The 112,864-nt window shown below is 72.1% G+C and carries 107 protein-coding genes, 2 pseudogenes and 1 riboswitch (2 of these 110 running past the window's edge); of the genes and pseudogenes, 51 read left to right on the plus strand and 58 right to left on the minus strand.

Annotated features, from left to right (window positions below; genetic code table 11):
- The 3 genes from O3597_RS13490 to O3597_RS13500 all read right to left on the minus strand — a co-directional run.
- A protein-coding gene (locus tag O3597_RS13490; protein ID WP_281604358.1) for a response regulator transcription factor crosses the window boundary here: on the minus strand, positions 1 to 335 show its 5' portion. 349 nt of this gene lie to the left of the window's left edge; 335 of the gene's 684 nt are visible here — the first part of the coding sequence; it begins with the start codon at positions 333 to 335; the stop codon falls past the left edge of the window.
- Positions 332 to 1,555 (minus strand): histidine kinase, encoded by a 1,224-nt coding sequence (locus tag O3597_RS13495; protein ID WP_281604359.1) that lies wholly within the window; start codon positions 1,553 to 1,555, stop codon positions 332 to 334. Before O3597_RS13495 ends, O3597_RS13490 begins: the two co-directional genes overlap by 4 nt.
- Positions 1,556 to 1,628: 73 nt before the next feature.
- Positions 1,629 to 2,333, minus strand: a complete 705-nt coding sequence (locus O3597_RS13500) for a DUF305 domain-containing protein (RefSeq protein ID WP_281604360.1) — start codon at positions 2,331 to 2,333, stop codon at positions 1,629 to 1,631.
- Positions 2,334 to 2,472: 139 nt separating this feature from the next.
- On the opposite strand from O3597_RS13500, the gene O3597_RS13505 reads away from it, so the two are divergent.
- Together O3597_RS13505 and O3597_RS13510 are read left to right on the plus strand one after the other, a co-directional pair.
- Complete coding sequence (locus O3597_RS13505; protein ID WP_281604361.1) at positions 2,473 to 3,930, plus strand: hypothetical protein; 1,458 nt, start codon at positions 2,473 to 2,475, stop codon at positions 3,928 to 3,930.
- Positions 3,931 to 4,079: 149 nt separating this feature from the next.
- Positions 4,080 to 4,301 (plus strand): DUF2188 domain-containing protein, encoded by a 222-nt coding sequence (locus O3597_RS13510; protein WP_164447321.1) that lies wholly within the window; start codon positions 4,080 to 4,082, stop codon positions 4,299 to 4,301.
- Positions 4,302 to 4,494: 193 nt separating this feature from the next.
- Here the strand turns inward: O3597_RS13510 and O3597_RS13515 are convergent, their stop codons facing one another.
- The 3 genes from O3597_RS13515 to O3597_RS13525 all read right to left on the minus strand — a co-directional run bounded on the left by O3597_RS13515 (position 4,495) and on the right by O3597_RS13525 (position 7,951).
- Positions 4,495 to 5,313 carry a MerR family transcriptional regulator gene (locus O3597_RS13515; RefSeq protein ID WP_164447322.1) on the minus strand — a complete coding sequence of 273 codons (819 nt, stop codon included), beginning with the start codon at positions 5,311 to 5,313 and terminating at the stop codon, positions 4,495 to 4,497.
- A gap of 68 nt (positions 5,314 to 5,381) precedes the next feature.
- On the minus strand, positions 5,382 to 6,992 hold the full coding sequence (locus tag O3597_RS13520; protein WP_164447323.1) for an asparagine synthase-related protein: 1,611 nt from the start codon (positions 6,990 to 6,992) through the stop codon (positions 5,382 to 5,384).
- 2 nt (positions 6,993 to 6,994) lie between these two features.
- Positions 6,995 to 7,951 (minus strand): DUF5715 family protein, encoded by a 957-nt coding sequence (locus O3597_RS13525; RefSeq protein ID WP_281604362.1) that lies wholly within the window; start codon positions 7,949 to 7,951, stop codon positions 6,995 to 6,997.
- A 228-nt stretch (positions 7,952 to 8,179) separates the two neighbouring features.
- Here O3597_RS13525 and O3597_RS13530 point away from each other — a divergent pair, with 228 nt between their 5' ends.
- Positions 8,180 to 9,034 (plus strand): alpha/beta hydrolase, encoded by an 855-nt coding sequence (locus O3597_RS13530; RefSeq protein WP_164447325.1) that lies wholly within the window; start codon positions 8,180 to 8,182, stop codon positions 9,032 to 9,034.
- A 49-nt stretch (positions 9,035 to 9,083) separates the two neighbouring features.
- On the opposite strand, the gene O3597_RS13535 is transcribed toward O3597_RS13530, so the two are convergent.
- From O3597_RS13535 to O3597_RS13545, 3 genes are read right to left on the minus strand one after another with little or no spacing between them, the layout of a single operon-like run.
- Positions 9,084 to 9,659, minus strand: coding sequence for a TetR family transcriptional regulator (locus O3597_RS13535; RefSeq protein WP_281604363.1), 576 nt, complete (start codon positions 9,657 to 9,659; stop codon positions 9,084 to 9,086).
- Between the two features lie 56 nt (positions 9,660 to 9,715).
- A complete protein-coding gene (locus tag O3597_RS13540; protein WP_164447327.1) occupies positions 9,716 to 10,321 on the minus strand; it encodes a response regulator transcription factor in 606 nt (201 codons plus the stop codon).
- Positions 10,318 to 11,754, minus strand: a complete 1,437-nt coding sequence (locus tag O3597_RS13545) for a histidine kinase (protein WP_281604364.1) — start codon at positions 11,752 to 11,754, stop codon at positions 10,318 to 10,320. Before O3597_RS13545 ends, O3597_RS13540 begins: the two co-directional genes overlap by 4 nt.
- A gap of 15 nt (positions 11,755 to 11,769) precedes the next feature.
- On the opposite strand from O3597_RS13545, the gene O3597_RS13550 reads away from it, so the two are divergent.
- Complete coding sequence (locus tag O3597_RS13550) at positions 11,770 to 12,507, plus strand: hypothetical protein (RefSeq protein ID WP_281604365.1); 738 nt, start codon at positions 11,770 to 11,772, stop codon at positions 12,505 to 12,507.
- Between the two features lie 100 nt (positions 12,508 to 12,607).
- Entirely contained in the window at positions 12,608 to 14,308 is a 1,701-nt protein-coding gene (locus O3597_RS13555; RefSeq protein WP_164447328.1) for a DEAD/DEAH box helicase, read from the plus strand.
- A 107-nt stretch (positions 14,309 to 14,415) separates the two neighbouring features.
- Here the strand turns inward: O3597_RS13555 and O3597_RS13560 are convergent, their stop codons facing one another.
- The 3 genes from O3597_RS13560 to O3597_RS13570 are packed head-to-tail and all read right to left on the minus strand — an operon-like array spanning position 14,416 to position 17,173.
- Positions 14,416 to 15,513, minus strand: coding sequence for an ABC transporter substrate-binding protein (locus O3597_RS13560; protein ID WP_164447329.1), 1,098 nt, complete (start codon positions 15,511 to 15,513; stop codon positions 14,416 to 14,418).
- 27 nt (positions 15,514 to 15,540) lie between these two features.
- Positions 15,541 to 16,425: an ABC transporter permease gene (locus O3597_RS13565; RefSeq protein ID WP_164447330.1), complete on the minus strand. Its 885-nt coding sequence runs from the start codon at positions 16,423 to 16,425 to the stop codon at positions 15,541 to 15,543.
- A complete protein-coding gene (locus tag O3597_RS13570) occupies positions 16,403 to 17,173 on the minus strand; it encodes an ABC transporter ATP-binding protein (RefSeq protein ID WP_208020872.1) in 771 nt (256 codons plus the stop codon). The genes O3597_RS13565 and O3597_RS13570 overlap by 23 nt, the downstream gene beginning before the upstream one ends.
- Before the next feature lie 777 nt (positions 17,174 to 17,950).
- On the opposite strand from O3597_RS13570, the gene O3597_RS13575 reads away from it, so the two are divergent.
- The 4 genes from O3597_RS13575 to O3597_RS13590 all read left to right on the plus strand — a co-directional run bounded on the left by O3597_RS13575 (position 17,951) and on the right by O3597_RS13590 (position 23,007).
- Positions 17,951 to 18,856, plus strand: coding sequence for a LysR family transcriptional regulator (locus O3597_RS13575; protein ID WP_164447332.1), 906 nt, complete (start codon positions 17,951 to 17,953; stop codon positions 18,854 to 18,856).
- Between the two features lie 233 nt (positions 18,857 to 19,089).
- The gene (locus O3597_RS13580; RefSeq protein WP_208020873.1) at positions 19,090 to 20,196 is read left to right on the plus strand and encodes a glycerate kinase; all 1,107 of its coding nucleotides are present in this window, start codon (positions 19,090 to 19,092) and stop codon (positions 20,194 to 20,196) included.
- Positions 20,197 to 20,406: 210 nt separating this feature from the next.
- The gene (locus O3597_RS13585; protein WP_281604366.1) at positions 20,407 to 21,807 is read left to right on the plus strand and encodes a hypothetical protein; all 1,401 of its coding nucleotides are present in this window, start codon (positions 20,407 to 20,409) and stop codon (positions 21,805 to 21,807) included.
- A 117-nt stretch (positions 21,808 to 21,924) separates the two neighbouring features.
- Positions 21,925 to 23,007 (plus strand): tartrate dehydrogenase, encoded by a 1,083-nt coding sequence (locus O3597_RS13590; protein WP_164447335.1) that lies wholly within the window; start codon positions 21,925 to 21,927, stop codon positions 23,005 to 23,007.
- Positions 23,008 to 23,076: 69 nt separating this feature from the next.
- Here O3597_RS13590 and lon read toward each other — a convergent pair whose 3' ends face one another.
- Positions 23,077 to 25,419 (minus strand): endopeptidase La, encoded by a 2,343-nt coding sequence (lon, locus tag O3597_RS13595; protein WP_281604367.1) that lies wholly within the window; start codon positions 25,417 to 25,419, stop codon positions 23,077 to 23,079.
- 272 nt (positions 25,420 to 25,691) lie between these two features.
- On the opposite strand from lon, the gene O3597_RS13600 reads away from it, so the two are divergent.
- Positions 25,692 to 26,039: an Lsr2 family protein gene (locus tag O3597_RS13600; protein WP_164447337.1), complete on the plus strand. Its 348-nt coding sequence runs from the start codon at positions 25,692 to 25,694 to the stop codon at positions 26,037 to 26,039.
- Between the two features lie 136 nt (positions 26,040 to 26,175).
- Here O3597_RS13600 and O3597_RS13605 read toward each other — a convergent pair whose 3' ends face one another.
- Together O3597_RS13605 and O3597_RS13610 are read right to left on the minus strand one after the other, a co-directional pair.
- Entirely contained in the window at positions 26,176 to 27,426 is a 1,251-nt protein-coding gene (locus O3597_RS13605; RefSeq protein WP_164447338.1) for a hypothetical protein, read from the minus strand.
- Between the two features lie 289 nt (positions 27,427 to 27,715).
- Positions 27,716 to 28,600, minus strand: coding sequence for a DUF2726 domain-containing protein (locus tag O3597_RS13610; protein WP_235944673.1), 885 nt, complete (start codon positions 28,598 to 28,600; stop codon positions 27,716 to 27,718).
- A 219-nt stretch (positions 28,601 to 28,819) separates the two neighbouring features.
- On the opposite strand from O3597_RS13610, the gene O3597_RS13615 reads away from it, so the two are divergent.
- The 3 genes from O3597_RS13615 to O3597_RS13625 all read left to right on the plus strand — a co-directional run bounded on the left by O3597_RS13615 (position 28,820) and on the right by O3597_RS13625 (position 30,819).
- Positions 28,820 to 29,545 (plus strand): helical backbone metal receptor, encoded by a 726-nt coding sequence (locus tag O3597_RS13615; protein ID WP_281604368.1) that lies wholly within the window; start codon positions 28,820 to 28,822, stop codon positions 29,543 to 29,545.
- Between the two features lie 159 nt (positions 29,546 to 29,704).
- The gene (locus O3597_RS13620; RefSeq protein ID WP_281604369.1) at positions 29,705 to 30,274 is read left to right on the plus strand and encodes a hypothetical protein; all 570 of its coding nucleotides are present in this window, start codon (positions 29,705 to 29,707) and stop codon (positions 30,272 to 30,274) included.
- A 164-nt stretch (positions 30,275 to 30,438) separates the two neighbouring features.
- Positions 30,439 to 30,819: an FKBP-type peptidyl-prolyl cis-trans isomerase gene (locus tag O3597_RS13625; RefSeq protein WP_164447340.1), complete on the plus strand. Its 381-nt coding sequence runs from the start codon at positions 30,439 to 30,441 to the stop codon at positions 30,817 to 30,819.
- A 94-nt stretch (positions 30,820 to 30,913) separates the two neighbouring features.
- Here O3597_RS13625 and O3597_RS13630 read toward each other — a convergent pair whose 3' ends face one another.
- The 5 genes from O3597_RS13630 to pdhA all read right to left on the minus strand — a co-directional run bounded on the left by O3597_RS13630 (position 30,914) and on the right by pdhA (position 36,608).
- Positions 30,914 to 31,264, minus strand: coding sequence for an STAS domain-containing protein (locus O3597_RS13630; RefSeq protein ID WP_281604370.1), 351 nt, complete (start codon positions 31,262 to 31,264; stop codon positions 30,914 to 30,916).
- 190 nt (positions 31,265 to 31,454) lie between these two features.
- Positions 31,455 to 32,714: an Ig-like domain-containing protein gene (locus O3597_RS13635; protein ID WP_164450140.1), complete on the minus strand. Its 1,260-nt coding sequence runs from the start codon at positions 32,712 to 32,714 to the stop codon at positions 31,455 to 31,457.
- 290 nt (positions 32,715 to 33,004) lie between these two features.
- Positions 33,005 to 34,429 carry a dihydrolipoamide acetyltransferase family protein gene (locus O3597_RS13640; RefSeq protein ID WP_281604371.1) on the minus strand — a complete coding sequence of 475 codons (1,425 nt, stop codon included), beginning with the start codon at positions 34,427 to 34,429 and terminating at the stop codon, positions 33,005 to 33,007.
- Positions 34,426 to 35,442 (minus strand): alpha-ketoacid dehydrogenase subunit beta, encoded by a 1,017-nt coding sequence (locus O3597_RS13645; RefSeq protein WP_281604372.1) that lies wholly within the window; start codon positions 35,440 to 35,442, stop codon positions 34,426 to 34,428. The genes O3597_RS13640 and O3597_RS13645 overlap by 4 nt, the downstream gene beginning before the upstream one ends.
- Positions 35,442 to 36,608, minus strand: coding sequence for a pyruvate dehydrogenase (acetyl-transferring) E1 component subunit alpha (gene pdhA / locus O3597_RS13650; RefSeq protein ID WP_164450142.1), 1,167 nt, complete (start codon positions 36,606 to 36,608; stop codon positions 35,442 to 35,444). Before pdhA ends, O3597_RS13645 begins: the two co-directional genes overlap by 1 nt.
- A 104-nt stretch (positions 36,609 to 36,712) precedes the next feature.
- Between pdhA and O3597_RS13655 the strand changes: the two genes are divergently transcribed.
- Positions 36,713 to 37,219, plus strand: a complete 507-nt coding sequence (locus tag O3597_RS13655; protein ID WP_164450143.1) for an Lrp/AsnC family transcriptional regulator — start codon at positions 36,713 to 36,715, stop codon at positions 37,217 to 37,219.
- A 4-nt stretch (positions 37,220 to 37,223) separates the two neighbouring features.
- Here the strand turns inward: O3597_RS13655 and O3597_RS13660 are convergent, their stop codons facing one another.
- Positions 37,224 to 38,195: a DNA primase small subunit domain-containing protein gene (locus O3597_RS13660; protein WP_281604373.1), complete on the minus strand. Its 972-nt coding sequence runs from the start codon at positions 38,193 to 38,195 to the stop codon at positions 37,224 to 37,226.
- Positions 38,196 to 38,342: 147 nt separating this feature from the next.
- Positions 38,343 to 38,573, minus strand: coding sequence for a hypothetical protein (locus O3597_RS13665; RefSeq protein WP_164450176.1), 231 nt, complete (start codon positions 38,571 to 38,573; stop codon positions 38,343 to 38,345).
- Positions 38,574 to 38,719: 146 nt separating this feature from the next.
- Here O3597_RS13665 and O3597_RS13670 point away from each other — a divergent pair, with 146 nt between their 5' ends.
- Positions 38,720 to 39,220 carry a hemerythrin domain-containing protein gene (locus O3597_RS13670; protein WP_281604374.1) on the plus strand — a complete coding sequence of 167 codons (501 nt, stop codon included), beginning with the start codon at positions 38,720 to 38,722 and terminating at the stop codon, positions 39,218 to 39,220.
- 31 nt (positions 39,221 to 39,251) lie between these two features.
- Here O3597_RS13670 and O3597_RS13675 read toward each other — a convergent pair whose 3' ends face one another.
- Positions 39,252 to 40,121, minus strand: coding sequence for a metallophosphoesterase (locus tag O3597_RS13675; RefSeq protein ID WP_281604375.1), 870 nt, complete (start codon positions 40,119 to 40,121; stop codon positions 39,252 to 39,254).
- Between the two features lie 120 nt (positions 40,122 to 40,241).
- A riboswitch (ZMP/ZTP riboswitch) is annotated at positions 40,242 to 40,332 on the plus strand.
- 18 nt (positions 40,333 to 40,350) lie between these two features.
- On the opposite strand from O3597_RS13675, the gene O3597_RS13680 reads away from it, so the two are divergent.
- Positions 40,351 to 41,787, plus strand: a complete 1,437-nt coding sequence (locus tag O3597_RS13680; protein ID WP_164450147.1) for a glycine hydroxymethyltransferase — start codon at positions 40,351 to 40,353, stop codon at positions 41,785 to 41,787.
- Positions 41,788 to 41,880: 93 nt separating this feature from the next.
- Here O3597_RS13680 and O3597_RS13685 read toward each other — a convergent pair whose 3' ends face one another.
- Complete coding sequence (locus O3597_RS13685) at positions 41,881 to 42,141, minus strand: hypothetical protein (RefSeq protein ID WP_164450148.1); 261 nt, start codon at positions 42,139 to 42,141, stop codon at positions 41,881 to 41,883.
- 85 nt (positions 42,142 to 42,226) lie between these two features.
- The gene (locus O3597_RS13690) at positions 42,227 to 43,330 is read right to left on the minus strand and encodes an alpha-hydroxy acid oxidase (RefSeq protein WP_164450177.1); all 1,104 of its coding nucleotides are present in this window, start codon (positions 43,328 to 43,330) and stop codon (positions 42,227 to 42,229) included.
- 53 nt (positions 43,331 to 43,383) lie between these two features.
- Between O3597_RS13690 and O3597_RS13695 the strand changes: the two genes are divergently transcribed.
- On the plus strand, positions 43,384 to 43,827 hold the full coding sequence (locus O3597_RS13695; RefSeq protein ID WP_166459266.1) for an MmcQ/YjbR family DNA-binding protein: 444 nt from the start codon (positions 43,384 to 43,386) through the stop codon (positions 43,825 to 43,827).
- On the opposite strand, the gene O3597_RS13700 is transcribed toward O3597_RS13695, so the two are convergent.
- Positions 43,721 to 44,947 carry an MFS transporter gene (locus tag O3597_RS13700; protein WP_281604376.1) on the minus strand — a complete coding sequence of 409 codons (1,227 nt, stop codon included), beginning with the start codon at positions 44,945 to 44,947 and terminating at the stop codon, positions 43,721 to 43,723. The two genes, O3597_RS13695 and O3597_RS13700, sit on opposite strands and share 107 nt — an antisense overlap.
- Before the next feature lie 88 nt (positions 44,948 to 45,035).
- Here O3597_RS13700 and O3597_RS13705 point away from each other — a divergent pair, with 88 nt between their 5' ends.
- Both O3597_RS13705 and O3597_RS13710 read left to right on the plus strand, forming a co-directional pair.
- Positions 45,036 to 45,656, plus strand: a complete 621-nt coding sequence (locus O3597_RS13705; protein WP_281604377.1) for an ABATE domain-containing protein — start codon at positions 45,036 to 45,038, stop codon at positions 45,654 to 45,656.
- 100 nt (positions 45,657 to 45,756) lie between these two features.
- Positions 45,757 to 46,686 carry a sialidase family protein gene (locus O3597_RS13710; RefSeq protein ID WP_164450151.1) on the plus strand — a complete coding sequence of 310 codons (930 nt, stop codon included), beginning with the start codon at positions 45,757 to 45,759 and terminating at the stop codon, positions 46,684 to 46,686.
- A gap of 351 nt (positions 46,687 to 47,037) precedes the next feature.
- Here the strand turns inward: O3597_RS13710 and O3597_RS13715 are convergent, their stop codons facing one another.
- The 9 genes from O3597_RS13715 to O3597_RS13755 are packed head-to-tail and all read right to left on the minus strand — an operon-like array spanning position 47,038 to position 55,108.
- A complete protein-coding gene (locus O3597_RS13715) occupies positions 47,038 to 47,394 on the minus strand; it encodes an antibiotic biosynthesis monooxygenase family protein (protein ID WP_164450152.1) in 357 nt (118 codons plus the stop codon).
- The gene (locus tag O3597_RS13720) at positions 47,394 to 48,683 is read right to left on the minus strand and encodes a beta-ketoacyl synthase N-terminal-like domain-containing protein (protein ID WP_164450153.1); all 1,290 of its coding nucleotides are present in this window, start codon (positions 48,681 to 48,683) and stop codon (positions 47,394 to 47,396) included. Before O3597_RS13720 ends, O3597_RS13715 begins: the two co-directional genes overlap by 1 nt.
- Complete coding sequence (locus tag O3597_RS13725) at positions 48,680 to 49,954, minus strand: beta-ketoacyl-[acyl-carrier-protein] synthase family protein (RefSeq protein ID WP_281604378.1); 1,275 nt, start codon at positions 49,952 to 49,954, stop codon at positions 48,680 to 48,682. The genes O3597_RS13720 and O3597_RS13725 overlap by 4 nt, the downstream gene beginning before the upstream one ends.
- A complete protein-coding gene (locus O3597_RS13730) occupies positions 49,951 to 50,349 on the minus strand; it encodes a cupin domain-containing protein (protein ID WP_164450155.1) in 399 nt (132 codons plus the stop codon). Before O3597_RS13730 ends, O3597_RS13725 begins: the two co-directional genes overlap by 4 nt.
- Complete coding sequence (locus O3597_RS13735; protein WP_164450156.1) at positions 50,342 to 51,118, minus strand: SRPBCC family protein; 777 nt, start codon at positions 51,116 to 51,118, stop codon at positions 50,342 to 50,344. The genes O3597_RS13730 and O3597_RS13735 overlap by 8 nt, the downstream gene beginning before the upstream one ends.
- Positions 51,115 to 52,494: an acetyl-CoA carboxylase biotin carboxylase subunit gene (locus O3597_RS13740; RefSeq protein ID WP_281604379.1), complete on the minus strand. Its 1,380-nt coding sequence runs from the start codon at positions 52,492 to 52,494 to the stop codon at positions 51,115 to 51,117. The genes O3597_RS13735 and O3597_RS13740 overlap by 4 nt, the downstream gene beginning before the upstream one ends.
- A gap of 12 nt (positions 52,495 to 52,506) precedes the next feature.
- A complete protein-coding gene (gene accB, locus O3597_RS13745) occupies positions 52,507 to 53,094 on the minus strand; it encodes an acetyl-CoA carboxylase biotin carboxyl carrier protein (RefSeq protein WP_281604380.1) in 588 nt (195 codons plus the stop codon).
- A complete protein-coding gene (locus O3597_RS13750; RefSeq protein WP_164450159.1) occupies positions 53,091 to 54,785 on the minus strand; it encodes an acetyl-CoA carboxylase carboxyltransferase subunit alpha in 1,695 nt (564 codons plus the stop codon). Before O3597_RS13750 ends, accB begins: the two co-directional genes overlap by 4 nt.
- Positions 54,782 to 55,108 carry a TcmI family type II polyketide cyclase gene (locus tag O3597_RS13755; protein WP_164450160.1) on the minus strand — a complete coding sequence of 109 codons (327 nt, stop codon included), beginning with the start codon at positions 55,106 to 55,108 and terminating at the stop codon, positions 54,782 to 54,784. Before O3597_RS13755 ends, O3597_RS13750 begins: the two co-directional genes overlap by 4 nt.
- Before the next feature lie 398 nt (positions 55,109 to 55,506).
- Here O3597_RS13755 and O3597_RS13760 point away from each other — a divergent pair, with 398 nt between their 5' ends.
- The 6 genes from O3597_RS13760 (at position 55,507) to O3597_RS13785 (ending at position 60,860) form a co-directional block, all read left to right on the plus strand.
- A complete protein-coding gene (locus tag O3597_RS13760; protein WP_281604381.1) occupies positions 55,507 to 56,349 on the plus strand; it encodes a BTAD domain-containing putative transcriptional regulator in 843 nt (280 codons plus the stop codon).
- Positions 56,350 to 56,439: 90 nt separating this feature from the next.
- A complete protein-coding gene (locus tag O3597_RS13765) occupies positions 56,440 to 56,787 on the plus strand; it encodes a TcmI family type II polyketide cyclase (protein WP_164450162.1) in 348 nt (115 codons plus the stop codon).
- A gap of 14 nt (positions 56,788 to 56,801) precedes the next feature.
- Positions 56,802 to 58,151 carry an NAD(P)/FAD-dependent oxidoreductase gene (locus tag O3597_RS13770; protein ID WP_281604382.1) on the plus strand — a complete coding sequence of 450 codons (1,350 nt, stop codon included), beginning with the start codon at positions 56,802 to 56,804 and terminating at the stop codon, positions 58,149 to 58,151.
- 221 nt (positions 58,152 to 58,372) lie between these two features.
- Positions 58,373 to 59,185: a helix-hairpin-helix domain-containing protein gene (locus O3597_RS13775; protein WP_281604383.1), complete on the plus strand. Its 813-nt coding sequence runs from the start codon at positions 58,373 to 58,375 to the stop codon at positions 59,183 to 59,185.
- A 177-nt stretch (positions 59,186 to 59,362) separates the two neighbouring features.
- Positions 59,363 to 60,568 (plus strand): low temperature requirement protein A, encoded by a 1,206-nt coding sequence (locus O3597_RS13780; RefSeq protein ID WP_281604384.1) that lies wholly within the window; start codon positions 59,363 to 59,365, stop codon positions 60,566 to 60,568.
- An 85-nt stretch (positions 60,569 to 60,653) separates the two neighbouring features.
- Positions 60,654 to 60,860 (plus strand): hypothetical protein, encoded by a 207-nt coding sequence (locus O3597_RS13785; protein WP_164450165.1) that lies wholly within the window; start codon positions 60,654 to 60,656, stop codon positions 60,858 to 60,860.
- A gap of 84 nt (positions 60,861 to 60,944) precedes the next feature.
- On the opposite strand, the gene O3597_RS13790 is transcribed toward O3597_RS13785, so the two are convergent.
- From O3597_RS13790 to O3597_RS13810, 5 genes are all read right to left on the minus strand, one after another.
- Positions 60,945 to 62,516: a hypothetical protein gene (locus O3597_RS13790; RefSeq protein ID WP_216592487.1), complete on the minus strand. Its 1,572-nt coding sequence runs from the start codon at positions 62,514 to 62,516 to the stop codon at positions 60,945 to 60,947.
- 193 nt (positions 62,517 to 62,709) lie between these two features.
- The gene (locus O3597_RS13795) at positions 62,710 to 64,800 is read right to left on the minus strand and encodes an amino acid transporter (protein WP_164450166.1); all 2,091 of its coding nucleotides are present in this window, start codon (positions 64,798 to 64,800) and stop codon (positions 62,710 to 62,712) included.
- 58 nt (positions 64,801 to 64,858) lie between these two features.
- Positions 64,859 to 65,254, minus strand: coding sequence for a hypothetical protein (locus tag O3597_RS13800; protein WP_164450167.1), 396 nt, complete (start codon positions 65,252 to 65,254; stop codon positions 64,859 to 64,861).
- 303 nt (positions 65,255 to 65,557) lie between these two features.
- Positions 65,558 to 66,337, minus strand: coding sequence for a DUF5995 family protein (locus O3597_RS13805; RefSeq protein ID WP_281604385.1), 780 nt, complete (start codon positions 66,335 to 66,337; stop codon positions 65,558 to 65,560).
- A 185-nt stretch (positions 66,338 to 66,522) separates the two neighbouring features.
- Positions 66,523 to 69,396: an AAA family ATPase gene (locus O3597_RS13810; RefSeq protein ID WP_281604386.1), complete on the minus strand. Its 2,874-nt coding sequence runs from the start codon at positions 69,394 to 69,396 to the stop codon at positions 66,523 to 66,525.
- 236 nt (positions 69,397 to 69,632) lie between these two features.
- Here O3597_RS13810 and O3597_RS13815 point away from each other — a divergent pair.
- Positions 69,633 to 70,766: pseudogene (locus tag O3597_RS13815) on the plus strand (adenylate/guanylate cyclase domain-containing protein); the annotation flags it as partial.
- A gap of 738 nt (positions 70,767 to 71,504) precedes the next feature.
- On the opposite strand, the gene O3597_RS13820 reads toward O3597_RS13815, so the two are convergent.
- Positions 71,505 to 72,071, minus strand: a complete 567-nt coding sequence (locus O3597_RS13820) for a dienelactone hydrolase family protein (RefSeq protein WP_281604536.1) — start codon at positions 72,069 to 72,071, stop codon at positions 71,505 to 71,507.
- Between the two features lie 157 nt (positions 72,072 to 72,228).
- Positions 72,229 to 72,672 (minus strand): annotated as a pseudogene (gene paaI / locus O3597_RS13825) (hydroxyphenylacetyl-CoA thioesterase PaaI); the annotation flags it as partial.
- Between the two features lie 241 nt (positions 72,673 to 72,913).
- Here paaI and O3597_RS13830 point away from each other — a divergent pair.
- Both O3597_RS13830 and O3597_RS13835 read left to right on the plus strand, forming a co-directional pair.
- Entirely contained in the window at positions 72,914 to 73,672 is a 759-nt protein-coding gene (locus O3597_RS13830; protein WP_164450172.1) for a class I SAM-dependent methyltransferase, read from the plus strand.
- Between the two features lie 123 nt (positions 73,673 to 73,795).
- On the plus strand, positions 73,796 to 74,497 hold the full coding sequence (locus O3597_RS13835; RefSeq protein ID WP_281604387.1) for an MBL fold metallo-hydrolase: 702 nt from the start codon (positions 73,796 to 73,798) through the stop codon (positions 74,495 to 74,497).
- 22 nt (positions 74,498 to 74,519) lie between these two features.
- Here the strand turns inward: O3597_RS13835 and O3597_RS13840 are convergent, their stop codons facing one another.
- Both O3597_RS13840 and O3597_RS13845 read right to left on the minus strand, forming a co-directional pair.
- Positions 74,520 to 74,855: a hypothetical protein gene (locus tag O3597_RS13840; protein WP_164450181.1), complete on the minus strand. Its 336-nt coding sequence runs from the start codon at positions 74,853 to 74,855 to the stop codon at positions 74,520 to 74,522.
- A gap of 120 nt (positions 74,856 to 74,975) precedes the next feature.
- Complete coding sequence (locus O3597_RS13845; RefSeq protein ID WP_281604388.1) at positions 74,976 to 76,238, minus strand: MFS transporter; 1,263 nt, start codon at positions 76,236 to 76,238, stop codon at positions 74,976 to 74,978.
- A gap of 155 nt (positions 76,239 to 76,393) precedes the next feature.
- On the opposite strand from O3597_RS13845, the gene O3597_RS13850 reads away from it, so the two are divergent.
- The 8 genes from O3597_RS13850 to O3597_RS13885 all read left to right on the plus strand — a co-directional run bounded on the left by O3597_RS13850 (position 76,394) and on the right by O3597_RS13885 (position 83,025).
- Complete coding sequence (locus O3597_RS13850; protein WP_281604389.1) at positions 76,394 to 77,377, plus strand: LacI family DNA-binding transcriptional regulator; 984 nt, start codon at positions 76,394 to 76,396, stop codon at positions 77,375 to 77,377.
- Positions 77,378 to 77,405: 28 nt separating this feature from the next.
- Positions 77,406 to 78,563: an FAD-dependent monooxygenase gene (locus tag O3597_RS13855; RefSeq protein WP_281604390.1), complete on the plus strand. Its 1,158-nt coding sequence runs from the start codon at positions 77,406 to 77,408 to the stop codon at positions 78,561 to 78,563.
- 170 nt (positions 78,564 to 78,733) lie between these two features.
- Positions 78,734 to 79,540 carry a DUF3153 domain-containing protein gene (locus O3597_RS13860; protein ID WP_281604391.1) on the plus strand — a complete coding sequence of 269 codons (807 nt, stop codon included), beginning with the start codon at positions 78,734 to 78,736 and terminating at the stop codon, positions 79,538 to 79,540.
- An 82-nt stretch (positions 79,541 to 79,622) separates the two neighbouring features.
- Complete coding sequence (locus O3597_RS13865) at positions 79,623 to 79,958, plus strand: hypothetical protein (protein ID WP_164450182.1); 336 nt, start codon at positions 79,623 to 79,625, stop codon at positions 79,956 to 79,958.
- Between the two features lie 12 nt (positions 79,959 to 79,970).
- A complete protein-coding gene (locus O3597_RS13870; RefSeq protein WP_281604392.1) occupies positions 79,971 to 80,579 on the plus strand; it encodes a glycine zipper family protein in 609 nt (202 codons plus the stop codon).
- Complete coding sequence (locus O3597_RS13875) at positions 80,576 to 81,268, plus strand: carboxypeptidase-like regulatory domain-containing protein (RefSeq protein WP_164450184.1); 693 nt, start codon at positions 80,576 to 80,578, stop codon at positions 81,266 to 81,268. Before O3597_RS13870 ends, O3597_RS13875 begins: the two co-directional genes overlap by 4 nt.
- A 31-nt stretch (positions 81,269 to 81,299) precedes the next feature.
- Positions 81,300 to 82,544 (plus strand): phage tail sheath subtilisin-like domain-containing protein, encoded by a 1,245-nt coding sequence (locus tag O3597_RS13880; protein WP_164450185.1) that lies wholly within the window; start codon positions 81,300 to 81,302, stop codon positions 82,542 to 82,544.
- A 1-nt stretch (position 82,545) separates the two neighbouring features.
- Positions 82,546 to 83,025, plus strand: coding sequence for a phage tail protein (locus O3597_RS13885; protein ID WP_093402636.1), 480 nt, complete (start codon positions 82,546 to 82,548; stop codon positions 83,023 to 83,025).
- 103 nt (positions 83,026 to 83,128) lie between these two features.
- On the opposite strand, the gene O3597_RS13890 is transcribed toward O3597_RS13885, so the two are convergent.
- Entirely contained in the window at positions 83,129 to 83,329 is a 201-nt protein-coding gene (locus O3597_RS13890) for a hypothetical protein (protein WP_281604393.1), read from the minus strand.
- A gap of 921 nt (positions 83,330 to 84,250) precedes the next feature.
- Here O3597_RS13890 and O3597_RS13895 point away from each other — a divergent pair.
- The 12 genes from O3597_RS13895 (at position 84,251) to yidC (ending at position 94,375) form a co-directional block, all read left to right on the plus strand.
- Entirely contained in the window at positions 84,251 to 84,430 is a 180-nt protein-coding gene (locus O3597_RS13895) for a hypothetical protein (RefSeq protein ID WP_281604394.1), read from the plus strand.
- Positions 84,430 to 85,188: a hypothetical protein gene (locus O3597_RS13900; RefSeq protein WP_281604395.1), complete on the plus strand. Its 759-nt coding sequence runs from the start codon at positions 84,430 to 84,432 to the stop codon at positions 85,186 to 85,188. The genes O3597_RS13895 and O3597_RS13900 overlap by 1 nt, the downstream gene beginning before the upstream one ends.
- Positions 85,185 to 86,780, plus strand: a complete 1,596-nt coding sequence (locus O3597_RS13905; RefSeq protein ID WP_281604396.1) for a phage baseplate assembly protein V — start codon at positions 85,185 to 85,187, stop codon at positions 86,778 to 86,780. Before O3597_RS13900 ends, O3597_RS13905 begins: the two co-directional genes overlap by 4 nt.
- Positions 86,780 to 87,118, plus strand: a complete 339-nt coding sequence (locus O3597_RS13910) for a hypothetical protein (protein WP_164450188.1) — start codon at positions 86,780 to 86,782, stop codon at positions 87,116 to 87,118. The genes O3597_RS13905 and O3597_RS13910 overlap by 1 nt, the downstream gene beginning before the upstream one ends.
- A complete protein-coding gene (locus O3597_RS13915) occupies positions 87,115 to 87,576 on the plus strand; it encodes a GPW/gp25 family protein (RefSeq protein ID WP_164450189.1) in 462 nt (153 codons plus the stop codon). Before O3597_RS13910 ends, O3597_RS13915 begins: the two co-directional genes overlap by 4 nt.
- The gene (locus O3597_RS13920) at positions 87,573 to 90,173 is read left to right on the plus strand and encodes a putative baseplate assembly protein (protein WP_281604397.1); all 2,601 of its coding nucleotides are present in this window, start codon (positions 87,573 to 87,575) and stop codon (positions 90,171 to 90,173) included. The genes O3597_RS13915 and O3597_RS13920 overlap by 4 nt, the downstream gene beginning before the upstream one ends.
- Positions 90,154 to 90,750, plus strand: coding sequence for a phage tail protein (locus tag O3597_RS13925; protein ID WP_281604398.1), 597 nt, complete (start codon positions 90,154 to 90,156; stop codon positions 90,748 to 90,750). The genes O3597_RS13920 and O3597_RS13925 overlap by 20 nt, the downstream gene beginning before the upstream one ends.
- Entirely contained in the window at positions 90,747 to 91,670 is a 924-nt protein-coding gene (locus O3597_RS13930) for a hypothetical protein (RefSeq protein ID WP_164450191.1), read from the plus strand. Before O3597_RS13925 ends, O3597_RS13930 begins: the two co-directional genes overlap by 4 nt.
- 76 nt (positions 91,671 to 91,746) lie before the next feature.
- Entirely contained in the window at positions 91,747 to 92,202 is a 456-nt protein-coding gene (locus O3597_RS13935) for a hypothetical protein (RefSeq protein ID WP_164450192.1), read from the plus strand.
- Positions 92,203 to 92,216: 14 nt separating this feature from the next.
- A complete protein-coding gene (locus O3597_RS13940) occupies positions 92,217 to 92,987 on the plus strand; it encodes a hypothetical protein (protein ID WP_281604399.1) in 771 nt (256 codons plus the stop codon).
- 82 nt (positions 92,988 to 93,069) lie between these two features.
- Positions 93,070 to 93,354, plus strand: coding sequence for a DUF6412 domain-containing protein (locus O3597_RS13945; RefSeq protein WP_281604400.1), 285 nt, complete (start codon positions 93,070 to 93,072; stop codon positions 93,352 to 93,354).
- A 94-nt stretch (positions 93,355 to 93,448) separates the two neighbouring features.
- Positions 93,449 to 94,375, plus strand: coding sequence for a membrane protein insertase YidC (gene yidC, locus O3597_RS13950; RefSeq protein ID WP_281604401.1), 927 nt, complete (start codon positions 93,449 to 93,451; stop codon positions 94,373 to 94,375).
- 111 nt (positions 94,376 to 94,486) lie between these two features.
- On the opposite strand, the gene O3597_RS13955 is transcribed toward yidC, so the two are convergent.
- From O3597_RS13955 to O3597_RS13970, 4 genes are read right to left on the minus strand one after another with little or no spacing between them, the layout of a single operon-like run.
- A complete protein-coding gene (locus O3597_RS13955; RefSeq protein WP_281604402.1) occupies positions 94,487 to 96,823 on the minus strand; it encodes a glycoside hydrolase family 3 N-terminal domain-containing protein in 2,337 nt (778 codons plus the stop codon).
- Between the two features lie 35 nt (positions 96,824 to 96,858).
- Complete coding sequence (locus tag O3597_RS13960) at positions 96,859 to 97,725, minus strand: carbohydrate ABC transporter permease (protein WP_093402815.1); 867 nt, start codon at positions 97,723 to 97,725, stop codon at positions 96,859 to 96,861.
- The gene (locus O3597_RS13965; protein ID WP_164450197.1) at positions 97,722 to 98,720 is read right to left on the minus strand and encodes a sugar ABC transporter permease; all 999 of its coding nucleotides are present in this window, start codon (positions 98,718 to 98,720) and stop codon (positions 97,722 to 97,724) included. Before O3597_RS13965 ends, O3597_RS13960 begins: the two co-directional genes overlap by 4 nt.
- The gene (locus O3597_RS13970; RefSeq protein WP_235945203.1) at positions 98,717 to 99,985 is read right to left on the minus strand and encodes an extracellular solute-binding protein; all 1,269 of its coding nucleotides are present in this window, start codon (positions 99,983 to 99,985) and stop codon (positions 98,717 to 98,719) included. Before O3597_RS13970 ends, O3597_RS13965 begins: the two co-directional genes overlap by 4 nt.
- 178 nt (positions 99,986 to 100,163) lie before the next feature.
- On the opposite strand from O3597_RS13970, the gene O3597_RS13975 reads away from it, so the two are divergent.
- Together O3597_RS13975 and O3597_RS13980 are read left to right on the plus strand one after the other, a co-directional pair.
- Complete coding sequence (locus tag O3597_RS13975; RefSeq protein WP_164450199.1) at positions 100,164 to 101,171, plus strand: LacI family DNA-binding transcriptional regulator; 1,008 nt, start codon at positions 100,164 to 100,166, stop codon at positions 101,169 to 101,171.
- Between the two features lie 180 nt (positions 101,172 to 101,351).
- Positions 101,352 to 102,377 carry a hypothetical protein gene (locus O3597_RS13980; protein WP_281604403.1) on the plus strand — a complete coding sequence of 342 codons (1,026 nt, stop codon included), beginning with the start codon at positions 101,352 to 101,354 and terminating at the stop codon, positions 102,375 to 102,377.
- A 49-nt stretch (positions 102,378 to 102,426) separates the two neighbouring features.
- Here the strand turns inward: O3597_RS13980 and O3597_RS13985 are convergent, their stop codons facing one another.
- From O3597_RS13985 to O3597_RS13995, 3 genes are read right to left on the minus strand one after another with little or no spacing between them, the layout of a single operon-like run.
- Positions 102,427 to 102,891 (minus strand): hypothetical protein, encoded by a 465-nt coding sequence (locus O3597_RS13985; RefSeq protein WP_281604404.1) that lies wholly within the window; start codon positions 102,889 to 102,891, stop codon positions 102,427 to 102,429.
- Positions 102,866 to 103,501, minus strand: a complete 636-nt coding sequence (locus tag O3597_RS13990; protein WP_281604405.1) for a sigma-70 family RNA polymerase sigma factor — start codon at positions 103,499 to 103,501, stop codon at positions 102,866 to 102,868. Before O3597_RS13990 ends, O3597_RS13985 begins: the two co-directional genes overlap by 26 nt.
- 19 nt (positions 103,502 to 103,520) lie before the next feature.
- On the minus strand, positions 103,521 to 104,834 hold the full coding sequence (locus O3597_RS13995) for a S8/S53 family peptidase (protein ID WP_281604406.1): 1,314 nt from the start codon (positions 104,832 to 104,834) through the stop codon (positions 103,521 to 103,523).
- Positions 104,835 to 105,029: 195 nt separating this feature from the next.
- On the opposite strand from O3597_RS13995, the gene O3597_RS14000 reads away from it, so the two are divergent.
- The gene (locus tag O3597_RS14000) at positions 105,030 to 107,639 is read left to right on the plus strand and encodes a CHAT domain-containing tetratricopeptide repeat protein (protein ID WP_281604407.1); all 2,610 of its coding nucleotides are present in this window, start codon (positions 105,030 to 105,032) and stop codon (positions 107,637 to 107,639) included.
- Positions 107,640 to 107,741: 102 nt separating this feature from the next.
- Here the strand turns inward: O3597_RS14000 and O3597_RS14005 are convergent, their stop codons facing one another.
- The 6 genes in view from O3597_RS14005 to O3597_RS14030 are tightly spaced (at most 30 nt apart) and all read right to left on the minus strand, a layout consistent with a single transcriptional unit that may run on beyond the window.
- Positions 107,742 to 108,578, minus strand: a complete 837-nt coding sequence (locus O3597_RS14005) for a PmoA family protein (protein ID WP_281604408.1) — start codon at positions 108,576 to 108,578, stop codon at positions 107,742 to 107,744.
- Positions 108,575 to 109,207, minus strand: a complete 633-nt coding sequence (locus O3597_RS14010) for a hypothetical protein (protein WP_281604409.1) — start codon at positions 109,205 to 109,207, stop codon at positions 108,575 to 108,577. The genes O3597_RS14005 and O3597_RS14010 overlap by 4 nt, the downstream gene beginning before the upstream one ends.
- Positions 109,191 to 110,075 (minus strand): carbohydrate ABC transporter permease, encoded by an 885-nt coding sequence (locus O3597_RS14015; RefSeq protein WP_164450207.1) that lies wholly within the window; start codon positions 110,073 to 110,075, stop codon positions 109,191 to 109,193. Before O3597_RS14015 ends, O3597_RS14010 begins: the two co-directional genes overlap by 17 nt.
- Positions 110,075 to 111,058 carry a sugar ABC transporter permease gene (locus O3597_RS14020; RefSeq protein ID WP_164450208.1) on the minus strand — a complete coding sequence of 328 codons (984 nt, stop codon included), beginning with the start codon at positions 111,056 to 111,058 and terminating at the stop codon, positions 110,075 to 110,077. Before O3597_RS14020 ends, O3597_RS14015 begins: the two co-directional genes overlap by 1 nt.
- 30 nt (positions 111,059 to 111,088) lie before the next feature.
- Positions 111,089 to 112,429, minus strand: a complete 1,341-nt coding sequence (locus O3597_RS14025; protein ID WP_164450209.1) for an extracellular solute-binding protein — start codon at positions 112,427 to 112,429, stop codon at positions 111,089 to 111,091.
- Between the two features lie 19 nt (positions 112,430 to 112,448).
- Positions 112,449 to 112,864 carry the end of a LacI family DNA-binding transcriptional regulator gene (locus tag O3597_RS14030; RefSeq protein WP_164450210.1) on the minus strand. The gene runs 715 nt beyond the window's last position, so the window shows 416 of its 1,131 coding nt (coding positions 716-1,131); its start codon lies off the right edge, out of view; the stop codon is at positions 112,449 to 112,451.

Below are 112,864 nucleotides of genomic sequence, written 5' to 3' on the forward strand. Positions count from 1 at the left end.
TCCGGAGGAACGTTCTTGAGCAGGAAACCGCTGGCTCCCGCGCGCAGCGCGGCGAACGCGTCCGCTTCGGTGTCGAAGGTGGTCAGCACCAGCACTCTCGGTCCTCCGGCCGGCCGGCTGGCGCAGAGCCGCCGGGTGGCCTCCACACCGTCCATCGTCGGCATCCGGATGTCCATCACCACCACGTCCGCCGGGACGCGGTCGAGTACCCGCAGCGCGTCCGCGCCGTCGATCGCCTCGCCCACCACCTCAAGATCGGGCTGGGAGTCCAGCACCATCCGGAAGCCGGCTCGCACGAGCGCCTGGTCGTCCACGATCACCACCCGGATCGTCATGCCGCGAGCACCTCCGAGCCCGGGGACGACGGCAGCGGCAGCCACGCCCGTACCTGCCAGCCACCGGCCAGTCGGGCACCGGCGGTGATGGTGCCGTCGTACACCGAGACCCGTTCGCGCATGCCGACAAGTCCGTGACCGCCCGGCGGCGTCGGGGTGAGCGGTGGCTGGCCGCGACCGTCGTCCACCACGACGAGCGTGACGCCGTCGGCGGCGTGCTCCAGAGTTATCTCCACGCTCGCGCCCACCCCGGCGTGCTTGAGCACGTTCGTCAACGCCTCCTGCGCCAACCGGTGCACGGTCAGCTCCAACGCCGGCGGCAGCGGGACGGGCCCGCCGGTGACCGCGTAGCGCACCCGCAAGCCGGCCTCGCGGAAGCGGTCGAGCAGGGCGGGCAACTCGGCCACCGAGGGCCGGCGGTGGACGGGTTCGGCCAGATCGGGCACCGGCCGTACGGGTGGCCCGGGCACCGGCTCCGCGGGGTCCGGCTCGCGCAGCACACCCACCAGCCGGCGCATGTCCTCAAGTGCCTGCCGGCCGGTGTCCGCCACGATCTTGAGCGCGTCCCGGGAGGTCTCGGGACTCTGGTCGATCACGTAACGGGCCCCGTCCGCCTGAACGATCATGACGGCCATGCTGTGCGCCACGACGTCGTGCAGTTCGCGGGCGATCCGGGTGCGTTCCTCCGCCACCGCCGCCCGCGCCTCGGCCTCCCGCTCCCGTTCGAGGGTGGCCGCCCGTTCCTCCAGGCTGAGCACGTACTGCCGGCGGGTGCGGACGTTGAGCGCCGCCAGCCAGACCGCACCGGTGATCAGGGTGTAGTAGATGGCGGTGTAGTACCAGGGGGCCGGCAGCGGATGCCGCACGGCGGCGAAGACCGCGCCGAGCACGGCCACCCCGCCGGCGATGACCCCGTCGCGCAGCCGCTCGGCATACTTGACCACGCCGTAGAGGGCGATCAGGACCGCGACGTCGTAGAGCATCGGCGCCCACCCGAGGGCGACCTGGACGAAGGCCAGCACCGCCACCACGACGGTCACCGACACCGGGCGGACGCGGCGGAACAGCAGCGCCAGCGCCATCGCGACACCGATGGAACTGGACCACCAGCCGCCCGGCTGCACCGGCCCGCCGGCCACGCTTACCAGGGCCACCAGGCCGGCAAGGGCAACGTCGAAGGCGACCGCGGGCAACCGCCGGCCGAAGATCATCGCATTCATCGTGCACCCAGCGTACGAGGCGTCCCGGCGACGGACGCGAAAGGTGCTCCCGGCCTCCCGGAGTGGGATCGGGTCAGGACGGCAGCAGGTCGCGCATCCGGGCGATCTCGACGGACTGCTCGCTGGCCACGGAGGTGGCGAACTGCTCCACGGTCAGGTCGACCCCCACCTTCAGCACGTCGGTCGCCATCACCACGGCGCCCTCGTGGTGGTCGGTCATCATCCGCACGAAGAGACGGTCGAACTCGGCGCCCCGGGCGGCCGCGAGCCGGCGCATCGCCTCGGCCGACTGCATGCCGCGCATCGTGGCGTGGTCGTGCCCGTCGACACCGGCGGAGAGGCCCCGCGCGGTCAGCCAGGCCCGCAGCACGCCGATCTCCGGCCCCTGGCTGGCCCGGATCCGGTCGGCGAGGGCACGCACCTGCGGCTCGGTGGACCGGTCGGTGGCCAGCGCGGCCATCTCCAGCGCCTGCTCGTGGTGCGGGATCATCATCCGGACGAACCAGGTGTCCAGCCCGTTGTAGCGCGGCGGCGCGTCGTCGCGGACCTCGTCGGCGGGGCGTTCGACGGCTTCCTCACCCGGACGACCCGGCACGATGACAGGTGGCACGGAGGCGTCCGCCGGGGCCGGCGCGGGGCTGGCGGCGGAGGGCGCGGTGGCGGCTGCCGGGGCCGGATCGTCCGATGCGGAGACACCCCGCAACGCGAAGGCTCCGGCGGCCAGCGCCACGGCAACCGATGTGACGGCGGCGAGTAGTCGTCCGCGTCGGGCGGTCATGCCGCACCTCCTCTGGGTCGAGGTCGCTGCGATCGTAACCATTCACATTGGACGTGAAATGTGAGCTGAATCACATCGATGAATCTCATCTACGAGTAGGGTACGGCCAACGTCACTACCCTCTCGAAGGGCATCGCCGATGGTCGGATCGACCCTGCCACGGGGGCGGCAACTGCGCATCGTCAGTGTGGCCGCCACCGGGCTCCTCCTCGCCAGCATCGCCGTTGCCTCGCCCGGCAACGCACAGACGGTCTCGTCGGCGGCCAGCGAGTCCGCCGCTGCCGTCCAGGCACCGCTCGGTGTCGACGAGATTGCCAGCAGCCCCAACCTCAAACTGATCGCCAATCTGCCGAAGCAGGCGCCGTTCAACACCACCGCGGCGCTCGGCACCGACATCGCCTTCCAGGGCAGGTACGCCTTCGTCGGCAACTACGACGGCTTCGTCATCTACGACGTGTCCAAGCCGAGCAGACCGACGATCGTCTCGCAGGTGCTCTGCCCGGGCGCGCAGAACGACGTCTCCGTCTACGGTGACCTGCTCTTCCTGTCGACGGACTCGTCCCGCAACGACGACTCGTGCAGCAGCACCTCCCAGTCCGCCACGATCAAGGAATCGTGGGAGGGCATCAAGATCTTCGACATCAGTCACAAGGCCAGCCCGCGGTACATCAAGGCGGTCGAGACGGCCTGCGGCTCGCACACCCACACGCTGGTACCGGCGAAGGACCGGAAGTCGGTCTACCTGTACGTCTCCTCGTACAGCCCGAATGGCGCCTTCCCGGACTGCCAGCCGCCGCACGACTCGATCAGCATCGTCAAGGTGCCGCTGAAGAAGCCGACCGACGCGGCCGTGGTCGCCACGCCGAACCTCTTCCCCGACGGCGGCTACGAGGGTCGCACCGGCGGCTCGGCGACCTCCGGCTGCCACGACATCACCGCCTACCCGTCCAAGGACCTCGCCGCCGGTGCCTGCATGGGTGACGGGGTGCTGCTGGACATCAGCAAGCGGGAGGCGCCCCGGGTACTGCACACCGTGCGGGACACCACCAACTTCGCGTTCTGGCACTCGGCCACCTTCAACAACCGCGGCACCAAGGTCGTCTTCACCGACGAACTGGGCGGTGGCGGCGGCGCCACCTGCAACGAGGCCGTGGGCCCGGAGCGCGGCGCCAACGCCATCTACGACATCACCGGTCGGGGTGACGCGCGCGAGCTGGAGTTCCGCAGCTACTACAAGATCCCGCGGACCAACGGCGACACCGAGAACTGCGTGGCCCACAACGGCTCGCTCATCCCGGTGCTCGGCAAGGACATCATGGTCCAGGCCTGGTACCAGGGCGGCGTCTCGGTGTGGGACTTCACCAACTCCCGCAAGCCCAAGGAGATCGGCTACTGGGAGCGCGGCCCGCTGTCGGACAGCCAGCTCATCATCGGCGGCTCCTGGTCGGCCTACTACTACAACGGGCACATCTACTCCTCCGACATCCAGAAGGGGCTCGACGTGCTCGAGCTCAAGGACTGGCGGACGTGGACGGCCAAGCTGGCCTACTTCCGCGAGCTGAACGTGCAAACCCAGCCCAGCTACCTGAGCTGGTAGGACAGGCACACCGACCGGGCCCGGTCGCCCCCGCGCGGGGGTGGCCGGGCCCGGTCCGTTCAGCACCGCGTCCACCAGCCGCAACAGCGGTCACGTTTTCTCCCGCCCGTCCCGGGTACCTCGTCCGGCACGCAGGGAAGGGGTGGGAGATGACGCGCAACGAGTACCACGTGGTGCCCGACGGCACCGGCTGGAAGGTCGAGCAGGGCAGCACCGTCGTCGGGACGTACGACACGAAGCAGCGGGCGGTCGAGGTCGGGCGCGAGACGGCGCACGGCAACGAGCCCAGCCAGCTCGTCGTGCACACCGCCGACGGGAAGATCGAGACCGAGTACACCTACCAGGACGACCCGTACCCGCCTGCCGGCTGAGCGGGCCACACCGGCGGCGGCCTGCCGACACCATCCACTCCGGGTGCGGTCGGCAGGCCGCCGTCGTGGCTCCGCCGTCACCGCCGGCCGTGCCCGCCGTCACCGCCTCGGGCCGGGCAACGGTGACGTCGCCGCACCCGGCCCACCCCCGATCGACGGCGGGCGACTGGCGGACGGCCGGTCGCCGCCCGGTTCAGGCCCGACGCACCGGTAGCTGCAGCTCGGTGACCCCCTTGTCGGCCTCCTCCGGCCAGTACTCCACGTAGAACTCGCGCGCGTAGCCGTCCGGCCGCCAGTCGTTCTCCTCGATCCAGCGGGCCAGCACCTGCATGCTGCGGTCGGCCGTGTCCATCGGGCCGTGGTGGATCGTCGTCGCCGCCGTGATCGCCGGCAGCTCCACCACGGCGACGCCACCGGTCGCCGTTCCGCTTTCGATCCCCACCCCGGCATGTACGACGACGCTCTCACCGTCGGCGGCCTGGTCGTACCAGGCCACCGACGGTCCGACCGGGTTCACCCCGGCCTCCTCCAGCCGGCGGAACAGCTCCGGGTAGAGCGGCGTCAGTACCGGACCGATGTCCGCGGGCTCGTAGCTGCGGGCGACGGCACTCAGCTCCGCGACCCGGATCGGCGGCACCTGCTTGAGCACGACATCCTGGTTGGTCATCCGACCCTCCGTCTCGATCATGTGGAGCCTCGCCTCGACGCTCGACAGCCGCGCCGTGTCCGCCGCCAACTGGGCCGCCAACTGGGCCCGGCGCAGCCGGAGCATGCCCCGCAGCTCACCGAGGTCGACGGTCTCGTCGAGGATCGCCCGCACCTGGGCCAGGGTCAGCCCGAGGTCCTTCAGCGCGATCACCCGGTTGAGCCGACCCAACTGGGCGGCGGTGTAGTAGCGGTAGCCGCTGTGCGGATCGACGGCGGCCGGCGGTAGCAGCCCGAGGCTGTCGTAGTGCCGCAGCATCCGTACCGACACGCGGCCCAGGGTGGCGAAGTCTCCGATGGTCAACATGGCACCTCCACGGTCGGCGCTGACACCGTGTCAGAGTCAAGCCTGGGCCACCGGACGCCGGCAACGGCTCAGCCGGGCAGTGGGGCCTCGTCGCCACGGTTACGGCGTGGGGACACCAGCCGGCGCATGATCGGGGTGGCGTTCCACTTCGCCGCGCCGACCAGGTCGCGGGCGTGTTCGAGCACCGTGTAGTCGGGTCTCGCCCGGCCGGCGGCGAGCGCGGCGTCCAGGTCGTTGCCGCAGCGCGTCAGCACGCTGTCGAAGTCGCGGCGGACCGGCTCCAGCAGGTGGTAGCCGAACGAGCGGTGCAGCCGGGAGAAGAGCGGCTTGTACAGCCGGGCCCGCTCGTGCAGCCCGGAGGAGTACGACATGGGGTTCTTCGGCCGACGCCGGATGTAGTCGGGCAGCACGTCGGCGAACGCCCGACGGACGATCCACTTCTCCTGGCCGTCACGCATCTTCAACTCGATCGGCAACCGCATCGCCAACTCGACGAGCGCGAGGTCGAGGAAGGGCACCCGGGCCTCGACACCGAAGGCCATGCTGGTCCGGTCGACCCGCTGCAACTCGGTCCGACACAGGTTGCGGATCTTGTGCAGGAACAGTCTCCGGGACTCCTGCGGACCGACCTCGTGGTACATGGGGTAGCCACCGAACAGCTCGTCCGAGCCGTCGCCGGTGAGCACCACCTTGACGCCGAGTTCCCGCAGCCGCCGGAAGATCGGCACCGAGACGACCGCGTTGATGATGTCGCCGTACTCGGTCAGCTCGGAGATCCGGATCGCCTCCCGCACGTCGGCCAGCCGGATGTCGCGCGGGCGCAGTTCCACCACCTCGTGCGCGACGCCGAGATCCTTCGCCAGCCGCCGTGCGTACGCCAGGTCCGGGCTCTCCGGCACCCCGACGGTGACCGCGACGCAGTCCGGGTGCAGTTGCGCCGCGTGCAGCAGCGCCAGGGAGCTGTCCAGGCCCCCGGAGAGCACCACACCGACCGTGAGGTCGGTGTCCAATCGCACCCGGAGGCTGTCGGTGAGGGCGGCACGGACGAGCAGGGCGGCCTCGTCCGGGTCCGCCACCACCGGCCGGCCCGCACCGAGGGCGAGCAGATCCACGTACGGTCGTAGCTGAACCCGACCGTCGACGTCGGCCCAGCCATGGTGCCCCGGCGGCACCTCGGCCACCGGCGCGCCCAGCCGGACCAGCGCCTTGATCTCACTGGCGAGGTGCAGGCAGCCCGGTGTCCGCGCCCAGTACAGCGGCTTGACCCCGAGCGGATCCCGGACCAGGTACGCGCGCCCGGTGGCCCGTTCCACCACGACGAAGGCGTACTCGCCGCGCAACCGGGTCACCATCCGCTCGCCCCAGTGTTCGAACGCGGCGAGCACCACCTCGGTGTCGCTGGCACTGCGGAACCGGTGGCCGAGAGCGGTCAGCTCGGTCCGCAGCTCGTGGTGGTTGAAGACCTCGCCGTTGTAACAGAGCAGCCAACGCTCGTCGGCGGAGACCCAGGGCTGCACCGCGCGCTCCCGGTCCACCACCCGCAGCCGCCGCGTTCCGGCGAGCAGTCCGCTCTCGTGCCGGGTCTCGGTCACCTCGCCCCGCGGCGCGAGCGTGCCGAGCATCCGCCGGAAGATGGCCGGATCGGCCTCCGGGCCGATGCTGAGCATGATCCCGCACATCCTCAGATCCCCATCTCGGCCTCGTACGCGCGGCGCAACCGCAGCGCCGCCGACGGCGCGAGGCAGATGTGCCACGCCTGCCCCTCGTCGACCACGTTGATCTCGCCGGCCCGCTGCCGGTTCAGCAGCAGCCCGGCCAGGGTCTCGCGCACGCCGAAGCGGCGGTACCAGTCCATCTCCACGTCCACCGCCCAGCCCAGGCAGTGGCCGCTGGGCACCATCGCGGCGTACCCGAGGCGCCGCAACCGGTACTGGTGTTCGGCGCTGCGGACCAGGCTGGTCACCCACAGCGGCGGGACGCCCGCCGGGGTGGCGGCGGCGAACTCCCGCCCGATGTCGTTGAGCAGCGCGATCACCTCGCGGCGGGCCCGGCGGAACAACAGCCCGGCGGTACGCGGTGTGGCGTCGGGCAGCACCCGGCGACGTAGTGCTCGCACGCCCCGGCCGACGATCGTGCGGGGCTGCTCGGTGTACTGGAAGCGCAGCAGGCCCCGGCGCCGCAGCCATTCCAGGTCCACCAGCTCGGTGCTGTGGTTCACCTGCGTGTCGGTGAGGAACGTGGCGGCGTCGCGCCACCACATCACGTCGATCCGAGACAGCAGGTAGATCCGCACGAGGGTGGCCAGGTCGGCGGCGGAGCTGCGCTCGTTCGGCTGGTAGCGGGCCATCTCCAGCAGCAGGGTCTCGCGGGCTCCGATCAGGCCCTGGGAGGTGGCGTCGAGCACCCGCACGATGGCCGGCTCCCGTAGTCGCTGGTCGATCAGCACCTGACGGGCTTTCGCGCTGCCCTCTCCGGCCAGCGCGCTCACCTCGACCAGCAGCTCGGCCACGGCGTCGCGGTAGGCCGCCAGGTCGGGCGGGGCCGCGCTGAGCGGGCGCACGACGCCCCGGGGGCGACGGCGAGCCGGAGTGACGGCAGGACCGGGCCGGTGTCCCGGGCTTCGGCTGGGCACTCGCATGATCGGTCCTCTCTGCCGCCGCGATGATCGCTCGTAACAGAAAGTAACGTCACCGATCCGGATGAGTACGAGCAATACTCCCGTATCCCCCTAAGGCGTGGCAGAGCACGCCGACGGGCGGGCACCGCCTCGGCGTCGGACAGAACGGACCCGACCAACCACAGGCATGTACCATCCGGTACATGACCGTGCCGCGCCGGTGCGGCCGATCGACAGGAGGCCCGGTCGATGCCGACCATCACCCTGACCGCCGGGACGATCGACTACACCGACACCGGCGGTGACGGACCGGTGCTGGTGCTGCTGCACGGGGTGAACATGGACGCGAGCCTGTGGCGTCGGGTCGTCGCCGAGCTCGGTCCCACCGTGCGCTGCGTCTGTCCCACGCTGCCGCTCGGCAGCCACCGGCGACCGATGGCCCGACCGGAGCTGGTCACCCATCGCGGCGTCGCCGCGCTCGTGGGAGAACTGCTCGACGCGCTGGACCTGCGCGAGGTGACCCTGGTCGCCAACGACTGGGGTGGCGTGCAGTTCCTCGTGGCCGACGGTCCGACCGACCGGATCGCCGCTCTGGCGCTGGTCGCCTGCGAGGCGTTCGACAACTTCCCACCGGGAAGACCCGGCAAGGCGGTGGCGATGAGCGCGCGACTGCCCGGTGCGCTCTGGCTGTCGATGCACCTGCAACGGTTCGGCTGGTTCCGCCGCGCCCCCGGTGCCTGGGGATGGATGAGCAAGTACCCGATTCCCGACGAGGTGATGGACGCCTGGTTCCGGCCCGCGCAGCAGGACCGGGCGATCCGACGGGACCTGCGCACCTTCGCGCTGTCCACCCCGTCGAAGGTGGAACTGCGGGCCCTGACGCGCCGGATGGCGTCGTTCGACCGGCCGGTCCTCGTGGTCTGGGCCCGCGAGGACAGGCTCATGCCCCGGTCGCACGGGCCTCGGCTGGCGGCGCTGTTTCGGCAGGGCCGGCTGGTCGAGATCGACGACAGTTACACGCTGATCCCCGAGGACCAGCCTCGCCGGCTCGCGGCGGAACTCGCCCGGTTCGTCACCACCGAGCTGCCCCGCCCGCGCCGCTGAGCCCGCCCGCGACCGAACGCGTCACCGGGTCACCGGCCGCGGCGAGAGGTCACCCGCCTCGGCTGGTCGGACGCGTGGACTTTAGGAAGGCCGCCATGGTGGCGTCGGCTGTGGCCCGGTCACCGGTGAGCGCCAACTCGAACAGCACGCCCCGGGTCATCGCCATCGCCATCCGCGCCTGCGTCCGTGCCCGCCCGGGCGGGTGGCCCACCCGCTCGAAGAACCGACCGAGCCGGTCGGTCCAGACGGCGATCCAGGTGCGCAGCGCACCGGCCCACCCGTGCCCCTGCATCGCCGCCGCCGACATCTCGAAGAACAGCGGCGCGAAGGCCCGGTCGTCGGCGAGCCGGACCCAGAACCGCCAGGCACCGTCGTACGGATCGTCCATCGCCTCGCGGAGCAGCGATTCGAGCAGTTCCTGCTGGGTCCGCCAGACGGCCTCGACCATCGCGGTGAGCAGCCCCTCCCGGGAGCCGAAGTGGTAGATCAACATCCGGTGGCTGGTGCCGATCTCCGCGGCGAGCGTACGCAGGCTCGTGTCGCCGACGCCGTTGGCCGCGAAGTACGCGATCACCCGCCGCAGGAGAGCCTCCTGCGGACCGCCGGCCGGCACCGTGACTGTCACCACCCGATGCTAGGTCAGCGCCGATCCACCGCTCCGGACCAGCACCGGCGGGCTGGTCACAACCAGCCGTTGTCCCGCGCGATCCGTAGCGCCTCCGCCCGGCTTCCCGCGTCGAGCTTCTGCACCGCCAGGGCCAGGTAGTTGCGCACCGTCCCGGGCGACAGGTGCGCCCGCCGGGCGATCGCGGCGACCGGGGCGTCGTCGCCGGAGAGCCGCAGCGTCTCCAGTTCCCGCGGGGTCAGCGGGCAGGGCGGAATGGTGAGCGCGTCGGCGGCGAGAGCCGGGTCCACGTACCGGCCGCCCGCATGCACCCGACGGATCACGTCTGCCAGCGCGCCACCCGGCGCACCCTTGGGCAGGTAGCCCCGGGCGCCCGCGCCGAGCGCCCGGGTCAGGTGCGCCGGCCGGCCCTGGCCGGTGAGGATGACCACCGCACACGCCGGTAGCGCCCGGGCCAGCTCGGTGGCGACCTGGAACCCGTCCCGCCGGGGCATGGTCAGGTCGATCACCGCCACGTCGGGTCGATGGGCGAGAGCGGCGGTCACCGCCGCCTCTCCGTCGGCCGCCTGGGCGACAACCGACAGATCCTCTTCGAGATCGAGCAGCGCGGCGAGAGCGGTGCGGATCAGCTCCTCGTCGTCGGCCAGCAGGACCCGGATCATGCGACGGTCGGTACGGTCGCCTCGACGGTGAACACACCGTCTGCGCACCGGGTACGCAACTGCCCACCGGTGCCGGTCAGTCGCTCGGCCAGCCCGCGGAGCCCGTGGCTGTGCCGGTCCGACGTCGCCGTGTCGGGCGCACCGTCGTTGGTCACGATCATCCGCGTCACCTGGTCCTCCTGAGTGAACTCGATCCGGCACCAGCCCGCCCGGCTGTGTCTGAGCACATTGGTGCCGGCCTCCCGAAGCACCGCCGCGAGCTGGGTCGCCACCTCCGACGGCAGCTCACCGGCGGGTGGTACGACGGTGCACCGCACCCCGGACGAGCGCAGCACCTCCGCCACGGCGGTGAGCTGCTCGGTCAGGTCGATCCGACGGTAGCCGTGCACCGTACGACGCAGCTCGCTGAGGGCGGTGGCGGCCAACCGCTGCGCCTCGCCCGCCGCCCGGCCCGCGCGCACCGGGTCGTCCGACGCGAGCCGGGCGGCCAGCTCGGACTTGAGGGCGATCACGGTCAGGTGATGTCCGAGCAGGTCGTGCACGTCGGCGGCGAAGCGCAACCGCTCCTGCGCGGCGACCAGCCGGGTCTGCGCCGCCCGTCCCTGTTCGGCCTGCACCAGCAGCCGCCAGAACCAGACCTGGAAGCCGTTCACCAGCGCGATGCCGACGCCGACAGAGCCGGTGAGCAGCGCCGAGCGGCCGACGGACGTGCCGGTGAACACGGCCACCGCCCCGGACATCGCCACGATGGCCAACGCCGCCGGCAGTACCGACCGTAGCGGTGCGAGCAACGCGAGCCCGCCGACGACCGCCGCGCCCAGCCACGCCCAGGTGGGCCACGCGGCACCGGCGACCGGCGCGACGAGCGGCACGCTGAGCACCGCCACCGCGGCGTACCCGGCCAGCAACCACCGGCGCAGCCGGACGGGCGGCGCCGGGGTGACCGCCGCGTACAGCGCCACCGCCAGCACCAGCGCGAACGCGGACAGCCCCACCGTGCCCGCCGCCGCCCGCCAGGCGTCCGGTTCCCTGGTCAGCCCGACCGCCGGCAGGAGCAGGGTGGCGGCCATACCCGAGGTGAGCGACGCCAGGGTCGCGGCCCGGGCGCGGGACAGCGTCCGCCCGCCGCCCGCAAGCAACACCTCGGTCACCACGGTCGCCAGGGTAGAGCGCTGCGCCGCAGCGGTGGACCCGCCGGTCCGCCCGGGTCTGCCGGGCGTTCCACCCGGCCGACCGGTGACATCTCGGGGATGGTTGCCCCGCACCGCCGCCACCAGGCTCGGTGACATGGCAGAGCTCAGCACCGCGGCGACATCGACGATCCCTGAATCCGACTCCTTCGAGACCACGGCGTCCCGGCGACCGACCGGGCCGGGTCGTGCCGCGCGGTTGCGGCCGCTGGCCCGGCACCTGCTGGAGATGGTGCTGGCCATGGTGGCCGGCATGCTGTGCTCGGTCCGGCGCGAGCCGCCCTCGGCACGGTGCTCGGGCTCGCCCCAGCGTCCCCGGGGGCCGGTGCGCTGCTCATGGCCACCGACATGAGCATCGGCATGGCCGCGTGGATGGTGTACCGAGGGCACTCCCCCGCCGCGATCGGCGAGATGGTGCTGGCCATGTACGCGCCGGTGCTGCTCCTGCTGGTCGGTCACCGGGCCGGACTGCTCGACGCGGACCTCCTGCTGGTCGGCGCACACCTGTTGATGGTGCCGGCGATGACGGCGGCGATGCTACGACGACCCACCGAGTACGCCCGGCACCCGAACGGCCGACCTGCCGCTGGGCACCCGCTGGCACGGGTGCTGGCGCACCGCTGGCCCGCGGGGCTGGCGTTGCTGCTCACCGCCGACAACTGGGCCTCGCCGACCCTGCTGGGCGCGTACACGCTGCTGGTGCTGCCGGTGGGCTACCTGGTCATCGGGACGGTCCGCCGCCAGTGGGGGGTGCCCGGCAACCTCCGGCTCCAACTCGCCGGCCTGGCGGGCTGGTCCGCCCTGGCCCTGGTCGCCGTGCTGGCGGGCGGCACGGTGGGGCACTGGCTCGTGGCGCTCGGTTGGTTGGCCCACGCCGGCTGGGACCTGCTCCATCACCGCGCCCGGCAGGTGGTGCCGCGAGCCTACGCCGAGTGCTGTGCGGTGATCGACGCCGTGTTGGGCATCACCATCATGCTCGCGCTGCTCACCGGGTGACGGGGACCGGGCGGGTGCGCGGGGCCGCCGTCGGCGGCCCCGCGCACATCTTCGGGTGGTCGCCGCAGCGGACCGGTGGGCGTGATGAAAGGCTTGACCCATGAGTTCCACGTCCGTACTGCCCGACCCGTCCGCCGAGCCGCCCGCCTTCACGGAACTCGGCCTCCGGCCCGAACTGCTCGCCGCGCTCGCCGGGCTCGGGTACGAGGAGCCCACGCCGATCCAACGGGAGGCGATCCCACCGCTGCTGAGCGGCCGGGATCTGCTCGGGCAGGCGGCGACGGGAACGGGCAAGACGGCGGCGTTCGCCCTGCCGCTGTTGCAGCGGATGCCCGACGACCGGGCGGGGGACGACCCGCACGCGCTGGTGCTGGTGCCGACCCGGGAACTCGCGGTGCAGGTCTCCGAGGCGTTCCACCGCTACGGCAAGGACCTCGGTGCGCGGGTGTTACCGATCTACGGTGGGCAGCCGATCGGTCGACAGTTGCGGGCGCTGGACGCCGGCATCGACGTCGTGGTGGCCACTCCCGGTCGCGCTCTGGACCACATCGCCCGGGGCACGCTGCGGCTGGGCAATCTCGCCACGGTCGTGCTGGACGAGGCCGACGAGATGCTCGACATGGGCTTCGCCGAGGACATCGAGGCGATCCTGGAACACACCCCCGAGCAGCGGCAGACGGTGCTGTTCTCGGCCACCATGCCGGCGCGTATCGACGGGATGGCCCGAGCGCACCTGACCGATCCGGTGCGCATCCTGATCGCCCGCGAGCAGCCGGTGGCCGGTGAGGCGCCCCGGGTACGGCAGAGCGCGTACCTGGTGGCGCGGGCGCACAAACCAGCGGCGCTGGGGCGGGTGCTGGACGTCGAGTCGCCCACCGCGGCGATCGTGTTCTGTCGCAGCCGGGAGGAGGTGGACCGGCTCACCGAGACGATGAACGGTCGCGGTTACCGGGCGGAGGCGCTGCACGGCGGCATGAGCCAGGAGCAGCGGGACCGGGTGATGGGGCGGCTGCGCGCCGGCACCGCCGATCTGCTGGTCGCCACCGACGTGGCGGCCCGTGGGCTCGACGTCGAGCAGCTCAGCCACGTGGTCAACTTCGACGTGCCGTCGGCACCTGAGTCGTACGTGCACCGCATCGGTCGGGTGGGCCGAGCCGGCCGGGAGGGGGTGGCGATCACCCTGGCCGAGCCCCGGGAACACCGGATGCTCAAGACCATCGAGCGGGTCACCGGGCAGCGGATCACCATCGACAAGATCCCCACGGTCGCCGATCTTCGGACCCGTCGGCTGGAGCTGACCCAGGCCGCGCTGCGGGAAAGCCTGCTGGAGGACGACCTGGACCCATTCCGGGTGATCGTCGAGACGCTCAGCGACGAGTTCGACCTGATGGAGGTGGCGCTCGCCGCCGTGAAGCTGGCCCACGAGGCGACGCTGCCCGGTTCCGACGAGGCCGAGGAGGAGATCCCGCAGGTCGCGGTCCGCCCGCCTCGGGAGGGCCGGTCGGCGGGGTACGAGGGCCGGGGCGAGCGCCGACCGGCGCGGCCCCGCACCGCCGGCACCACCCAGGTCTTCATCGGGGTGGGCCGGCGGGCCGGGGTGCGCCCGCAGGATCTGGTGGGCGCGATCACCGGGGAGACCGGGGTCCGGGGCCGGGACATCGGCTCGATCGAGATCGCCGATCGATTCTCCCTGGTGGAGGTGCCTGTCACTGTCGCCGACGAGGTCATCGCCGGGCTGCGGGGAAGCACCATCAAGGGTCGCAAGGCCACCGTCCGCCGGGACCGCGACGAGCGCCGCTGACCGCAGCGCCGTCCGTTGCCGGTCACTGGGGCACGACGAGCCGTCGGCGGTCGCCGGAAGCGACCGCCGACGGCGAGGTCACCGCGCGGGATATACGGGTCGTGCTGTCAGCTGCCAGCACTCTCGTGGACGGTGGGGAAGGTGAGGTCCTTCCAGCTGCCCGGGGTCTTCGAGATCATTCCGATCTCCTTCATGAAACCGGCGATGTCCTGGAGACCGTGCGGTTCGGTCGTGTAGGTGATCGCCGGATTGGTGAGGTACTTCTCGAAGCTCTCCGGCGAGGTCTTTCCGCCGGAGTTCGTCGAGAGGTCGTTCGCCGCCGCGGCCGGGTTGTCCGCGAGCGCGCCGATCTGCTTCTCCAGGATCGAATAGAACTTCGTCGAGAACTCGGTGTTCTGCTCGTAGTACTCGTTCATCATGAACACGCCGTTGAACATGATCGGCCCGAAGAGGTCACTGCTCTTCAGGACGACGCGCATGCCCTGATCCTGCTCGTCGAACTGGAACGGCGGTGAGGTCAGGTGCCCGGCGATCTGGCCACTGACCAGATTCTGCAAGCCGTCCGGGTGAGACATCGGCACGATGTTGGTGTCGAGCGCCTTGGCGTCACCGAGCTGCGCCTGGGCTCCCTTGCGGAGGACCAGCGCCTGGATAGACGTCAACGAGGGCATTGCGATCTTGTCGGAGCCGGTGAAGTCACTGAGAGACTTGAGACGCTCGTCCTTGGCCATCAGCCACAGCTCCGCGTCGTTGAGTGAGGCGAGGTACCGCCAGTCGACGCCCTTGTCCCAGGCCAGAATCATCTGCGCCGCGCTACCCGCGCCGACCTGGATGTCGCCGGAGATCATGCCGTCCTGCACTGCGGCGCTGGACGACAACTCCGTCCACTCGAACGTTGTGTTGGGGAATTCCTTCTCCAGGGTGCCGCTCTGCTTGAGCAGGATGAGCGGAGCGTATGACAGGCCCGGCTGGTACGCGATGGTGACCTTGGCCGGCATACCGTCACTGGCCTGCTCGGTGGCTTCGTCCGAACCGCACGCGGTCGAGGTCAGCAGGAGCGCGGCAAGTGCGGCGACGGCGGTGAAACGGGATCGCCGAGCGGTTCGAGGCTTGGTTGAAGTCATGAAGTGAACCCCACCTTGTCTTGCTGGTAGTGGACGGGGGTGTGCGGTGGACAGTTGCGTTCCACCTGCGGTGGTGGTCACCGGAAGGCCGACGGGTCGGCGAGCCGGCTACGTCTTCATGCCCCATCGCACGACGGTACGCCGCTCGATGAGAATGAACACCATGTCAATCAGGAGACCGATGACAGCGATCGTCACCAGGCCGGCGAAAACGTCGGGGATGTCGAGGTAGTAACGGCTGTTGTTGATGAAGTAGCCGAGGCCGCCCCCACCGCCAGCAACGCCGAACACGAGTTCGGAGGCGACGATGGTGCGCCAGCCGAACGCCCAGGCGGTCTTCACCCCCGAGATGGTGTGCGGGAGAGCGGCGGGAAAGAGCACCTCGGAAATCATGCGCCAGCGCTTGAGGCCGATGTTGCGCCCCACCGCCAGAATCGTGCGGTTCGCCGTCCGAAAACCGGTATTGACATTGATGGCAATCGGCCAGATGACCGCGTTGGCGACCACGAAGACCAGCGCCGTTTCACTCAGCCCGAACCACAGGATAGCCAGCGGCAGCACAGCGATCGATGGCAATGGATTCAGCATCGAGGAGAAGACGACGAGCACGTCCTCCCCGAAACGCGTCCACACTGCGAGAGTGGTCAGCACGACCGCGATCAGACTGCCGAAGAGCATGCCGAGCAGCAGGACCCGCATCGTGGTGCCGGTCGATCGGAGCAGCTCGCCGTTCTGGAATCCGGCGACCAGGGCCTTGCCCACGTCCGCGGGCGAGGAGAACAGCAGGGGGTTGACGCCCGACACCGTGACGTAGAGCTGCCAACCGGTCAGCAGCAGGACGACAACGAGCACCCGTCGCAGCCATACCGGCATCGATCCCCACCGCCAGTCCCGCACCCGCCGCGGCGCGGCGTCGGTGGTGGTCGTCGGCGGCGCCGGAGTCCCCCCGGCCGGCGCGATCGTCTGTTGTTCAGTCGGTGAACTCAGCGACATCCTCGTCTGCCTCCTTACCATCCCGGTGCAGCAGGCTGCCCAAGTGTGTCCGCACGCTTCGGTACTGCTCTGAACCGACCACCTTCGCCTCCTCGGTGATCGTCACAACCTCGCGGACGACCGAGGGCGGGTCGGTCAGCACGACCACGCGATCGCCGAGGACGATGGCCTCTTCGATACTGTGGGTGACGAACAGGATGGTCACCCCGGTACGCTTCGCGATGGCGTTGAGTTCGGCCTGGAGGCGGGCGCGGGTGAGGGCGTCCAGGGCGCCGAACGGCTCGTCCATCAGCAGCATGACGGGCTCCAGCGCGAACGCACGCGCGATCGCCACCCGCTGCTTCATGCCACCCGAGAGCTGGTGCGGGTGGCGGTCGAGAGCACGGCTCAGCCCCATCATCTCCAGATAGCGACGAGCCTGTTGCTCCGCTTCGGCCTTTGTGCGGCCGTTGCGGCGCAACGGGTACGCCACGTTGTCCAGTACGTCACGCCAGGGAAACAGCTGGTCGAACTCCTGAAACACGACCGCGCGGTCCGGCCCGGGAGCGAGTGTGCGTCGCCCGGCGACGGTGATCGTGCCGTCGGCGAGGTCCAGGAATCCCGCGATGGTCTTGAGGAGGGTCGACTTTCCGCATCCGGACGGGCCGATCAACATGATCGTTTCGCCGGCGGCGACGTCGAAACTCACGTCTGCCACGGCTCGGGTGAAGGCGCCGTTGACCCGATAGCCGATCGACGCGTGAGACACGCGGAGCAGCGTGTCCGGTCGCTCGCCGGGGTGCGGCACGCTCCGTTCCGGCTCGGTACGCGGCGGGGACGGTTGAACCATGCAGGGACTCCCTTGGACTCGTCGGCTAGGCGACTGGCTCCGGTTGGTGGCCGTGGTGTTGGAACGGTCGGGTCCGTTCGTCGGCGCGCTGACACGCCAGTCGGGGCCGACCTGGACAGGTCTCGCGCCGCTTGCGTCCTAGCCGCAGGTTCCGCGGACGACGCCGTGCTGCGTCGGAGTCACCGACCGGACGGGCACGGGAGCGAGCCGGTCATGGCGATCCAACCTTCAGGGCACCTGACGCTCGCACGTCGCCCTGCATTTCGACAGGTCCAGTGGGGGTGGCGGGGATCGCGGCATCTGCTGTCTCCAAGCTGACTGTGTCCTGCAGCACAACAGTTAACTCGGCGGTCATAGTGACGTCCAAGACGCTGCATCGATCCAACCGATAGGTCGTGCCTATCGTTGCGGGGCTGACGCCCACCCGAGGGCGCTCACTCGTCCGTACGTCGGTGATGCAGAGCCGTCCGGCCGAGGAATCCTCGCCAGTAGGCGTCACCTATGTGATCCCTCGCGAACCGGCACTGGACCTATCGGCGTCAGCCTGGTTGCATGTCGGCAGGTCAGGAAGATCTGATCATGAACTTCGGCGAAAGGTGTGCGCGCATGACACACCGCAGGTTCACCATGGCTGTATCCGACGACGGCCGCCACCGACCACTGCGGCGTCGTAGCGGTGCCCGGCACTGACCGGCGATGGACGCCCGCCAGCTGCGCTACTTTCTCGCCGTCGTCGATGCCGAGGGCTTCGGCAAGGCCGCCGAACGGCTCTACATCGCGCAACCGTCACTGTCGCAGGCCATCGCCGGCCTCGAACGCGAGCTGGGCGTTGCCCTGTTCCACCGGGTCGGCCGCGGCGTGGTACTCAGCGACGCCGGCAAGCAACTGATCGGCCCGGCCCGACAGGTCATCCGGGACCTGGCCACGGCCCAGGCGACCATCGACGCCATCAAGGGAGTCGCCCGAGGCCGGGTCGAGATCACCTCGATGCCCTCCGCAGGCATCCAGCCGCTGGCACCGATCATGCAACGATTCGCCGCCGCCCATCCAGACGTCACCGTCAGTGTCAACGCCGCCTTCGTACCCGACGAGGTCATCGACGCCGTGCGGACCGGGGCCGTCGAGATCGGCCTGCTCGGTGCGCCTGACCTCGTCCGGGTCGCGGAGCTCGACATCGTGGCCCTGGAGGACCAGCCGCTGATGCTCTTCACCGCTCCCGGTGGCCCCTTTCACGGGCGTGACCATGTCACCGCCGACGATCTCGACGGTCACCGGCTCATCGCTTCGCAGCCCGGTTCCCTCATGCGGCAGCTCGTCGATCACATCCTGGCCCAGGGCAGCCAGGCCCGGCTGGTCGCCGAGGTCGCCCACCGTACGTCGATCCTGCCACTCGTCCTTGCCGGGGTGGCCGACGCGATCCTGCCCGCCGCCTGGAAAGATCTGGCCATCAGGGCTGGCGCTGACGTGCTGCCAATTCGCCCCACGGCGCATCTCCGGGTCGTCATGGTCAGTCGCCGCACCCAGCTGACGCCCGCCGCCCGAGCGTTCATCGACGTCGCCCAGGCGTACCGCGCCGAGAGACGTGATCGGCCGGTCGCCTGACAGACCGGATCGGCACCCGGGCCGGGCCTCGTCGGTCGCGTACCAAATCGACCCGACTCCGGTCCATCTCGCCGGAGCCAGTCCGATAGGCCCCACCTATGGGAGTGGTAGACCCAGCGTGTTGGACGCCGTACCGGGGCCAACCCAAGGTTGATGGGGCTACCGATCCGGCAGCCCATCGTGCAGCAGCAACCCCGGGAGGCACCGTGCCCACCAGCAGGACAACATGTCTTGTGGCACCGGACAAGTTCAAGGGCTCCCTGGACGCGACAGGGGTCGCGCAGGCTCTACGAGCCGGGCTGCAGGACGTACGTCCGGAACTCGACGTCGGATGCCGGCCGATGGCCGACGGTGGGGATGGCACACTCGCGGTCCTGACTGCCGCCGGCTTCGAGCGGATCCCGGTCACGGTCGACGGGCCAACCGGCTGCACCGTGCAGACAAGCTACGCGGCCCGTGACACGACCGCGGTGGTCGAACTCGCCAACACATGCGGGCTCAGCCGGCTACCCGACAACGTTCCCGCGCCGTTGGACGCCTCGTCGTACGGGCTCGGGCAGGTCGTCGCCGCAGCGGTGCGCAACGGCTGCCGGGAACTCGTCATCGGTCTGGGGGGCAGCGCCAGCACCGACGGCGGCGCCGGCCTGCTCCAGGCACTGGGCGCCCGGCTGCTCGACGGCGATCAGCGGGAGGTCCGGCGCGGTGGTCGCTGGCTCGCCGACGTCTCCTCCGTCGACCTGGACCCGGCCCGCGAACTGCTCCAGGGCGTCTCCGTGACGGTGGCCGCCGACGTGGACAACCCGTTGCTCGGTGCCCGGGGCGCAGCCGCGACGTACGGTCCGCAGAAGGGTGCCGACCCCGCGCAGGTCCACCACCTCGAACACGCCCTGACCCGGTGGGCGACCGTGGTGGAGCAGAGCACCGGTACGCGACTGGCCTCGTCGCCCTCGGCCGGCGCCGCCGGTGGGGTCGGATTCGCCGCCCTGGCCCTCGGCGCGAGCGTCCGCTCGGGTATCGAGCTTCTCCTGGAGTTGACCGACTTCGCCCCGGCCCTGGCCACCGCACGGCTCGTGATCACCGGCGAGGGTCAGCTCGACCGGCAGAGCCTCGCCGGCAAGGCTCCCGTCGGGGTGGCCGCCGCGGCACGCTCCGCGGGTGTGCCGGTCGTCGCGGTGGCCGGTCAGTCGACGCTCGACGCCGCCGAACTCGCCGCCGCCGGCTTCGCCGGTGTCTACCTGCTCACCAGCGTCGAACCGGACGTCCACCGATGCCAGTCGAACGCCGCCGAGCTGCTCACCGAGATCGGACGACGGATCGCTCGGGACCATCTCACCGGGTGACGTCGGCGGGCGGTGCTGTAGCTGCGAGCGTCGCGGCTGATCAGGCGCGACGCGACGACTCATAGGAGCGCGCTATCGCGTCCAGAGGACACCGGTCTTGGACGTGGCGGCGATCACATTGGTTGAGTGAGTCGATCTCAGCCCCACCCGCGAGCACCCTCACCTTCCCCGTCCCTACTCCGTGCCTGCACCAGGCAATGAGGAGAAGCAATGAAACGAAGGTTGTTCCTCGCCTCGGCCACCGCGGTGTCCGGCGTCGCCATCGGTTCGACAGTCGCCGCCGCCCCGGGTTTCGCCTCCCACCTCGGTACCAGTTGGGCACCGCTGAAGGGCGGCAGACGCCTCTCGGATGCCGGCATCGCCGCCCGGTTGCGGCTGTTCGGCCCGGAGAACGTCGATCCTCGGACCGGCGCCTTTCCCCAGGAACGCGTCATCACATCCTGGCTGTCCAACTCGTCGTTCGCCGTGGCGGTCGGCGGACGGCTCGTCTACCTCGACACGTTCATCAGCCGGCTGGAGGTGGAACGGGGCCGGACGCCGCTGGTGATCGCCGACCTCATCGATGCCCGCCCGGACGCCATCCTGCTCGGTCATGGGCATGGCGACCACGCCGACAACGCGGCGTACATCGCGGCGATGACCGGGGCGACGATCTACGCCTCGGAGGAGACCTGTGCCGTGCTGGCCGCCGACTTCGCCCGGCTGAAGGCTGACCCGCTGGTCAACGCTGATCAGAAGACCCGGATCCCCGCCGACGCCGTCCTCCGGACCGTGCCGGTCACCAGCGCCGACTCCGTTCCCGGCACCGAGATGATCCGGCTCGACGTGCTCGAACCCTACGCCCAGGTGGTGGCCTTCCGGCACCTGCACTCGGTCGCGGTGCCGCAGGACCCGCAGTACCCGCCACCGCGTACCGAGATCCTCGTCGACCCGCGCGACGCGGCGCTCTTCCCGTCCGGCACATCCCTCACTCCGGGTTCCAGCCCGCAGCCCGGGCAGATGAACCTGCGTACCGGCGGAGGCTCCGGCGGCACCGTGAGCATCTACTTCCACATCACCCTGCGGCACGGCAGCAACTTCAGCTTCGGGTGGCAGAACACCGCGGGTGCCCTGAAGGAGGGCATCGGCAACGGCTGGTCCGGCACTCCCGAGGACGGCGAGCGCATCCGTGGCCGCCTCGCGTCGCTTCCCCAGACCGACCTGCACCTGGCGACCGCGTCGACGGCGAACTACACCAACAACGGCCTGCGCGACCTCATCCACTACCAGTCGGTCCTGCACCCACGCATCTTCGTGCCGAACCATCTGACCTCGGGCACCCGGACGCGGGAAGGCTGCTCCCTGGCCGTGTACGCCGGCTACCTGGAACAGATGGACCTCATGGAGGTGCCGGACGCCGACCGGCCGCACGTGCGGTGGGTCATCGACCCGGTCGACTATCTGCAGCCGCTCGCCTTCGACACCGACGACGACACGTGGCGCGATAAGAGCAAAAAGGACAGGATCAAGGCCCTGGACCGGATCAAGCTGGGCCGGCCCCGCGCGGTCAAGGCGTTCGTGGGTAAGCAGCGCATGAAGGCCGGCGAGCACACCCACAGCTGCGAGGTGTAGTGCGGCGGGATTCATAGGCTGCGCCAATGCAACCGATCGGATAGCGGTGTTGGACGCCTATGGAACATCCGGGTTCACTGATTTGTGCCTACCAACTGCCACGAGGCCGGAGTTGCCATGAGCAATCAGCACCGTTTCCGTATCGCCGCCATTCCCGCCGACGGTGTCGGTCGCGAGGTAGTCGCCGCTGGACGGGACGTCCTCGACGCGCTGGAAGCGCGCTCCGGTGGCCGTTTCGGATTCCACTGGGAGGAGTTCCCGTGGGGCTCGGACTACTATGCCGAGCACGGAGTCATGATGCCCGATGACGGTCTGGAAAAGTTGCGCAACTTCGACGCCATCTATTTCGGCGCCGTAGGGTGGCCCACCGTGGCTGACCACATCAGCCTGTGGGGTCTCCGCCTGCGCATCTGCCAAGGCTTCGATCATTGGGCGAATGTGCGGCCGGTGAACTTTCTGCCGGGCATCACCAGCCCGCTGCGCAAGGCCGACACCGTCGAACTCGATTGGGTCGTCGTACGCGAGAACACCGAGGGCGAATACGCCGGCCTTGGCGGACGCAACCTCTCCGCCCGCGGTGCGGGCGGAGAGGTTGCCGTCCAGTCTGCCCTGTTCACCGAGGTCGGGTGCGAACGGATCATGCGGTTCGCGTTCGATCTTGCCCGGACCAGGACCCGCAAGAAAGTGGCCAGCGTCACCAAGAGCAACGCACAGCAGTACGGCATGGTCCTCTGGGACGACACATTCCGGAGGGTTGCCGCCGATTATCCGGACGTCGAGACCGAGAGTGTTCTGGTGGATGCTATGGCGGCAAAGTTCGTCCTGCACCCCGAGGACCTCTCGGTGGTCGTCGCATCCAACCTGAATGCGGATATCCTCTCTGATCTCGGCAGCGCCTTGGCGGGCAGCCTCGGCCTCGCCCCGAGCGCCAACCTCAATCCCGAACGTCGGTATCCGAGCATGTTCGAGCCGGTGCACGGGTCCGCACCCGACATCGCTGGAATGGGAATCTGCAACCCCATCGGCGCCATCGGCAGCGCCGCCATGATGCTGACCCATCTCGGCCTGCCCGACGAGGCAAAGAAGATAAACGCCGCCATCGAGGCAACGACCGCGCAGGGTCTACTGACGCGGGATATTGGCGGCAACGCCAGCACCAAGGCCGTCACCGAGGCCATCATCAAGAATCTGCCGGACTGATCGCCGTACTCCGCCGCACAATCCCCGTGGGGGCCTGGACCGACCTGCCCAGGCCCCCACGGGTGTGTCTCAGGCTGCGGTCAGACGCTGACCATCGCCGCCGAGCGACACCGCGTCGATGTCCACCGGGCGCAGCGCCAGCGCGAGGACGTCGGCGACATCGGCCAGGGTGTGCACGGTCAGCGCCTCGCGAACCTCGGTCGGCAGGTCGTCCAGGTCCGGTTCGTTGCGGGCCGGGATGATCACCTCGGTCAGTCCGGCCCGGTGCGCGGCGAGGAGCTTCTGCTTCACGCCGCCGATGGGCAGCACCCGCCCGGAGAGAGTCACCTCGCCGGTCATCCCGAACTCGGGACGTACCGGTCGGCCGCTGGCCAGCGACGCCAGGGCGGTGACCATCGTGATGCCGGCGCTGGGACCGTCCTTGGGCACCGCGCCCGCCGGGACGTGCAGGTGGATCCGCCGCCCGGCGAGGGCGTTCGGGTCCAGGCCGAGGCGACGGCCGTTGGCGCGCAGGTAGGACAGGGCGATGTGCGCCGACTCCTTCATCACGTCGCCGAGCTGGCCGGTGAGGGTCAGCCCCGGCTCGCCATCCATGCTGGTCGCCTCGATGAACAAGACGTCTCCCCCGGCACCGGTGACCGCCAGGCCGGTGGCCACGCCAGGTGTCGCGGTGCGTTCCGCCGATTCCGGCGTGTGCTTCGGCCGGCCGAGGTAGCGGACCAGGTCGTCGGCGCCGACGCGGGCGGGCGTCGGGTCGTCGGCCAGGGTCACGGCCACCTTCCGCATGATCTTCGCCAGGGTACGCTCCAGCTGCCGTACGCCGGCCTCCCGGGTGTACTCCCCCGCGATACGACCCAGCGCCGAGGGGTCCACGTCGACCTCGTCGGCGGTCAGCCCGGCCCGCTCCCGCTGCCGGGGCAGCAGGTGATCCCGGGCGATGGCCACCTTCTCGTCCTCGGTGTACCCGTCCAGGGTGACGAGCTCCATCCGGTCCAGCAGCGGCCCGGGGATGGCTTCCACCACGTTGGCGGTGGCCAGGAACAGCACATCGGACAGGTCGAGATCGACCTCCAGGTAGTGGTCCCGGAAGGTGTGGTTCTGCGCCGGGTCGAGCACCTCCAGCAGGGCCGCGGCCGGGTCGCCGGCGTACCCCACGGAGACCTTGTCCACCTCGTCGAGCAGCACCACCGGGTTCATCGAGCCCGCCTCGCGCAGCGCCCGCACGATCCGGCCGGGCAGCGCGCCCACGTAGGTGCGGCGGTGTCCCCGGATCTCCGCTTCGTCCCGGATGCCGCCGAGGGAGACCCGGACGAACGTCCGGCCGAGTGCCCGGGCGACCGACTCGCCGAGGCTGGTCTTGCCGACGCCGGGCGGGCCCGCGAGGGCCAGCACGGCACCGGAGCCGCGACCGCCGACCACCCCGAGGTCACGCTCGGCGCGCCGGTTGCGCACCGCCAGGTACTCCAGGATGCGGTCCTTGACGTCGGCCAGGCCGGCGTGGTCGGCGTCGAGCACGGCCCGCGCCGCGGCCAGGTCGGTGTTGTCCTCGGTACGCGTGCTCCACGGCATCTCCAGCACCGTGTCGAGCCAGGTACGGATCCAACCCGCCTCCGGGGAGGCGTCACTGGCCCGCTCCAGCTTGCCGACCTCGCGCAGCGCCGCCTCGCGTACCTTCTCGGGCAGGTCGGCGGCCTCGACGCGGGCCCGGTAGTCGGCCGATCCGTCCGGGGCGTCCTCGCCGAGTTCCTTGCGGATCGCGGCGAGCTGCTGCCGCAGCAGGAACTCCCGCTGCGACTTCTCCAACCCCTCGCGGACGTCGGAGTTGATCTGCTCAGTCACCTCCTGCTCGGCCAGGTGGTCCTTGACCCAGCCGACGAGCAGTTCCAGCCGGGCCGTGACGTCCGGCGCGGCCAGCAGTTCGGTCTTCTGCCCCGGGCTCAGCCAGGGGGCGTAGCCGGCCGCGTCGGCCAGTTCGGAGAGGTCGGTCATCCGTTCCATCGCGTCGATGACCTGCCACGCGCCCCGCTGCTGGAGCACGGAGGTCATCAACGCGCGGTATTCGCGGGCCAGTTCGCGGGCCCGACCAGCGGGTGCGGGTTCGTCGATCTCGGTCGCCTCGACCCACAGCGCGGCGCCGGGGCCGGGCACACCCGAGCCGATGCGGGCACGGGACAGGCCACGGATGACCGCGGCGGGTTCGCCGCTGGGCAGCCGCCCCACCTTCTCGATCGTGGCGATCGCGCCGACGGAGCCGTACTCGCCGTCCAGGCGGGGTACGGCGAGCAGCGTGCGGTCGCCGGTGGCCCGGGCAGCGTCGACCGCAGCCTGGGTGGTCGGGTCGAGGGTCACCGGGATGACCATGCCGGGCAGCAGCACGGCGTCGGTCAGTGGAAGTACCGGAAGAGTTGCCATCGAACACCTGCTATCGCGTTGGGTTGAGCGTGTATGGCTCAAGTCGCGGCTGGCCCAGGTTGTTCCTCGGTGTGACCCGGCACACGGCCCGCCGGCCGACGCGACGGAGTCGACCGGCGCGTCGGCCCGTGCCCACGCGGAGCAGATCCGAAATCGGGGATTCCGATGCCGCGCAAAACGCGAACCGCCGCCGGAAGCGCTTTTGTTGCGCAATTGGCGGATGATCAGTCAAACTTTGAGCACACCCCGCCAGACACAGGGAGTAATCGACGATGGCCAAACAAGTAATCACGGTGCTGACCGACGACCTCGACGGCGGAAAGGCCGACCGCACGGTCGAGTTCAGCCTGGATGGCGTGGCGTACACCATCGACGTTTCCGACGAGAACGCGGGTGTCCTGCGCAAAGCGCTGGATCCGTTTATCAATGCCGGCCGGCGGCTCGGCCGTGGCGCTGCCGACACGGGCCGTAACCCACGTCGTACCATCGGTTCAGGCACCCCGGGAATGAACCGCGAGCAGAACCGCGCCGTCCGCGAATGGGCGATCCAGAACGGCTACAAGATTTCCGAGCGGGGTCGCATCCCGGTCGAGGTGACCGAGGCGTACAAGAACCGCTGAGCAGCGAGAATGCCGCTCTGGAACGGTTTGGGTCGGGTATGACGCGGCCGGGGCCGGGTTACCACAGGGTTGCTCGGCTTTCCGACATGTGACGGGGCCGCCCGGAATTCCGGGCGGCCCCGCCGCGTGTTCGCTGTCAGTTGACCTGGATACGCACCGCGTCGAAGGCGGGGGTCTGGTTGGCCCGCTCCGACATCGGGATACGGTGCGAACCGTCACCGGCCCAGACCGCGCACTGCGCGATACCGGAGTCCGGCAGGCCCGGGATCTGGATGGTCACCTGGTCCGGCTCGGCACCGCCGCCACCGTCCTCGGTGGCGACGAAGAAGGCCGGCACCGGCTCGGGCGCGGGCGCCTCGTCGGTGTTGTTCAGCATCCGGCAGGCGGTGTGGAAGTGGCCACGGGTCAGGCCCTGCCCGTTGAGCAGCGAGCTCTCCAGGTAGTAGCCGCCCTGCCCGGCCGGCAGGAACCGGTCCCGGACGAGGTTGCGGGTGCTGACCTGGATCGAGAAGCCCTCGTTGCGGTCGATCTGCTGCGGGAAGTCGGTGATCAGCAGCGACGGGTTGTTGGCCGCGGCGCCGACCTCGCCGAAGGCGGTGCTGATGCAGCGGTTGCCGTTCTGGAATCCGTCGTGCGCCTGAAGCTGACTGTTGTCACAGTTGTTCGCCAGCACATCCAGGCCGTTGTTGTTACCGCCGCCGTCGTTGCCGCCGTTGTTACCGCCGCCGTTGTCACCACCGTTGTTGCCGCCGTTGTTGTTGTCGACCGGCTGCACCTGGCAGGTGGCGAGGTTGCCGAGGCCGCGCGGCCGGGGGCCGAAGCGGTCGATGGCGATCGTGATCCGGCCGAGGGTCGCCCGACGCTTGCTGGCCAGCGGGTTGAGGATGGCGTTACGGACGAACCCCTCACCCCTGTCGCCCTCCCGGGCGAGTCGCTCGTCGGCCTCGGTGATCTGGGTCTGCAACGCGTTCAGGTTGCGGTCGACCTCGGCGCGGGCCCGGTCGGGCACCTGCGGCAGTCGGCTGACCACGTCCGGACAGGCCACCGCGAGGGCACCGGTGGTCGCGCCGTCGGTGCCGTCGCGGGTCTCCTGGCACTCCTCGACGGTCTGCTGCCCGTCGCCCCAGTGGTTGACCACCCAGCGGCCGTTCTGCCACGTGCGAGTCGTGGTGGCGCCGCGAGCGGCCGGCGCGGTGGCGCCGGGACTGGGTGCCACACATTCGGCCGCCACCGGTCGCTGCTGCTGGTTTGACCGTCGGTCACCGGCCGACGAGATCTGGGTCACGGCGACGACGCCGCCGAAGACAGCGAGCGTGGCGCCAACGGCCAGAAGTCGCTTGGTCCGCGCGTTACCGGTTGGTCGGCGCGACCGGGTTGACCTGCGCATCGAATTGCTCTCCTTCTCGATCCGGTTCCTGATTCGTGACTCGACGGACCGAACGGAATCTTGGTGGCACGCTCGACGGTGACCGCCTGAACGTGCCGGTGGCACGTCGACGAACGACGATGCCCTTTCCGCACCGTCTCCCGCGCCTGCCGGTGCGGGTTGGGGAGTTCCTGTCCATTCGCGGTGAGGTACGGGCCCGCTCCGACGGCGGTTCAAAGGCGGTGAACTTTTTTTCGATGTTTCTTTCCGCGCCCGGCCGGTCACCGTCCGCCTCGCCCGGCACCGTTGTTCAGGACGCGGTCACCGCCGGCAGCAGATGGTCGTAGGCGAAGTCACCCACGAGTTCGTCACGGCGGTCGCGTAGCCGCCGAATGTCGGCGAGCAGATCCTCGCGTGGCAGCAACGGCGGCGCGCCCACCTCGATCGTCCGCAACCGCTCCCCGACCGCGAGGACGGCGAGGTCCTCGGCGAGCCGGGGCGGCTCGACGCCGCAGGAGAGTCCGTACGCCTGCGCGGTCACCCGTTCCACGAGCAGCTCGCCCGGACGCACCTCGGCCCAGCTCCACCCCTCGGCCGGACCTCGCGTCCAGTGCACGTGCAGCCCGCGCAGGATGGGGTCGGCCAGTCGCCGCGCCACGTACGCCTGCACCGCCTCGACCCGGGCGAGCGCGCCAAGGTCGTTGACCGCGCCGTCGCGCCCGTCGGGCAGTCGGCCCACGATGTCCCGGAATCCGACGGCCACCACGTCCGAGCCGGCGGCACCGGCGGCGTACCGGCGGGCGTCGACGAGGTAGGCGACGATCCGTGGTCCATGTCCGGCGGTGCGCAGGGTGGCGGAGACGATCCGCAGCAGCGGCAGGCCGGTCGCGGCGGCGACGGCCTCCGTGGTCCGCGCGGCCCGCCTGACGGTGGCGTCGGTCGACGGTGCGTGGAACTCGACGGCGAACTCGGGCCGTCCGGTCGCCGCCGTGCAGACCACGTGGTCGAACAGCGTCCGGCTGGCGGTGTTCCACTGGCTCGCCGTGACACCCGGTGGACGACGCCGGACGATCTCGCCCAGGCGCAGCCCGGCGTGCACCCGCTGCTCCCCCCGGACCAGCACGGGGCCGCGACCCGCGGTCTCCGGCACCGGTGCCAGCTCGCGGTCGTGGCCACCGTCCATCGTGGTACCCATGAGTCCTTCTCAACCTCTCCTCGCGGGTCGGCGGCGGCCGCGGCCGGCTGGCTCGCGTCAGCGACATGCCGAGAACCGGACCGCCGCGCGCGAGCGGCTCGACAAGGGTCTCCTCCCGCCGGCTGACCGAGTCTAGGATGACGATCATGCCGGCGGTTCCCCCGGCGGGCCGCCGGTGACCGGACGATGGACGACGGCGGCTGGCCGAGGAGGTGCACGGTGCGGGTGGTCTCCCTGGTACCGTCGCTGACCGAGGCGGTGGCGACGACCCTGCCCGGGCTGCTGGTCGGCGCCACCGACTGGTGCACCCATCCGGCGGACCTGGACGTGCCACGGGTCGGCGGCACCAAGTACCCGGACCTGGACCGGGTCCGTTCGCTGCGCCCCGACCTGGTCCTGCTCAACGTCGAGGAGAACCGGCGTGCGGACGCCGACGCCCTGGCCGCGGCGGGCATACCGACCCGGGTGACCTATCCGCGCACCGTAAACGGTGCGCTGACCGAGCTGGCCGATCTGCTGCACGCCCTGGGTTGCGCGGGGCAACCCCGGTGGCTGACCCGGGCTCGTGCCGAGTGGGCCGCGCTACCGGCGACCCCGGTCCCCCGACGCGCGGTGGTCCCGGTCTGGCGGCGTCCCTGGGTGGTGCTCGGCGCCGACACGTTCGCCGGGGATCTGCTGCGGCGGCTCGGCGTCGCCAACGCGTACGCCGAGCAGCCGCAGCGGTATCCACGGCCGAGCCTGCCGCAGCTGCGGGACCAGGCACCCGAGCTCGTCGTGTTGCCGGACGAGCCGTACCGCTTCACCCGCGACGACGGGCCCGAGGCGTTTCCCGGGGTTCCCTGCGCCCTGGTGTCCGGTCGGCACCTGACCTGGTACGGACCCTCGTTGGCCGAAGCCCCCGCACTGTTGGCCGCGCAACTCGCGGACCTGTACGTCGCCCACTGACCCGGGGCGCGTCTCGGTGGCCGGCCCCGGTCACCGGTCCCCACGAACAGGGGTCGAAGGTCCCGGCCGGTAACGGCCCGCCGGCCCTGATCGCCACCTGCCCTTCCCACGTCCAATGGAAGTGCCACCGGGACACGCGGTGCGAAGCAGAGAAGGGACGTGGACATGATGACCGCGATGATCGAGCGGAACACCGCCGCCGAGACCCCGGTGGCCGAGACCAGCCAGGAACAGAACCTGCGTACCCGGGCCGCCCGCTGGCTGCTCGCCGGGCTCCGCCTGGCGCTCGGCTGGGTCTTCCTCTGGGCCTTCCTGGACAAGGTGTTCGGCCTGGGCTTCGCCACCGAGGCGAAGAACGCCTGGATCAACGGGGGCAGCCCGACCAAGGGCTTCCTCAGCTTCGGTGCCGCCGGCCCGTTCCAGGGCTTCTACAACAGCATCGCCGGAGCCGCCTGGGCCGACTGGCTCTTCATGATCGGCTTGGCCGCCATCGGTACGGCACTGCTGCTCGGCATCGGGGTGCGCGTCGCCGCGGCGACCGGTGGTCTGTTGCTGGTGCTGATGTGGACGGCCGTCCTGCCGCCGGAGAACAACCCCTTCATGGACGACCACCTCGTCTACGCCGGCGTGCTGGCCCTGATCGCGGTGACCAACGCCGGTGACACCTGGGGGCTTGGTCGCACCTGGGCGCGGTTGCCGATCGTCAAGCGGTTCGGCTGGCTCCGCTGACCCTGATCACCTCCCCGAGGCGGGCGTCACCCACGGGTGGCGCCCGCCGACACCGTGTCCGTCCGGCTCGGCCGCCGACGGTCCGCGTCGGTGCACGTCGCGCACCGGGCCGGAGCATCCGGCAGGATGGTGCTGACCGGAACCGACGCACCAGGAGAATCCGCATGAACCAGGCAGCGAGCAAGCCCGAGATCGGCCCGATCGAGGGCGCCCCGCCGGCCGACCTCGTGATCGAGGACATCAGCGTGGGCGAGGGCCCGGAGGCCCAGCCCGGACAGCAGGCCCGCGTGCACTACGTCGGGGTGTCCCACTCCACCGGCGCGGAGTTCGACGCCTCCTGGAACCGGGGCGAGCCGTTCGAGTTCCCGCTCGGTGGCGGACGGGTCATCGCCGGGTGGGACCAGGGCGTGGTGGGGATGCGCGTCGGCGGCCGTCGCCGGCTGACCATCCCGCCGCACCTCGGGTACGGCAGCCGAGGCGCCGGCGGCGTCATCAAGCCCAACGAGACGCTGGTCTTCGTGGTCGACCTGCTCGACGTCCGCTGACATCACGCGTCCGGCGCCGGCCCCGTGCCCGGCGCCGGACGCCCGCCAACCACCTATCGGCATGCCGGCACCGGCGGTCGGCCGGCGGCGACCCTCACGCCGCGGCGAGCACCCGCTCCGGTGTGCCGCCGACGACCGGGATGACCCGCCCCAGGCCGGTGGCCCGCAGCACCCGCTCCACCATTGGTGGCGGGTCGACCAGCACCAGGTTGCCGCCCTGCGACCGCACCCAGAGCCGGGCCGCGACAAGGGTGCGGACCCCGGCCGCGGAGAGCAGCCGGACCTCGGAGAGATCCACCCGCAGCTCGGTGCGGGCGGGCGCCGCCCAGAGCGCGGCGCGGAACGCCGCGACCGTGGCGATGTCGATCACACCGACCACGCGAACGCACACCGCGTCGTCGGACACGTTCGTCTCGACGTGGAACCGCTCCTCGCGCTCTCGCATACGACGAACCTATCCCCCACCACCGACACTTCCACCCTGCTGAGCGGCGGTTCCGGGTAAGCCCAGGGCATGACCCGCAGGCCGGCGAGGTCCACCCTAGGGACTAACCCCGGCCCGGGTGAGCAGCCCTGCCGGGGCCGCGAAAAGACGCCGGGCCGACCCACGGCGGGCGGCCCGGCGTACGCCTGGGTCAGCCGCCGCTCGCCGACGGCTGCGGTTCGGGTGATCCTCCGGCGACCGCCCCCGGGTCCGGAGCCTGGGTGGGTGTGGGCCGCAGGCCGGCGGGCACCGGCAGCGCGCTGCCCTTGGCGAACTCCTCCCAGCTGACGTTCCATGCCGTCCAGCCGTTGCCCTCGTTGAGTTCGACCTCGGTGCCCTTGACGGTGACCAGGTCACCGACCTGTGTGACACCCATCAGCCAGTCCGCGTTGGCCGCCGACAGGTTGGTGCAGCCGTGCGAGACGTTCGTGTAGCCCTGATCCCCCTCCGACCAGGGTGCGCCGTGGATGAACTCGCCACCCCAGGTGAGCCGCTGCGCGTCCTCCACGTCGACCACGTACGGATCCGCCGAGCCCCGGGTGTCGAACGTGGTGAAGTCGTGCTTCTCCATGATCACCATTTTGCCGCTGGAGGTCGGTGTGCTCGGCTTGCCGAGGCTGACCGGCAGCTTGCGCAGCAGCTTGCCGTCCCGGATGACCGACATCTGCTTGGTCGCGTTGTCGATCTCCAACTCGACCTGCCGACCGATCTTCGAGCTGGCTCGCCGGTCGGCGTCGCCGACGCTGTCCTTGCCGATCGGCAGGCCCTCCAGCGCCGAGCGAACCTTGATCGTCGTACCCGGTCGCCAGAAATCGGGCGCCCGGTAGTAGACCTGGCTTCCGTCGGACACCCAGGACCAGGTGCCCGGCTGGGGCGGATCGGTTTTCACGAACAAACGGCGCTGCACATCCGCCCGCGCCTCTTTGGGAATTGGCGGGTCGAACGCGACGGTTACCGGCATAGCGGTTCCGTACGTCCGATCACCGGCGAAATACAAAGTGCTGACGATGGCTGGTTTGGATGATTTGGGCTGCGTCGTGAACGTCGTCCGGCGGGTGACGGTCTTTCCGGAGTCGCCGGTCGCGGTGACCTCCGCGGTGTACGTCCGCTTCGGCTCCAGTGTCCGGCTCGGCACCCAGCCGCTACCGTCCTCCCGGGGCTCCGCCGCGACCGCCGCGCCCTTGTCGTCGGTGATCCGCACGGCGGTGACCCGCCCGTGCTTGACCACGGTGCCGATCTCCCCGGTGACCGGCACGTCGCGGGTGCCCTCGGCCGGCGTCACGGACAGTTCCGGGTTCGCTCGCGCCTCGGCGGGCTGCCCGGTCCTGCGGTCGCCGGTGCACGCGCCAAGCGCCAGCGGTGCCGCTGCGACACTCACCGCCAACAGCGTCAGTCGCCGCCTCAACATCATGATGCGTCCCCCCGTTATCGCCGCTTCCTCCGCACATTCTTGCCAGCTCGGCACCGACGTTTCCGTGGTTTCCACCAAGAGCAGGAAAAATTGCCCGGAGAGGCTTTTTCCGTAATCGCACCGGGCGAACGAAAAATGCCAACGACGACGTTACGGGCGATACTCGGCCGACTGTGGCGCGATGTCCGCCGCCGTACCGCTGATCCGGCGGGATCGCGTCCGCGGCGGGACGGCGGTCGATCGAGGGGCCCGTTCCGGCGGAGACGGGGCCCCTCGATCGACCTGAGCCGTCAGACCGCCGCGATCAGCAGCCCGGGCTGCTCGACACAGTCCGCCACGTGCCGCAGGAACCCGCCGGCCACGCCACCGTCGCAGACCCGGTGGTCGAAGGTGAGACTCAGCTGCGTCACCCTCCGGACCGCGAGCTGCCCGTCCACCACCCACGGCTTGTCCACGATGCGGCCGACGCCGAGCAGCGCCGCCTCCGGGTGGTTGATGATCGGGGTCGAGCCGTCGACGCCGAACACCCCGTAGTTGTTGAGCGTGAAGGTTCCTCCGGTGAGCCGGGCCGGCGGCAGGTCGCCCGCCCGCGCCGCCGCGGTGGTGGCAGCGAGTTCGGCGGCCAGTTCGGTGGTGGTGAGCCGTTCGGCATCCCGCAGCACCGGCACCACCAGGCCCCGGTCGGTCTGGGCGGCGATACCCAGGTGCACCCCGGCGGACTGGACGATGCGCTGCCCCTCGGTGTCCACCCGTGCGTTGAGCTGGGGGTAGCGACGCAGCCCGGACAGACAGATCCGGGCGAGCAGGGCCAGGATGCTCACCGGCTGGTCCGGGCGGGCGGCGTTGATCGCGGCCCGGGTCTGAAGCAGGGCAGTCGCGTCGGCGTCGACCCAAATGGTCACCTCGGGGATCTCCCGCCGGCTGCGCGACAGCTTGTCCGCGATGGCACGCCGGATGCCGGTCAACGGGATGACCAGGTCCTGGGCACCGGGCAGGGCCACGCCGGCCGGCGCCGGGTGGTGTTCCGCCGACGTCGCCGGCAGCTCCGACACCGCGGTGGGTGGGGCACCCACGCCGGTCGTCGCCGCGGCGACCGCACCGGCCGCCGCCTCCACGTCGGCCCGCCGGATGACACCGCCGGGGCCGCTGCCGCGTACCGACGCCAGGTCCACCCCACGCTCCCGGGCCAACCGCCGCACGATCGGCGAGATGACCAGGGGCGGGGCCGCACCGGACGGGTCCGGCTGCCGACCGTCCGCCGCCGGTGGCAGGCCGGGACCGGACGGCCGTGCCGTCGGAGCAGGCGGGGCGGTCGAAGCGTCACGCACGCCGGCCGCGAGCCGTGGCCGCCTACGCCGGCGGGAACCGCCGTGGCCGGTGCCGTACCCGATCAACACGTTGCCGGAGCCGGCCCGCTCCTCCTCGCGGTAGACCGCGTGCCCGGACGGCTCGCCGTCGTCGGCGCCACCGCTCACCGGCTCGGCGACGGTGATCAGAGGTTGGCCCACCGGGCGTACCTCACCCTCGGCGCCGTGCAGGGCGACGACCCGGCCGGCGTACGGGCAGGGCACGTCGACGACCGCCTTGGCGGTCTCCACCTCGACCACGGTCTGGTCCACGGTGACCGTGTCACCGACCGCGACCCGCCACTGCACGATCTCCGCCTCGGCGAGACCCTCACCGAGGTCGGGCAGCAGGAAAACCTTCTCGGTCATGCCGCGCTGCCCTCGGTCAGCCAGCGCCGGTCGGGCTGGTCGTCCCACTGCAGGCGGGCCACCGCGTCCAGCACCCGGTCGACCGAGGGCAGGTGGGTGTGCTCCAGCATCGGCGCCGGGTACGGGATGTCCAGCCCGGATACCCGCAGCACCGGGGCGTGCAGCGCGTGGAAGCAGCACTCCTGCACCCGGGCGGCGATCTCCGCGCCGACTCCGGCGAAGCCCTGCGCCTCCTGCACCACCACGCACCGCCCGGTACGGCGTACCGAGGCGGCGATGGTGGCGTCGTCGAACGGCACGATGGTGCGTACGTCGACCACCTCCAGGTCCCATCCCTCGTCCCGGGCGGCCTCGGCGGCCTCCAGCGCGACCGGCACCGCCGGGCCGTACGCGACAAGCGTGGCGTCGCGACCGGCCCGGCGCACGACCGCCCGGCCGAACGGCTCGGTCCGGGTCGGCAGCGCGGTCTCGGCGCCGGCGAAGTAGAGCTTCTTCGGCTCCATGAACACCACCGGGTCGGGGTCGTCGATCGCCTCCCGCAGCAGCGAGTACGCGTCGTCGACGGTCGCCGGGGTGACCACCTTCAGACCCGGGGTGTGCGCGTAGTACGCCTCCGAGGAGTCGCAGTGGTGTTCCACGCCGCCGATCCCACCGGCGTAGGGCACCCGGATCACCATCGGCACGCTCAACGCGCCGCGGGTGCGGTTGCGTAGCTTCGCCACGTGCGAGGCGATCTGCTCGAACGCCGGGTACGCGAACGCGTCGAACTGCATCTCGACCACCGGCCGCAGCCCGGACATGGCCAGCCCGACGGCGAACCCGACGATGCCGGCCTCGGCCAGGGGGGTGTCGAAGCAGCGCTTGTCGCCGAAGCGGGCCTGCAGGCCGTCGGTGATCCGGAAGACGCCGCCGAGCTGGCCGACGTCCTCGCCGAAGACCAGCACCCGCTCGTCGTCGAGCATCGCGTCGGCGAGCGCGGCGTTGAGCGCCTTCGCCATGGTCATGGTGGCCATCAGGCGTCCTCCTCCGTCGCCGCGGCCAGTTCGGCGCGCACCTGCTCCCGCTGCTCCACGAGCTGCGGGGTGGGTTCGGCGTAGACGTGGTCGAAGAGGCTGAGCGGGTCGACCGTGGGCTGGGTGTTCATCCGTTCCCGCAGCTCGGCCGCGTACGTCTCGGCCTGCTCGGCGATCTCGGCGACCGCCGCGTCGTCGAGCACGTCCCGGCCGCGCAGGTAGGTTTCCAACCGGGCCAGCGGATCGCGGTCGCGCCACGCCTCGACCTCGTCGGTGTCGCGGTAGCGCGAGGCGTCGTCGGCGTTGGTGTGCGGCTCCATCCGGTAGGTGTGCGCCTCGACCAGGAACGGCCCCTTGCCGGCGCGCGCGTGCGCGACCGCCCGGGTGAGCACGGCGAGCACGGCCACCGGGTCGTTGCCGTCGACCTGCTCGCTGGGGACGCCGTAGCCGACACCCTTGTAGGCCAGCGACGGGGCGGCGGTCTGCCGGGACAGCGGGACGCTGATCGCGTACCTGTTGTTCTGCACGAAGTACACGACGGGGGCCTTGAACACGGCGGCGAAGTTGACCCCCTCGTGGAAGTCACCCTCGCTGGTGGCACCGTCGCCGATGTAGACCAGCGCCACCGTGTCGCGCCCCTGGTACGACTCCCCGTAGGCCAGACCGGCGGCGTGCACGCACTGGGTGGCCAGCGGGGTGCACTGCGGTGCGGTGCGCCGCGCGGCCGGGTCGTACCCGCAGTGCCAGTCGCCGCGCAGCAGCGTCAACACCTCGACCGGGTCGATGCCGCGGGCGGTCAGCGCCATCGACTCCCGGTAGGTGGGGAAGACCCAGTCGTCGTCGCGCAGCGCCAGGACGCCGCCGACCTGGCAGGCCTCCTGGCCCCGGGACGACGGGTAGACGGCCAGCCGACCCTGCTTGGTCAGCGCGGTGGCCTGGGTGTCGAAACGCCGGCCGACGACCATCCGGCGGTACATCTCGCGCAGCGCCTCGACGGGCGGTTCGGGGTAGTCCGCGCGCGCCGGCAGCAGGGTGCCGTCCGGGTCGAGCAGCCGGACCGGTTCGGTCTCGGGTAGCAGGCCGGCGGCGGGGTCGGGCGCGGTCGGGGTCGCCGGCCGCCGCTTGCGCGGGGATGCCCTGCGGGCCGCCTGGGGGGTGGTGGTCACGGCGGAACCTCCTGGACGAGTGGTGGCCCTATGCTCCTGCTGTCGGATGATTGACTCAAGATGACCGGTGAACGCGGGATGGATGGCACCCAGAGGAGGGCTCGATGAGCCAGGAGACCGCCGACGAGGCGGACCGGCGGGGCGGAACGGGACGTTCGGCCGTCGCCCTCGACGAGGTCGACCGGCGCATCCTCGACGAGCTGACCCGGGACGGTCGGCTCTCCATCCGGACGCTCGCCGAACGGGTGCACGTCTCGCGCACCAACGCCTACGCGCGGGTGCAGCGGCTGCTGCGCGACGGGGTGATCACCGGGTTCGCCGCCCGGGTCGCCCCGGAGCCGGCCGGCCTGGGCACCTCGGCGTACATCGCGTTGACGATCAGGCAGAACACCTGGCGGGAGGTGTCGGCGGAGCTGGCCCGGGTGCGCTACGTCGAACACGTGGCACTGCTCAGCGGCGAGCACGACGTGCTCGCCCTGGTCCGGGCGCCGGACAACGCCACGCTTCGGGACGTGGTGCTGGACCGGGTGCAGCGCATCTCCGGAGTGCTCGCCACCCGCAGCTGGCTGGTCTTCGAGGAGTACGACGGGGTGCGCAGCCCGTGGGGATGACCGGTCAGCGTTCGGGCGGCGCGTCCAGGCCGTCCCGGTCGGCCAACTCCAGCAGGGGCGTCAGGGAGTAGCGGCGCGCGTCCAGGCCCGCGTGCGGATCACCCCGGTCGGCGAACCGGCCCGGCATGGTGGTCACGTCGAAGTCCTCCGGTCGGGCGTCGTCCAGCTCCGACCAGTCCAGCGGTGCGGAGACCAGCGCGGCCGGGGTCGGCCGGATCGAGTACGCCGAGGTCATGGTGTGGTCCCGGGCCATCTGGTTGTAGTCGACGAAGACCGGCCGGTCCCGCTGCTCGCGCCACCAGGTGGTGGTGACCAGGTCCGGCCGGCGCCGCCGCATCTCCCGACCGAGGGCCAGCACCGCCCGGCGGCAGTCGCCGAAGCTCCACCGCGGCTCGATCGGGACGTAGACGTGCAGCCCCCGCCCGCCGGTGGTCTTCGGATAGCCGGTCAGCCCCAACTCGTCGAGGAAGGCACGCACCTCGTGGGCCACCGGCACCACCTGGTCGAACCCGACCCCGGGCATGGGGTCGAGATCGATCCGCAGCTGATCCGGCCGCTCCACGTCCGCCCTGGTCACCGGCCACGGATGGAAGCGCAGCGTGCCCAGGTTGACCGCCCAGATCACCACGGCCAGCTCCCCCGGAGCGACCTCGTCGGCGGTGCGTCCGCTGGGAAAGGTGATGTGGGCGGTGCCCACCCAGTCCGGCGCGCCGGCCGGCACCCGCTTCTGGTAGAACGCGTCACCCCGGTTGTCCTGCCGGGTGGCGATGGTCGCGCCCTCGAACACGCCGCGCGGCCACCGTTCGAGCATGGTCGGCCGGTCCCGCAGCGCGCGCAGGATGCCGTCGCCGACGGCGAGGAAGTAGCGCACCACGTCGAGCTTGGTCAGCCCCCGCTCGGGAAAGTAGGACTTGTCCGGGCTGCTGACGCGGACCGTCCGCCGCCCCACCTGGATCTCCTGCGCCGCCGTGGCCACACCTGAGAGGGTACGACGCGGCACCCGGCCGGCGGGCCACCGCCGGGAGTCGCGCCGCGACGGTTTCCGGCGGTCACCCTCGGTCCGCGCCCGCGTCCGGCCCGATCGGTGGGCGGGGCGGAGCGGCGCCCCGCCACCGCCGCCGGATCAGCCGTTCTCGCGTTGCAGGCGGGCGGCAAGCAGCTGCTTGCCCTGTTCACCCGCCTTGCGGTTGTTCTCCTGGATCTTGCGGAACCAGGTGGCGAGTTCCTCGTCACCGCGAGCGTCCGCGTCGGCGATGTAGGACTCCAGGTGCCAGATGTTTTCCAGTGACATCTGCAACGCGTGGATCAGGTCGTAGTTCTTGTCCTGCACCGGACTGGCCGGCCGCTGCACCATCGTGGCCACGACACACCTCCAACTCGTCAGGTCCCGGCCGCATACCCCCGGTCGGCGGCGACACACGCCTTCGCCCGAGGTGCCGTTTCCGGGGGTTGCGCCAGGGTAGGAGTGCAGACCTCGAAGTGATCCGAGGAGGTCGCCACATGTCCACCGATGCCATCGTGCTGCTCAAAGAGGACCACCAGGAGATGCGCCGCCTGTTCAAGGAGTTCCAGGCCAGCGAGGACGCGCCGGCCAGCAAGCGCGGCAAGTTGGTGAAGCAGATCCTCGAGGCGCTCACCGTGCACACCTACCTGGAGAACGAGATCATGTACCCGGAGGTCCGCAAGCGGCTGCCGGAGCTGGAGGACCACATCCTGGAGTCGTACGAGGAGCACCACGTCGCCGACGTGCTCTGCTTCGAGCTGTCCTCGATGCAGCCCGACGACGAGCACTTCAACGCCAAGACGACGGTCCTCATCGAGAACGTCCTGCACCACGTCGAGGAGGAGGAGCAGGAGTGGTTCCCGAAGGTGCGCGAGTCGATGGGGCGTAAGGAGTTGCAGGAGATGGGGCAGCGGATGATCGACCGGCGTCCGGAGGCGCCCCGGAGCCCGACGGCGCCCAAGGCGCTGAAGAAGTCGCTGGACGCGATGCGGGTCTGACGGTCCGCCCGATGATCGGCGGCGTACCCGGTCACCACGCCGTGGGCGGTACCCCCTCCGGTTGCGGCAGGATCTGCCGCAACCGGCCCGGGGGTACGCCACGGGACCGCCACTCCCGGGGGTAGCCCACCGACACCTCCTCGAACCGCACGCCGTCGTGCCAACTGGTCCGTGGAATGTGCAGATGGCCGTAGACGACCGCGGTGGCGTCGAAGCGTACGTGCCAGTCGGCGGTGGCCTCGGTGCCGCACCACTGGGCGAAGATCGGGTATCGCAGGACCCGGGTCACCTCCCGGACCAGCGGCCAGTGGTTCATCAGCACGGTCGGCAGCGCCGGATCGCGCTCGGCGAGCCGGCGGGCGGTCTCGGCCACCCGGGCCGCGCACCACGCTGACCGGCTCTCGTACGGGTCGGGGTGCAGCAGCACCTCGTCGGTGCAGACGATCCCGGTCCGGTACGCCTCGGCCAGCGCCGCCTCGGGCGTGTCGAAGCCGTCCGGCCGCCAGCTGTGGTCGTACAGCAGCAGCAGCGGGGCCACCGTCACCGGGCCGCCGGGCCCCGCCCACACCGGGTACGGGTCCTCCGGGGTGACCACGCCGAGTCCACGACACAGCTCGACCAGGTGGGCGTAGCGCGCCGCGCCCCGCAACGTCACCGGGTCGGCGGGCGGCGTCCACAGCTCGTGGTTGCCCGGCGACCAGACCACCCGGGCGAACCGGTCGGCCAGCAGCCGCAGTGCCCACTCCACCTCGGCGACGGTGTCGCCCACGTCACCGGCGACCAGCAGCCAGTCCTGTGGCGTCCGGGGACGCAGCCCCTCGACGATCGTCCGGTTCTCCGGATGGCCGACGTGCAGGTCGCTGATGGCCAGGAGACTGCCACCGTCGCCCGTTGCCGCCATGCGACGATCCTAGTGCGCCCGCCCGGCCCCCGGCCGGTTGCGGCGGCGATCCCGGCGGGTCCACCACGCGCCGCACGGTCGCCCGCCGCGGCCCGCCCTGCCGGCGTACCCGGTAGGATCCCCTCGGGCCGTGACTGGCGCATTGGAGATGGAGAACCATCGGGGAGCGGCCCCGTCACGAGGACGCATGCCGAGCGCCTGGGCCTTCCGCACGTCACCTGGAGGTCGCATGCCGCGCAACGCCGAATCCACCGCCTTCCGCAGCGCTCTCGAGGTGATCCGTGGTGTCGAGCCGCGGGTCGCCGACGCGATCGGGGCGGAACTGGCCGACCAGCGCGAGTCGCTCAAGCTGATCGCCAGCGAGAACTACGCCTCCCCGGCGACGTTGCTGGCCATGGGCAACTGGTTCAGCGACAAGTACGCCGAGGGCACCGTCGGTCGACGGTTCTACGCCGGCTGCCAGAACGTGGACACCGTCGAGGCGCTCGCCGCCGAGCACGCCCGGGAGTTGTTCGGCGCGGCGCACGCGTACGTGCAGCCACACTCGGGCATCGACGCCAACCTGGTGGCGTTCTGGGCGATCCTGGCCGACCGCGTCGAGTCACCGGCGCTGAAGAAGGCGCAGGCCCGGCACGTCAACGACCTCACCGAGGCGGACTGGTTCGCGCTGCGGCGCGAGCTGGGCGACCAGCGGATGCTCGGCATGTCCCTGGACGCCGGCGGGCACCTGACCCACGGTTTCCGGCCGAACATCTCCGGCAAGATGTTCGACCAGCGCAGCTACGGCACCGACCCGGACACCGGTCTGGTCGACTACGACCGGGTCGCCGAGGCGGCTCGCGAGTTTCGGCCGCTGGTGCTGGTCGCCGGCTACTCGGCGTACCCACGCAAGATCAATTTCCGGGTCATGCGGGAGATCGCCGACTCGGTCGGCGCCACCTTCATGGTGGACATGGCGCACTTCGCGGGCCTGGTCGCCGGCAAGGTCTTCACCGGCGACTTCGACCCGGTGCCGCACGCGCACATCGTCACCAGCACCACCCACAAGTCGCTGCGCGGTCCGCGCGGCGGCCTGGTGCTGTGCGGCCCGGAGCTGGCCGACCAGGTGGACCGGGGTTGCCCGATGGTGCTCGGCGGCCCGCTGCCGCACGTGATGGCGGCCAAGGCGGTGGCGCTGGCCGAGGCCCGCCGGCCCGACTTCGCCGGCTACGCCAGGCAGATCGTCGACAACGCCCAGGCGCTGGCCGAGGGTCTGCTGCGGCGCGGAGCCAAGCTGGTCACCGGCGGCACCGACAACCACCTGGTGCTGATCGACGTGACCGGCTACGGGTTGACCGGGCGGCAGGCCGAGCAGGCCCTGCTGGACTCCGGCATCGTCACCAACCGCAACGCGGTGCCGCAGGACCCCAACGGTGCCTGGTACACCTCCGGCATCCGGATCGGCACCCCCGCGCTGACCACCCGGGGGCTCGGCACGGCGGAGATGGACACCACCGCCGAGCTGATCCACGCCGTGCTCAGTCAGACCAGCGCCGGGGTCGGCCCGGACGGCACCGCCTCCAAGGCGAAGTACGTGCTCGACCCGGCCCTCGCCGACAAGATCGGCCGACAGGCCAGCGAGCTGCTCACCGGTTTCCCGCTCTACCCGGACGTCGAGCTGGGCTGACGACGATCGCGTCGGGCCGGGACGGCCCGGCCCGACGCGACTGCGGTCAACTCAGGAGTAGTCGAACCGCCACGGCTCGACAGTGGACGCCCCTCAGGCGAGTGGACGTTTCAGGTGGTAGCGGTGCACCTCGGTGCTGCCCTGCACGTTGTTCACGTCCTCGGCGGCGGAGACGAGTTCCCAACCGTCGCGGCCGGCGCGGTTGAGATGCGCGATGGCGGTGTCGCCGTACGCCGTGATGTCCTTGCGGGATCCGTCGGGGCCGTACCAGACGAACGAGACATGAAAATTGCGACCCTGCCCCTGGTAGCGGCGGACCAGCAGGGCGTACTCCCAGGCAACCATGCCGCCCATTATGACCGTCCTGTCAGGACGGCGGCAGGGCAGCCGTCACAGGTTGCGAACCGGTGAACGCGATAAGTCGCCGCACCGGTTCCGGTCAGCCCACCGGGACCGTGCGCAGCCGCCGGGCGCTCGCCGGGTCGGCGCAGCCGGCCAGGGCCAGGGCGTCGCGTACCTCGGCGGCGAGCAGGGCCAGCGCGGAGCTGGCCGCCGGTTGCCCGCCGACCGCCAGGGCCCAGAGCATCGGCCGCCCGACCAGCACACCGGCGGCACCGAGCGCCAGGGCGCGCAGCACGTCGACACCGCTGCGGATGCCGCTGTCCAGCAACACCTCGCAGCGGTCACCGACGGCCGCCACCACCTCGGGCAGCATGGTGGCGCTGGCCGGGGCTCCGTCGAGCTGTCGGCCGCCGTGGTTGGACACCACGATCGCCCGTGCTCCCGCGTCGACGGCCCGCACCGCGTCGGCCGGGTCGAGGATGCCCTTGACGACCAGCGGCAGGTCGCACCGCTCCCCCAGCCACCGCAGGTCCGACCAGGTGAGCGCCGGAGCGAACGCCGCGTCACGGTGCGCGGCCACCGGGGTGACCCCCGGCGTGCCGCCGTGGGCCAGGTCGTCGCGACCACCCGGCAGGTTGGCCGGAACCAGTTCCGGCGGCAGCCGGAAGGAGTTGCGCAGGTCCCGCAGCCGTCGGCCGAGCACCGGCACGTCCACCGTGACCACGAGCGCCCGGCAGCCGGCGGCGCGGACCCGCGCCAGCAGGTCGGCGACCAGGGACCGGTCGCGCAGCCAGTACAGCTGGAACCAGACCTCGGCGCCGGTGGCGGTGACCTGCTCGATCGGCGTGCTGCCGAGGATGCTGGCCAGGTACGGCACGTCGGCGACGCGGGCCGCGGCGGCCAGCGCCGGTTCGCCGTCGGGGTGCACCAGCCGTTGGTACGCCATCGGCGCCACGGCCACCGGCATCGCGTACTCCCGGCCGAGCAACCGGGTCCGCAGGCTCGGGGTGCTCACCCCGGTCAGCACCCTCGGCACCACGCCGACCCGGTCCAGAGCGCTGCGGTTTCCGCCGAGGGTCACCTCGGCACCGCTGCCACCGTCCAGGTAGTCCCAGACGCGCGGCGGCAGTACCGTCCGGGCCAGGGCGGCGAAGTCGGCCAGGCAGACCGGGTCGGGCTTGATCTCCATGCGGTCCACCATCGCCGACCTGACCGCCGCCACGCCAGGCCACCCCGACCGTGTGGGCGGGACCCATGGCGGGCGTCAACCTGGCGTACCGTCAGGAGGTGGCCAGTTGGGACGACGTACGCCGGATCGCGCTGGGCCTGCCGGAGACCAGCGAGCGGCCCTCCTATGACGGCGTGGCCGCCTGGCGGGTGAAGGACAAGCCGTTCGTCTGGGAACGCCCGCTGCGCGGCAAGGAACTCCACGAACTCGGTCCGGCCGCACCGGATGGTCCCATCCTCGGGGTCCGGGTGGCGGACCTCGGCGTCAAGGAGGCGTTGCTCGCCGACGACCCCGGCCTCTTCTTCACCACGCCACACTTTGACGGCTACCCGTCGGTGCTGGTCCGGCTGGACCGGATCGGCGTCACCGAGCTGACCGAGCTGATCGTGGAAGCCTGGTACGCCCGCGCCCCGAGACGGCTGGCCGCCGCGCACCAGGCACAGACGGCACCGCCCGAAGCGGGGCGGTGAGCGCCAGCACCAGCGCCACGATGCTGAGCAGCGCACCGATCAGCACCGTGCGGTGCACGCCGTGGCTCGGCAGCGTGATTCCTCCGACGAAGGCGCCACCGGTGATGCCGACGTTGACGGCGGCGGAGACGGTGGCGGCGGCGAGATCCGAGCGCCCCGGCGCCACCTGGAGGACGAGGCCGCCGAGGGTCGCGGTGAACGCGGCGAAGGCCAGGCCGGACAGCGCGATCAGGACGACGGCCGCGACGGGCCGGTGGCCCAGCGCGTACAGCCCGAGCAGAGCCAGCGACTGGAGTGCGACGGTCGTGATCAGGGCGAGCCAGGGGTTGCGGTCCACCAGCACGCCGACGGCGAGGATGCCGAGCACGCTGGCGATCCCGCGAGCGAGCAGAATGGCACCGACCGAGGTGGCGGCCATCGCGGTGTGCTCGGTGACGAAGAGGGCGACATAGGTGTAGGCGACGATCGCACCGGCGGTGGCCAGGACGGCCACGGTGACCAGTAGCCAGAAGCGGCGCGCGTCCGGGGTCGCGCCCCGGGTGGCGTGTCCCTGATCCGGCCGGGTCGCGGGCAGCAGCGCGGCGACCACCACGAACACCACCGCGCCGAGCCCGGACACCGCCAGGAACGAGGCCCGCCAGCCGGCGCGCTCGCCCAGCCAGATGCCCGCGGGCACGCCCAGGGCCAGGGCGACGTTGCCACCGGCGAACACGACCGCGACCACCCGGCCCCGCAGTCCCGGCCGGAACAGTTCCGCGGCGGCCGGCACCACCACCGCCCAGAACAGCGCGTGCGTCGCGGCCGTCGCCATCCGGGCCGCCAGCAGCACCGCGAAGCCGCTCGCGAACACGGTGACCGCGTTGCTGACCACGAAGCCGGCCAGCAGCGCCGACAGCAGTCGCCGCCGAGGGACACGGCGGACCAGCGCGGTCAACGGCACCGAGGCGACCATCACCACGGCGCCGTACGCGGTGACCAGCATGCCCACGTCCGCTGGTGACACGGCCAGATCCGCCGCCATCGGCAGCAGCAGCCCGATGGGCAGCGCCTCGGCGGTGGTGTAGAGGAAGGTCCCGCCCGACAGTCCGATCAGGACCGTTGTCGCCCGCCCGCGTCCCATCCGCCCTCCAGTGTTACCATCTATCTCGACTATGGAGGTAGCACTAGGAAGCGCCTCCGGTCCCCGTCAACTGGTAAAGTCGTGTTTGATGGAAACAGTCGAGGGTGTCCGGAGGCTGCGCCTGGTGGGCGGCAACCTCGCGTTGGACTTCGTCAACACCCGCACCGGTCCACCCGTCGGGCCGCCCGACGACGACGTGCTCACCGGCTACCCCGAGCTGCTCGCCTGGGCCGGCTACGCGGGCGTCCTCACCGACGCGGAGGTGACCAGGTCACACCGTCGCCGCCACGACGACCCGGACGACACGCAGGCCGCCTTCCTGCGGTCACTGGACGTCCGCGACCGCCTCGACGAGGTGTTCCGGGCCGTGGCGTCCGGGCGGAGTCCGGGCCGGTCCACCCTGGCCCGGCTGCGCGACGACGAAGCCGACGCGCTCGCTCACGCGCGGCTCGACCGGGCCGGCACCTTCGTCTGGTCCTGGCGGGACGACCACACCGCCGCCCGGCCGCTACGGCCGGTGGTGCACGCGGCGGTCCAGTTGCTCACCACCGGCCCACTCGACCGGATCAAGGGATGCGGCGGCTGCCGGTTCGTCTTCCTCGACGAGAGCAAGAACCGCAGTCGCCGCTGGTGCAGCATGGACGACTGCGGAACCGCCGAAAAGGCGCGGCGCTACGTCGCCGCGCGCCGCACCCGCGCGACCCGGTGAGCATCCGAGCCGGCCAGCGGCACCGGCCGACCGTCGCGTTCGTCCGCTGTTCGCCGCGCCGCCACACCCGTGTCGCCCGGTCCGCGTACCGTCGACGCACGTGATCATCCGTCCGGCGACCACCGAGGTGCGCGCGATACGCCGTATCGGTGACACCGCCCCGCACAACGCCTTCACCGACCTGGTCCGGCACGCGGGACAGTGGTTCTGCGCGTTCCGACAGGGCCGGTCGCACCTGTCCGACGACGGCGTCCTGCGGGTGTTGACCTCGTCGGACGCTCGCTCCTGGCAGACCGCGGCGGTCCTCGCCCAGACCGGTGTCGACCTGCGCGACCCACGCTTCGTGCCGCGCCCCGACGGACGGTTGCAGTTGCTCGCCGCCGCCGCGACGGGGACTCCGAAACGGTTCCGGACGGTCACCGCGCTCAGCGACGACGGCCACCGGTGGGACGAGCCCCGGCCGATCGGCGAACCGGACGTCTGGATCTGGCGGGCGGCCTGGCACGGCGACGCGATGTACGGCGTCGGCTACGCCACCCGGGAGCCACGGTTCGCCCGGCTCTACCGCAGCGACGACGGATTCGACCTGCGACCGGTGGTCCGCACCCTGTTCTCCGGTGGGTACCCGAACGAGTCCGGGCTGGTCTTCGAACCCGACGGCACCGTCACCTGCCTGCTGCGGCGCGACGGCGGTACGGCCACCGCGCAGCTCGGCCGGGCCCGCCCGCCCTACCGGGAGTGGACCTGGACGGACCTCGGGGTACGGGTGGGCGGTCCGGCGCTGTGCCGGCTGCCCGACGGCACCCTCGTGGCGGGCGTACGGCTGCACGACGGTTCGGTGCGGACCGCGATCTGCGCCGTCGACGTGGCGCGGGGCCGGCTGCGGGAGCTGGTGACGCTACCCTCCGGCGGCGACTCCAGCTATCCCGGCCTGGTCTGGCACGACGACCGACTGCACGTCAGCTACTACTCCTCGCACGAGGGGCACAGTTGCGTCTACCTGGCCGAGGTCGACCTCGGGTCGCGTTGAGGGCGCACCGGCGGCGTCCGCGTGGCCCGGTGCGGCCGGTCACCCGGGGGCTGCCGGTCGGCGGAGGTCGGCGGGTCGGCGCGGGGCCGCCGATCGGTCTCGCTCGGCGAGCACAGCGGTCCGGTCATGACTCCCCACCTCCACCATCGGCGTCGCCGCGGCACGCACCAGACACAGATCGCCTGCTCGGAGCGCTGCCAGCACCCTACGGCAGCCATGATGGACATTGCGTCATGCAAATGGATGCCCGAGAAGGGCGACTGACCGGATTGCCGTCGGACCGGCCAGCGAGGATGATCGAGTCCGTGTGTCAGCCTTGAGTGAGCGGATCACCACCGATCGTTCATCTGCTCATCGGGGTGTTCCGGCCGGTACGGGCGTCTGCGCGTGGATGTGGAAGCGCAGGGAGCGAGCATCGGTGAAGCACTCCCGCATCGGTCGGACCAGGTCGCGGTGTTCCGGGCTGCGCTCCCACGCCTCGAAGTCGGCCAGGCTGTTCCACTCGCTGGTGATGAGCCACTGCTCCGGGTCGGTCGACGAACGGCAGACCTGGTCGACCAGGTGGCCCGGCACCCCGTCGGCGACCAGGTGCCGGACCGCCTCGTAGGCACGGAGGAAGTCCGCAGTGCGCTCGTCGGGCACCCGGACCAGGAACACCACCCGTGCGCGGTGCTCGCCAGCCCGCTGCTCGCCCTCCCGTGCGTCCATCACCACTCCTCTCCGGCCGGCGGCGCACCGCGCACCACCAGCGCACTGTTGAACCCGTCGAAACCCCGGGCGCAGATCAACGCCACCCGGGTACGCGGGCGGCGGGCGGCCCGCAGGAAATCCAGTTCGCACCCGTCGGCCACGACCTGCGGCCCGGCCGAGGCGGGCAGCGTGTCGTGCGCGAAGGCGAGCAGGGCGGTGGCCACGTCAAGGGCCGAGCCACCCTGATGCGCCCGCCCGGTCAACTCCTTGTGGGTACTGACCGGCGGCAGGCGGGAGCCGAAGACGGCCCGCAGGGCGCTGGCCTCGGCCCGGTCGTAGCGCGGTACCCCGAGCGCGTCGGGAACGACCACGTCCACCTCGTCCGGCTCGACACCGGCCCGGCCCAGCGCAAGCCGCATCGCGCGGGCGTACTGGTGCGGATCACCGGCACTGTCCGCGGTGGTGTGCGCCGCGTCGTGGGTGGCACCCCAGCCGGTCACCTCGCCGTAGCTGCGCGCACCCCGGGCACGGGCGTGCTCCAGCTCCTCCACCACGAAAACCGCACCCCCCTCGGCGGGAAGGTAGCCGCTGGCGGTGGCGTCGAACGGCCGGTAGGCGCGCTCCGGATCGGCCACCTCGCTGAGCAGGCCGGAGCGCAGCTGACAGGCCAGCGCGTACGGGCTCAGCGGACACTCGGTCGCCCCGGCGAGCACCACCGAGGCACCGCGCCGCACGGTCCGCACCGCGTGCGCCAGGCTGTCCAGGCCACCCGCCGACTCCGCCACCAGCACCCCGCACGGCCCCTTCGCCTGGTGCCGGATGGAGAGCTGGCCGACGCTGGCCGCGTAGAACCAGGCGATCGACTGGTACGCGCCGACCGTGCGCGACGGTGACGACCAGAGACGTTGCAGCTCCCGCTGGCCGAACAGGTTGCCGCCGGAGGCGCTGGCCAGGGTCACCGCCCAGCCGTACGGGTCGGTGGCCCGCTCCGGCAGGCCGGCGTCGGCCAGCGCCAGCGCGGTGGCGGCGAAGCCGAGGTGCGTCCACCGGTCGGTCTGCACCAGGGCGCGGTTGTCGGCGTACCGGCCCGGGTCGAAGTCCGCGACCTCGCCGCCGAGGCGGGTCGGGTAGCCGGTGGCGTCGAACAGGCTGATCGGTCCGGTCCGGCGGCGGCCGGACAGGACCGTCCGCCAGTGCGCGTCCGCGCCGACGCCGCTGGGTGCCACCACCCCGACGCCGGTGACCACGGCCCGCCCGCCGGTCCCGCCGTCACCGGCAGGGGCCGTCCGGACCCGACTCGCGCTCACCGCGTCACGTCCCGGGCCGACCTGCGGAACAGCATGGCCGACTGGAACCCGCCGAAGCCGCTGCCCACCGAGAGCGCCACGTCCACCGGCACCTCCCGGGCCTCGTTGGGCACGTAGTCCAGGTCGCACTCCGGGTCCCGGGTGGCCCAGTTGGCGGTCGGCGGCACCACGCCGAACTCGATGGCCAGCGCGCACGCGGCCATCTCGATGGCGCCGATGGCTCCCAGCGAGTGCCCGACCATCGACTTGATCGAGCTGATCGGCACCCGGTGGGCCGCCGCGCCGAGCGACCGTTTGAACGCCGCCGTCTCGTGCCGGTCGTTCTGCCGGGTGCCGGAGCCGTGGGCGCTGATGTAGGAGACGTCCTCGGGCATCAGTCGGGCCTGCCGCAGCGCGTCGGTGATGGCCAGCCCCATCTCCAGGCCGTCCGGGCGCAGCCCGGTCATGTGGTACCCGTTGCTCCGGCTGGCGTAGCCGGCCACCTCGCAGTAGACGTGCGCGCCGCGCCGCGCGGCGTGTCCGGCCTCCTCCAGCACCAGCACCGCCGCCCCCTCGGCCAGCACGAAGCCGTGCCGGTCGGCGTCGAAGGGGCGGGAGGCGTGCGCCGGGTCGTCGTTGTCCGGGCTGGTGGCCTTGATGGCGTCGAACGAGGCGACGGTGACCGGCGAGATCGGCGAGTCGGCGGCACCGGCGAGCACGACGTCGGCCTCGCCGTCGACGACCAACTGGTGGGCGTAGCCGATGGCGTCGATGCCGGAGGTGCAGCCGGTGGAGATGACCTGGGCCGGCCCGTGCAGGCCGTGGCGGCAGGCCACGTCCGCGGCCAGGCTGCTGGGCATCAGCGCCGGGTAGAGGTACGGGCCGCCGAGAGCCGCGTCGACCAGCCAACGCCGGCCGCTGTCGCTCACCGTCACGTACTCCTGTTCCAGTGCCATGGTGCCGCCGACGGCGGTGCCCAGGACCACACCGGTGCGGTCGCGTTCGGCGTCGGTGAGTTCCAGCCCGCTGTCGGCGACCGCCTCGGCGGCGCAGGCCAGCGCGAACTGCACGTACCGGTCGGCGCGCTGCCGCTGGGCGGGGGTCAACCCGGCGGCGTCCGGGTCGAAGTCGCACTCGGCGGCGATCTGCGACCGGAACGGCGACGGGTCGAAGAAGGTGATCCGCCGGGTGGCCGTACGCCCCTCGGTGATGCTCTTCCAGAACCGGTCCCGGGTCACCCCGCCGGGGGCCACCACCCCGACGCCGGTGACCACGGTGCGCCGGGTGGTCACGACCGGTCCCGCTGCTCGACAAGCTCGGTGTCGACGTGGCCGAGTTCCGGGCGCGGCGCCAGCGGCCCGAGGTGGAAGACGACCTCGGCGGGCACGTGTCCGGTGTTGCGCAGCCGGTGCCGGACGTTGCGGGCCACGAACAGCGCCTCGCCGGCCGCCAGCGGCACCGGTTCGTCGTCCAGGTCGACGGTGATGGCGCCCCGGGCGACGTAGAGGAACTCCTCGCTGTACGGGTGGTAGTGCTCGGCGATCCGCTCGCCCGGTGCCATGGTGGCCACACCCATGAAACCCGAGGTGCTGCCGACGGTACGCGGACCGAGCAGGACCCGCAGCTCGCCGCCGCGTCGGCGGTCGGCGGGGACGTCCCGGGCGGCCACCAGGGCGAGGTCACTCATCGTCGGCTCCTGTCGCGCTAGCACCGGTCGCCACGGCCGTCGGGGTGACGCTCGCCGGCGGCGTGGTCGTCCGGTCCCGGGCGAGCCGCTCGACGCGTTCCCTGATGACGGCCAGCTGCACGGCGCTGTTGGTGTTGATCCGTTCGGTCATCCCGGCGTTGTCCACCGGTGCGCTCGGCCTCATCGCGAAGTCCTGCACCCAGGTCATCCGGACACCGTCGGGTTCCTCGGTGTAGGTCCAGCGGATCCGCATGTACTCGAACGGCCCGGTCTCCACCCGGTGGGCGCGCACCTGTCGGGTGGCCGGGTCCGCGGTGCGTTCGCTGACCCAGCTCCAGGCGACACCGTTCTCGTCGGGATGCATGGTGAGTCGGAACCGGACCGTGTCGCCGTCCCGGTCGAGGATCTCGGCCCGCGCGTACTCGGTGAACAGGTCCGGCCAGCCGGCCACGTCGTTCGTCACCGACCAGACCAGGTCCAGCGGAGCGGCGATGACGATGCTGTTCTCGGTGTGCCCGGGCGGATCGGCCCGCCGGGCGACCAGGTCGGCCACGCCCGGGATGCTCAACTGTGCGGCCTGCTCCGGGATGCTGACCTGCCAGCGGTCGGCGACCACTGCCGAGAGTTCGAGCAGGGCGAGCGAGTCCATGCCCAGCTCCTCCAGGGAGGCGGCCGGCGCGCGGGCGGCGGCCTCCGGATCAAGTCCGCAGTTGGTGACCAGGATGTCGGTTATCTCCGCGGTCAGCGAGTCGTCATCGGTGACGGTCATCGTTCCCTCCTCGGGTGTGTGGGTTTCGGTGCGGCGATCAGGCGGTCCACCAGCCCGGTGGAGTGCCGCCCCTTGCGGAACTCGGCGTCGTCGAGCACCCGCCGCACGAACGGGATGGTGGTCCGCATCCCCGGTCCGGAGATCTCGAACTCGCCGAGCGCCCGGTCCAGCCGGCTCAACGCCAGGTCACGGTCCGGGGCCCAGACGACGACCTTCGCCAGCAGCGAGTCGTAGTGCGGTCCCACCAGGTAACCGGCGTGGCCGTGGGTGTCGACCCGGGTGAACGGGCCGCCGGGCGGCACGAAGCGGTCCAGCCGGCCGGGGGTGGGGGCGAAGTTCCGGTCCGGATCCTCCACGTTGACCCGGCACTCGATGCCCACCCCGGTGAACCGGACGTCCTCCTGACGCCAGCGCAGCGGGGTGCCCGCCGCGACGTGGAACTGCTCGTGCACCAGGTCGATGCCGGTGATCATCTCGGTGACCGGGTGTTCCACCTGGATGCGACAGTTGATCTCCAGGAAGTGGAACCTCTCCTCGGCGTCGACCAGGAACTCCACCGTCCCGGCACCGGTGAACCCCACGTCGAGTGCGCCACGCAGGGCGGTGCTGGCGATGGCGTCCAACGTCGCCGGGGACAGCGCCGGGGCGGGCGCCTCCTCGACGAGCTTCTGATGACGGCGCTGCACCGAGCAGTCCCGGGTGCCCAGGTGCACGCCGTTGCCGTGCGAGTCGCAGAGCAGTTGGACCTCGACGTGCCGGGCGTCGACCAGGTAGCGCTCGACGTACACCCGGTCGTCGCCGAAGGCGGCCTGGGCGGCGGCCCGGGTGCGCGCGTACGCCCGGGGCAGGTCCGCCGGGGTCCGGACCACCGTCATTCCCCGGCCCCCTCCCCCGGCCGCGGCCTTGATGATGACCGGGTAGCCCACCTCGGCGGCGACGGCGGCGGCCTCGGCGGCCGTCGGTACCGGCTGCACCGCGCCCGGCGCCAACGGCAGCCCGGCCCGGCTCATCAACGCCCGGGCGGAGGACTTGTCGGCAAGCACGGACATCACGCGCGGCGGCGGGCCGACGAAGGTCAGCCCGTTGTCCGCGCAGATCTCCGCGAAATCGGCGTCCTCGGAGAGGAACCCGTAGCCCGGGTGCACCGCCTGGGCACCGACCTTACGGGCCGCCTCCACCACCGCGGCGGCGTTGAGATAACTGCGCCGGCTGGCCGAGGGGCCGATCCGGACGGCCTCGTCGGCCAGCCGCACCGCCACCGAGTCGGCGTCCGCGGTGGAGTAGACCACGGCGGTACGGATGCCGAGTTCCCGGCACGCACGCAGGATGCGTAGCGCGATCTCGCCCCGGTTGGCGATCAGCACCTTGGAGAACATCGCGCACCACCCTCAGGCCGGATCCAGGGCGACAAGTGGCTGGTCGTACTCCACCGGCTGTCCGTCGGCGACCAGGATCTCGACGACCCGGCCGGGCCGGTCCGCGGCGATCTCGTTCATCAGTTTCATCGCCTCGACGATCCCGACCACCTGCCCGGGTCGGACCAGGTCGCCGACGGCCACGAAGGGTGCCGCACCCGGCTGCGGCGACCGGTAGAAGGTGCCGACCATCGGCGAGCGGACGCTGGCGCGGGTCGCGGGACTCGCCGCCGGTGGGGCCGGGGACGGTTCGACGGGCGGCCGGGGTGCGGGAGCGGCGGGACCGGAACCCGTGGGGCCGGACGGCGCACCGGGTTCCGGGCCGACCGGCCGAGCCCACTCCACCTCCAGCTCGGCCTCGCCGAGACGCAGTCGCAGCCGGCGCACCGGGTCGGCCAGTTCGGCGATGAACTGCCGGGCGTGTCGGCGCAGGTCGGCCAGGGCGGCGTCGGCCGTCGGACGCCGGTCGGGTTCCTGACCGGCGACGCCGTCGGTCCGCTGCCCGGTCCCGTCGCCGTTCGGCGCGGTCGCCGCAGCGGGGACCGTGGGCGCGGCGCTCATCGGATGCCCGCTCGGGCACGTGCGGCGCCGAAGCGGCGGAAGCGTCGTCGCCGTCGTTGGACGAGGGTCACCGCGGGCACCTCCAGCAGCGGCAGCAGGTTCGCCAGCAGCGCCTGGCGGACGGCCCGGGCGGTCGCGTCGGGGTCGTCGGCGGCCGAGCCGTCCGGCTCGGGTACGACCTCGTCGACGACCCCGAGGCGGCACAGATCCGGTGCGGTCAGTCGCAGGGCCCGGGCGGCCTGCGGAGCGGCGGTGCGACCGGGCCAGAGGATCGCGGCGCAGCCCTCGGGGCTGATCACCGAGTAGACCGCGTGCTGGAGCATCAACACCCGGTCGGCCACCGCCAGGGCCAGGGCACCGCCGCTGCCGCCCTCCCCGGTCACCACGGTCACCACCGGTGTGGGCAGCACGCTCATGGTCAGGATGTTCTCCGCGATCGCCGCCGCCTGGCCGTGCTCCTCCGCCTCGACGCCCGGATCGGCCCCCGGGGTGTCGACCAGGGTCACCACGGGCAGCCCGAGTCGGGCCGCGAGTCGCATCAGCCGCAACGCCTTGCGATGGCCCGCCGGGGTGGCCATGCCGAAGTTGCGGGCGGCCAGCTCGGCGGTGCTGTGTCCCTTCTGGTGGCCGATCACCATCAGGTGCCGGCCGTCGAGCCGCGCCAACCCCCCGACCACCGCCGGGCAGTCGCCGCCGAGCCGGTCGCCGTGCAACTCGGTGAAGCCGTCGAAGGTGGTCTCCAGATAGTCCAGAGTGGTGGGCCGGCCGGGGTGCCGAGCCAGACGTACCGTCTCCCAGGCGTCGCGCACCGGTGTCCGGGACAGCTCGACCGGGCGGGCCGTCTCGGGCGGCGGGGCGTCCGCGCCGGACCGCTTCGTGGCCCGGCGGCCGGTGCCCGTCGCGGCGAGCAATGTCGCCAGTCGGGCACGCAGGGCGTGCCGGGGCACCACCATGTCGACCTGGCCGTGCCGCAGCAGGAACTCGGCGGTCTGGAACCCCTCCGGCAGGTTGCGTCCGGTGACCTGCCGGATCACCCGGGGGCCGGCGAAGCCCATCCGGGCGCCGCTCTCGGCGAGTACCAGGTCGGCGCTGGTGGCGAAGGAGGCGGCCACCCCGCCGTAGGTGGGGTCGGTCAGCACGCTGACGGTGAGCAGCCCGACCTCGCGCAGCTCGGCCATCGCCTGGCTGACCGTGGCCATCTGCATCAGCGACAGCGCACCCTCCTGCATCCGGGCACCGCCGGAGGCGGTGACCAGGACCAGCGGGACGCCCGCCGCCAACGCCTGCTCGGCGGTACGGGTGATCAGCTCGCCGACGGCGCTGCCCAGGCTGCCGCCGAGAAACCGGAAGTCCATCACCGCGAGCGCACAACGCGACCCGCCGATCGCGGCGGTGCCGCAGAGCACCGCCTCCGGCAGGCCGGTGTCGGCGCGGGCGGCGGCGAGCCGGTGCGGGTACGGCAGCACGTCGACGAACCCGATCGGATCCACCGCGACCGCGCGCTCCGGCAGGGTCCGGAACGATCCGGGATCGACCAGCTGGTCGATCCGCTCGGGTGCGGCGAGTCGGGCGTGCAGGCCGCACTCCGGGCAGACGTCGAGGTTGCGGCGCAGCCGCTTACGGTAGAGCAGGGCGGCGCAGCCGCCGCACCGGGACCACAGGGTCTCGCCCGAGGGCGCGGTGGCGGTCATGGCCGGCGTCCGTCGAAGCGGTAGAAGCAGCGCGCCATCGCGTCCCGGGGTGACCGCCAGTCCGGTCGGTACGGTGAGATGTACGAACTCAGCCGGCTGCTGACCCGGACGAACTCGGGGTGTTCCCGAACCGCCTCCACGGCGCCGTCGCCGGCCGACTCGGTCTCGATCAGGTGCACGTACAGGTCGTGCAGGCGGTACAGCGAGCGATGCCGGACCCCCACCAGGCGAGGCAGTTCGGTCGTGTCGGACTCGGCGAAGATCTCGGCGACCGCCGCCTCGGCGGTCGGGACCACCTTCGCGACGATGAGCGTTCGGTCCATGCTGGTCCTCCCACAGGGGCCGGTCGGACGCCATCGGGTGGGCCCGGACGGCTGCCGCCACGATGCGGAGCACCGCGTCACCCGGGCGTCACCGGCCCCCCGGGCAACACCGCAGGCCGGTGACGCTCAGTTGACGCAAGCTGTGATTCAGCTGAGCAGCCACGGGCACCATGATCGAGACGATTGGCCAGTTCAGAGGCGGTTTCACAGAACCCGGCAAGTTGCATTACCGACAACATCGTTGACCCAGAGTAACGATGATTGATAATCTTCGCGGCGGTCGGACCCGGCACCGCACCCCGCGTGCGACGGCCCGACGAGTCGACAGTGGCGGCACGGCGGCCACGCCGGGACCTGGCCGAGACCCGCAACCGACGCGTTCCGCAGGGGGTGCCGCCGTGGCCGCCGTTCCGCCCACGCCCACCACCGGCCAGCCCCACGACGCGGAGATCCGGCTGCACCTGCTCGGCGGCTTCCGGCTGACCCACGGGGACACTCCCGTGGTGGTGCCCCGCGGCCTGCAACGGATCATCGCGCTGATCGGGCTGCGTCCCGGTGCCACCCGTACCCACCTCGCCGGTCTGCTCTGGCCGGAGGTCACCGAGGAGCGGGCGCTGTCCTCACTGCGGACCGCACTGTGGCGACTGCGTCAGGATCCCTACTGTCCCCTGACCACCGCCGCCGACACCGTCCGCCTCGACCCGCTGGTCCGGGTCGATGTCGATTTGCTCATCGACACGGCCGGCCGGGTTCGCGACGGCCACCCCCCGGACGACGCCGCCGAGGCCCTCGCCGCCGGCCGGCACGACCTGCTGCCCGGCTGGTACGACGACTGGGTGCTGGCCGACCGGGAACGGCTGCGCCAGCTCCGACTGCACATGTTGGAACAGGTTTCCGGCCAGCACCTGGCCGCCGGCCGGCACGGTGAGGCGCTGGAGGCGGCGCTGGAGGCGATGGCCGCCGAGCCGCTGCGCGAGACGCCGCACCGGCTGGTCGTCCGCATCCACCTCGCCGAGGGCAACGCCTTCGAGGCGGTACACGCCTACTACGTCTACCGGGACCTGCTGCTGCGGGAACTGCGACTGGAGCCGTCGCCGGCCATGAGCGCACTGCTCGCGGAGACCCTCGACCCCATTCGCCAGGCCAGCCGTCCGACCGGCGGACCCCGGCGGCACGTGGTCACCCGCGCCGCTTCGCCGAGCCCGACGGCGACGCGTCACCGCACCGATCCCGGACGTTGACGGGTAGGTGACTGCGCGGGCGACAGGGTGGGTCCACAGCGGCCCGTACCCGGTGTCCGGCCGGGCCGACCCACCGGTGAGAGGGATCCGATGAGCCGTCTAGTGATCGTCAGCAGAATCATCCCGGGCGCGGAAGGTCGCGTGGCACAGATCTTCGCCGAGTCCGACGAGACCGAACTGCCGAGCCTGACCGGGGTACGCCACCGGTCCCTGTACTGCCTGCACGACCTGTGCGTACACCTGATGGAGACCGACGACGTCGGCGCGGACGCCCTCGCGGCGGCCCGTAACCATCCGTTGTTCCAGCAGGTCAACGAGCGGCTGTCCGCGCACACCTCGCCGTACCTGCCCACCTGGCGCTCGCCGCGCGACGCGATCGCCAACTGCTTCTACCGCTGGGACGGCGCGGAGGTTCCGGCACCGCGCGTGGCCGGCTGAGCGGGCAGCGAGGCATGACGACCCGAGCACCGCGCGTCCTGGTCATCGGTGCCGGCACCGGAGGCCTCTGCCTGGCGCACGGGCTGCGCCGAGCCGGGATCGACGTCGAGGTCTACGAGCGACACCGGGCCAGGGGCGAGGGGCTGCTCGGCTACCGGGTGGGCATCGGTCCCACCGGCAGTCGGGCCCTGCGTGACTGCCTGCCGCCGGAGCTGTTCGAGATCTACCTGGCCACCTGTGCCCGCTCGCCGCGCTACTTCAACGTGCTCAGTGAGAAGATGCGCCACACCGCGTCCTTCCCGCTGCGGCCGGACACCCACCCGGTCGACACGGAGCGCTCCGTGGCCCGGATGACGCTGCGCCAGGTGCTGCTGACCGGCCTCGAGGACGTGGTGCACTTCGACCGCACCTTCACCCGGTACGAGCAGCACGACGACGGCACGGTCACCGCCCACTTCGCCGACGGCGGCACCGCCACCGGTGACCTGCTCGTGGCGGCGGACGGTACACACTCGGCGGTCCGTCGTCAGTACCTCCCGCACGCCGTCATCCGGGACGCCGGCACGGTCAACATCGCCACCCGGGTGCCGCTGACCGCACACACCCGGTCCCTGCTGCCGGAGAGCGTGCAACGGGGCATCTCGCTCATCTTCGGCACCGGCGGGGTGATGGGCGTACTGCACGTGATGGAGTTCAAGTGGGACCGCGACGGCCGCCTCAAACCGGAGACCAGTTCGGCGGACGCGAAACTGCTCAGCGACTGGCCGGGGCTGCGGCACGACCCCACCCGCGACAACATCAACGTGGTGGTGTGGAGCACCGCCCGGCGGTTCCCGCCGGACGTGATGCGACGGCGGGGCACGGAGCTGATCCAGGTGGCGCTGGAGCTGACCGCCAACTGGCACCCGCACCTGCGAGAGCTGCTCAGCCTGGCGGACCCGGACAGTGCCCTGCCGATCCGGGTGTCCACCTCGGAGCCGGTGCCGCCCTGGCGAAGCAGCACGGTCACCCTTCTCGGCGACGCGATCCACACCATGACGCCGGGTCGGGGCGTGGGCGCCAACACCGCGCTGCGCGACGCGAACCTGCTGCGGCGGCAGCTGATCCTCGCCGCCGCCGGTGAAAAGACCCTGGTGCAGGCGGTCGCCGACTACGAGGCGGCGATGGTGCCGTACGGCTTCGCCCGGGTCGCCGACTCGTTGGGGCGCAGCGGCACCAACGGTGACGACCGCATGTACCAGCCGGTGTTCGGACGACTCGCGTTGCTCGGTGCCCGGGGATACTTCCGGGTCACCAGCCGGGTTCCCCGGTTGCGGCGCAAGTTCGTCGACGACTTCTACACCTACCGGGGCGAGCAGGACTGATCCTCGTCGCGGCCCCGGCACCCGACCCGGTGCCGGGGTCGCGGCGCGTCCAATCACGTGCGGTGACCGCACCGTCCGTCCCGGACCGGACACCTGCCGTAGCCTCCGCGCGTCCGGTACGGACTGTTACCTGGGCTGCCTGTCGTCCCGGGCGCGCGTGTGCGAAGCTGCGGCGAGTTTTTCTCGCGACGATCCGGACGTGAACCTCAGGGAGGGTTACCGTGGGCGAGTCCTTCGGGAACTGGCTGATACTGCTCGTGGCGCTGTTGGCGGGGCTGGCCGTGGGCTGGCTGTTGCTGCGCGGTCGGCGGGCGGAACCGACCGCGCCGACCGTCGGTACGGCGGACGACGCGACCAGCGAGGCGAGCGATTCCGCCCCGGTCGCCACCGGGACCGAGCGGTCGACCGCCGTGACCGAACCAACGACCGAGCCCGATCCCGCCCCGTCGGCGGACAACGACACCACCGCCACGGCGGCCGAGCCCACCGAGGCCGACGCGGCCCCGACCGCAACCGAGCCGACCGCCGGCACCCGCGAGACGCCGGTGACCGGTGCGGAGTCCACCGAGGCGTCGCAACCGCCCGCCGACGCCACCACGACCGCCGTCCAGGACGGACCGACGGTGGACGCGACCGCGGAACCCCGACCGGCGGTCGCCACCCCACCGGTCCGGCCGCCGGCCACCACCGAGTCCGCCGCGGCCACTGCGGCCAGCAGCGCGCCGGCCACGGCGGCCGACCCGGTCACCGCAGCCGACCCGATGGCGGCGGAGCCGGTCGCCGCAGCCGAGCCGGTCACGGCGGAGCCGGTCACCGCCGAGGCCGACGACTTCCGGCGCATCCAGGGCGTCGGGCCGAAGATGGCGGCTGCGCTGCACGGTGCGGGCATCCGGACCTACCGGCAGTTGGCCGACATGGACGAGGCCGCGCTGCGGGAGACCGTCAAAAGCGCCGGTCTGCGCGCCACCGCCAGCCTGGCCACCTGGCCTCAGCAGGCGAAGGTGCTGGCCACCCAGGCCGACAGCGGGTCCTGACGATTCCGGGCCGCCGGTCGCGGGAACGCCCCTCGCGGGCCCCGCGCCGGCGGCTGCGGGGTACGCCATTCCGGTGACCGGCCCCGACCCGGACGCGCTCCGGCCGGAACCGCCGTTACGGTCGACACGCCGGCCACGCCGGCACGCCGCACTGTCGCCGGCTGCCGGGAGCCATCCGTGCCGTTCGCCCACCTACAGCCCGACGGCCCACGGCGACCTCTTACCCGCAGCGCGTCCACGACCCGCCGGGTTCCCCTCCTGGAACTCTTCTTCGACCTGGTCTACGTCGTCGCGTTGGCGCTGATCTCGCGCGGGCTGGCCGAGGAGATCAACTGGCACCGGGCGGGTCAGGCGCTGATCCTGCTGGCCGCGGTGTGGTGGACCTGGGCGATCACCGCCCTGATCACCGACCTGTACGACCCGGAGCGCACCGAGATCAAGGCCCTGGTCCTCGCGGTGATGTTCGGGGTGCTGCTGATGGCCAGCGCGATCCCCAAGGCGTTCGGCGATCGGGGGCTCACCTTCGCCGGTGCGTACGTCGCCATCCACCTCGGGCGCGGCCTGTTCATCATCCCGGCGGTGCGCAACGACCCGGAGATCCAGCGCCGGGCGGCCCGGGTCTTCTGCTGGTTCACGCTGTCGGCGGTGCCGTGGATCGGCGGCGCCTTCGTCTCGGCGGAACCCCGGATGGCGCTGTGGCTGCTCGCCCTCGGCCTCGACTACCTCGGGCTGCGGCTGTCCTACCCGGTGCCCGGGCTGGGCCGCGTCCCCGCCGCCCTGTTCAGGTTGACCGCCGAGCACCTGGCCGAGCGGTATCAGCAGTTCTACACCATCGCCCTGGGCGACGCGATCCTCGTCATCGGCATGGCCTACACCACGAACCACTCTGAGTTCGAGGACGCCGTGGCGCTGCTGCTGGCCTTCGCCACCACGCTGCTGCTCTGGCGGATCTACGTGCACAAGGCCGGGGAGCTGCTGCCAATCGCCATCAAGATCACGAGGACGCCGATCCGCTTCCTGAACACCTCCCCCTACACCCATCTGGTGATGGTCGCCGGGGTGGTCGCCACGGCGGCCGGCTTCGAGCTGGTGCTGCACACCCACACTCTGCCCGCGCGTACCCCGCCCACCTGGGCGGCGATCATGCTCGGCGGCCCGGCACTGTTCCTGGCCGGCCGGGCCCTCTTCGAACGCGAGGTCTTCAACCGGATGTCGTGGTCGCGTCCCGCCGGCGTGGTGGCGCTGCTGGCTGTGGCACCGGCGGTGCTGTTCCTGCCGGCACTCAGCGCTTCGCTGGCCGCGCTGCTGGTGCTCGCCGGGGTGGCGCTGGACGACCTTCGCCGCAGCCGCGGTCGTCCGCCCGAGGCGCCCATGCCACCGTAGGGCCCGCCGGTCTCGTTAGCCGCTCGGCGCGTCTGGGTACAAGGCCCACACCCTGCAACCCGATCCCCGAATCTTGGAGGAAGCCATGCGCGGCACGTCGATATTCGGAGTCCTCGTCGTGATCTGGCTCGTCATCGGCGCCATCGCCGCCGGCCAGCGCGGCTACTACAGCGACGAGGAAACCAACTGCGCCGAGGTCGGCACGATCCTGGTGACCATCGCCGCCGGGCCGCTGAACTACGTCGGCGCCAACCCGGAGGTCGACTGCGAGCTGCCCCAGCCCTCTCAGTGAGCCCGGTGACGCACGACCAGGGCCCGTGCCGGCTGCGGACACGGGCCCTGGTCGTCGGCGCGGATCCCGGGCCGGACGTCCGGCTCAACGGAAGCAGTGCGCCACCGGCACCTTGCTGCCCAGGCAGTTGGTCGGGGAGTTCTCGACCACGACGCTGTCGTCATCGATCTTGACCTGGGCCCGCTCGGCCTGGATCCCGCCGGCCTTGACGGTGGACTGGTTGCCGAGCACGTGGCTGCGGTAGAGCGCGGTCGAGCCCGCCGTCACGAACAGCCCCGCACCCTGCGACCGCTTGCCCACCGCGGCGTTGCCCTTGACGTCGCTGCCCCGCACGAGCAGGTTCGACCTCTCGGCATGGATGCCGCCGCCGTTTCCGCGCGTGGTGTTGCCGCTGATCACGCTGTCGTCCAGCGGCAACAGGCCCTGGAAGGTGGAGATGCCGCCGCCCTTGCCGGTGGCGATGTTGTCGCGGATCGTCAGCTGGCGCAGCACCAGCACGGCGTCGGAGTTGGCCAGCCCGCCGCCGGTCTCGGCGCTGTTCTGCGCCACCAGGGTGTCGAAGACCTTGGTACGCGCGGAGAAGCTGGCCATCCCACCGCCCTGACCGGCGTTGTTCTGCACGAAGGTGGAGGAGTAGACGTCGCCGGCGGCCCGGAAATTGGCCAGGCCACCGCCGTAGCTGACCGCGCTGTTGTGCCGGAACTCGGTCCGGTGCATGGTCATGACGCCGCCGTTGAGCAGGCCCCCGCCCTTGCCCTGGGTGCCGGCGGCCCGGTTGCCGATCAGCTTGCTGTCGCTGATCTGGAGGTTGCCGTCGTTGAAGATGGCACCGCCGCCGCCCTCCGCCGACAGCGAGGTGCTGCCGACGACGGTCACCCCTTCGACGACCGCCGTGGCGCCGTGCACGATGTGGATGCTGCCGCCCTCCGCCGCCGAACGGCCGTTGCGCAGGGTGACGTCCCGGAGAGTCAGTTCGCCGCCGTCCCGGACGGTGAAGAAGCGGAAGTCGGGAGCGTGCACGCCCCGGACGATGGTCGCGCCGGAGCCCTCGATGGTGATCCCGTGGTAGATCACGGGCAGTCCCGCCTTGTCGTCGGCGGGATTGCGCGGCGGAGCCTCGGCGTCGCCGGGGTTCTCGGCGGTGTCGGCGGCCTCCCGCGCGTCGCGGATGCCGCCGTCGTACTCGTCGGGCTGCTGGAACGCGTGGGTCAACGTGTACGTGCACTTCTCCGCCAGTCGCAGGGTGGCACCGCCCTCGGCGTTCGCCCGCACCAGCGCCGCGATGAGCCGGGCCGAGTCGCAGGGCACCGGCACCACCGTGCCGTCCGGTGCGCGCCCGTGGTGACCGGTGGACCGGCCGGTCGCACCTGCCGAACTGTCCGGCGTCGCGCCGGCGTCGTGTCGCCATTCGGGTCGCTGCCGGTCCGGCCCCCGGCGTTGCGGTGTCTCGTCGACTCCGGGTACGTCATCCTGGTACATCGCCGCGGGCCGGCCCGGGTCCGGTGCCGCCGGGTCACGGTCGGCGGCCGAGGCGGTGACGGCGGTCAGGCCCGCCGCCCCGGCCACCAGGCTGCCCGCCACCAGGCCACCGGCCAGCAACCACCGGGACCGCCGACCGGGTCGGGTGGACCCACGGCTCCCTTGGTACGTGGACATCAGCGCTCCTGCCTCTCGTGCATGCGAAAAACACGGCCGCACCGAATCGGGCGCGGGGTGGCTGACATCGCCTCAGCCCACCAGAGGCCACCGTACGGCGACACATGGAGCAAATCAGGCATAAGTGAATGCGTACCCCATTCGGCTTCATGTCTGGCCGAAGGGGCGGTCACCGGACAGCGGGAGCTGGTGCTCAACCTCCGACGTGGATCCCGGGGCGGCGCGCCGGATCGGGTTCGGACTTGCGCAGGATCTCCCGGACCACCGGCGGGGTGTCCCCCCGACCGAGGATGAGGTAGCGCAGCAGGTGGGCGATCGGGTTCCCCTCCGACCACTCGAAGTGGGCGTGCGGGCGTACGCCGGTGGCGTCCCGCAGCGCCAGCAGGATCGCGGCGATGGCGTTCGGCGCCGCCGGGCTGCTCGCCCGCAGCACCCGGTAACCGCCCACCTCGACGCCGCACACCCGCAGCACGTGACGGAACCCGGAGGGATCCACCACGTCGATCTCCAGGAAGAGCACGTCGGTCGCCCCGGGGACCGGGTTCAGGCCCCGCTGTGCCCGCTCCTTGATGGTGTACTCCTTGATTGCCCCACTGCGCCGCTTGTGGGCGATCAGGTGCAGGCGGCCGTCGTGGGCCACCGAGTCGGCGACGAACCGCCGCGCCGTCTCGTCGAACTCGACCCGCTCCGCCCGCAGTTCGGTGGTGCGGGTCACCCGGGACACCAGCGACACGGCGATGATGCCGAGGATGAACAGCCCGGAGATGGCGATCCCGTCCGGCTTCTCGATCACGTTCTCGACCAGCGCGTACAGCAGCACCAGGGTGAGTACCGTGAACCCGGCGGCGACGCCACGTTGCCGGCGGCCGGCGGCGGCGATGGCCACCGCGACGGCCGCCGAGACCATCATCGCGAGGATCCCGGTGGCGTACGCCCCCGCCTGCGCGTCGACGTCGGCGCGGAACACGACGGTCAGCACGATGCAGACGAGCGTGTAGACGATCACCACCGGACGCACCGCGCGAGCCCACTCCGGGGCCATGCCGTACGAGGGCAGGTAACGCGGCACGATGTTGATCAGCCCGGCCATCGCCGAGGCACCGGCGAACCAGAGGATCAGCACGCTGCTCACGTCGTAGGCGGTACCGAACGCCTCACCGACCTGCTCGTGGGCGAGATAGGCAAGCGCGCGTCCGTTGGCGGCTCCGCCCGGCGCGAACGCCTCGGGCGGGATGAGCACCGCGGTGACGAAGGTGGTGGAGAGCAGGTACACCGACATGATCAACGCGGCGACGGTGAGCAGCCGCCGGGTGTTGCGGATGCGGGCGGCCAGCCGGGCCGGCGCATCCGGCCCCTTCCCCGCCACCAACGGCATCATGCTGACCCCGGTCTCGAAACCGGACAGGCCCAGCACCAGCAGCGGGAAGGCCAGCGCGGCGGTCAGCGCCACCTCACCCGGACCGCCGCCCGTGGTCAGCGCCGCCGTCCAGTCCGCCAGTGGACGGGGATCACCGGCCAGTTCGGCAAGCGACACCCCCACGATCACCGCGTTCAGCCCGAGGAAGGCGGCCACCAGCGGCACGGCCACCGCCACCGCCTCCCGGAAGCCGAGCAGGAACACCGCACCGAGGATGAGCAGCAGGACGACGGTCACCCCGACGGCGACGCCGGTGCCGCCGAACCACTCCGGCAGGTACGGATTTTCCAGCACGTGCACGGTGGCGTCGGCCGAGGACAGGGTGATCGTGACGATCCAGGACGTGGCGACGAACCCGAGCAGCACCAGCACGAATACCTTGCCCCGCCAGAACGGCAGCAGTCGCTCCAGCATCGCCACCGAGCCCTGGCCGTGCGGACTGTCCCCGGCTACCCGGCGGTACATCGGCAACATGCCGAACAGGGTCAGTGCCACGATCAGCAGCGTCGCCACCGGAGACAGCGCGCCGGCGGCCAGGGCGGCGATGCCGGGCAGATAGGACAGGGTGGAGAAGTAATCGACGCCGGTCAGGCACATCACCCGCCACCAGGCGTGTGACCGGGTCTGTCCCTCGGCGGTCTCCGGCCCGACCGGCTGCACCCGGTGGACGAACAACCACCGGCGCAGCCGGCTTTCCGGTGCCGCCGGACCGGTCGGCACGGCCACCCGCTCGGGCACGGTGACCCGCCGCCCCGCCCGTTCCCCCTTGCGCGTGGGATCCCGCGCGGCACGCAACCCCGGCTCCGGCGCGCCGGGCGCCGGGCGGCGGCGTTCCCGGCCTCGTCGCGCTCTCGTCCCGTCCCCCATGCCCCCGCCTCGCCGTTGTCGAACAGACCGGTGGTTCGGTCGGACCGCCGCCGGGGCGTCAGCCGCCGTCGGGTGCGGCCAGCGCCCGGGCCAGGTCGGCGGGGTCGGCCACGGTGACCGTCATCCCGGGATGACGCGGCCATCCGCCGGGAAGCAGGCCGGGCACCGGTCGCACGAACCGGACGCAGACCCCAGCGGCCGTGGTGGTGCCGAAGGTGACGCCGGTGTCGGTGCCGGACAGGTGCGGGCCGATCACCCGCCACCAGCGGTAGGGGCCGCCGCGCTGCACATCCGCGACGTTCTGTCGCTCGGTACGTAGCCGCCAGGGGCCGAACCGGACCAGCAGCTCACCGGAGTCGAGCCGCACCCAGGCGGTGCCGGGCCGGACCCCGATCAGCGCCAGCAGCCAACGGAACCGCGACTCGAAGCGGAACTCGAACACCTGAGCGGTCATCACCGGGCTCCGCGGCCGGCGCGATCTCCGGGCCGAGCGGGGCGCGGTGGGGCGGCGGGGCGCGGTCGCGGTCGGGCGGCAGGACGGCGCCGGGACACAGCGGTCATGGTCGCGGCGTACCCCGCAGGGGCCGGCCGACACCCCCCGGGCCGGCCGGCCCCTGTTCCCCGTGGTTCCCCCCCCGTGGTTCCCCCGTGCTCCCCGTGGCCCCCCGACGGCCACCCCCGGACGTTGCCGCCCGGGCCTCGGGTCGGATGTCCCCGCGCCCACAGGTGGGCGGGGCGCGGGGACCCCCCGTCCCGGTTACTGCAGGAACGCCCCGAGGGGCGACAGCAGCAACCGACCGAGCGCGGCGGCCGTGTCGTCGAGCCGCCTGCGCTCGCGCTCATGCTGGTGCGGGTCGTGCCGGCACCGCCAGATCCGCTGCGCGTTGCGCCAGGCGACATCGCGCGTGTAACCGATCAGTTCACCCTGGTACCAGTCGTCGATGTCGCCGTTGAGCATGTCGATGAGCAGTTGCCACTGCTCCAGGTAGCCCCGGCGCAGCCCGGGGATCTTGTCGGCGAAGATCTTGTTGATCTCCAGGTAGTCGCGGTGCTGGTCGCTGCCGTCGACCGGCTCGGACTCCAGGTGGTCGAACGTGGTGACCAGCGCGAACGGCAGGTCGAAGTTGATGTGCGCGTTGACACCGGCCGCCGCCGAGGGAAGCGGCCGGGCGTCCGGCCCGCGCATCCGCTCGAACAGGCACGTCCAGGCCCGGGGCGTGCCCGGGCTGGCGTCGCTCCACATACGTAAGGCGTCGAAGTAGCGGGCCGCGAACTCGACGTCCAGTCGGGACAGGAAGACCGGATCGACGAAACGGTCGGTGTAGAGCCCGTCCAGCACGCTGCTGGTGATGGTCAGATACAGCTTGTTGAAGTCGGCAAGCGGGCAGCTGTCCAACAGTGGCGGGAGACGGACCAGCATGTCCTGCAGCTTGGTCAGGTGGTCGACCACGGCGGGCACGTCGGTGGGGTGATCGGCCAACAGATCGACGATGTCCCGGTGCACCGGCCCCCACACCGGCTCCCCACACGCGATCACGCGCACACCCCGCTTCGCGGCGTGCCGGCGCGGCGCGCCACAGCGCTGACCCTGTTGATCCGCTCGCCGCGCTCGCTCATGTCCCCTCCAGGCTGCTCGCCGGCGTCGTCGTGCCCGTTGCGACGCCGGGCTCAGACTTTCAGGCGTCCGCCGCGCGGACATCAGTAGAACGACGTATCCGACACCTACGCGCGACTACGCAGGAAGATGGCGCTCGCCTGGACCCGGGTACGTACCTGGAGCTTGTCGAAGATGTGCGACACGTGGACCCCGATGGTCCGCTCGCTGATGAACAGTCGCTGGCCGATCTCCTTGTTGGTGAGCCCCTCGGCCACCGCGGCCAGCACCTCACGTTCCCGCGCGGTCAGGGCGGCCAGTTCCTCACCACCCGACCCGTCCGACGTCGGCATCCCGACCGCGCCGCGCTCCTCCAGCGCGACCCGGGCCCGCCCGGCGAGCGTACGGATCTCGTCGGTCAACGGCACCGCACCCAGCGCCTGCGCCATCTGGTACGCCTGGCGCAGCAGCTTCCCCGCGGTGGCGGCCTTGCGGCGACTGGCCAGCAACGCCTCCGCCTGACGCAGCCGCGAGTACGCCGCCGGGTACGGATGGTTGCGGTGGTCCCACTCGGCCGCGGCCCGTGCCCACAGCTCCGGATCCGCCCCGTCGAGCCGACTCACCTCGGCGGCGCACAGCGCCAGATACCCGTCGACCACGTAGCGCACCGGCCGAGCCGCCCGCTCGCTGCGCTCCGCCACCCGGTCGGCGATCCCGCGCAGCCGGCGCACCGCGTTGTCGTCGACGGCGACGGTGCGGCTGGCGTGCGCCTCCGCCTCGGCGCGCAGCCCGTGCCAGACCAGCACGGCAAGGATGACCAGGTCGTCGGAGCGGGTCTCGGTCAGACCCCGCTGCACGGCGTGCCGGGCCACGTCGTGCCGCCCCTGCCACATGGCCAGCCCGGCCCGCAGGGTGAGCAGCGGAATGACGTGTCGGGCACCGCCGCCGGCCAGGATGGTCGCCACCGCGTCCAGATCCCGATCGGCCGCCTCGACGTCGCCGTAGCCGACCGACAGCCGGCAGCGGGCCAGCAGCAGCTCGACGGCGTCCGCGCCGGAGGGACGGTGCCGCAGTGCCGAGGCGACCACCTTCTCCGCCTCGGCCCACTGTCCCACCCGGAACAGTCCGTTGGTGGCGATGGCCAGCAACCGGGTCTCGTAGGAACGACCCAGCCCCAGCTCGGCGACCCGCTCGGCCCCCCGGCGGGCGACCACGACGCCCTCCTCGAGGATGTTCAGCGGCCCGGTCAGCAGCTCGGCCAGGTGCAGATAGGCCAACGCGACGGCCTCCGGACGACCGGCCCGCTCGGCGGTGGCCAGGGCCCGCCGCAGCACCGCCAGGCCGGCGTCCGGATCCTGGCGGTACGCCTCGGAGAAGCCCAGCGCGGCGCTGGCCAGCACCACCTCGGTGGTCGCGCCCTCCACCTGCTCGGCCAGGGCCAGCGCCTCGCGCGCCCGCTCGCCCGCCTCGGCGTACCGGCCGAGTTGCAGCAGCAACTCCGCCAGCCGGGCGGCGGCGGTCGCCCGCTGACCGGGGGTGCAGTCGGCGACGGCGAGGGCCTGCTCGTACTCCACCTCGGCCAGCGCGGAACGGCCGGCGGCGGCCAGGTAACGGGCCCGCCGGATGTGCAGCTCGCAGGCGGGAAGGTCGGTGTCGGCACCGGCCAGTTCTTCGAGCAGAGCCAACGCCCGCGCGTACTCACCACAGTGGTGCGCCGCCTCGGCCGCCCGCCCCAGCAGCGTGGCCCGGTCGACGTCGGGCAGCCCCTCGGCCGACTGCACCGCCACCGACCAGTGGCGATGCGCCTCGGCGTAGCCGTACAGCCGCTCCGCCTCCTCGGCGGCGGCCACCGCCGCCGGCAACGCCCGCTGCGGCTCACCGGCGAGCCGCCAGTGATGGGCCAACCGGGCCTGGTGCAACTCGGCGGGCGCGGAGGTCAACGCCTCGGCGTAGCGGCGGTGCAGCACCGCCCGCTCGGCGGGCAGCAGCTCGTCCTCCAGCACCTCGGCGACGAGCCGGTGACGCAGCCGGTAGCCGTCGGCGGACCCGACGAGCAGCCGATGGGACACCGCCGCCCGAACCGCGTCGAGCAGCTCGTGCTCCGGCAGCCCGACCACCCGGGCGAGCAGCCAGTGCTCCACCGGTTCGACTCCCGCGGCGACGGCGTGCACGGCCCGGTGGGCCGGTCGCGGCAGGTCGTCCACCCGGGCCAGGAAGACCTCACGCAGGGTGTCGGACAGGCCGTCCCGACCGTCGCGCAGCTCCCGGGAGAGTTCCTCGACCACGAAGGGGTTGCCGCCGCTGCGCTGCCACAGCTGCTCGGCCGCCTCGGGCAGCAGTGGCCGACGCATCACCGCGGTGGCCAGCTCCTCGGTGCCGGCCCGATCCAGCGGAGCCAGATCGAGCACCCGCACCGACCGCAGTCGGCGCAGCTCGGTGAGCACCCGACGCAACGGATGCGCACCCTGCAGCGACTCCGAGCGCACCGCCGCCAGCACCGACAGTTGCAGGTCACCGAGGCCGGCGAGCAGGTACAGCAGAAGCTGACGGGTCGTCCGGTCGACCCACTGGAGGTCGTCGAGCACCAGCACCAGCGGGCGGCCACCGGCGATCACGTTCAACCCCCGGGACACCCGCTCCAGCAACGCGCCCGCGCCGTCCGGGCCGGCCCGGTCCTCGGCGAACACCCCGAGCAGCGCGCGCACGGACGCCGCGGCCGGCGGGGCGAGGTCGGCGTCGAGGCGGCGCAGCGCCTGCCGCAGCGGGTGCAGCGGGGAGGCGTCACCGATGTCCAGACAGGACCCGGTGAGCACCAGGGCACCACCGTGGCCCAACTGGTCGCCGACCTCGCGCAGCAGCCGGGTCTTGCCCACGCCACTCTCACCGGTCAGGAACACCGCCGCCGTGTGTCCGGGCGCCACGTCGTCGAGCAGCGCGGATCGTACCGTCGCCACCAGGTCGTCCCGACCCACGAGCGGTGTGGTGTCCACGTCGCTGGCCATGGCTCGCAGCCTAGTCACAGGTTCCGCCCCCGTTCTACAGGTGCCTGGCGTCTGTCCTACTCATCGCGTCGACATTGCGACCAAAGGTTGCGTCCGGCCGACATACGTCGTTCTGCCGATCCGCCGTCGGACCAGCGGTGACAGGCTCCGGACATCGTCGGCGCGAACGGGGGGAGAGGCAGGGTGCGATCTCCATGCCCAGTTCTGTTGTCGCTGGTCAGGCCACCGGAGGGCGGATGCGTTGGCCCGTGGCGGAGGAGCGGCGGACCGTCACGGTCCTCTTCGTCGACATCGTCGGGTCGACCCGGCTGGTCGACCGGCTCGACCCGGAGGACGTCCGCGCCCTGCAGCGGGCCTACTTCGGCGGCGTCGCCCGGGTGCTCCGCCGGTGGAACGGCGCGGTGGAGAAGTACGTCGGCGACGCCGTGATGGCGCTGTTCGGCGCGCGCCGCGCGGACGGATGGGACGCGTACCGGGCGGTGCGCGCCGGGCTGGAGATCCAGCGGGTGCTCGACGGTCTCCGGCTGGCCCCCGGGCTGCGGGTCCGGGTCGGCGTCGCCACCGGCGAGGCCGTGGTCGACCTGGCCACCGACCACGACGGCGGGCACGGCGTCGCCAGCGGCGCGGTCGTCACCCTCGCCGCCCGGTTACAGGAACACGCCCCACCGGGTGGAGTGGCACTCTGCCCGGCCACCCATCGAGCCGTCGCCGGGCTGATCGCCCAGCGTCCGGTCCCGGCGGTGACCGTCGCCGGCAAGACACTGCCGGTCGACGTCTGGCACGCCACCGGCACCGAACGTCCCCGACCGCCACGCCACGGCGGCGCACTGCTCGGCCGGCGACGGGAGTTGGCCGTCGCCCGCGAGCACCTCGCCGAGGCGACGCGCGGGCGCGGCGAGCGCCGGGTGCTGCTGCTCGGCCCGCCCGGCAGCGGGCGCAGCAGCCTGTTGCGGGAACTGGTGCGGACCACCCGCACGCTGAACCGGGTCCCGGTGCGTTGGTGTCCCACCGCCTGCCCGCCCTGTCCGGAGGCGCCGCTGCAGCCCGTCGCGGACCTGGTCCGCGGGCTGGCCCGGGCGCACGTCACCGACGACCCCGAGACGGTACGCGGCCGGCTCGCGGCCGCCCTGACGCCGCTGGTGCCGGCCGAGCTGCTGACGCCCGCCCTGGACACAGTGGACGACCTGCTCGGGGTGACGCCCGGCCAGGCCCGTGCGGTGACGTACTGGTGGGAGGTGCTGCTGAGCCTGGCGCGACGGCAACCGGTGGTGGTGGCCGTCGACGATCTCGACCGTGCCGCGCCGACGCTGCGCCGCCAACTGGCCACGCTGGTCGACCTGGCCGACGAACGTGACCTGCCACTGCTGCTGGTCGCGACCGGTGACCGGGAGCGCGGCGTCGCCGCCCGCCGGGGAGCCGGGGTCCGCCTGTCACCGCTGGACACCATCAGCTCCGGCCGGCTCCTGCGCCGACTGCTGCGCCGGGCCGGCCAACCGACCGGGTTGGCTCCCCGGCTGATCGCCGTGACCGCTGGCAACCCTGGCCGTGCGGTGGCCTACGTCCGCATGCTCACCGCGCTGGCCGGGCTCGCTCGGCCGGGCCGGTTCGGGGCGGACGGCGACCTGGCGGCGCTACCCGTGCCGGAGGGTGTCCGTCGGGTCGTCGAGGCGCGGCTGGACCGTCTCGGCGGTGGTGCGCGTGCGGTCCTGATGGCCGCCGCGCTCCTGCCGGGACGCACGGTGGCGGAACTGGCCGATGTCCTTGACTGGCCGGGTGGCCGGGCGGCGACGGAGCTGGCCACGCTGACCCGCGACGGCCTGCTGCTCGCCCGGCCGGCCGGCGGCTACGAGGTGGCCGACCCGGTGGTGCGGCAGGTCGCCCGTGCCCGGCTGCCCCGAGCCGTACGCGCCGCCTTCGCCCGGCGGGCTGCACGAGGCGCGGCGACGAGCGCGACGGGCCCGGACCATCTCGACCCGGACCGCCCGGCCGGCATCGCGACGGCGCCGCCCGTCACGCACCGGGAGCCGCCTGCGGCGCGTCCGGCAGGGGCGCCGGCCCTGACCCGCGGCCGCAGCCCGCACTCCGGTTGCCGGTTCCGGACCGTCAGGTCAGCCTCGGGCGAGGAAGGCCGTGACCCGGTCCCAGGTCAGCGCCGCGGCGACCGGGTCGTGGTCGGCGACGGTCGGGTCGGTGAAGAGGTGTCCCACCCCGGGATACCGGTGCGCGACGAGATCCGCTCCGGCCGCGGTCATCTCCCGCTGCCACGCGTCGACCTCGTCGGGTGGGTCGTAGGCATCCGGGTCGGCAAGGTGCAGCTGCACCCGGAGGCCGGGACGCACCGCCGCCGCAGACCCTCCGGTGCCGTGCAGCAACAGCAGGCCGGCGGCCTCGGTTCGTTCGGCGAGCAGCGCGCCAGCGACCCCGGCACCCATCGAGAAGCCGGCGAGCACGGTGTCGGGCGGCAGTCCGTCGAGCGCCGCGCGTGCCCGGTCCAGGACGGTCTGCTGGCCGATCCGCTCCAACACCGCGAAACCCTCCGCCACGGAGTTCACGGCGGGTACGCCGTACAGGTCGGGCGCATGCACCCGGTGGCCGGCGGCGCGCAGCCGGTCGGCGGCCGCCAGCACCGCCGGTCGCAGCCCGTACACGGAGTGGAAGAGCACGACGTGTCCCATCGGGACATCGTGCCCGACCCCGGCGCCCACCACGGGCCGGCGCGCGCGGGCACCGCACCGGACGACCGGCTCAGCGGCGCTGCTCGGCTGCCGATGCCCGGTCCCGCTCCCCCGGTTCCGGTGCGTCACCGTCGGGGTCGGGGTCGGACATCGGGCGCAGCGTCCGACTCTGGCCGCGAAACTCCGCGACCACCTCCCCGTCGGTCCGGCACACGGTGACGTCGTAGATGCCGCTGCGGCCGTACCGGGTGCGCTCGCTGGCCCGGGCGACCAGTACGTCTCCCCGCCGGGCCGGGCGGACGAAGGTGATGTCGGCGCCGGCGGCGACGGTCACCGGACCGTGGCTGTTGCAGGCCAGCGCGAACGCGGTGTCGGCAAGCAGGAAGACGAAACCGCCGTGCGCGATGCGGTGTCCGTTGACCATGTCGTCGGTGATCCGCATCCGGGCCACCGCCGTGCCGTCGGCGGCGCTGAGCAGCTCGATGCCGAGCCGGTTGGAGGCCACGTCGGCGTCGAACATCTCGTGCGCGGCGGTGCGCTGTGGTTCCACCTGGTCCAGTCCGTTCCGGCCGGGCGCCTCGCCCTCGCTCACGAAAATCATGGCAGCACCGGTCGGCGCACGTGCGCGCGGGTTTCCCCGAGCGCAGGCGGCTCCCGGCCCAGGTTCGACGACGGCCTCGTGGGTCGCTCGGTCCGGCGGGGCGTGCCGGCCGAGGCGAGATCGGGTCGGACCGTCGTCCGGTCCGACCCGATCCGATCATCGCCCCGCCATTCTCTCGTAGTTGCAAAAGATTGGCAACAAGGCTGGACAGGTAGTCCGTCCAGTAACTAGCGTGATCACTATGAGTCCTTACATCAGCAATGCCGCCGCCTGGCAGGAAAGTTGGGACCGCCAGCAGGAGGCGTACCTGCCCGACCGCGAGCACCGGTTCGCCGCCATGCTCGACGCCGTCGACGCCGTCCGCGAGGCCGCCCCACCCCGGCTGCTGGACCTGGCCGGCGGCACCGGCACCATCTCGATGCGTGCCCTGCGCCGCTTCCCCGACGCCGAGGTCACCCTGGTCGACCTCGACCCCGCGCTGCTCGCCCTCGCCACCGCCTCCCTCGACGACCGGGCCACCATCGTCACGGCCGATCTCAGTCGGCCGGACTGGGCCACGGCTCTGCCGCACCGGCGCTACGACGCCGTGCTCACCGCGACCGCCCTGCACTGGCTGCCGGCGGAACGGTTGCGCGCCCTCTACCCGGAGATCCACGACCTGCTCCGACCGGGCGGCGTGTTCGTCAACGCCGATCACATGCCCGACGACGGGCTGCCCGAGTTGACCAAGCGGCTGCTCGCCCGCGCCGAGGAACACCGCGCGGCCCGGTACGCCGCGGGTGCCGTGCTGTCCTGGTCGCAGTGGTGGGAACAGGCCGAGCAGGACCCGAACCTGGCTCCGCTGGTGCGGCAACGGCACGCCATCTACCCGACCGGACACAGCCCGGAGTGGACGCCGCCGATCTCCTGGCACCTCACCGCCCTCACCGACGCCGGCTTCACCGAGGTCGGCACCCTCTGGCGCGGCGCCGCCGACGCCGCCGTCATCGCCGTCCACTGACCACCCCACCCCTCGCGATCATGCAGTGGTGGTCGTTGATTCCTCCGCGTTCGCCCCCTCCGTCCGGTGCCACAACTGCATGATCGCGACAGCAGGGGGCGGGGCTAGGGTGAGGTGGTGGTGGTGTTCGAACATCTTGCGGGGCGGGTCTGGCTCTGTCCGGGGGACCCCGAGCCGGAGTGGGTGCAGGCCGGGGTCGCGGTGATCGCCGACGAGCGGGGCAGCGTACTCGTGGATGCCGGGCAGAGCCCGTCGCACGCCCGTGAGCTCCAGGCCGCGATGCGCACCGCCGGCCTACCGGCACCCCGGTGGCTGGTCTACACCCACCACCACTGGGACCACGTCTGGGGCGCCTGCGCGTGGCCGGACGTGGAGATCGTCGGACATGTCAGCGGCGCGGAACTGCTGCGCGCCGAGGCGGACCGGCCGTGGAGCACCCGGTACCTGCGCGAGGAGATACGGCGCAACCGACGGCTCGGGCCGAGCTTCCGGGCCCGGGCGCTCGCCGTCGACTCCTGGGACGAACTGCGGGTGCTGCCGCCGACCCGCGTCTTCACCGACGAGCTGGAGCTGCCCACCGGTGTGCTTGTTCGCCATGTCGGCGGCCGGCACGCCCCGGACTCCACGATCGTGGTGGTACCCGATTCGGGGGTGATGCTGCTCGGCGACAGCTGGTATCCGCCACCGGCGCACCTGCGCACGCCGGCGGACGAACCGGACCTCGCCCTTGTCGGCCGGCTGCTCGACGACGACATCGGCTGGTACGTCTCCAGCCGCAGCCCGCCGATGACCCTCGACGAGGCCCGGGCGGCGATCGCCGGCTGAGCCCCTGCCGGCCCAGGCCGACTCAGCGGGCGCGACGCTCCGGATGGGCCCGGTTCCAGGCCCGCATCCGATCCGGGTAGCCGACCTTGGTGGCCTCGTACAGCGGGACGGCGTGCTTGCGGGCCAGGGCGCCGGCGGCGCGCGGTGTGCCGGTGCGGCGGCGGATCCACTCGCCGTCGTGGGCGATGGCCATCACGGTGGTGTCGGTGGCGGTGGTCTCCGGCTCCAGGTAGAACTCCACCCCCTGCCGGCTGGTGGCGAACTGCTCCAGCGCGGCGAGGTCCTCGGGGGTGGCCTCGCGGTCGAGTTTCGTCGGGGTGCCCTGCGCGGCTCGTGACCGCCGGCTGAACCAGCCCATGCCCGGCTCCTCTCCTCGGCGTGACTCCCAGTGCAGCACCGTCACCTGGCAGATCCCTGTGAGCCCGGTGAGCATCCCCGGCACGTGGTACCGCCCGACGGCCTGTCGGGCGACGTCCCGCTACCCGGTCGGCTCCGCCGAGCCCGCCCGCGCCGGCGCCCCCGTGCCGCCGGCGACGGGCGGGCGGGCCGCCGGGACCAGCAGCAGCGTCGGCAGCAGCAGCAGCGGTACGACGAGCAGCGCCCGCAGCGTGCCCACCTGGTCACCGAGCAGGCCCAGCAGCGGTGGCCCGGCCAGGAACGCGGTGTAACCGATCACCGCGACCACGCTGACCCGTACGTGCGCGTGCTCCTCCTCGTCGGCGGCGGCGCTCATCCCCACCGGGAAGCCGAGCGAGGCACCGATCCCCCACAGCGCGACGCCGACCACGGCGACCGGACCGGAGCCGGCGAGCACCGCCAGGCCGGCGCCGACGATGGCGAGCAGGATGGTGGTGGTCAGCACCGGCCCCCGCCCCCAGCGGTCCAGCGCGACCGTGCCGACGGTGCGGCCCAGCGTCATGCCGACCACGAAGACGCCGAAGACCGCCGCGCCGGCCGCCTCGCTGAAGCCGTAGCCGTCGACGAACGCCACCGCGAGCCAGTCGTTGGCACTGCCCTCGGCGAACGCCGCCGCCAGCACCAGCAGGCCGATGAGCAGGGTGCGTGGCTCCCGCCAGGCGGCCAGCAGCCGACGACGCCCGGTCGAGGCGCCGGCCGTGTCCGGCTCGACCGGCAGAAACGCGCGGGCCCCGAGCAGCGTGCCGCCGAGCACGAGGGCGGCCAGCACACCGAGGTGCACGGCGACCGGGACGCCCAGGCGGGCGGCCCCCGCCCCGAGGCCCGCGCCGGCCACCGAGCCGAGGCTCCAGGCGGCGTGGAAGCGTGGCATCACCGTCCAGCCGAGTCGCCGTTCGACCGCCGCGCCCTCGATGTTCATCGCGACGTCGCAGCTGCCCGAGCCGTAGCCGAGCGCGAACAGGCCCACCGCGACTCCGGGTAGCGACACGGCCACCCCGGCGGAGAATCCGGCGATGGTCAGCCCGAGCGCGACGAGCAGGGTGGACGCCGCCACGGCCCGGGCCGCGCCGAGGCGCTGGGCGACCAGGCCGGCGGTGGGCATGGCGAGGATCGCCCCGAGGGACAGGGCGAGCAGCAGCAGACCGAGCCGCCCCGGGCTGAGGCCGAGGCCGTCACGGATCGCCGGCACCCGGGCGAACCAGGTGGCGACGGCCAGTCCGTTGAGCGCGAACACGACGGCCACCCCGTTACGGGCGGCCAGCACGGCGCCCGACGGGCCAGGGTTGGTCGGTGGGGTGGCGGGGGTGGTGACGGCGGGGTCCACGTACGTTTCCGGTCCTCTCCTCGGACAGTACGACGATCACACACCTGGAAGCGCTACCACCACAATCCGCCTCCGGTCCTTACCAGCAGCCGTCGGGCACGGCATGATGCTGGTGGGCGCCCGGGTGGGCGCGAGCAACAACGGGGAGAACGCTCATGACGACGGCAGCGCGCCGCCCGGCGACCCTGGACGACGTGGCCCGGGCCGCCGGGGTGTCCCGTTCGACGGCGTCCCGGGTCCTCGGCGGGAACGGATTCGCGTCACCGACCGCCCGCGAGCGGGTACGCACCGCCGTGGACCTGCTCGGCTACGTGCCGAACCCGGCGGCGCGGGCCCTGGTGCACGGTTCCGGCGTACGGCTGCTGATCGCGGTGGCGGGCACCGACCCGACCGTCCTCGACGACCCCTACGTCGACCAGGCCGTCGCCGCGGTGGCCCGAGCCTGCACGCCGCACGGTCTGGGCGTCGCCGTGCAGTGGGTGCCGCTGGCAGAACCGGAGCGGCTGACCCGGTTGACCGACGACCGGGGCGTGGCCGGCCTGGTCCTGCTCAACACGACACCGGCGCTGCTGGACCTGGTGCCGCGCCGGCTGGCCGGCCGGGCCGTGTCGATCGGGATCGGTTCGGCCACCGTGCCGTCGGTGGACATCGACAACGGCGGCGGCACCACGGCGATCGTCCGCCATCTGTACGACACCGGCCGGCGGCGGATCGCCATGGTCACCGGCCCTCGCTGGCTGGCCTGCGCGAACCGCTCGGTGCGGGCGTACCGGGCGCTGGTGCACGAGGCCGGCCTGCCGGCCCGGGAGGTGGTCGGCGACTTCAGCGCGACCCGGGGGTACGCCGCCGCCCGGGAGGTGCTGCGACGCTGGCCGGACACCGACGCGATCGTCGGGATCAGCGACGCGACCGCGCTCGGGGTGATCGGCCGGCTGCGCGCCGACGGCATCCGGGTGCCCGACGATGTCGCGGTGACCGGGTTCGACGACATTCCGCTGGCCGCCACGGTGGCGCTCACCACGGCCAGTCACCCGGTACGGCAGATCATCACCGCGGCCGCGACGATGGTGCTGGAACAACGCACGGCACCGGAGACGACGGTCTTCCCGTCGGCTCTTGTGGTACGCGGCAGCGCCTGAGCTCCACCGTCGTAGAAGGGTGGTCGCCGTGACGGAGAGACATGCGGTCGTGGCCGGTGCGGGCATCGGCGGACTGGCCGCCGCGCTCGCCCTGCATCGACGGGGCTGGCGGGTCACCGTGCTGGAGCAGGCCCCGCAGCCGCGTGAGGTCGGCGCGGGAATCACCCTGATGGCGAACGCGGTACGCGGGCTGGACGCCCTCGGCCTCGGCACCGAGGTACACCGGTTGGGGCGCGAAGGGGCCACCGGCGGGCTGCGCACCGCCGACGGGCGCTGGCTGTCCCGGGTGGACGCGGCCGAGCTGGAACGGGTCCTCGGCACCACCGCGCTCGGCATCCACCGGGGCGCCCTGCACCGGGCGCTGCGTGAGGCGCTGCCGGCCGGGACGCTGCGGACCGGTTGCGCGGTGTCAGACGTCGACCCGGCCAGCGGCACGGTGCACTACCAGCGCGGCGGTGCGTCGGCCGAGATGACCGCCGATCTGGTGGTCGGCGCCGACGGGTTGCGCAGCGCGCTGCGTGCCCGGCTCTGGCCGGACAGTCCGGCACCGGCGTACTCGGGTTCCACCGCCTGGCGGGCGGCGATCGCCTTCGACGAGCCGGTCCCCGCGGCGGTCAGCTGGGGGCCGGGCAGCGAGTTCGGCATGGTCCCGCTCGGCGACGGGCAGGTCTACTGGTACGCGGCGATCACCGCCGCGCCCGGCGGGCACGCCGCCGACGAGCTGGCCGAGGTACGCGAACGCTTCGGCCACTGGCACGACCCGATACCGGCGCTGCTCGCCGCCACCGGACCCGACGAGGTGCTGCGCAACGACCTGTACCACCTGGCCACGCCGCTACCGCACTACGTGCGCGGCCGGGTGGCCCTGCTCGGCGACGCGGCGCACGCGATGACCCCGCATCTGGGGCAGGGCGCCTGCCAGGCGATCGAGGACGCGGTCACCCTGGGCGCGCTCGCCGGTCCGGAGGTCGACGTCCCGGCGGCGCTGCGCGCGTACGACCGGCTGCGCCGGCCCCGCAGTCAGGCCATCGCCCGCGCGGCCGCCCGTACCGCCCGGTTCGGTCAGGAGCTTCGACACCCGGCGGCCATCGCGGTCCGCAACGCGATGCTGCGCCTCACGCCGAGCCGGGCGGCGCTGCGGGGTATGGCCCGCCACGCCGACTGGCAACCACCACGGCCCGTTTGACACCAGAGCCGACGCGACTCGATCAAGTAATTGTGGATCAACCTTCCAGAATATCGATTCTGTCGGTTCGTGGCCTCGGCCGAATGTGATGGGATCCCGGTAAGATCGGCGACTGGCATGTGACTGATCGCTGACTGATGACTCGGCCGGCGAGCGCACACACTGAGCCCATGAATTCGAGGCTCAGGCGCTTCAGCGCACTCCGCGGCGCGGCGTGCCTCGTGCTGGTGGCGGCCCTTTCCGGCTGCATGCAGCTCAATGCCGGGCTGACCGTCAACGCCGACGACACGGTCAGCGGGCAACTTCTGCTCACCGCCGAGCGGAACGTCCTGACCTCGAACAACCGGCCGGTCGAGGCGGGCTTCGCCGAGTTGCGGCAGAACATACCGGCGCTACCCGCCGGACCGGAGACCCGATACGAGGACGACACCCACTTCGGATCTGTGATCGACTATCGAAACGTTCCGTTGCACCAATTCGACAGCGAAAGCCTGAGCATCGTCCGCACCGACGACCGGTACGTGTTCACCCTTCCGCTGGACCCGAAGAAGTACGGCGGAAAAGTGGCGGAACAGGACCCCAAGAATCAAGAACGATTCATGTTGTTGATGTCGTTCGAGATAGCGGTGACCTTTCCCGGCCGCGTCCTGGACGCGAGCACCGGCGGCCAGGTCAACGACCGCACCGTCACCTGGCGGGTCAATCGCAACGAGCAGAAGCCCGCCGAGCTGCGCGCCGTCGCCGAGGCGCCACCGCGACCGTCCTCGGCGGCGGGCGCGGACTCCGGCGGCGGGCTCCCCTGGCTGCTGATCGGTGCCGGCGCCGTGGTGCTGCTGCTCGTCGCGGTGCTTGTCGCGCTCCTGCTCCGCCGCTCCGCGGCCGGCGGTCCGCCGCCCGGCAGCGGCACTCCACCGGTCGGCGGACCCGCACCGGTCACGCCGGCCACCACGAATCCGGGCCCGCCGGACGCCGGCTGACGACCGGCCGGCCGCCGCCGTCGAGCACGGCGGCTCACCCACACCCCACCCGGCAGTACGCAACTCCGAAGGGAGATCGGCGATGAACGATCTCTTCACCTGGGCGGCCCTCGGCAGCCTCACCGGTGCCAGCGCCGCGACGCTGCTCACCACGAACGTCATCGGCGGACTCATCGGCCCCAGCGCCGACAAGGCCCGCAAGTGGATCGCGCTGGGCATCGCGCTCGCGCTGTCGTACCTCACCGCCGCCTTCGCCACCGACGCGGGCGCCGAGAAATGGATCATCGCGTTCTTCAACGGCCTGGTCATCTTCTCCGCCGCGCTGGGCATCAACCAGCTGCCGCCGGGCAACCGGCAGGCCACGCCGATCCAGCTGGCGCAGGGCAACGAGCCGCGGTTCATCCGCTCCTGGGCCTGAGGGGAGCCGGAGATGGTCTTCGGAATCCTCAGCGCCGCCGTCCACGTCGCCACCGGCGCCGTACTCGGCCAACTCCTCGGCGGCGGCGTCGGGCTGCTCGTCGGCGCGGGCATCGGGCTGCTCGTCGGCACGGTCTTCGGCTGGGCCGTCGCCGCGGCCGAGGTCTACGCGGCCAGCCCGCGCGGGGTGTTCCTCTTCATCGTGGATCACACCTGGAGCCTGCTGAACACCCTCGTCGGCGCGATCTATCTGGCTCTGCACCTGGTGTTCGGGCACTCGCTGGACCGGGTCACCTCCCGGCACAGCTGCCGGGTGAACGTGGTCGAAGGGGTCTCTCCCCGCTACGCCACCACGCTCGGCACGGTCTGCGCCGGCTCCGGTCCCGGTATCCAGCGCCACGAGGACGTGCACATCTTCCAGGCCCGGCTGCTCGGTCCGCTGTACATCCCGCTGGTCGTGGCCAACTACGTGCTGTTCACCATCGCGCCGATCTGGCTGCTCTACCACGACCACACGGGCGCACCGATCAACCGCTTCACCCGGTACTTCGAGATCGGCGTCTACCCGCACGTGTGGAACGAGGCCATCGCGTACCGGATCCAGGGGACGCCGCCGCGATGACCGACGACGGTCCGATCCGCACGGCCACCGCCGAGGTGACGGCGTGGTTGGCCGGGACGGTGGGAGACACCGTCCCGGTCGGCCCGCCACGGCCCGATGCCGACCCGGGCCGGTTGACCCTGTGGCCGCTGGAGATCCGGCCGGCCCGGCAGACCCGGGGCACCGGCAGTGGACCAGAACCGTACCGGTTCACGGTGCGCTACCTGCTGGCCGCCGGTGGCCCGGAGTCCCTGGCCGCACTGGACCGGGTGCTCGTCGCGGCCACCGCGGCGGACGGTCGCACGCTGGTGCTGGAGGCCGGCGACCCGGCGCTGTGGGCGGCCTTCGGCGCGCCGCCCCGGCCGGCGGTGCTCATCGACGTGCCGGTGCAGGTCACCCACCCGACCCGGCCGGCCGCACCGGTGCTACGACCGCTGCGGCTGCGGCAGCTGGAGATGGTGTCCCTCGACGGACGCGTCGTCGGTCCGGCCGAGCAGCCCCTCGCGTCCATGCGGGTCGAGGTCGTCGGCCAGCCGTACGCGACACGGACCGACTCGGCCGGACGTTTCCGGCTCGTCGGCGTCCCCCACGACCCGGACCGGCCGGCACCGGTCCGACTCCGGCTCACCGGTCGAGGGCAGGTGCTCACCGCCGAGATCGACCCGGCCGAACCCGACATCGTCATCGTCTGCGCGCCACCGACACCCTGATCCGCCGACCCGACCCGCACGGGAGGAACCGATGCCCACCTACTTCTCGCCCGGCATCTACGTCGAGGAGGTGCCCAGCGGTGCCCGGCCGATCGGACCGGTCGGCACCAGCACTGCGGCCTTCGTCGGCGTCGCGCCGGACCGCACCGCCCATCTCGGTGCGGCCCTCGCGGTGAACAACTGGACCGACTTCCTCCGCCTGTACGCCGACGGTGACCAGTTGGAGAGCACACCGCTGGCCCGGGCCGTCTTCGGTTTCCTGGACAACGGTGGCACCCGCTGCTGGGTGGTCAACGTCGGTGAGGGCGGCGCGGTCTCCGGCACCGGCCGCAAGCGTGCCGGTCTGGACCTGCTGGAAGCGGTCGACGAGATCTCCATCCTGGCCGCGCCCGGCTTCCACGACCCGGTCTCCCACGAGGCGCTGCTGAGCATGGCCGAGCGCACCCGCACCATGGTCGCCATCTGCGACCCGGCGCCCGACATCGACGACATCTCCGCCCTCACCCGGGTCGCCACGCCCGGTTCGGGCCGCTCGGCGAAACCGGCCGACACCACCGAGCCGGACACCCCCGCCGGTTCCGGCGGCGGAGGCGGCGGGAGTGGTCCGGTGGCGCACCGACCCCGGCAGTCCGACTTCGGCGCCCTCTACTACCCGTGGCTGCGGGTCCGTGACCCGCTCAGCGGCGAGTTGGTGCTCACCCCGCCGAGCGGGCACGTGGCGGGCATCTGGGCCCGTACCGACGCCCTGCGCGGCGTGCACAAGGCGCCCGCCAACGAGCCGGTACGCGGCGCGGTGGATCTGGGCCACCTGGTCACCCGGGCCGAGCACGACGTGCTCAACCCCCGCGGCGTCAACGTCATCCGTTACTTCCCCGGGGAGGGCATCCGGGTCTGGGGCGCCCGTACCCTCGCCGCCGAGGCCAGCGAGTGGCGTTACCTCAACGTCCGGCGCCTCTCCATCGCCATCGAGCAGGCCATCGCCAACGGCACCCGGTGGATGGTGTTCGAGCCGAACGACTACACGCTGTGGCGGTCCATCCGGCGGGACATCGGTGCCTTCCTCACCCGGGTGTGGCGCGACGGTGCGCTGTTGGGACGCACGCCGGAGGAGGCGTTCTTCGTCAAGTGCGACGAGGAGACCAACCCGGCCGACGTCCGGGACGCGGGGATGGTGGTCGCCCACATCGGCATCGCCGTGGTCAAGCCCGCCGAGTTCGTGGTGTTCAAGCTGAGCCAGTGGGCCGGCGGCACCGAGACCGAGACGATTGGAGGCTGACATGCCGACCACGGCCACCCCACAGCCGGGCACCCCGGTCGACCCGTACCGGGCGTACAACTTCAAGCTGCTGGTGAACGGGGTGACGAACGGCCACTTCACCGAGGTCAGCGGCCTGGAGGTGAACATTCCGGCGGTGCCGTACCGGGAGCAGGGCAACGACCGGATCCGGATGGTCCCGGGCCAGGTGGAGTACGGGCCGGTCACCCTGCACTTCGGCCTCACCGCGTCGCGGGAGCTGTGGGACTGGGTGCACGCGGTCGCCCGAGGTACGGTCAGCCGCCGCAACGTCTCGGTGGTGCTGCTCGACGCCGCCGGCACGGCGGAGGTGCTGCGCTGGAACCTGATCAACGCGTGGCCGACCAACTGGCGTGGCGCCCACCTGAACACGCTCGGGCAGGAGATCGCCATCGCGGCACTGACGCTGCGCTACGAGAGCCTGGAACTGGAGGCCGGTGGTGCCGCGCCGACGCCCGCGTAACTGGCTGGCCGATCGCCTCCGAGCCGCGGCGGCCGCGGTGGACCGTCTCGCCGGTGCGGTCGACGCCACCGCCCCGGTGCCACCGATCGGATCGTCCGGACGGTCAGGCACCGTCGGTCGGACCGTCGCATCCGTCACCACCGGGCCCGATGATCGGCCTCGGCGACCGGGGCAGCCGCCCGAGCACTGGCTGCGGGTGGTCACCACCCACGCCCCCGGTCTGCTGCGGGACCTGGCCCTCGCCCCGCCGGCAGACGTCGTGTCCGCGCCGGACCGCGCGTACCACCAGGGGTCTGCCGGCCACGGGCCGGACGGTGTCGGCCGACCGGACGCGGATCCAGCCGGCCCGTCGGGCGAGATACGCGCGGACGGTCCGGAGCATCCACCCGTCACGTCGGTCGACCCAGCCGGGCGGTACGTTCACCGACCCGGCGCGACGGCCGATCCCGCAATGGCCGCCGACGCGAACCCGTGGTCGGCCGATCACCGCCCGGCCTCCGGGCCGGCACCCGCCACCCACTCCCCCACGTCCTTTGCTCTGCTTCACCCCACGCATCACCCGACGTCCGGTATCCGGACATCGACCGGTGCGCCGATTGAAGCAGAGCAAAGGGACCACAGGGGAACATCCCGGCTCGGTCCGGAGACCCCCGGACCCGGCGGTCCGGGCGAGCCAGTCGGTCCGGGTGGGCCGGACGATCCGGGTGGGCTGGGCGACGTTCGCCAGCGGTGGCGCGGTGCGACCAGGGGCCGGGAAGCGCAGGAGGCGGCGACAGCCGTGACGGATACCCACGACGGGGCTGCGGCGCCCGCGCCGGATCGAGGCCCGGCCGAGCCGGTGTGGAGATCGACGGGGACGGACCGGGCCACGACCAGGGCCCGGTTCCGCATCGTTCCGCAGCGGCCCGGAGCAGCTCCGGCCACGACCCGGCCCGCGCTTCCGCACGCCCCGGCACCCCGGCTCACCGGCCCGGCCCCGCACACCGGCCCCGCGAGCCCGCACGTCGAGGCAGCTGGCGAGCCGCGCCCGACCGGGGCCGTACCGGAGCACCGCGCGGTGCTCCGGTTGGTGGCCGAACATCAGCGGACAACCGACATCGGCCTGCCGGGCGGGGACGGCTGGGCGGGACACCGGATCCGACCCGGCGCCAGCCCCAACAGGCCTGTCACCGGCGATGGACGCTGGCCCGGCAGTGGGCTTCCCACCGGCGACGGACGCTGGCCCGTGGGCGCGGACCTGCGCTGGCCGGAACTGGAGTCGGCACCGCCGCCGCGCGGTGGGCGTACCGCGCCCGACCCGTGGCCGGCCCTGCCCGACGACCAAGCACTGTGGACGGTTTCCGAGCCGGTCGGCGGCGACGGGCATCGGATGCGGCGGCTCGACGGGGAACAGGCGGGTGGCTGATGCAACGGGTGGCCTTCCTCATCGACAGCGGCGAACGGATCGACTGCCTGCTCAACCCCGAGACGGTGCAGGTGACCCGCCTCGCCGGGGTGCGTCAGCGGGGTGGCGCCGACGGTCAGCTCACCGGCGTCGGGCTGGCCGACGACCCACTGCTCTTCACCGGCGGCGGCCGCACCGAACTCGTGCTGGACCTGCTCTTCGACATCGACTTCGCCGAGGGGCAGGTCCGCCCCACCGACGTGCGGGCGCTCACCCGACCACTCTGGATGCTGGCCGAGAACTCGGCGGTGGAACACGGCTGGCTGCGGCCCCCGCTGGTGCGGATGGTCTGGGGCAAGACCTGGAACGTGCCCGGTGTGATCGTCGCGGTGGCGGAGCGCTTCGACGCGTTCACCGCCACCGGCTCCCCGCGTCGCTCGTGGCTGCGGCTCAAGCTGGTCCGGGTGGCCGAGGACGCCCGCCGCGCCGAGGAGGGTTTCGCCGAGGAGCTGTCCGCCGCGCAGACCCCCACCGTCGCCCCGGGCACTGCCGTGGTGGCCGCCGGCGACGGCACCGCCGCCGACACCTCGGGCGTACGCTTCGACCTGCTCGCCCACGACGCGCTGGGCTCTCCGCTGCGGTGGCGGCTGCTGGCCGAGCACAACCGGATCACCGACCCGCTGGCCGTGCCCGCCGGCACCGCGCTCGCCGTACCGCCGCTGCCGGGCACCGCGCCGTCGGGAGCGAGCGCCGCCGACACTTCGGGGAGCGGATCGTGACCGCCGCCGCGCCCCGGGCGCTGACCGTGCTGCTCGGCGGCAGACCGCTGCCCGACGCGGTGACCGGCCAGGTCACCTCGGTGCGGGTCGCCGCCCGCCTGAACCTGCCCACCCAGTGCGAGGCCACGCTGCGCACCGGGCCCGGCACCGCCGCGCTGACCGGACCGGTGCGGATCGGCGCGAGCCTGGACGTCCGGCTCGACGGGCACCCGGAGGCGCTGTTCACCGGGGAGGTCACCGCCGTCGAGGTCGAGTACGCCGCCGACGGTACGGCCGTCCTGCGGGTTCGCGGGTACGACCTGCTGCACCGGCTGCGCAAGCGACAACGGATCCGGGTCTTCGAGTCGGTCACCGCCGCCGAACTGGCCACGGAACTCTGTGCCGACCTGGGGTTGCGCGTCGAGGCGGAGGTCGACGGCCCGCACCTCGACCGGCTGCCCCACCACCGGCCCAACGACCTGGACCTGCTCGTCGAGGTGACCGGCCGGGCCGGGCTGCACCTGATCCTCGACGGCGACGTGCTGCGACTGGTCACCCTGGACGGCTACGGCGAGCCGATCGCCCTGCAACTGGGCCGCGACGTGCACGGCCTGCGGTTGTCGGTGAACGCCGACAGCGCCGCCGGGGAGAGCGCGGTGCTGGGCTGGCACCCGCAGCGCGCCGAACCCATCGTCCAGCGGGTGGACACCCCTCGTTGCGGGCGCCGCACCCCGACGGATCCCGATCCGGCCAAGGTCGGCGCGGACGGCCCACGTACCGCCCTGGACCAGCCGGGGCGTAGCGACGACGAGATCGCCGCACTGGCCCAGGCTCGGCTCGACACCCGGGCCGCCGCCCTGGTCACCGCCGACGGGACCGCCGAGGGCACGCCCGCGCTGCGGCCCGGCCGGCGGATCCGGCTGACCGGGGTGGCCGCGCCGGTGGCCGGCACGTACGTGGTGACGGAGGTGGTGCACACCGTCGACGCCAACGGTCACCTGAGTCGCTTCTCGACCATGCCGCCGCCGGCGCCACGTTCCGGGTCGCCGGCACCGGCGGTGGTCACCCTCGGCACCGTCACCGACGTGTCCGACCCGGACGGTCTGGGCCGCGTGCGGGTGGAACTGCCCGCCTACGGCGGGGCGGACGCCGGCTGGCTGGCGGTGCTGTGCCCGGGAGCCGGCCGGGGCAAGGGGCTTGTCGCGTTGCCCGATCCGCAGGACAGCGTGCTGGTGGCGCTGCCCGGTGGTGAGCCGACCTCCGGCGTGGTGCTCGGCTCGCTGTTCGGCACCGTCGAGCCGTACGACACCGGGGTCGACGACGGGCGGGCCCGGCGTTGGTCGCTGCGTACCGCCGGTGGTCAGCAGGTGGTGGTCGACGACGTGACGCGCAGCCTGCGGCTGAGCACCGACGCCGGCAGTTGGCTGGAACTGACCCCGCAGCTGGCCACCCTGCACGCCGCGACGGATCTGGTGCTGTCCGCGCCGGGTCGGGCGATGGTCGTCCGGGCCCGCAGCGTCGACTTCCTGCACGCCGAGGCCGTCGAGGACCCGCAGACCGCCGCCGAGCAGGCCCGGGCGCTCGCCCGTGCCCACCACGAAGGAGGCAGCTGATGCGTTGGATCCACCGCGACTCGGTGATCAGGTGCAGCCACGACGGCCGGGTCCGCAACCGGGCGTCCCAGGGCTGGGTCACGGTGGCCGGCGTACCGGTGCTGGTGGCCGACGACCCGAAGGGACGGGAGATCGTCGCCTGTCCGAACTACGGCGCCACGGTCAAGCCGTGCACCGGCACCGAGGCGGTGCGGGCCGGCTACAGCGACTGGGTGCGCGTCGGCGGCCGACGGGTCGTGCTGTCGCACCTGTCCGGGTTCACCAACGGCAGTCCGCCCGGCCAGTTCACCTACCGGGTGCGCGATCCCCGGCAGCGTTTCGTGGGGGCCGACACGTGAGGGCGATCCGGTTCGTCGGTGCCGGCTTCGACCCGGGTCAGGGCGGTGGGCTCGGATTGACCGCGGCCGGCGGCCTGGCGATGACCGACGGCGACGAGACGGTACGCCAGGCACTGTTCCTGCTGTTGTCGACCACGCCGGGCGAGCGGCTGATGCGCCCCGGGTACGGCTCCCGCCTGCACCGGCTGGTCTTCGCGCCGAACGACGACACCACCGCCGGGCTGGCCATCCACTACGTCCGCGCGGCCATCGCGCGCTGGGAGCACCGCATCGACGTGCTCGACGTCGACGCCGGACCGGATTCCGACGACCCGTGGCGGCTGGTGATCCGGCTGGACTACCGGATCCGGGCCAGCCTCACCCCCGGTCAGCTGGTCTTCTCGGTCGACCTGCTGCCCGCCGACGACGACCCGCCCGTCGGGCCGAGCACCGGCCCGGACACCGAGGAGCCACGATGACGCTGCCCGTGCCGCACCTGGACGACCGGAGCTTCCTCGACCTGGTCACCGAGGCCCGGGACCGGATCCGGCAGTCCTGCCCCGGGTGGACCGACCTGTCCGCACACGACCCCGGTGTCGCGCTGCTGGAGGCGTTCGCGCACCTCACCGAAGTGATGATCTACCGGCTGAACCAGTTGCCGGAGAAGGCGTACGTCGCCTTCCTCAACCTGCTCGGGGTGAGCCGACACCCGCCCGCGGCGGCCTGGGCGGACGTCCGGTTCACCCGCACCGGCGGCGACGAGGCCCCGCTGCGGATCCCCGCCGGCACCCGGGTGGCCGCCGCCCGGGGGGCCGACCCACGGCCGGTGGTCTTCGTCACCTGCGAACCGGCACTGCTCGCCGCAGGGCAGCGCGAGGTGACCGTCCGGATGCACCACTGCGAGCCGGTGGAGGCGGAACTGCTCGGTGTCGGCACCGGGCAGCCGGGGCAGGTGCTGCGCGCCGGGCGGGCGCCGCTGGCGCGTACCGCCGAACCGCTGGACCTGCTGCTCGGGGTCGAGGTGCCGACCGGTTCGGTGGAGCTGGGTGCCGCGGCTCGGGAGCACGACGGGCGCACCTTCGAGATCTGGCGCGCGGTGGACAGCTTCGCCGGGCTCGGCCCGCAGGACAAGGCGTACCTGGTGGACCGGTGCTCCGGCACGGTGACCTTCGCACCGGCGCTGGACCTGCGGGTCACCGACGACGGGACGGCGCAATCCGGCGATGGCGCGGTCGCGGCGGTGCCACCGGCGGGCCGGCAGGTCCGGTTGTGGTACCGCGCGGGCGGCGGACCGGCCGGGAACGTGGCCGCCGGCACCCTGACCGGCCTGCGTGATCCGCTGCCGGGGGTGAAGGTGGTCAACCCACTGCCGGCGGCCGGTGGCCGGGAGATGGAGGCCATGGAGTCGGTGCTGCTGCGCGGGCCGTACGCCTTCTTCGCCCAGCAGCGCGCGGTGACCGCCCGGGACTTCGAGGTGCTCGCCACCGCCGCCGGTGGCGTGAGCCGCGCCCGTGCCTTCACCCGGGCCGCCGTCTACAGCTTCGCCCGCCCCGGCGAGGTGGAGGTGGTGCTGGTGCCGCACGTGCCGGACGGCGCGCGGCCCGGTGGCCAACTGCCGGTGGCGGTGCTGCGGGAACACGAGGTCGAGGAGGTCCGGTTGCGGGTCGAGGCGGACCTGGAGCGCCGCCGTTCGCTGGGGACCGCCTGCCGGGCCAGCTGGGCGCGGTACAAGGCGGTGTCGATCCGGGCCCGGGTGGTGGTCCGCCGGGAGGAGGACGTCGAGGCGGTACGCCGGCGCATCCACGACCGCCTGCACCAGACACTCAGCCCGCTGCCGAGCACGCTCAACCCGACCGGCTGGGCGTTCGGCGAGCCGCTGCGGGCGTCCAACGTGTACCGCCTGCTGGAGCACGCCGAGCCGGGGGTGCGCTACGTCGAGTCGGTGCGGTTCGAGGTCGACGAGACACCGGACAGTCACGTGCGTACCCTCGCGGCCGACCAGTACCAGCCGCGCACCTGGTACGCCGGCAGTGGGGCGGTGCTGTTCCGCTCGACCAACGCGGGGGCCGGTTGGGAGCCGGCGGGACGCTTCGACGACGGGGAGACCGTGCAGCGGGTGGTGCCGGCGCCCGCGCCGGTGCGACCGGGCATCGTGCCCCGGGCCGGTTCGGTGGCGGTGGCGACCGTCCGCAGCGACGGCGGCTCCCGGGTACACCTGAGCACGGATCTGGGCGAGACCTGGTCGCTGCTGGCCGACCTGGACTCGCGGGTCGGCGATCTGGCCTGGATCGACCGGGACGGCGCGGGTGCGCTGCTGCTCGCCACCGACACCGGCCTGTACGAGGTGTCCCTGCTGCCCGGTTCGGTGCCGTTGCAGATCCTGGTCGACCCCGCCGACGCCGACCGGGGCTTCTACGCGGTGCGGGCGTTCGTCTCCGAGCGCGGCGCGGCCGGGGTGGCGGTGGCCGCCCAGGCCGGTTTCGGGGTGTACCTGTCCGGCAACGCCGGCCGCCCCGGCAGCTTCAGCCACGTGGGTCTGGCCAACGTCGACAACCGGGTGCTCGCCGTGCAGTACGACGGACCGGCCACCCTGCTGTGGAGCGGTACCGGTGAACCGGATCCGAAGCGACCCGGCCAGGGCTGCTTCCGTGCCCGGCTGTTCGAATCCGACGTGAAGTGGCAGGCGCTGTCGGCGGGCTGGCTCGGCGGCACCTGCCGGGATCTCGCCTTCAGCGGTCCGCTCGCGCTGGCCGCGACGCAGAGCGGCGGGGTGCTGCGACTGGACACGCTGTCCGCGCAACCGCAGTGGATGTCGGTGTCGGTCAACTGCGGGCTGCCGCTGCGCGACCGGACCCGGTTCATGCCGGTCGACGCGGTCGCCGCGACCGGCCCGGCGGACCGCCTGGTGCTGGCCGGCGGGGAGCGCGGCGTGCACCGCAGCGGCGACGCGACAGAGTGGTCGGCCAGCGCCAACCAGGCCACCGCCGACGTGGTGACCGTCCCGGACACCTGGCTGCTCTGCTCCGGCGAGCACGACATCGAGGTGGTGCGGCAGGATGCGACGAGCGGGCATTGAGCGGCTGCTGCCCACGGCCTACCAGCAGGCGGCCGGGCCGGGCAGCGTGCTGGGGGCGCTGCTGGACGTGATGGAGGCGTTGCACGCCCCGGACGAGGCGGTGCTGGCCGAGGTCGACGCGCTCTTCGCGCCGTACCGGGCACCGGCGCCGATGGTGGCGTACCTGGCCCGGTGGGTGGCGATGGACCACCTGGTCACCGCGCCCCGGCGGGACGTCCCGCTGCCGCTGCCGCTGAACCGCCTTCGGGATCTGGTGACGCACGGTGCCGCGCTGGCCGCCTGGCGGGGCACCCCGGACGGTCTGCGTACCGCCCTGGAGTTGGCCACCGGAGTCACCGGATTCGTCCTCGACGAGCCAGCCGACCGGCCGTTCCACCTGGTCGTCCGGGTGCCCCCGGCCGCCGCCGACCAACTGGCCCTGGTCGACCGGATCGTGGCGGCGGAGAAGCCGGCCGCCGTCACCGCCGAGGTCACGGTCGGCGACGCCCCGGCCGAGCGGGCGGTCGGGCGGGCCAGCGTGCCGTCACCCGTCGTCGCACCGTCATCCTCCGTTTCCGCTCCCGAGGAGCCGTCATGACCACCGAATGGACCGTTGTCGCCGCCGCCGAGCAGTTCACCCTGGACGCCCGCAACGCCGGTGAGCTGACCTTCACCGTCTCCAACCCGGGCGTCGCGCCGGACACCGTGGTGTTCGACGTGGCACCCGGCGAGGGCAGCCAACGGCCGTGGTTCACCGTCACCGAGCCACAGCGGGTGGTACCCGCCCAGGGTTCGGTGTCGTTCCTGGTCCGCCTGGCCGTGCCGGCGGGCACCCCACCCCGGCGCTACGACATGACGGGGTTCGCGTACTCGGCGAACACGGCACCGGAGGAGAGTTCCCGCTCCAGTGGCCGGGTCACCTACGAGGTACGCGCGGTGGCGCCGCCGAAGCGTACGCCCTGGCCCTGGATCGCCGCGGCCGCGGCGTTGGTGCTGATCGTCTCGGCGGTGGTGGTGTTCCTGGTGGCTGGCGGAGACGAGCCGCCACCGCAGGCGCGGGTGGTGACCGTCGAGGCGGAGACCCTGGCGACCGGGGCGCGGGTCGAGTCGCCGTCGGGTTCCGGGGCCACCGTGCAGGTGCAGCAGAACTGTTGCGAGGTGACCTGGTCGCAGGACGCCCAACTGTTCTTCCTCGGTCGTGCGGTGAACGACCGGCTGACCGTCACGGTGGCGCTGCCGGCCGAGGCGACCTGGCAGTTCTCCGCCGTGCTGACCACCTCGTTCGACTACGCCAACACGGTCTTCCTGATCGACGGCCGGCAGGTCGGCGACCCGTTCATCGGCTTCAGTCCGAAGGTGCGGGTCACCGACTGGGTCGACGTGGGTCGGGTACGGCTCGGCCCCGGCACGCACGAGATCACCCTGGTCGTGATCGGCAAGACGCAGAGCACGAACCGCTACTTCGCCGGCGTCGACCAGTTGCGGTTCACCGAGGTCGGGCCGGAGGACCAGCGGTGAGCGAGCGGCAGCGAGCGAATCATCAACTCAGCGCGGCGGTGTCTCATGACGGCACGCAGCGAAGCGGAGTGCCGACATGAGCGGACAGCAGAAGGCACTGCTGGCGGCGCTCGGCGTACTGCTGGTGGTGCTGTTCGCGGTGGCGGTGGGTGCGGGCCGCGACGACCGGGGCGACCCGACGGCCCGGCATCCGCTCGTCGACCTGCTGGGCCGGGCCGGCGGCGGACGCGGCACCGTCGATCCGGCCAGCGTGGACGCGGACTGCCTGGCGGCCACCGGGCAGTTCGTCGTCGACGGCCGCTGCGAACTGCGCGTCGCCGACCCGGGTGGACTGCGCACGCTGGTCCTGCGCGGTCCGCAGGCGTTCAGCGTGCGGGCGACGGCCCCGGGTGACGCCGAGTTCACCGTCACCGACGAGGTGGAACCCGCCGCCGACGGCAGCGGCGCGGTGGCCCGCGTCGCCGTCGACCGGGCCACCACGGTGCTGGTGAGTTGTCCGGCCGGGTGCCTCGTCACGATCGCGCGGGACTGAGGCGAGGAGGCTAAATGGGTGGGCTGCGCAAGCCGTTCCTGCTGCTGGCGATGCTGGCGCTGGTGCTGGCGGTGGGCGTGGAGGTGGGCGCCGGGCTGCTGCTCGGTGGCGGCGACGCCGGCGCGGAACTGGCCGGCAGCGCCGCCGACCTCGGTGTCGAGGTCGGTGACGTACGCCAGGTCAGCGAGCCGTCCGGCCGCGGTACGGGCTATCTGGCGCTCATCGACGCGGCGGCGCTCTGGACGACCGGCCTGTTCTGCCTGGGCCTGGTGCTGCCGGAGCGGCTGCACGGCCGGATCCAGGGCGTCGCCACCCTGATCTTCTCGATCGTCCTGATCCTCGTGGCCCTGCTGGCGCTGGTGTTCGCCTTCGTCGAGCTAACGATCATGGTGTCGTTGTTCCTGGCGCCGCCGTTCGGCACGCTCGCCTACCTGGCGCTGTGGGGGTTCTTCCCGGTCGGTGAGGCCGCGGCGCTGCTCGGCCTGGTGCTGCTGCTCAAGCTCGCCTGGGCCGGGTTGCTGATCCTGGCCCAACCGAAGTTCCTGCAGAACAAGGGCCTGGTCCTGCTGATCCTGACCAGCCTGCTCGGCACGGTGGTGCTGGGGTTCCTGCACGGTCTGGTGCCGGTGATCCTGGTGAGCATCCTCGACTCCGTCGGTGCCGTGGTCTTCGCGGTCATCGCGATCGTCTGGGCGCTGGTGCTGCTGATCGGAGCGATCCCGGCGATCGTCAAGGCGGTGCGGGCCAGCGCCGCGCTGCGCGCCGAACCGGACCCGCACGGTTGAGGCGGGGGCCGCGACCGGCCGCGTCGCGGCGGGCGGCGATTACCGGACGTCCCCGGTGGCGTCCACCGGATATGGTTGCCCCGTGATCGGGCTCGGCCTGCTGTGGCACCTCGTCGGCGTACTGGCCGACGTCGGTGCCGCCAGCATGCTCTCCGGCACGGCGGCGGTGACCGGAGCACTGCTGACCGCCCTGCTGGCCGCCGCGGCCCTGATCCCCGCACTGGTGGCCGACCCCGACCTGCGGATCACCCGTCGGATGCTGCGGGAGCGCTCGGGTCGTACCGGCGTGCCCCGCCACCGTGATCCGGACGCTGCCGGCCGGGCCCGCCCCCGAGCGCCCACCACGGCGACCCTCGCGGTCGCCTGAGCCTCACCTCACCCATTTCTGCCGCTCGTCGGCGACCGCTGCTGGTGACCGTTCCTGCTCACATCAGTCGTAGTCGCACGTCGAGGGGTGTTCCATGTCCATGATCTATCACGCCATCTCCGCGATCCTGCTGTTCTGGCACAGCGCCTGGCAGCGGCTGTTCGGCGAGGCGTCCGCGCTGGGTACGGACTGGTCCTGGGTGCTGGGCATCGTCTTCCTGGTGCTCACCGTCCGGGTCATCCTGTTCCCGGTCTTCGTCAGGCAGATCCGGTCGCAGCGGGCGGTGCAGGCGTTGCAGCCGAGGATCGCCGAACTCCGGGCCCGGCACCGCGACGACCGGGAAACTCTGCAACGGGAGCTGGTCGAGCTCTACCGGGTGGAGAAGGCAAATCCGCTCATGGGTCTGCTGCCGATGGTGGTGCAGATCCCGGTGTTCCTCGGCCTGCTGCACGTGTTGCGCCATCTCAAGCCGACGATGCCGGAGCAGCTGAAGACCTTGTACGGCTGGTCGGTCACCCAGTTCGACAGCGCCTCGTCGGCCACGCTGTTCGGCGCCCCGATCGCGGGTACCTTCGGCTCCACAGGGCAGGATCTGGCCCTGCTCGGTGCCGACGGCGCCACGGTCCGGATCGTGGCCGCCGTGCTGGTCGCCACGATGGTCGCCACGACCTACCTGTCCAGCCGCCAGCTGATCCTGCGCAGCGGCTGGGCCTCGGATGCGCCGCAGCGGCTGGTGCAGCGGCTGATGCTCTACGGCATCCCCGCCTCACTGCTCGTCTCCGGGTTGATCTTCCCGATCGGCGTGATCATCTACTGGGTGACCACGAACCTCTTCTCGCTCGGCCAGCAGACCTGGATGCTGCGCCGGTACCCGCCGCCGGTCGACGGTGCCACCAGCCCGGGGGCGCGGGCCGACACGCCGAAGGCCGTCCCGAACGGAAACGGCGACGAGCCTGGCCGCCCGGCCGCACCGAAGGTCGGGGCGAAGCCGACCAACCGCCGCCGGAGGCGTGCCGCCTGAGTCGTGCGGTCGCCGCGCGGCGCATGTGCACCAGGGCAGTTCCCGATCATCGGGAACTGCCCTGGATCGTGCGGTCGACCACCATCGCGGCGGTGGTCGGCTGTCACGGACTCAGCTGATCTCGGCGGTCGTCCAGCGGGCGGAGGCGTTGGTGACCGGTGCGACGTCGCCCACCAGGGTGGTCGACGCCGCCACGTCGCGGCGTGCGCTGGTGCCGACCCAGAGATCGACGGCACCGGGCTCCACCACGCGGGTGAGCGTCCGGTCGGAGAAGGCCAACCGGGTGGTGGGCACCGTGAACGCGACGGTGACCGACTCACCCGGCGCCAGGTGGACCCGCTGGTAGCCGAGCAACTGCGCCACCGGTCGGGTCACCGACGCCACCAGGTCCCGGCCGTAGAGCTGCACCACCTCGTCGCCGGCCACCGCGCCGGTGTTGGTGACCCGCACGCTCACCGCCAGCGCCCCGTCGGTCGGCACCGTGGCCGGCACCGTCAGGTCCGTGTACCCGAAGGTCGTGTACGACAGCCCATGGCCGAACGGTGCGGCCGGCGTCGCCAGCAGGTTCGTCACCTCGTTGCCGTCACCGAGCGTCGGATGCAGGTACGAGTACGGCTGCGCCCCCGCTGACCGGGGCAGGCTGACCGGCAGCCGGCCGGACGGGTTGACCCGTCCGGAGAGCACACCGGCGATCGCGCCGGCGCCCTCCTCACCGGGGAAGAACGTCTGCACCACCGCCGCGCAGCGGCTCAGCGCCCAGTCGATCGCGTACGGTCGGCCGGTCAGCAGCACCAGGACGACGGGCCGGCCCGTCGCCAGCACCGCCTCGACCAGATCCCGCTGCACACCGGGCAGTTCCAGATCGTCCCGGTCGCATCCCTCGCCGACGGTGCCGCGCCCGAACAGGCCCGCGTGGTCGCCGACGACAAGGACGGCGACATCCGCGGCGGACGCCGCGGCGACCGCCGCCTCGAAGCCGGAGCGGTCGTCGTCGTCCACCGCGCAGCCGAGGGCCGAGGTGACGAGCTCCGGGCCGAACTCGGCGCGCAGCGCGTCGAGCACGCTCGGCACCTCGATGCCGGCCTCCACGTCGGGATGCTGCACGAGCACGTGGTTGAGGAAGGAGTAGCAGCCGAAGAGGGCACCCTGCCGGTCCGCGTTCGGTCCGATCACCGCGATCCGGCGGCCCGCCGGCAGCGGCAACGCGTCCTGGTTGGCGATCAGGACGATCGACTTCTCGGCGAGGCGGCGGGCGATCGCCCGGTGCTCGGGCGAGTCGAGGTCGACCGCCTGGACCGGCTCGTCGGTGAAGGTGGCGTCCAGCAGCCCGAGGTCCAGCTTCTGCCGCAGCACCCGCAGCACCGCCTGGTCGATCACCGACTCGTCGATCCGGCCGGCACGCACCGACTCCGCAAGGGTCAGGTACGCGTCGCCGGTGGGCAGCTCGATGTCGACACCGGCGGTCAGCGCCTGCACGGCGGCGTCCGCGTGGTCACCGGCGACCTGGTGCAGCAGGTTCAGGAACGCCACACCGTAGTAGTCGGCCACCACCGTGCCGTCGAAGCCCCACCGGTCCCGCAGCAGCCCGGTCAGCATCGTCGGATCCGCGGCCACGGGTACCCCGTCGATCTCGGCGTAGGAGTGCATCACCGAGCGGGCGTCACCGTCGAGGATCGCCATCTCGAACGGTACGAGCAGCACGTCGGCCAGCTCGCGCGGACCGGCGTGCACCGGCGCGAAGTTGCGCCCGGCGCGGGAGGCGGAGTAGCCGACGAAGTGCTTGAGGGTGGCGTGCACGCCCTGCGACTGGAGCCCGCGCACGTACGAGGTGCCCAGCGTGCCGACCAGGTAGGGATCCTCGGCGATGCACTCGTCGACCCGTCCCCAACGGGGGTCACGGATCACGTCGAGCACCGGGGAGAGCCCCTGGTGGATGCCGAGCGCCCGCATCGACGCCCCGATCGCCGCGGCCATCTCGGTGACCAGGTCGGGGTCGAAGGCGGCCCCCCACGCCAGCGGGGTGGGGAAGGTGGCCGCCTTCCACGCCGACAGCCCGGTCAGGCACTCCTCGTGCACGATCGCGGGGATGCCGAGCCTGGTCCCCGTCACCAGGTCGGACTGGAACTTCCACAGCCATGACGCCCGCGACACGGCCTCGACGGGCCGGGTGCCGTAGGCGCGGGTGAGGTGACCGAGACCGTGCCGGGAGAAGTCCTCGAGCCGGCCGATGTCACCGAACTCGCCCTGCAGCGGCGCGACGGCCTCGCCCTCGGCCTTCTCCCAGAAGCCGACGAGCTGCGCGACCTTCTCCTCGATCGTCATCCGACCGAGCAGTTCACGTACGCGCGTCTCGCCATCGGACCCGTACCGGTCGGGCCGGCCGTGGCCCGATCCTGTCTGGGCCGGCACCGGCGCCGGCCCGCCCACGACCTCGCGGACCTCAGTCATGCTGTGTTACCCCTTTGTGTTGGTGCCGCTGACGCTCAGCCCTTGACCGCGCCCTGGAGGCCACCGACGATCTGCTTCTCGGCGAACGTGAAGAAAATGAGTGCCGGCAACATTGCCAGCGAGGTGAAGGCGAGAATTCCCGCCGTGTCGGAGGTGTACTGGCTGGAGAAGTTCTGCACGCCCAGCGGCAGGGTGTGCAGGCTCGCGTCACCCAGCACGAGCAGCGGCAGCAGGAACGCGTTCCAACTGGTGACGAAGGCGAGAATACCGACGGTGACCAGCGCGGGCCGCGACAGGGGCAGCAGAATGCGCCAGAGGAAACCGAGCCGACCGGTGCCGTCGATCGCGGCAGCGTCCTCCAACTCGCGGGGGATGGCGGTGAGGAACGGACGCAGGATCACGATCGTCAGCGGCAACGCGAAGGCGACCTGCGGCAGGATCACCGCGTAGTACGAGTTGATCAGATTGAGGTCACGCAGCATCAGGTAGAGCGGCAGGATCGCCGCTCCGGCCGGGAACAGCAGACCCAGGGTGAAGAAGGTGTAGAGCACCTCACGGCCACGGAAGGTGTAGCGGGCCAGCACGAACGCGGCGCAGACCCCCAGCACCACGACGCCGATGGTGGTGCCCAGGGACACCACGGCGCTGTTGAACACCTGCCGCCAGAAGTCGCTCTGGGTCAGCACCCGGGAGTAGTTGTCCCAGACCCACGGGTCGGGCAGGCCGGCCGGATCGGCGACGATCTGCGGCGTGGTACGGAACCCGCCGACGATCACGTAGACCACCGGAGTGATCGACACTGCGGCGACCGCGAGCGCCAGCGCGTACGTGAGCGGGTTCCCCCACGAGATCGGGCGACGCTTGGCGGTCGGAGACAGGACGGCGTTCGCGGCCACGATCAGTTTGCCCTTCTGGTGATGGCGCCCTCGATGTCACGACGCAGGAGGAAGCGCTGGAACAGCACCGCCGCGACGAACGAGATGGCGAACAGGATGACCGCCACCGCGTTGCCGTAGCCCCACAGCCGGGCGAAGAACCCGTTGTCCACCATGTACGTCGCCATGGTCGCCGACGCGCCGAGCGACCGCACCGCAGGCACGGAGGTCACCCAGATCACGTCGAAGACCTGCAACGAACCGATCATGGACAGGAACATCCAGATCCGGATCGTGGGTCCCAGCAGTGGCAGCGTCACGTGACGCTGGATCTGCCACCAGCTCGCGCCGTCGATGGCGGCGGCCTCGTTCAGCTCCTGCGGCACGTTCGACAGGCCGGCGAGCAGGAGGATGATGGCGAAACCGACGTACTTCCAGGTGAGTACGGCCAGCATCGTCCAGATGACCACGTCGAGGTCGGCGAGCCACGCCTGCACCAGGCTGCCCAGCCCCAGCGACTCCAGCATGGCGTTGACCGTGCCGGCGTCGGAGAGCAGCAGCTTCCACATGATGCCGACGGTGACCTCGGCGAGCACGTACGGCACGAACGCCAGCAGGCGGAACAGCGTACGGCCGCGGAAGTTGCGGTTGAGCAGCAGGGCCACGCCCAGGGCGATCGGCCCCTGGATCAGCAGTGACCCGAACACGATTATCGCGTTGTTGCGCAGCGCGTCGAGGAAGATCGGGTCCTGGAACGCCAGGACGTAGTTGTCGAAGCCTACGTAGTCGGTGGGTGGTCCGACACCACGCCAGCGGAACAGGCTGTAGTAGAAGGCAAAGCCCATCGGGACCAGCACGAACATCACATAGACGATGACGGCTGGTGTCGTGAGACCGATGATCTCGTACCACTTGCGTCGGGTCTCGGCGGCCCGAGCTGACGAGCGTCGGGCAGGCCGGGGTCCCGCCGGCGGCGCGGAAGCGCCGCCGGCGAGGTCCAGGGTCGGGTTGGTCGAGGTCACTTGCGCGCGGCCGCCTTCATGGCCTCGACAACCTGCTCGGGGGTGCCGTTGCCGGCGAAGATGGCGACGATCGCGTCGTTCATCGCGTTGCCGACGGTGCTGCCGAACGCCGTGTCCAGCCAGAGCTGCACGTAGGTGGCGCTGGTGGTGGCCTCCAGGATGGACTTCAGCGCCGGGTCCTTCACGCCGTCCTCGGCACCCTTGGCGACGGGCAGGCCGGTGCCGGTCTCGGCGTAGCCCTTCTGCACCTCGGGGCTGACGATGTACTTGAGGAACTCGACGCACTCGGCCGGGGCGTTCTTGGCGCAGGCGAAGCCGTCGCCGCCGCCGAGGGCCGCCTTCGGGTCACCGGCGGAACCGGTGATGGCCGGAACCGGGAACCAGCCGATGAACTTGTTCAGCGCCTCCTGGTCCTCGGTGACGGTGTCCAGGGTGCCCTTGTTCCAGTCACCCATCAGCTCCATCGCGGCCTTGCCGTTGGCCAGCAGGCCGTTGGCGCTGGTCGGGTCGTTCTGACCCGGCGTGGCGATGAAGTTGGGCTGGAACGGCTTGGTGTCGATGAAGGCCTTCAGGTCCTGGCCGGCCTTGACGAAGCACTGGTCGTCGAAGTTGTTCTCGAGGCTGGCCTTGCGCAGGGTGTCGACCGAGCAGGCGCGCAGCGCGAAGTTGTACCACCAGTGCGCGGCGGGCCACTTGTCACCGGCACCGACCGCGATCGGGATGACGTTGATCGCCTTGAGCTTGGTGACCGCGTCGTTCAGCTCGTCGAAGGTGGCCGGCGGAGCGGTGATGCCGGCCTGCTGGAACAGTTCCTTGTTGTACCAGATGCCCTCGATGCCCATCCGGTACGGCAGACCGTACTGCTTGCCGTCCACCTGCCAGATCTCGACCGCGCTGCCGATGTTGGCAACCTCGTCCTTCACCTGGTCGGTGATGTCCTTGAGGTAGTCGGCCTCGACCTGCTCGCGGATCTCGCCACCGCCCCACGCCTGGAAGATGTCCGGCGGGTCGTTGCTCAGCAGCGCGGCGGGGAGCCGGGTGCGCTGGAGCTGGTTGGTCTCGATGCCCTCGACCTCGATCGTGACCGTCGGGTGCAGCGCGGAGAAGTCCTTGGCGACCTTCGCCCAGTACTCTTTACCGGGTCCGTCCTGGGAGGCGTTGTGCCACCAGGTAAGCGTCACCGGGTTCTTGTACAGCTCGCTCTCGGCAGGTGCCTCGCTCTCGCCACCGCCGCCGCAGCCGGCGACGAGTAGTGCGGTTGTCATGGACAGCGCTAGAAAGGTGGTTGCACGGCGCTTTATAGCCATCGATGTCTCCTCGACCAGTCAGTCGGGTGCTCGGCCTGAGCGAGTTTTTCAGCAAGGTAATCCAGTGTCAATCGGTGTCGATAACGTTTTCGACTCGTCTACGTAACCGGCCCGCCGGCCCTCTATCATCATCGGCGTGGCGTTTCCCCAGCGTGTCAAGATGTCGGACGTGGCCCGTACGGCCGGCGTCTCCGTGGCGACCGTTTCCAAGGTGGTGAACGGCCGTTACGGAGTGGCACAGGCGACCGTGGAACGGGTCCAGCAGGTCATCCGTCAACTCGGTTACGAGGCGAGCCTGGGGGCGCAGAGCCTGCGCAGCCATCGCACCAACGTGCTCGGCATCCTGGTCGCCGAGTTCGAGCCGTTCTCGACCGAACTGCTCAAGGGCGCCAGCGTGGAGGTCGCCGGCACCGGCTACCAACTGCTGGCGTACTCCGGCGGCGACGGCGCCGGGACGGCCGTGGGTTGGGAACGCCGCTCGCTGGCCCGGTTGTCGGGCACGCTCATCGACGGCGCCGTGATCGTCACACCGACCGTGGTGGAGACCAAGCAGGGCTTCCACGTCGTGGCCGTGGACCCGCACACCGGCCCGTCGGGGTTGCCGACCGTCGACTCCGACAACTTCGCCGGTGCCGTCCTGGCGACCAACTACCTGCTGTCCCTCGGCCACCGCCGCATCGGTCACATCAGCGGACGCGCCGACCTCGAATCGTCCCGGCTCCGCGAGGCGGGCTTCCGGCAGGCCATGGCCGACGCGGGCGTGACGGTGGACGAGCGGCTGGTCCGGGTCGGCGGGTTCCGGGTCGACAGCGCCGCCGAGCCCGCCGCCGAGCTGCTCTCGTTGCCCGACCGCCCGACCGCCGTCTTCGCCGGAAACGACCTCTCCGCGATCTCCACGATCGACGTCGCCCGGAGCCTGGGCCTGTCGGTCCCCGACGACCTCTCCGTGATCGGCTTCGACAACATCCCGGAATCGGCGCTGGTCAACCCGCCGCTGACGACGATAATGCAGCCGCTGCAGCGGATGGGCGCCGAGGCGTTGCGCCTGCTCATCGACCTGATCGCCGGCGTCGAACGGGACACCCACATCCGGCTGCCCACCGAACTGGTCGTCCGCTCCTCCTGCCAGGCGCTGCCTGATTGACCGAGGTCGCGGGCCACGCGATCCGGGGACATTTTGCCGGTCGTCGCGCCATCTGACAGCGCGGTGCCCCGGCGACCGTATTTCCAGCCCGTCTTCCCGCTCCTGAATGACGAAACCGCGCCGACACGGTACGGAAACGAACCGCGTCGGCCCAGCCCCCGTCGATGGGAGAGACCTGCCATGAGCAGTGCAGGAAGACGTGTCCGCAGAGCCGCCCTGGTCGTCCTCGCGGGAGCGACGCTGACCAGTCTGCTGGCGGTCACCGCAGCCGCAGCCGCACCCTTCCCGGCGTCGGAGCGGGCGGCCGCGACGGCCCGCACCGACGTCTACATCAAGGATGTCGCCGCCGATGTCGGGGTCGAGCCGCACCTGCTCGAGCCGCTGTGGATCAGCCCCGACATCAAGGTCTGCCCGACCGCCGTCGAGTGCGCCACCAGCCAGAACCCGATCGTCGGGGTGACCAACTACGTCTTCGTCAAGCTGCGCAATCCCGGCCCGTACGGCTCCGGCGTCGGCAGCGGCGTGCTCCGGGTCTACCGGACCACGCCCGGCGGCGGCGCGACCTGGCCGACCCACTGGACCGAGATCGGGGCCAGCAGCGTCATCGCCGCCCCGGGCGTCACGACCGTCACCATCCCGTGGACCGGAGTGCCCGGGCCGGGTCACTTCTGCCTGATCGCCCGCTGGATTTCCGACTCCGACCCGATGACCGTCGAGGGTCCGAGCATCCCCATCAACGCCAGCCACAACAACAACATCGCGTGGCGCAACGTCGACTCGGTCCTGCTGAACCCGGGCGCAGGACCGGTCGTGCGGCCCTTCGCCATCGGCAACACGCTGAGGGTGCCTTCCAGGAACGAGGTGACCTTCGCGGCCGCCGAGCCGCTGCGGGCCATCGGCGGCCGGGTCGTCGTCGACCTCGGTCCGGAACTTTTCGAGCGCTGGCGGGCCGGTGGCGCGGTCGGCGCGGGGATACGACCGGTCGGCCGGACCCAGGTGGAGATCGTGGAGCCCACCCGGGCCTTCCTGGGGAACCTGGAGCTGAACCCCGGTGAGCGGTTGCGGTTCTCGCTGCTCTTCTCGGCCGAGGCCGCGTCCGACGGGGAGATCGCGTTCAACGTGACCCAGTTCGGGCCGGACAACAACGGCGAGAGGCGGGCCGACCTCGGTGGCGTGCAGTATCTGATCAGCACCGGCAGGCGATAGTCCCGACGCCCTCGCGGGGGGCCGCGGGCCGGACGGCCCGCGGCCCCCGTCAGCGCAGGCAGACCCAGTCCGTGACCACCGTGTGTCCGCCCGCGTCGGCCCGGAGCTGGATCGGACCGGACGGCGGAGCACCCAGGGAGAAGAGGCCCACCTCATTGACCGGGGCCTCCTCGTAGGTGCCGCTGGTCGTGCGGGCGCTGACCCGACCGCCGCCGGCCGGGGAGAGCTGCCCGACGATCCCGGCGTCGGTCACCTCGATCTCCACGACGACGGGGCCACCGCGGAAGGAAAGGGTACGCACGGAACCCGCCGACCGGGTCAGCCCGGCCGGCTCCGCCCCACTTGCCGAGTCGAAGATCAGCTCGGCCAGGGGCAGTTCGGCGTCCACCGTCCGCCAGGTGAACGCCGCCCGCGCCGCCGCGACGTACTCCTCGGGAACTCCCCCGGCGTCCCAGAGCGCCGCGCCCAGCTCCGCCTTCAACCGGTCGTCATCGACCGGCGGCCACGGCTCCATCGCGTTCACCCCACTTCCGTCCGGTCGTCCCGCCCGGTTCAAGGTACGACGCGAGGGCCGGGGAGTCGCGCAGCCTGCGCAGGCAGCGGGCCTGGGTCGGTCCGATGCTGCCGACCGGCAGGCCCAGCCGGCCGGCGACCTCCCGGTAGGTCAGCGGCGGATCGGCGGTCAGCAACGAAAGCAGCTCCTGGCACCGCGGCGGAAGCTGGGCGAAGCCCTCCCGCAGCGCCTGGCGCCGCTCGGCTCGCAGCAGGTCCTCGTCCGGCGCCGCGACGTCCGCCCAGGTTGCGTGGTACGCCTCGAACGCACCGTCGGACGGGTCCACCGGCTGCGTACGCCGGCCGAGGCGGGACATCCGGTAGCACTCGCGCCGGGTCGTCACGGCCAGCCAGGCGGCCAGCGCCTCGGGTTCGCGTACCTGATTCAGGTGTTCCACCAGCCGCAGCCAGACGGTCTGGTTGACATCGGCCGCGTCGGCGCCGCCCAGATCGTGGGACCGGATCACCGAGTACACCAGCGGGGTGTACCGGCGCACCAGCTCGGCCCAGGCCGCCTCGTCACCGTGCGTCGCGGCGGACACCAGGTCGGTGGCGCTGCGATCGGTCAGCACGACATCCCCGTCCGGGCGCTCATCCGACGAGGACACCGTAGTCGGGATGCCAGCGCGGCGCCGCGAGCAACGCCAGCCGTGCCGCCTCGGCGCTCAGGCCGGCGGTGGTCATCAGTGCGGCGAGCCGACCCGCGACGTACGCCGACGCGAACGAGGTACCGGCCCAGGTGGCGAACCCGCGGAACCGCCGGGTCGGCCGACCCGGCAACGGCAACCGGCCGTCGACGAACGTGCTGTCGTGCTGGCCGAGGGCGCAGGCGTCGACCCACGGTCCGAAGCCGCTGTAGGTCGCCGGCACCGGGCCGGTGTCGGTCGCGGCGACCGCCGCGACCGACAGGACCCGGTGCAGCGCGGCCGGCCAGACAGGTCGGTTGATGCCGGCGTTTCCGGCCGCCGCCACCACCGCGGTCGTCGACGGTAGTCCGGCCACGGCGTTGGCCAGCGGCAGCGACGGCTGGTCGTCGAGGGTGAAACCGCCCAGCGAGAGATTCACCACGGACACCTCCGGCGCGAGCCGACCGAGCGCTGCCACCAGCATCGCCTCGTCACCGACGCCGGTCGGGCCCAGCGCCGACTCCGGGTCGACGCGCACGCCCGGCGCGGCCTGCCGGACCACCCCGGCGACGAACGTGCCGTGACCGCCCTGCGGGGCGAGCACGTCGCCGTGGACGTAGAGCGGGTCCTCGTCGTCGGACTCCGGCAGGTACGCGCCGCCGAGCCACTCCGGGTGGACGTCGCCCGCCTGCCGCCAGATGCCGGTGTCGCAGATGCCGACCGTCACCCCCGCCCCCTCGCCGAGCCGGGCCGAATCCGGTGGCGGCAGGGCAGCGACCGTCCTGGGCGGTCCGCCCGGATTGCCCATGATGTTGCCCAGACCGAGCAGCACGTGGTGCGGTTGGACCGCGGGCACCGGCTGGCCGGGCCACTGCCGGGGATCGCGCAGCCTCGTCACCACCCCGGGAATGTCGGTCTCCCCGGCGAACAGCAGCCGGGTGACACCGGCGAAACGGTCGGCGACGGTCACCGCGTGGCCGCCGTTGCGCAGCCAGGCGGCGACCCGCCAGGTGTCCGCGTCCGCGGTCAGCAGTTGCCGGGGTCGGTAGAGGATCTCCCGGCCCGACGTGGTGTGCCGCCGCACCTCGCGATCGGCGTTGAGCGCTTCGGCAAACGCGAGCTGGTAGGCCTTGTCGTCGTCGAGGTCGCCGCGCGCTGGCGGCGGACGCAGTCCGGCGCCGAGCGACACCGCGGTCGTAGCCAGGGCGGACGCCGCCAGGAGCCACCGTCGGGACAGCCCGGGTTCGGGACGCGACGCGACGCGATGATCAGGAAGCACGAGGTCCTCCAAGAACGGTCCGGGCAGCGGCACGCGCCACCGGTGGTCGACGCGGCGAAAGTCCCCCGGACCTCCCCGATTCTTCCAAGTAATCGGCGGATGTCAATTGATCGAATGGCCAGCCCAGGCCGGCGAGGGCGATGAGCCGGGGCGGTCGACATTGACGCACCGTCATGAATGGGGAACTCTTTGTCCATGCCCGGCAGCACCGACGCCGGTGCTGGGACCGCCATGGCGGCGCTCGACACCGTCCAGCGCTGTCCGCGTGAGGCGATCGCGATCGCCCAGCGGGTGCTCGCCGCCAGCACCGCCGACGACGACGAACGATCCACCGCCGACCGGGCGATCGGCCTGGCTCTGCGGGAACTCAACGATCTACCCGGCGCGCTACGTCACCTGCGACGGGCGGTACGCACCGCCGGCACCGCCCGGACCCGGGCGCTGGCGCAGATGAGTCTCGGTTACGTACTGGCCAACGCCGGCCGTACCGCGGCGGCGCTGCGGGCCGTAACCGACGCGCTGCCCCAGCTGACCGGTGCGGACGCCGGGCGTGCCCGGATGCAGCGCGGGGTGGTACTGCACTACCGCGGACGATACGACGAAGCGGTTCGCGACTACGGCCACGCCATCGACATCGCCCAACGCGACGGTGACCTGCTGCTGGAGGCACGGGCCCGCAACAACCGGGGTCTGCTCAACGCCCACCGGGGCACCGTCGGTGGCGCGGACGACCTCTCCCGGGCGGCGGCCGTCTTCCATGGACTCGGCCTGGACCTGGCGGCGGCCGACGCCCGCTGGAACGGTGGGATCGCGGCCGGCCGGCGCGGTGACATCGCGGCCGCGCTGCGCTGCTTCGCCGACGTCGGCGAGGAGTACCGGCGACTGGCCGTGCCCCGGCCGGCGTTGCTGCTGGACCGCGTCGAGCTGCTGCTGTCAGTGCCGCTGGTCGACGAGGCGGTGCAGGTCGCCGCCGTGGCGATCCGGGAACTACGCCGCCGTGGGATGGCCTCCGATCTCGCCGAGGCGCTGCTGGCCCAGGCCCGGGCCGCGTTGCTCGCCGGTGACCTGGACACCGCGACCGCAGCTGCGGCGGCCGCCCGCACCCGGTTCCGGCGCCAGGGCCGCCGGACCTGGGCCGCGTTCGCCCGGCACGTCGAGCTACGCGCCGAGTTCCGCCGGGGAACCCGTTCGCCGGCCCTGTTCACCGCGATGGTCCGGACCGCCGACCAGCTCGACGCCACCGGCTGGCCGGATCCCGCGCTGATCACCCGCATCGACGCCGGTCTGCTGGCGGCTGCCACGGGCCGCACCGACCGCGCCATGGAGCTGTTCGGCCGGGCCGCCCGGGCGCGGGGCCGGGGCACCGCTCCCCGACGGGCTCAGGGTTGGTACGCCCTGGCACTGTCACGCCGGTTGAGCGGCGACGAGTCCGGCGCGGCCCGCGCCCTCCGGCGCGGACTGGCCGTGCTCGACCGGCACCGCACCTCGCTCGGCGCCACGGAACTGCGGGCCCACAGCGGGGCGTACGGGCAGGAACTGGCGGCCGAAGGGCTGGACGTCGCCGTCCGCGCCGGCGCACCGGCCCGGGTCCTCGCCTGGTCGGAGCGGTGGCGCGCCAACACGCTGCGCATGCGCTCGGCGCTCCCGCCCGATGACCCCGAGCTGGTCGCCACGCTCGCCGAGCTGAGGATGGTCAGCGGGCTGCTCGAGGACGCGGTGCTGGCCGACCGTCCGGTACGTGCCCTGCGCGGCCGGCAGGCCCGACTCGAACACCGCATCCGCGACCTTGCCCGGCGGATGCCCGGCGGGAGCGAGGTGGTCGCCCCGCCCACCGTGGACGCCCTGGCCGAGCGGCTCGGCTCGCGCGTGCTGGTCGAACTGGTGGCGCACGGCGATCGGCTCCGGGCGGTGCTGGTCCGCGACGGTCGGGTCAGCCTGCACGACCTCGGCCCGCTCGCCGAGGCGGCGAAGCTGGTCCGATGGCACCGGTTCGGGCTACGCCGACTGATCACCACCGGGGACTCGGCCGCCGCGCAGGCCGGTGCCGCACACGCCGCCGCGGCACTCGACCGTCAGCTCTTCGATCCGGTGCGACGCCGTCTGGCCGACCGGCCCCTGGTGGTCGTTCCGGTCGGTGAGCTGCATGCCGTCGGCTGGGCCGAGTTGCCGACCTGTGCCGGTCGCGCCGTCACGGTCGCCCCGTCGGCCACGGTATGGCTCGGCGCGGATCGACGCGAGGCGGCGACCGGACCACCGGTCCTGGCCAGCGGCCCGCGGCTACCGGCCGGGCAGGCCGAGGTCCGCCGGCTCGCCCGGGTGTTGCCGGGAGCCCAACTGCTCACCGGGGCGGACGCCACCGCCGACGCGCTCACCCGGGCACTGGACGGTGCCGGGTTGGTGCACATCGCGGCTCACGGCACGTTCCGCGCGGACAATCCACAGTTCTCCACCCTGGAGCTCGCCGGGGGACCGCTGTTCGCGTACGAGTGGGAACGCGTCGCCCGTCCACCCGGCTGCGTGGTGCTCTCCGCCTGCGAGTCGGGGCTGACCGGCATTCGCCCGGGCGACGAGGTGATGGGATTCGCCGCGGTGCTGCTGGCCCTGGGCACCCGGTGCCTGATCGCCACGGTGCTACCGGTGCCGGCCGACCCGACCACCGCGCTCATGCTGGACCTGCACCGGCGGATGCGGGCCGGCGCCCGACCGGCGCACGCCCTCGCCGAGGCCCAGCAGGCATTCGTCGCCGCCGGCGACGGCACCGCCCGGGCCACCGCGGCGGCGTTCGTCTGCCTGGGCGCCGGTTGACCGACGGTGGCGCTGCGGCCAGGAATCCGTGGCGGTGCGGGAGTTCCGCGAGCGGCGTGTCGACCACCTGGACCGCCACAGATCGTGGTGCCTTCGATGGCGTCAGCGGGTGAGGGCGGCGGCGGTGTGGCGGTCGAGTTGGCCGTCGGCGACGACGACGCGGTAGTGACCGTGCCGGCTGGTGTTCGCGCGGATCGTGGCGGTCTCCTCGAAAGCGAAGGCCACACAGACCCCGGGGTACATCGTGGTCCGGACGAACCACCTGTCGCCCGGCCCGAGACCGCTGAAGACCAGGGTGTAGGCCCCACCCTCCGGCGCCCGCCCGGTCATCGCCACCCATGGATCGGCGCACCCGTTGACCGCCTCCTCGCCATGGCGCGCAGCGGTGAACACCTCGGGTGGCTCGGCGGCAACCGCCCGCCAGAAGAACCCGCCGTAGCCGGCCCCGCCGGGGCGGCCGTTGGTGGCCGGGCTGCCCAGCAGCACGTCCCGGTCGGCCGGCGCGGTCAGGGTGCTGGTCACGTCGAGCCGCCACGCGTTCCGGTGACCGGGCACCGCCGCAGCGGCCAGCGCGCGCCGCTCGGTGAGCAGCACCTGGCCGGAGGGGTCACACCAGTGCAGCTGGTGGTCGAGCCGGTCCGCGGCCCGGTGCGTCCAGCCGGTGTGCACGATCCGGCCGTGGTCGGCGCGCCAGGTGTACCCGGTGCCGCGCACGTACGTCCGCCCGCCCCACAGGTTGGTGCCGGCCACGTCCTGCACGGCCAGCGAGGCCCCCAGGTGCCACACGTGATCGGCGGGCAGCGCGTCAGTGACCGGGGTGCCGGCCAGGGTGCGCACCGGATGCAGGTACGGCCGGGGCCCGTGCCGGGCGTCCAGGTCGGGGGCGAGCACGTACCGGGCGACCGGCGTACCGTCGACGGAAAGCTGTGGGTCGGTCACGACAGCTCCACGCGGGTGACGTGTCGACGGCGGGCGACCGCGTGCACGGCGGCCAGCGCGTACCCGGCGAGGATCGGCACCGCCACCGGGGTGACGAGCACGCCCAGCAGGACCACGACCAGCGCGGTGCCGGCGAGCGCGGCCCAGTTCGCGGGGTGGTCGAGGCAGGCGCGGGCGGCCCGGGTGACCGCCGACCGCCACCCGGTGCCGCCGGCACGCCCCACCTCGACCACGATCGCGGCGGCGTAGCCGAGCAGGGACGCCGCGACGGCGATGGTGACGACCAGCGCCACCGTACCGCCCGGGACGCGGCCGGTGGCCACCGCGACCAGGTCCGCGACGAGCAGCCCGGCGGCGGCCAGCCCGACCAGGACCGCCGGTACGCCCGGCAGCAGTGCCCGTCCGAAGCGCGACAGCGTACGCCGTGCGGGCGGCCAACTGCCGGTGGTGAGCCAGTCGTGCACGGTCGCGCTGGCGGTGCCGATCGCGGCACCGGCGGTCAGCACCGGCGCCGCGGCCAGCACGGTCAGGATGCCCAGCAACGCGAGGTCGGCGGCGTCGCTGACGGTGTCCCGCCAGTCCCGCCCGGGCTCGCGTCGCCCCGTGCGAGCGTCAGCCCTTGAGTCCACTGGTGTTGATCCCCTCGACGAGCATCCGCTGGAAGGCCACGAAGAATCCGAAGACCGGGAGAAGGGACAGCACCGCCATGGCGAACATCGGACCGACCGCGCTCTGGCTGGTCGAGTCGATGAACAGGGTCAGCGCCACCGGGACGGTGTAGTCGCTCAGGTCGGACAGGAAGACCAGTTGCCGGAAGAAGTCGTTCCAGGTCCAGATGAACGAGAAGATCGCGGTGGTCACCAGGGCGGGCCGGCTCAGCGGCAGGATCACGTGCCGGAAGATGCCGAACGCGTTCGCGCCGTCGATGCGGGCCGCCTCGTCCAGTTCGCGGGGGATGCCGCGCATGAACTGCACCATCAGGAAGACGAAGAACGCCTCCGTGGCCAGGAACTGCGGGATCAGCAGCGGCAGGTAGGGCCACTCCCCACCGACCAGGCCGAGGGTGCGGAAGAGGATGTACTGCGGGACGATCAGCACGTGCCCCGGCAGCAGCAGGGTGCCGATCATGACGGCGAACCACAGCCCGCGCAGCCGGAACCTCAGCCGGGCGAAGGCGTACGCGGCCAGCAGGCAGCTCACCGCGTTGCCGACCACGGTGAGCAGGCTGACCAGGGCGCTGTTGAGGAAGAAGCGGGCGAAGCTGACGTCGAAGTTGGTCCACCCGTCGAGGTAGTTGCCCGGGGTGAAGTCGCGGGGCAGCAGACCGATGTTGTTGACGATCTCCTCCTGCGACTTGACGGAGGTGCCGATCATCCAGAACAGCGGGTAGAGCACCACCGCGACGATGGCCAGCAGCACGACCAGCCGGAGCCAGGAGCGGCTGCGGGGGCGTTGCGGGCGGGTCGCCCCCGGCGGGGCGACGGTACCGGCCACCATCAGCGGTCCTCCCCGTCGGAGTAGTGCACCCAGAACCGTCCGGTGCTGAAGAAGACCACCGTGATGATGGCGATGGCGATCAGGAACACCCAGGCCATCGCGGAGGCGTAGCCCATCTCCAGGTCGGTGAAGCCGGTGATGTAGAGGTTGAGCGTGTACATCAGGGTCGAGTCGACCGGCCCGCCGGTGCCGTTGCTGAGCACGAACGCGGCGGTGAAACCCTGGAAACCGTTGATGGTCTCCAGCACCAGGTTGAAGAAGATCACCGGGGAGAGCATCGGCAGGGTCACGTTGACGAACTGCCGGAACCGGCCGGCCCCGTCGACCGAGGCGGCCTCGTACAGCTCGGTCGGCACCTGCTTGAGCCCGGCCAGGAAGATCACCATCGGTGCGCCGAACTGCCAGATGGCCAGCACCATCAGCGTCTCCAGCGCCCAGTCCGGGTCGTTCACCCACGGTTTGCCCTGGATGCCGAACAGGGCGAGGAACGAGTTGAACGCGCCCTCCCGGTTGAACATGTTGACCCAGACGATGGCCAGGGCGACGCTGCCGCCGAGCAGCGACGGCAGGTAGAACAGGCCGCGGAACAGCCCGACACCACGCCAGGCCCGGTTGAGCAGCAGGGCCACCCCGAGCGCCGCGGCCAGTTTCAGCGGTACGGCGATCAGAGCGAAGCTGAGTGTCACCCGTACCGAGTGCCACCACGACGGATCGCCTGTGAACATCCGCTCGTAGTTGGCCAGCCCGACCCACTCCACCTCGGACAACGGGGTGAGGATGTCGTAGTCGGTGAAGCTGAGGTACAGCGACAACAGCATGGGTAGCGCCGTGATGCCCATCAGACCGATGAGCCAGGGCGACAGGAAAACGTATCCGGCCAGACCTTCACCGTGCCGGATCCGTCCGGTCCCGCGCCGGTTGGCGTCGGGCCGGACGGATCCGGTGCCGCGTCGGGTCGGGTCGGGCGCCGTGGTCAGGGCCACGAACTGCTCCTCTCCGGGTGGTGCGGCGGGTCAGGAGGCGATTGCCGCCTTGCATGCCTCGACGAACTGGGCGGCGGCCTCGGCGGGGGTGGCCCGGCCGTACTGCGCGTTCTCGGCGGCCTTGGTCAGCTCGGCGCGGACCTTGCTGTGGCCCTTGATCGGCACCTGCGGCGCCTCGCCGAACGTCTTGGCCAGCTCGGTCTCCACCGCGATGGACTGCTTCATCGCCTCGTCGGTGGTGTCGTCGCTGATGACCCGGCGCAGGTCCAGGTTGGACGGCAGGCCCCGGTCGGTGCCGAGCAGCTTGACCGCGTCGGGGTCGTTCGCCAGGAAGTTGATCACATCGACCGCGATGTCGGCGTTCTTGCTGCCCCGGAAGACCGACCAGTACATCGAGGCACGGGCCCACTGGCCGCTCGGGTCACCCGGGTAGGCGATCACACCGAGTTCGTCGGAGGTGTTCTTCTTCAACTCCGGCATCTGGTTGACCCAGACCCAGGAGGTCGCCGACTTGCCGGTCACCACGAGCTGCTTGGTGATGTCGGTGGCGTTGCCCTCGTGGATCACGTCCGGGGTCGGCGTGGCACCCCGGTCCCGGGCCCCCTTCCACAGCTCGAACCACCTGGTCACGTCCTCGACGGTGAACCCGAGTTCGGTACCGGCGTAGAGGTCCTTGCCCTGCTGGCGCAGCCAGACCCAGAGCGCCTTGTAGTCGGCGCTGGGGTCCTGGGTGCCGGGTACGCCGGTCTTCTCGCTGACCTGCTCGGCCCAGGCGATGTGCTCCTCCCAGCTCATCCCGGTGGTCGGCTCGGGCAGGCCGTTCTTGGTCAGCAGCGTCTTGTTGTAAACCAGACCCTGGGTGTTCTCCCCGGCGGCCACGCCGGCGAGCTTGCCGTCGACCACCCCGTACTGAAGCAGGCTGGGCGGGAACTTGGAGGTGTCGAGGGCACCGGAGTCCTGGTACGGCGCCAGGTCCAGGGTGGCGTTGCGGGCCGCGTACTCGGCGAGGAAGTTGTCGTCGATCTGGAAGATGTCCGGCGGGTTGCCGCCGGCGGTCAGCGTGGCGAGCTTGTCGAAGTAGCCCTGGTTGGCCTGCCAGACCTTCTCGAAGACGACGTCCGGGTTCTTCTGGGTGTAGAGGTCCAGCGCCTGCTCGGTGAGCTGGGCCCGGGCGTCACCACCCCACCAGAAGATCGAAATCTTGGTCTTGCCGTCGGACGCGGCGTCGTCGCCGCAGGCCGCCGCCGCGCCGACCAGCGGCAGGGCCACGACCGCGGCGAGCAGGCCGCGCAGCAACCGGCGGCGTGGCAGGAGGGTACGGTAGGTGCGCCCGTCGGACGCGCTGGCGGTGGGGTGTGTTGCGGGGTGCATGTGCGCTCACTCCTTGGCGTTAGGAGGCGACCACGTCACCGGCGGCCACGACCGGGTTGCCCGGGTCCGCACGGCGATGCGGGCCCGGGCCAGCGGCAGCGGTTCCGGGACGTTCCCGGCCGGCGTAGGGGCCCGGCCCGGTGGAGTCGCGGATGACCAACTCGGTCTGGAGCATTACCTGTGCGGTGGTGCGACGGACGCCGACTGCCACGGTGGCACCGCCGCCCCGCGCGGTACGCGGGAGATCGGTGTCCTGTTGCAGCAACATGTCGACGGCCGTCCGGCCGGCGGCCGCGGTTGGCGTGGCCACCGTCGTCAGCTTGGGGCGGGTGAGTCGGCTCAGGGAGATGTCGTCGACGCCGACGACACTGATCTCCTGCGGCACCCGGACCCCGAGTGCGTCGAGCCCTTCCAGGAGGCCGATCGCCATCAGGT

Origin of the sequence: Verrucosispora sp. WMMA2044 (genome assembly GCF_027497155.1) — a bacterium.
GTDB classification, from domain to species: domain Bacteria; phylum Actinomycetota; class Actinomycetes; order Mycobacteriales; family Micromonosporaceae; genus Micromonospora; species Micromonospora palythoicola.

Bases quoted from the DNA above. Each gene is read 5' to 3' on its own strand.
- O3597_RS13750 (WP_164450159.1), bottom strand. From the start codon at position 54,785: ATGACCGCCACCGCGCCCTCGGGCGAGACCCTGTGGTCCCGGTGCGGC.
- O3597_RS13525 (WP_281604362.1), bottom strand. From the start codon at position 7,951: ATGCGAGTGCCCAGCCGAAGCCCGGGACACCGGCCCGGTCCTGCCGTC.
- O3597_RS13530 (WP_164447325.1), top strand. From the start codon at position 8,180: ATGCCGACCATCACCCTGACCGCCGGGACGATCGACTACACCGACACC.
- O3597_RS13675 (WP_281604375.1), bottom strand. From the start codon at position 40,121: ATGGCGGCAACGGGCGACGGTGGCAGTCTCCTGGCCATCAGCGACCTG.
- O3597_RS14000 (WP_281604407.1), top strand. From the start codon at position 105,030: ATGCCCGGCAGCACCGACGCCGGTGCTGGGACCGCCATGGCGGCGCTC.
- O3597_RS14015 (WP_164450207.1), bottom strand. From the start codon at position 110,075: ATGGTGGCCGGTACCGTCGCCCCGCCGGGGGCGACCCGCCCGCAACGC.
- O3597_RS13935 (WP_164450192.1), top strand. From the start codon at position 91,747: ATGAGCGGACAGCAGAAGGCACTGCTGGCGGCGCTCGGCGTACTGCTG.
- O3597_RS13690 (WP_164450177.1), bottom strand. From the start codon at position 43,330: ATGGTGGACCGCATGGAGATCAAGCCCGACCCGGTCTGCCTGGCCGAC.
- O3597_RS13955 (WP_281604402.1), bottom strand. From the start codon at position 96,823: ATGACTGAGGTCCGCGAGGTCGTGGGCGGGCCGGCGCCGGTGCCGGCC.
- O3597_RS13800 (WP_164450167.1), bottom strand. From the start codon at position 65,254: ATGACCGCTCAGGTGTTCGAGTTCCGCTTCGAGTCGCGGTTCCGTTGG.
- lon (WP_281604367.1), bottom strand. From the start codon at position 25,419: ATGGCAACTCTTCCGGTACTTCCACTGACCGACGCCGTGCTGCTGCCC.
- accB (WP_281604380.1), bottom strand. From the start codon at position 53,094: ATGAGCGCCGCGCCCACGGTCCCCGCTGCGGCGACCGCGCCGAACGGC.
- O3597_RS13585 (WP_281604366.1), top strand. From the start codon at position 20,407: ATGAAACGAAGGTTGTTCCTCGCCTCGGCCACCGCGGTGTCCGGCGTC.
- O3597_RS13715 (WP_164450152.1), bottom strand. From the start codon at position 47,394: ATGGACGCACGGGAGGGCGAGCAGCGGGCTGGCGAGCACCGCGCACGG.
- O3597_RS13640 (WP_281604371.1), bottom strand. From the start codon at position 34,429: ATGACCGAGAAGGTTTTCCTGCTGCCCGACCTCGGTGAGGGTCTCGCC.
- O3597_RS13885 (WP_093402636.1), top strand. From the start codon at position 82,546: ATGCCGACCACGGCCACCCCACAGCCGGGCACCCCGGTCGACCCGTAC.
- O3597_RS13590 (WP_164447335.1), top strand. From the start codon at position 21,925: ATGAGCAATCAGCACCGTTTCCGTATCGCCGCCATTCCCGCCGACGGT.
- O3597_RS13875 (WP_164450184.1), top strand. From the start codon at position 80,576: ATGACCGACGACGGTCCGATCCGCACGGCCACCGCCGAGGTGACGGCG.
- O3597_RS13565 (WP_164447330.1), bottom strand. From the start codon at position 16,425: ATGTCGCTGAGTTCACCGACTGAACAACAGACGATCGCGCCGGCCGGG.
- O3597_RS13770 (WP_281604382.1), top strand. From the start codon at position 56,802: ATGACGACCCGAGCACCGCGCGTCCTGGTCATCGGTGCCGGCACCGGA.
- yidC (WP_281604401.1), top strand. From the start codon at position 93,449: ATGTCCATGATCTATCACGCCATCTCCGCGATCCTGCTGTTCTGGCAC.
- O3597_RS13850 (WP_281604389.1), top strand. From the start codon at position 76,394: ATGACGACGGCAGCGCGCCGCCCGGCGACCCTGGACGACGTGGCCCGG.
- O3597_RS13860 (WP_281604391.1), top strand. From the start codon at position 78,734: ATGAATTCGAGGCTCAGGCGCTTCAGCGCACTCCGCGGCGCGGCGTGC.
- O3597_RS13500 (WP_281604360.1), bottom strand. From the start codon at position 2,333: ATGACCGCCCGACGCGGACGACTACTCGCCGCCGTCACATCGGTTGCC.
- O3597_RS13510 (WP_164447321.1), top strand. From the start codon at position 4,080: ATGACGCGCAACGAGTACCACGTGGTGCCCGACGGCACCGGCTGGAAG.
- O3597_RS13870 (WP_281604392.1), top strand. From the start codon at position 79,971: ATGGTCTTCGGAATCCTCAGCGCCGCCGTCCACGTCGCCACCGGCGCC.
- O3597_RS13820 (WP_281604536.1), bottom strand. From the start codon at position 72,071: ATGGGACACGTCGTGCTCTTCCACTCCGTGTACGGGCTGCGACCGGCG.
- O3597_RS13910 (WP_164450188.1), top strand. From the start codon at position 86,780: ATGCGTTGGATCCACCGCGACTCGGTGATCAGGTGCAGCCACGACGGC.
- O3597_RS13610 (WP_235944673.1), bottom strand. From the start codon at position 28,600: ATGGGTACCACGATGGACGGTGGCCACGACCGCGAGCTGGCACCGGTG.
- O3597_RS13515 (WP_164447322.1), bottom strand. From the start codon at position 5,313: ATGTTGACCATCGGAGACTTCGCCACCCTGGGCCGCGTGTCGGTACGG.
- O3597_RS13555 (WP_164447328.1), top strand. From the start codon at position 12,608: ATGAGTTCCACGTCCGTACTGCCCGACCCGTCCGCCGAGCCGCCCGCC.
- O3597_RS13920 (WP_281604397.1), top strand. From the start codon at position 87,573: ATGACGCTGCCCGTGCCGCACCTGGACGACCGGAGCTTCCTCGACCTG.
- O3597_RS13785 (WP_164450165.1), top strand. From the start codon at position 60,654: ATGCGCGGCACGTCGATATTCGGAGTCCTCGTCGTGATCTGGCTCGTC.
- O3597_RS13865 (WP_164450182.1), top strand. From the start codon at position 79,623: ATGAACGATCTCTTCACCTGGGCGGCCCTCGGCAGCCTCACCGGTGCC.
- O3597_RS14025 (WP_164450209.1), bottom strand. From the start codon at position 112,429: ATGCACCCCGCAACACACCCCACCGCCAGCGCGTCCGACGGGCGCACC.
- O3597_RS13495 (WP_281604359.1), bottom strand. From the start codon at position 1,555: ATGAATGCGATGATCTTCGGCCGGCGGTTGCCCGCGGTCGCCTTCGAC.
- O3597_RS13880 (WP_164450185.1), top strand. From the start codon at position 81,300: ATGCCCACCTACTTCTCGCCCGGCATCTACGTCGAGGAGGTGCCCAGC.
- O3597_RS13765 (WP_164450162.1), top strand. From the start codon at position 56,440: ATGAGCCGTCTAGTGATCGTCAGCAGAATCATCCCGGGCGCGGAAGGT.
- O3597_RS13630 (WP_281604370.1), bottom strand. From the start codon at position 31,264: ATGCGAGAGCGCGAGGAGCGGTTCCACGTCGAGACGAACGTGTCCGAC.
- O3597_RS13900 (WP_281604395.1), top strand. From the start codon at position 84,430: ATGCAACGGGTGGCCTTCCTCATCGACAGCGGCGAACGGATCGACTGC.
- O3597_RS13680 (WP_164450147.1), top strand. From the start codon at position 40,351: ATGCCGCGCAACGCCGAATCCACCGCCTTCCGCAGCGCTCTCGAGGTG.
- O3597_RS13985 (WP_281604404.1), bottom strand. From the start codon at position 102,891: ATGGAGCCGTGGCCGCCGGTCGATGACGACCGGTTGAAGGCGGAGCTG.
- O3597_RS13790 (WP_216592487.1), bottom strand. From the start codon at position 62,516: ATGTCCACGTACCAAGGGAGCCGTGGGTCCACCCGACCCGGTCGGCGG.
- O3597_RS13795 (WP_164450166.1), bottom strand. From the start codon at position 64,800: ATGGGGGACGGGACGAGAGCGCGACGAGGCCGGGAACGCCGCCGCCCG.
- O3597_RS13635 (WP_164450140.1), bottom strand. From the start codon at position 32,714: ATGATGTTGAGGCGGCGACTGACGCTGTTGGCGGTGAGTGTCGCAGCG.
- O3597_RS13830 (WP_164450172.1), top strand. From the start codon at position 72,914: ATGAGTCCTTACATCAGCAATGCCGCCGCCTGGCAGGAAAGTTGGGAC.
- O3597_RS13695 (WP_166459266.1), top strand. From the start codon at position 43,384: ATGGCGGGCGTCAACCTGGCGTACCGTCAGGAGGTGGCCAGTTGGGAC.
- O3597_RS13840 (WP_164450181.1), bottom strand. From the start codon at position 74,855: ATGGGCTGGTTCAGCCGGCGGTCACGAGCCGCGCAGGGCACCCCGACG.
- O3597_RS13735 (WP_164450156.1), bottom strand. From the start codon at position 51,118: ATGACCGTCACCGATGACGACTCGCTGACCGCGGAGATAACCGACATC.
- O3597_RS13545 (WP_281604364.1), bottom strand. From the start codon at position 11,754: ATGGCCAGCACCATCTCCAGCAGGTGCCGGGCCAGCGGCCGCAACCGC.
- O3597_RS13625 (WP_164447340.1), top strand. From the start codon at position 30,439: ATGAACCAGGCAGCGAGCAAGCCCGAGATCGGCCCGATCGAGGGCGCC.
- O3597_RS13705 (WP_281604377.1), top strand. From the start codon at position 45,036: ATGGAAACAGTCGAGGGTGTCCGGAGGCTGCGCCTGGTGGGCGGCAAC.
- O3597_RS13980 (WP_281604403.1), top strand. From the start codon at position 101,352: ATGAGCAGTGCAGGAAGACGTGTCCGCAGAGCCGCCCTGGTCGTCCTC.
- O3597_RS13685 (WP_164450148.1), bottom strand. From the start codon at position 42,141: ATGGGCGGCATGGTTGCCTGGGAGTACGCCCTGCTGGTCCGCCGCTAC.
- O3597_RS13665 (WP_164450176.1), bottom strand. From the start codon at position 38,573: ATGGTGCAGCGGCCGGCCAGTCCGGTGCAGGACAAGAACTACGACCTG.
- O3597_RS13645 (WP_281604372.1), bottom strand. From the start codon at position 35,442: ATGGCCACCATGACCATGGCGAAGGCGCTCAACGCCGCGCTCGCCGAC.
- O3597_RS13505 (WP_281604361.1), top strand. From the start codon at position 2,473: ATGGTCGGATCGACCCTGCCACGGGGGCGGCAACTGCGCATCGTCAGT.
- O3597_RS13740 (WP_281604379.1), bottom strand. From the start codon at position 52,494: ATGTTCTCCAAGGTGCTGATCGCCAACCGGGGCGAGATCGCGCTACGC.
- O3597_RS13575 (WP_164447332.1), top strand. From the start codon at position 17,951: ATGGACGCCCGCCAGCTGCGCTACTTTCTCGCCGTCGTCGATGCCGAG.
- O3597_RS13970 (WP_235945203.1), bottom strand. From the start codon at position 99,985: ATGACAACCGCACTACTCGTCGCCGGCTGCGGCGGCGGTGGCGAGAGC.
- O3597_RS13600 (WP_164447337.1), top strand. From the start codon at position 25,692: ATGGCCAAACAAGTAATCACGGTGCTGACCGACGACCTCGACGGCGGA.
- O3597_RS13925 (WP_281604398.1), top strand. From the start codon at position 90,154: ATGCGACGAGCGGGCATTGAGCGGCTGCTGCCCACGGCCTACCAGCAG.
- O3597_RS13670 (WP_281604374.1), top strand. From the start codon at position 38,720: ATGTCCACCGATGCCATCGTGCTGCTCAAAGAGGACCACCAGGAGATG.
- O3597_RS13700 (WP_281604376.1), bottom strand. From the start codon at position 44,947: ATGGGACGCGGGCGGGCGACAACGGTCCTGATCGGACTGTCGGGCGGG.
- O3597_RS13755 (WP_164450160.1), bottom strand. From the start codon at position 55,108: ATGGACCGAACGCTCATCGTCGCGAAGGTGGTCCCGACCGCCGAGGCG.
- O3597_RS13605 (WP_164447338.1), bottom strand. From the start codon at position 27,426: ATGCGCAGGTCAACCCGGTCGCGCCGACCAACCGGTAACGCGCGGACC.
- O3597_RS13940 (WP_281604399.1), top strand. From the start codon at position 92,217: ATGGGTGGGCTGCGCAAGCCGTTCCTGCTGCTGGCGATGCTGGCGCTG.
- O3597_RS13810 (WP_281604386.1), bottom strand. From the start codon at position 69,396: ATGGCCAGCGACGTGGACACCACACCGCTCGTGGGTCGGGACGACCTG.
- O3597_RS13655 (WP_164450143.1), top strand. From the start codon at position 36,713: ATGAGCCAGGAGACCGCCGACGAGGCGGACCGGCGGGGCGGAACGGGA.
- O3597_RS13930 (WP_164450191.1), top strand. From the start codon at position 90,747: ATGACCACCGAATGGACCGTTGTCGCCGCCGCCGAGCAGTTCACCCTG.
- O3597_RS13540 (WP_164447327.1), bottom strand. From the start codon at position 10,321: ATGATCCGGGTCCTGCTGGCCGACGACGAGGAGCTGATCCGCACCGCT.
- O3597_RS13730 (WP_164450155.1), bottom strand. From the start codon at position 50,349: ATGAGTGACCTCGCCCTGGTGGCCGCCCGGGACGTCCCCGCCGACCGC.
- O3597_RS13520 (WP_164447323.1), bottom strand. From the start codon at position 6,992: ATGTGCGGGATCATGCTCAGCATCGGCCCGGAGGCCGATCCGGCCATC.